This is a genomic window from Zoogloea sp. 1C4 (genome assembly GCF_009469605.1).
Lineage (GTDB): Bacteria > Pseudomonadota > Gammaproteobacteria > Burkholderiales > Rhodocyclaceae > Zoogloea > Zoogloea oryzae.
This window is the reverse complement of sequence record NZ_SSXU01000008.1, coordinates 57,672-164,366: the sequence shown is the minus strand read 5'-3', so window position 1 is coordinate 164,366 and position 106,695 is coordinate 57,672. Positions and strand designations below refer to the sequence as shown.

120 protein-coding genes (2 of these 120 running past the window's edge) are annotated in these 106,695 nt (G+C 65.8%); 49 read left to right on the top strand and 71 right to left on the bottom strand.

Translation table 11 applies throughout. The features are described from left to right. The 8 genes from GH681_RS12325 to bioB all read right to left on the bottom strand — a co-directional run. On the bottom strand, positions 1-639 hold the 5' portion of the coding sequence (locus GH681_RS12325; RefSeq protein WP_153161778.1) for an arginyltransferase. The gene continues 102 nt to the left of window position 1, outside the view; 639 of the gene's 741 nt are visible here — the first part of the coding sequence; the start codon lies at positions 637-639; its stop codon lies beyond the left edge, outside the window. Between the two features lie 6 nt (positions 640-645). Continuing rightward, positions 646-1,347, bottom strand: coding sequence for a leucyl/phenylalanyl-tRNA--protein transferase (aat, locus tag GH681_RS12320; protein ID WP_153161777.1), 702 nt, complete (start codon positions 1,345-1,347; stop codon positions 646-648). Between the two features lie 39 nt (positions 1,348-1,386). Then, complete coding sequence (locus tag GH681_RS12315) at positions 1,387-1,923, bottom strand: C40 family peptidase (RefSeq protein WP_153161776.1); 537 nt, start codon at positions 1,921-1,923, stop codon at positions 1,387-1,389. 249 nt (positions 1,924-2,172) lie between these two features. Further along, positions 2,173-3,003: a phosphoserine phosphatase SerB gene (gene serB, locus GH681_RS12310; RefSeq protein WP_153161775.1), complete on the bottom strand. Its 831-nt coding sequence runs from the start codon at positions 3,001-3,003 to the stop codon at positions 2,173-2,175. Beyond that, a complete protein-coding gene (locus GH681_RS12305) occupies positions 3,003-4,079 on the bottom strand; it encodes a 3-deoxy-7-phosphoheptulonate synthase (RefSeq protein ID WP_153161774.1) in 1,077 nt (358 codons plus the stop codon). The genes serB and GH681_RS12305 overlap by 1 nt, the downstream gene beginning before the upstream one ends. A 49-nt stretch (positions 4,080-4,128) precedes the next feature. Next, complete coding sequence (locus GH681_RS12300; protein WP_153161773.1) at positions 4,129-4,776, bottom strand: pyrimidine 5'-nucleotidase; 648 nt, start codon at positions 4,774-4,776, stop codon at positions 4,129-4,131. A 3-nt stretch (positions 4,777-4,779) separates the two neighbouring features. Further along, positions 4,780-5,664, bottom strand: a complete 885-nt coding sequence (locus tag GH681_RS12295) for a methyltransferase domain-containing protein (RefSeq protein WP_153161772.1) — start codon at positions 5,662-5,664, stop codon at positions 4,780-4,782. A 10-nt stretch (positions 5,665-5,674) separates the two neighbouring features. Beyond that, complete coding sequence (gene bioB, locus GH681_RS12290; RefSeq protein ID WP_153161771.1) at positions 5,675-6,664, bottom strand: biotin synthase BioB; 990 nt, start codon at positions 6,662-6,664, stop codon at positions 5,675-5,677. 125 nt (positions 6,665-6,789) lie between these two features. Between bioB and GH681_RS12285 the strand changes: the two genes are divergently transcribed. Both GH681_RS12285 and GH681_RS12280 read left to right on the top strand, forming a co-directional pair. Further along, positions 6,790-7,458: a ComF family protein gene (locus GH681_RS12285; protein ID WP_228111888.1), complete on the top strand. Its 669-nt coding sequence runs from the start codon at positions 6,790-6,792 to the stop codon at positions 7,456-7,458. Between the two features lie 33 nt (positions 7,459-7,491). Further along, on the top strand, positions 7,492-7,956 hold the full coding sequence (locus GH681_RS12280; RefSeq protein ID WP_153161770.1) for a tRNA (cytidine(34)-2'-O)-methyltransferase: 465 nt from the start codon (positions 7,492-7,494) through the stop codon (positions 7,954-7,956). Between the two features lie 2 nt (positions 7,957-7,958). Here the strand turns inward: GH681_RS12280 and GH681_RS12275 are convergent, their stop codons facing one another. From GH681_RS12275 to GH681_RS12250, 6 genes are read right to left on the bottom strand one after another with little or no spacing between them, the layout of a single operon-like run. Beyond that, on the bottom strand, positions 7,959-8,939 hold the full coding sequence (locus GH681_RS12275; protein ID WP_153161769.1) for an NAD(P)H-dependent glycerol-3-phosphate dehydrogenase: 981 nt from the start codon (positions 8,937-8,939) through the stop codon (positions 7,959-7,961). A gap of 4 nt (positions 8,940-8,943) precedes the next feature. Next, positions 8,944-9,402, bottom strand: a complete 459-nt coding sequence (locus GH681_RS12270) for an SH3 domain-containing protein (RefSeq protein WP_368666704.1) — start codon at positions 9,400-9,402, stop codon at positions 8,944-8,946. Continuing rightward, positions 9,402-9,857 carry a protein-export chaperone SecB gene (secB, locus tag GH681_RS12265; RefSeq protein WP_153161768.1) on the bottom strand — a complete coding sequence of 152 codons (456 nt, stop codon included), beginning with the start codon at positions 9,855-9,857 and terminating at the stop codon, positions 9,402-9,404. Before secB ends, GH681_RS12270 begins: the two co-directional genes overlap by 1 nt. Before the next feature lie 42 nt (positions 9,858-9,899). Continuing rightward, entirely contained in the window at positions 9,900-10,169 is a 270-nt protein-coding gene (grxC, locus tag GH681_RS12260; RefSeq protein WP_194271222.1) for a glutaredoxin 3, read from the bottom strand. 2 nt (positions 10,170-10,171) lie between these two features. Then, entirely contained in the window at positions 10,172-10,582 is a 411-nt protein-coding gene (locus GH681_RS12255) for a rhodanese-like domain-containing protein (RefSeq protein WP_153161767.1), read from the bottom strand. A gap of 38 nt (positions 10,583-10,620) precedes the next feature. Continuing rightward, positions 10,621-10,938 carry a metalloregulator ArsR/SmtB family transcription factor gene (locus GH681_RS12250; RefSeq protein ID WP_153161766.1) on the bottom strand — a complete coding sequence of 106 codons (318 nt, stop codon included), beginning with the start codon at positions 10,936-10,938 and terminating at the stop codon, positions 10,621-10,623. A 288-nt stretch (positions 10,939-11,226) separates the two neighbouring features. Between GH681_RS12250 and GH681_RS12245 the strand changes: the two genes are divergently transcribed. From GH681_RS12245 to GH681_RS12235, 3 genes are read left to right on the top strand one after another with little or no spacing between them, the layout of a single operon-like run. After that, positions 11,227-12,645, top strand: coding sequence for a S41 family peptidase (locus tag GH681_RS12245; protein WP_153161765.1), 1,419 nt, complete (start codon positions 11,227-11,229; stop codon positions 12,643-12,645). 20 nt (positions 12,646-12,665) lie between these two features. Next, positions 12,666-13,121 carry a hypothetical protein gene (locus tag GH681_RS12240; RefSeq protein WP_153161764.1) on the top strand — a complete coding sequence of 152 codons (456 nt, stop codon included), beginning with the start codon at positions 12,666-12,668 and terminating at the stop codon, positions 13,119-13,121. A 44-nt stretch (positions 13,122-13,165) separates the two neighbouring features. Beyond that, positions 13,166-13,915, top strand: a complete 750-nt coding sequence (locus tag GH681_RS12235) for a molybdopterin-synthase adenylyltransferase MoeB (RefSeq protein WP_153161763.1) — start codon at positions 13,166-13,168, stop codon at positions 13,913-13,915. On the opposite strand, the gene GH681_RS12230 is transcribed toward GH681_RS12235, so the two are convergent. The 8 genes from GH681_RS12230 to GH681_RS12195 form a co-directional block, all read right to left on the bottom strand. Next, positions 13,907-14,884 (bottom strand): sterol desaturase family protein, encoded by a 978-nt coding sequence (locus GH681_RS12230; protein ID WP_153161762.1) that lies wholly within the window; start codon positions 14,882-14,884, stop codon positions 13,907-13,909. The two genes, GH681_RS12235 and GH681_RS12230, sit on opposite strands and share 9 nt — an antisense overlap. Further along, entirely contained in the window at positions 14,881-15,624 is a 744-nt protein-coding gene (locus tag GH681_RS12225; protein ID WP_153161761.1) for a polysaccharide deacetylase family protein, read from the bottom strand. The genes GH681_RS12230 and GH681_RS12225 overlap by 4 nt, the downstream gene beginning before the upstream one ends. Beyond that, a complete protein-coding gene (locus tag GH681_RS12220) occupies positions 15,624-16,586 on the bottom strand; it encodes a beta-propeller fold lactonase family protein (RefSeq protein WP_153161760.1) in 963 nt (320 codons plus the stop codon). The genes GH681_RS12225 and GH681_RS12220 overlap by 1 nt, the downstream gene beginning before the upstream one ends. A 106-nt stretch (positions 16,587-16,692) precedes the next feature. Then, on the bottom strand, positions 16,693-17,781 hold the full coding sequence (gene ribD / locus GH681_RS12215; RefSeq protein WP_153161759.1) for a bifunctional diaminohydroxyphosphoribosylaminopyrimidine deaminase/5-amino-6-(5-phosphoribosylamino)uracil reductase RibD: 1,089 nt from the start codon (positions 17,779-17,781) through the stop codon (positions 16,693-16,695). A 10-nt stretch (positions 17,782-17,791) separates the two neighbouring features. Beyond that, positions 17,792-18,274 carry a transcriptional regulator NrdR gene (gene nrdR, locus GH681_RS12210; RefSeq protein ID WP_153161758.1) on the bottom strand — a complete coding sequence of 161 codons (483 nt, stop codon included), beginning with the start codon at positions 18,272-18,274 and terminating at the stop codon, positions 17,792-17,794. Positions 18,275-18,303: 29 nt separating this feature from the next. Next, positions 18,304-19,554 (bottom strand): serine hydroxymethyltransferase, encoded by a 1,251-nt coding sequence (gene glyA / locus GH681_RS12205; RefSeq protein WP_153161757.1) that lies wholly within the window; start codon positions 19,552-19,554, stop codon positions 18,304-18,306. A gap of 117 nt (positions 19,555-19,671) precedes the next feature. Then, positions 19,672-21,705, bottom strand: coding sequence for a methyl-accepting chemotaxis protein (locus tag GH681_RS12200; RefSeq protein WP_153161756.1), 2,034 nt, complete (start codon positions 21,703-21,705; stop codon positions 19,672-19,674). A 106-nt stretch (positions 21,706-21,811) separates the two neighbouring features. Next, positions 21,812-22,450: a histidine phosphatase family protein gene (locus GH681_RS12195; protein WP_153161755.1), complete on the bottom strand. Its 639-nt coding sequence runs from the start codon at positions 22,448-22,450 to the stop codon at positions 21,812-21,814. A gap of 250 nt (positions 22,451-22,700) precedes the next feature. Between GH681_RS12195 and GH681_RS12190 the strand changes: the two genes are divergently transcribed. Next, a complete protein-coding gene (locus GH681_RS12190) occupies positions 22,701-23,291 on the top strand; it encodes a TRAP transporter small permease subunit (protein WP_153161754.1) in 591 nt (196 codons plus the stop codon). Continuing rightward, positions 23,292-24,815, top strand: coding sequence for a TRAP transporter large permease subunit (locus GH681_RS12185; RefSeq protein WP_153161753.1), 1,524 nt, complete (start codon positions 23,292-23,294; stop codon positions 24,813-24,815). Positions 24,816-24,881: 66 nt separating this feature from the next. Here the strand turns inward: GH681_RS12185 and GH681_RS12180 are convergent, their stop codons facing one another. The 6 genes from GH681_RS12180 to GH681_RS12155 form a co-directional block, all read right to left on the bottom strand. Next, positions 24,882-25,859, bottom strand: a complete 978-nt coding sequence (locus tag GH681_RS12180; RefSeq protein WP_194271221.1) for a GGDEF domain-containing protein — start codon at positions 25,857-25,859, stop codon at positions 24,882-24,884. A 242-nt stretch (positions 25,860-26,101) separates the two neighbouring features. Beyond that, on the bottom strand, positions 26,102-27,382 hold the full coding sequence (locus GH681_RS12175) for a dihydroorotase (RefSeq protein WP_153161751.1): 1,281 nt from the start codon (positions 27,380-27,382) through the stop codon (positions 26,102-26,104). A 17-nt stretch (positions 27,383-27,399) separates the two neighbouring features. Then, complete coding sequence (locus GH681_RS12170) at positions 27,400-28,359, bottom strand: aspartate carbamoyltransferase catalytic subunit (RefSeq protein WP_153161750.1); 960 nt, start codon at positions 28,357-28,359, stop codon at positions 27,400-27,402. Next, positions 28,352-28,852 (bottom strand): bifunctional pyr operon transcriptional regulator/uracil phosphoribosyltransferase PyrR, encoded by a 501-nt coding sequence (gene pyrR, locus GH681_RS12165; RefSeq protein ID WP_153161749.1) that lies wholly within the window; start codon positions 28,850-28,852, stop codon positions 28,352-28,354. The genes GH681_RS12170 and pyrR overlap by 8 nt, the downstream gene beginning before the upstream one ends. Next, positions 28,839-29,267: a Holliday junction resolvase RuvX gene (gene ruvX, locus GH681_RS12160; protein ID WP_153161748.1), complete on the bottom strand. Its 429-nt coding sequence runs from the start codon at positions 29,265-29,267 to the stop codon at positions 28,839-28,841. The genes pyrR and ruvX overlap by 14 nt, the downstream gene beginning before the upstream one ends. After that, positions 29,264-29,830, bottom strand: a complete 567-nt coding sequence (locus GH681_RS12155; protein ID WP_153161747.1) for a YqgE/AlgH family protein — start codon at positions 29,828-29,830, stop codon at positions 29,264-29,266. The genes ruvX and GH681_RS12155 overlap by 4 nt, the downstream gene beginning before the upstream one ends. Before the next feature lie 79 nt (positions 29,831-29,909). On the opposite strand from GH681_RS12155, the gene GH681_RS12150 reads away from it, so the two are divergent. Continuing rightward, positions 29,910-31,346, top strand: coding sequence for a deoxyribodipyrimidine photo-lyase (locus tag GH681_RS12150; RefSeq protein WP_153161746.1), 1,437 nt, complete (start codon positions 29,910-29,912; stop codon positions 31,344-31,346). Here the strand turns inward: GH681_RS12150 and GH681_RS12145 are convergent. The 4 genes from GH681_RS12145 to GH681_RS12130 are packed head-to-tail and all read right to left on the bottom strand — an operon-like array spanning position 31,343 to position 34,501. Then, positions 31,343-32,185: a class I SAM-dependent methyltransferase gene (locus GH681_RS12145; protein ID WP_153161745.1), complete on the bottom strand. Its 843-nt coding sequence runs from the start codon at positions 32,183-32,185 to the stop codon at positions 31,343-31,345. The genes GH681_RS12150 and GH681_RS12145 overlap by 4 nt on opposite strands. Then, positions 32,182-32,757 carry a YqiA/YcfP family alpha/beta fold hydrolase gene (locus GH681_RS12140; RefSeq protein WP_153161744.1) on the bottom strand — a complete coding sequence of 192 codons (576 nt, stop codon included), beginning with the start codon at positions 32,755-32,757 and terminating at the stop codon, positions 32,182-32,184. Before GH681_RS12140 ends, GH681_RS12145 begins: the two co-directional genes overlap by 4 nt. Then, entirely contained in the window at positions 32,754-33,692 is a 939-nt protein-coding gene (locus GH681_RS12135) for a dienelactone hydrolase (protein ID WP_153161743.1), read from the bottom strand. The genes GH681_RS12140 and GH681_RS12135 overlap by 4 nt, the downstream gene beginning before the upstream one ends. Beyond that, entirely contained in the window at positions 33,677-34,501 is an 825-nt protein-coding gene (locus tag GH681_RS12130) for an undecaprenyl-diphosphate phosphatase (protein ID WP_153161742.1), read from the bottom strand. Before GH681_RS12130 ends, GH681_RS12135 begins: the two co-directional genes overlap by 16 nt. A gap of 158 nt (positions 34,502-34,659) precedes the next feature. Between GH681_RS12130 and GH681_RS12125 the strand changes: the two genes are divergently transcribed. Further along, positions 34,660-35,883 (top strand): HD-GYP domain-containing protein, encoded by a 1,224-nt coding sequence (locus GH681_RS12125; RefSeq protein WP_153161741.1) that lies wholly within the window; start codon positions 34,660-34,662, stop codon positions 35,881-35,883. Here the strand turns inward: GH681_RS12125 and GH681_RS12120 are convergent, their stop codons facing one another. After that, entirely contained in the window at positions 35,884-36,120 is a 237-nt protein-coding gene (locus GH681_RS12120) for a DUF2789 domain-containing protein (RefSeq protein ID WP_153161740.1), read from the bottom strand. A gap of 189 nt (positions 36,121-36,309) precedes the next feature. Here GH681_RS12120 and GH681_RS12115 point away from each other — a divergent pair, with 189 nt between their 5' ends. The 3 genes from GH681_RS12115 (at position 36,310) to GH681_RS12105 (ending at position 38,046) form a co-directional block, all read left to right on the top strand. After that, positions 36,310-36,867: a DedA family protein gene (locus GH681_RS12115; protein ID WP_153161739.1), complete on the top strand. Its 558-nt coding sequence runs from the start codon at positions 36,310-36,312 to the stop codon at positions 36,865-36,867. A 50-nt stretch (positions 36,868-36,917) separates the two neighbouring features. Then, a complete protein-coding gene (locus GH681_RS12110) occupies positions 36,918-37,493 on the top strand; it encodes a DUF3365 domain-containing protein (protein WP_153161738.1) in 576 nt (191 codons plus the stop codon). 85 nt (positions 37,494-37,578) lie between these two features. After that, entirely contained in the window at positions 37,579-38,046 is a 468-nt protein-coding gene (locus GH681_RS12105) for a cytochrome c (protein ID WP_153161737.1), read from the top strand. Positions 38,047-38,107: 61 nt separating this feature from the next. Here the strand turns inward: GH681_RS12105 and GH681_RS12100 are convergent, their stop codons facing one another. Next, positions 38,108-38,806 (bottom strand): cytochrome b/b6 domain-containing protein, encoded by a 699-nt coding sequence (locus GH681_RS12100; RefSeq protein WP_153161736.1) that lies wholly within the window; start codon positions 38,804-38,806, stop codon positions 38,108-38,110. Positions 38,807-38,922: 116 nt separating this feature from the next. On the opposite strand from GH681_RS12100, the gene GH681_RS12095 reads away from it, so the two are divergent. The 5 genes from GH681_RS12095 to GH681_RS12075 are packed head-to-tail and all read left to right on the top strand — an operon-like array spanning position 38,923 to position 43,250. After that, positions 38,923-39,264: a hypothetical protein gene (locus GH681_RS12095; RefSeq protein ID WP_153161735.1), complete on the top strand. Its 342-nt coding sequence runs from the start codon at positions 38,923-38,925 to the stop codon at positions 39,262-39,264. Positions 39,265-39,268: 4 nt separating this feature from the next. After that, positions 39,269-39,934 carry a response regulator gene (locus GH681_RS12090; protein ID WP_153161734.1) on the top strand — a complete coding sequence of 222 codons (666 nt, stop codon included), beginning with the start codon at positions 39,269-39,271 and terminating at the stop codon, positions 39,932-39,934. Next, complete coding sequence (locus GH681_RS12085; protein WP_153161733.1) at positions 39,931-41,304, top strand: ATP-binding protein; 1,374 nt, start codon at positions 39,931-39,933, stop codon at positions 41,302-41,304. The genes GH681_RS12090 and GH681_RS12085 overlap by 4 nt, the downstream gene beginning before the upstream one ends. Positions 41,305-41,340: 36 nt before the next feature. Further along, the gene (locus GH681_RS12080) at positions 41,341-42,546 is read left to right on the top strand and encodes an efflux RND transporter periplasmic adaptor subunit (protein WP_153161732.1); all 1,206 of its coding nucleotides are present in this window, start codon (positions 41,341-41,343) and stop codon (positions 42,544-42,546) included. Beyond that, positions 42,543-43,250, top strand: a complete 708-nt coding sequence (locus GH681_RS12075; RefSeq protein WP_153161731.1) for an ABC transporter ATP-binding protein — start codon at positions 42,543-42,545, stop codon at positions 43,248-43,250. The genes GH681_RS12080 and GH681_RS12075 overlap by 4 nt, the downstream gene beginning before the upstream one ends. Before the next feature lie 80 nt (positions 43,251-43,330). On the opposite strand, the gene GH681_RS12070 is transcribed toward GH681_RS12075, so the two are convergent. Continuing rightward, on the bottom strand, positions 43,331-43,774 hold the full coding sequence (locus tag GH681_RS12070; protein WP_153161730.1) for a CBS domain-containing protein: 444 nt from the start codon (positions 43,772-43,774) through the stop codon (positions 43,331-43,333). A gap of 145 nt (positions 43,775-43,919) precedes the next feature. Here GH681_RS12070 and GH681_RS12065 point away from each other — a divergent pair, with 145 nt between their 5' ends. The 3 genes from GH681_RS12065 (at position 43,920) to GH681_RS12055 (ending at position 46,894) form a co-directional block, all read left to right on the top strand. Then, positions 43,920-45,083 (top strand): FtsX-like permease family protein, encoded by a 1,164-nt coding sequence (locus tag GH681_RS12065; RefSeq protein ID WP_153161729.1) that lies wholly within the window; start codon positions 43,920-43,922, stop codon positions 45,081-45,083. Continuing rightward, positions 45,080-46,249 carry an ABC transporter permease gene (locus GH681_RS12060; RefSeq protein WP_153161728.1) on the top strand — a complete coding sequence of 390 codons (1,170 nt, stop codon included), beginning with the start codon at positions 45,080-45,082 and terminating at the stop codon, positions 46,247-46,249. The genes GH681_RS12065 and GH681_RS12060 overlap by 4 nt, the downstream gene beginning before the upstream one ends. 165 nt (positions 46,250-46,414) lie before the next feature. Further along, the gene (locus GH681_RS12055; protein WP_153161727.1) at positions 46,415-46,894 is read left to right on the top strand and encodes a hypothetical protein; all 480 of its coding nucleotides are present in this window, start codon (positions 46,415-46,417) and stop codon (positions 46,892-46,894) included. A gap of 69 nt (positions 46,895-46,963) precedes the next feature. Here the strand turns inward: GH681_RS12055 and GH681_RS12050 are convergent, their stop codons facing one another. After that, positions 46,964-47,674, bottom strand: coding sequence for a hypothetical protein (locus GH681_RS12050; RefSeq protein WP_153161726.1), 711 nt, complete (start codon positions 47,672-47,674; stop codon positions 46,964-46,966). Here GH681_RS12050 and GH681_RS12045 point away from each other — a divergent pair. Next, positions 47,667-48,044 carry a hypothetical protein gene (locus GH681_RS12045; protein WP_153161725.1) on the top strand — a complete coding sequence of 126 codons (378 nt, stop codon included), beginning with the start codon at positions 47,667-47,669 and terminating at the stop codon, positions 48,042-48,044. The genes GH681_RS12050 and GH681_RS12045 overlap by 8 nt on opposite strands. Positions 48,045-48,520: 476 nt before the next feature. Here the strand turns inward: GH681_RS12045 and panC are convergent, their stop codons facing one another. From panC to pcnB, 6 genes are all read right to left on the bottom strand, one after another. Then, the gene (gene panC / locus GH681_RS12040; RefSeq protein ID WP_153161724.1) at positions 48,521-49,357 is read right to left on the bottom strand and encodes a pantoate--beta-alanine ligase; all 837 of its coding nucleotides are present in this window, start codon (positions 49,355-49,357) and stop codon (positions 48,521-48,523) included. Positions 49,358-49,364: 7 nt separating this feature from the next. Continuing rightward, entirely contained in the window at positions 49,365-50,183 is an 819-nt protein-coding gene (gene panB, locus GH681_RS12035) for a 3-methyl-2-oxobutanoate hydroxymethyltransferase (RefSeq protein ID WP_153161723.1), read from the bottom strand. Between the two features lie 103 nt (positions 50,184-50,286). Further along, positions 50,287-50,925, bottom strand: coding sequence for a deoxynucleoside kinase (locus tag GH681_RS12030; protein ID WP_153161722.1), 639 nt, complete (start codon positions 50,923-50,925; stop codon positions 50,287-50,289). A gap of 16 nt (positions 50,926-50,941) precedes the next feature. Continuing rightward, positions 50,942-51,283, bottom strand: coding sequence for a DMT family protein (locus GH681_RS12025; protein WP_153161721.1), 342 nt, complete (start codon positions 51,281-51,283; stop codon positions 50,942-50,944). Beyond that, positions 51,283-51,789 (bottom strand): 2-amino-4-hydroxy-6-hydroxymethyldihydropteridine diphosphokinase, encoded by a 507-nt coding sequence (gene folK, locus GH681_RS12020; RefSeq protein ID WP_153161720.1) that lies wholly within the window; start codon positions 51,787-51,789, stop codon positions 51,283-51,285. The genes GH681_RS12025 and folK overlap by 1 nt, the downstream gene beginning before the upstream one ends. After that, positions 51,786-53,132 (bottom strand): polynucleotide adenylyltransferase PcnB, encoded by a 1,347-nt coding sequence (gene pcnB, locus GH681_RS12015; protein ID WP_153161719.1) that lies wholly within the window; start codon positions 53,130-53,132, stop codon positions 51,786-51,788. The genes folK and pcnB overlap by 4 nt, the downstream gene beginning before the upstream one ends. A gap of 135 nt (positions 53,133-53,267) precedes the next feature. Here pcnB and hyi point away from each other — a divergent pair, with 135 nt between their 5' ends. The 9 genes from hyi (at position 53,268) to GH681_RS11970 (ending at position 62,423) form a co-directional block, all read left to right on the top strand. Next, complete coding sequence (hyi, locus tag GH681_RS12010) at positions 53,268-54,035, top strand: hydroxypyruvate isomerase (RefSeq protein WP_153161718.1); 768 nt, start codon at positions 53,268-53,270, stop codon at positions 54,033-54,035. Then, a complete protein-coding gene (locus tag GH681_RS12005) occupies positions 54,023-54,895 on the top strand; it encodes an AraC family transcriptional regulator (RefSeq protein WP_153161717.1) in 873 nt (290 codons plus the stop codon). The genes hyi and GH681_RS12005 overlap by 13 nt, the downstream gene beginning before the upstream one ends. Before the next feature lie 194 nt (positions 54,896-55,089). Then, positions 55,090-56,568 (top strand): amidase, encoded by a 1,479-nt coding sequence (locus GH681_RS12000; RefSeq protein ID WP_153161716.1) that lies wholly within the window; start codon positions 55,090-55,092, stop codon positions 56,566-56,568. Positions 56,569-56,645: 77 nt separating this feature from the next. Next, positions 56,646-57,407, top strand: a complete 762-nt coding sequence (locus tag GH681_RS11995; RefSeq protein WP_153161715.1) for a FadR/GntR family transcriptional regulator — start codon at positions 56,646-56,648, stop codon at positions 57,405-57,407. Beyond that, a complete protein-coding gene (locus tag GH681_RS11990; protein WP_153161714.1) occupies positions 57,407-58,921 on the top strand; it encodes an FAD-linked oxidase C-terminal domain-containing protein in 1,515 nt (504 codons plus the stop codon). Before GH681_RS11995 ends, GH681_RS11990 begins: the two co-directional genes overlap by 1 nt. Beyond that, complete coding sequence (locus GH681_RS11985) at positions 58,921-59,082, top strand: hypothetical protein (protein WP_153161713.1); 162 nt, start codon at positions 58,921-58,923, stop codon at positions 59,080-59,082. The genes GH681_RS11990 and GH681_RS11985 overlap by 1 nt, the downstream gene beginning before the upstream one ends. Beyond that, a complete protein-coding gene (gene glcE / locus GH681_RS11980; RefSeq protein ID WP_153161712.1) occupies positions 59,054-60,118 on the top strand; it encodes a glycolate oxidase subunit GlcE in 1,065 nt (354 codons plus the stop codon). The genes GH681_RS11985 and glcE overlap by 29 nt, the downstream gene beginning before the upstream one ends. 3 nt (positions 60,119-60,121) lie before the next feature. Then, positions 60,122-61,369: a glycolate oxidase subunit GlcF gene (gene glcF / locus GH681_RS11975; protein ID WP_153161711.1), complete on the top strand. Its 1,248-nt coding sequence runs from the start codon at positions 60,122-60,124 to the stop codon at positions 61,367-61,369. A 250-nt stretch (positions 61,370-61,619) separates the two neighbouring features. Beyond that, a complete protein-coding gene (locus tag GH681_RS11970; protein WP_228111887.1) occupies positions 61,620-62,423 on the top strand; it encodes a PP2C family serine/threonine-protein phosphatase in 804 nt (267 codons plus the stop codon). Positions 62,424-62,477: 54 nt separating this feature from the next. On the opposite strand, the gene corA is transcribed toward GH681_RS11970, so the two are convergent. Continuing rightward, a complete protein-coding gene (gene corA / locus GH681_RS11965; RefSeq protein ID WP_153161709.1) occupies positions 62,478-63,560 on the bottom strand; it encodes a magnesium/cobalt transporter CorA in 1,083 nt (360 codons plus the stop codon). A gap of 169 nt (positions 63,561-63,729) precedes the next feature. Here corA and GH681_RS11960 point away from each other — a divergent pair, with 169 nt between their 5' ends. Genes GH681_RS11960 through GH681_RS11950 form a run of 3 tightly spaced genes read left to right on the top strand, consistent with a single transcriptional unit; the run spans position 63,730 to position 66,525 of the window. Further along, positions 63,730-64,854: an NAD(P) transhydrogenase subunit alpha gene (locus GH681_RS11960; RefSeq protein WP_153161708.1), complete on the top strand. Its 1,125-nt coding sequence runs from the start codon at positions 63,730-63,732 to the stop codon at positions 64,852-64,854. 13 nt (positions 64,855-64,867) lie between these two features. Next, positions 64,868-65,152 (top strand): NAD(P) transhydrogenase subunit alpha, encoded by a 285-nt coding sequence (locus GH681_RS11955; protein WP_153161707.1) that lies wholly within the window; start codon positions 64,868-64,870, stop codon positions 65,150-65,152. Then, positions 65,152-66,525: an NAD(P)(+) transhydrogenase (Re/Si-specific) subunit beta gene (locus GH681_RS11950; protein ID WP_153161706.1), complete on the top strand. Its 1,374-nt coding sequence runs from the start codon at positions 65,152-65,154 to the stop codon at positions 66,523-66,525. The genes GH681_RS11955 and GH681_RS11950 overlap by 1 nt, the downstream gene beginning before the upstream one ends. 66 nt (positions 66,526-66,591) lie before the next feature. Here GH681_RS11950 and sixA read toward each other — a convergent pair whose 3' ends face one another. From sixA to moaC, 5 genes are all read right to left on the bottom strand, one after another. Then, positions 66,592-67,044: a phosphohistidine phosphatase SixA gene (gene sixA, locus GH681_RS11945; RefSeq protein ID WP_153161705.1), complete on the bottom strand. Its 453-nt coding sequence runs from the start codon at positions 67,042-67,044 to the stop codon at positions 66,592-66,594. Between the two features lie 71 nt (positions 67,045-67,115). Next, complete coding sequence (locus GH681_RS11940) at positions 67,116-68,624, bottom strand: CYTH and CHAD domain-containing protein (protein WP_153161704.1); 1,509 nt, start codon at positions 68,622-68,624, stop codon at positions 67,116-67,118. 95 nt (positions 68,625-68,719) lie between these two features. After that, positions 68,720-69,037, bottom strand: a complete 318-nt coding sequence (gene soxZ / locus GH681_RS11935) for a thiosulfate oxidation carrier complex protein SoxZ (protein WP_153161703.1) — start codon at positions 69,035-69,037, stop codon at positions 68,720-68,722. Between the two features lie 11 nt (positions 69,038-69,048). Then, entirely contained in the window at positions 69,049-69,519 is a 471-nt protein-coding gene (gene soxY, locus GH681_RS11930) for a thiosulfate oxidation carrier protein SoxY (protein ID WP_153161702.1), read from the bottom strand. After that, complete coding sequence (gene moaC, locus GH681_RS11925) at positions 69,516-69,998, bottom strand: cyclic pyranopterin monophosphate synthase MoaC (RefSeq protein ID WP_153161701.1); 483 nt, start codon at positions 69,996-69,998, stop codon at positions 69,516-69,518. Before moaC ends, soxY begins: the two co-directional genes overlap by 4 nt. Before the next feature lie 41 nt (positions 69,999-70,039). On the opposite strand from moaC, the gene GH681_RS11920 reads away from it, so the two are divergent. Beyond that, on the top strand, positions 70,040-71,488 hold the full coding sequence (locus tag GH681_RS11920) for a M48 family metalloprotease (protein WP_153161700.1): 1,449 nt from the start codon (positions 70,040-70,042) through the stop codon (positions 71,486-71,488). A 3-nt stretch (positions 71,489-71,491) separates the two neighbouring features. Here the strand turns inward: GH681_RS11920 and GH681_RS11915 are convergent, their stop codons facing one another. From GH681_RS11915 to GH681_RS11885, 7 genes are read right to left on the bottom strand one after another with little or no spacing between them, the layout of a single operon-like run. After that, a complete protein-coding gene (locus GH681_RS11915) occupies positions 71,492-72,124 on the bottom strand; it encodes a hypothetical protein (RefSeq protein ID WP_153161699.1) in 633 nt (210 codons plus the stop codon). Further along, complete coding sequence (locus tag GH681_RS11910) at positions 72,117-72,677, bottom strand: ATP/GTP-binding protein (protein WP_153161698.1); 561 nt, start codon at positions 72,675-72,677, stop codon at positions 72,117-72,119. Before GH681_RS11910 ends, GH681_RS11915 begins: the two co-directional genes overlap by 8 nt. Next, positions 72,667-74,013 carry a hypothetical protein gene (locus GH681_RS11905; protein ID WP_153161697.1) on the bottom strand — a complete coding sequence of 449 codons (1,347 nt, stop codon included), beginning with the start codon at positions 74,011-74,013 and terminating at the stop codon, positions 72,667-72,669. The genes GH681_RS11910 and GH681_RS11905 overlap by 11 nt, the downstream gene beginning before the upstream one ends. A 28-nt stretch (positions 74,014-74,041) precedes the next feature. Then, a complete protein-coding gene (locus tag GH681_RS11900) occupies positions 74,042-74,518 on the bottom strand; it encodes a hypothetical protein (protein ID WP_153161696.1) in 477 nt (158 codons plus the stop codon). Beyond that, positions 74,515-75,261: a phosphate/phosphite/phosphonate ABC transporter substrate-binding protein gene (locus GH681_RS11895; RefSeq protein WP_153161695.1), complete on the bottom strand. Its 747-nt coding sequence runs from the start codon at positions 75,259-75,261 to the stop codon at positions 74,515-74,517. The genes GH681_RS11900 and GH681_RS11895 overlap by 4 nt, the downstream gene beginning before the upstream one ends. Before the next feature lie 2 nt (positions 75,262-75,263). After that, positions 75,264-75,728, bottom strand: coding sequence for a PAS domain-containing protein (locus GH681_RS11890; RefSeq protein ID WP_153161803.1), 465 nt, complete (start codon positions 75,726-75,728; stop codon positions 75,264-75,266). Between the two features lie 24 nt (positions 75,729-75,752). Continuing rightward, positions 75,753-76,106, bottom strand: coding sequence for a roadblock/LC7 domain-containing protein (locus GH681_RS11885; RefSeq protein ID WP_228111886.1), 354 nt, complete (start codon positions 76,104-76,106; stop codon positions 75,753-75,755). 258 nt (positions 76,107-76,364) lie between these two features. Between GH681_RS11885 and GH681_RS11880 the strand changes: the two genes are divergently transcribed. Further along, positions 76,365-76,595, top strand: a complete 231-nt coding sequence (locus GH681_RS11880) for a sulfurtransferase TusA family protein (RefSeq protein ID WP_153161693.1) — start codon at positions 76,365-76,367, stop codon at positions 76,593-76,595. An 80-nt stretch (positions 76,596-76,675) separates the two neighbouring features. Here the strand turns inward: GH681_RS11880 and GH681_RS11875 are convergent, their stop codons facing one another. The 4 genes from GH681_RS11875 to GH681_RS11860 form a co-directional block, all read right to left on the bottom strand. After that, a complete protein-coding gene (locus tag GH681_RS11875; RefSeq protein WP_153161692.1) occupies positions 76,676-79,522 on the bottom strand; it encodes a valine--tRNA ligase in 2,847 nt (948 codons plus the stop codon). Between the two features lie 84 nt (positions 79,523-79,606). Continuing rightward, entirely contained in the window at positions 79,607-80,101 is a 495-nt protein-coding gene (locus tag GH681_RS11870; protein ID WP_153161691.1) for a hypothetical protein, read from the bottom strand. Continuing rightward, on the bottom strand, positions 80,098-80,529 hold the full coding sequence (locus GH681_RS11865; protein ID WP_153161690.1) for a DNA polymerase III subunit chi: 432 nt from the start codon (positions 80,527-80,529) through the stop codon (positions 80,098-80,100). The genes GH681_RS11870 and GH681_RS11865 overlap by 4 nt, the downstream gene beginning before the upstream one ends. A gap of 6 nt (positions 80,530-80,535) precedes the next feature. Next, the gene (locus GH681_RS11860; RefSeq protein ID WP_153161689.1) at positions 80,536-82,023 is read right to left on the bottom strand and encodes a leucyl aminopeptidase; all 1,488 of its coding nucleotides are present in this window, start codon (positions 82,021-82,023) and stop codon (positions 80,536-80,538) included. A 105-nt stretch (positions 82,024-82,128) separates the two neighbouring features. Between GH681_RS11860 and lptF the strand changes: the two genes are divergently transcribed. Next, positions 82,129-83,205: an LPS export ABC transporter permease LptF gene (gene lptF, locus GH681_RS11855; protein ID WP_153161688.1), complete on the top strand. Its 1,077-nt coding sequence runs from the start codon at positions 82,129-82,131 to the stop codon at positions 83,203-83,205. Next, entirely contained in the window at positions 83,205-84,281 is a 1,077-nt protein-coding gene (lptG, locus tag GH681_RS11850; RefSeq protein WP_153161687.1) for an LPS export ABC transporter permease LptG, read from the top strand. The genes lptF and lptG overlap by 1 nt, the downstream gene beginning before the upstream one ends. A gap of 18 nt (positions 84,282-84,299) precedes the next feature. Here lptG and GH681_RS11845 read toward each other — a convergent pair whose 3' ends face one another. The 4 genes from GH681_RS11845 to GH681_RS11830 form a co-directional block, all read right to left on the bottom strand. Then, positions 84,300-84,683 carry an RDD family protein gene (locus GH681_RS11845; protein WP_367179962.1) on the bottom strand — a complete coding sequence of 128 codons (384 nt, stop codon included), beginning with the start codon at positions 84,681-84,683 and terminating at the stop codon, positions 84,300-84,302. A 95-nt stretch (positions 84,684-84,778) separates the two neighbouring features. Further along, positions 84,779-85,438: a DUF3106 domain-containing protein gene (locus GH681_RS11840; protein ID WP_153161685.1), complete on the bottom strand. Its 660-nt coding sequence runs from the start codon at positions 85,436-85,438 to the stop codon at positions 84,779-84,781. Further along, entirely contained in the window at positions 85,411-85,785 is a 375-nt protein-coding gene (locus GH681_RS11835; protein ID WP_153161684.1) for a DUF3619 family protein, read from the bottom strand. The genes GH681_RS11840 and GH681_RS11835 overlap by 28 nt, the downstream gene beginning before the upstream one ends. Further along, positions 85,782-86,345 carry an RNA polymerase sigma factor gene (locus GH681_RS11830; RefSeq protein WP_153161683.1) on the bottom strand — a complete coding sequence of 188 codons (564 nt, stop codon included), beginning with the start codon at positions 86,343-86,345 and terminating at the stop codon, positions 85,782-85,784. The genes GH681_RS11835 and GH681_RS11830 overlap by 4 nt, the downstream gene beginning before the upstream one ends. Positions 86,346-86,520: 175 nt before the next feature. Between GH681_RS11830 and GH681_RS11825 the strand changes: the two genes are divergently transcribed. From GH681_RS11825 to GH681_RS11805, 5 genes are all read left to right on the top strand, one after another. Then, the gene (locus tag GH681_RS11825; protein WP_153161682.1) at positions 86,521-88,230 is read left to right on the top strand and encodes an acetolactate synthase 3 catalytic subunit; all 1,710 of its coding nucleotides are present in this window, start codon (positions 86,521-86,523) and stop codon (positions 88,228-88,230) included. A gap of 109 nt (positions 88,231-88,339) precedes the next feature. Beyond that, complete coding sequence (gene ilvN / locus GH681_RS11820; RefSeq protein ID WP_153161802.1) at positions 88,340-88,831, top strand: acetolactate synthase small subunit; 492 nt, start codon at positions 88,340-88,342, stop codon at positions 88,829-88,831. Between the two features lie 74 nt (positions 88,832-88,905). Then, entirely contained in the window at positions 88,906-89,922 is a 1,017-nt protein-coding gene (ilvC, locus tag GH681_RS11815; protein ID WP_153161681.1) for a ketol-acid reductoisomerase, read from the top strand. A gap of 152 nt (positions 89,923-90,074) precedes the next feature. Further along, positions 90,075-90,863: a CDP-diacylglycerol--serine O-phosphatidyltransferase gene (gene pssA / locus GH681_RS11810; RefSeq protein WP_153161680.1), complete on the top strand. Its 789-nt coding sequence runs from the start codon at positions 90,075-90,077 to the stop codon at positions 90,861-90,863. A 132-nt stretch (positions 90,864-90,995) separates the two neighbouring features. Further along, positions 90,996-92,528 carry a 2-isopropylmalate synthase gene (locus GH681_RS11805; RefSeq protein WP_153161679.1) on the top strand — a complete coding sequence of 511 codons (1,533 nt, stop codon included), beginning with the start codon at positions 90,996-90,998 and terminating at the stop codon, positions 92,526-92,528. Positions 92,529-92,544: 16 nt separating this feature from the next. Here GH681_RS11805 and GH681_RS11800 read toward each other — a convergent pair whose 3' ends face one another. Beyond that, positions 92,545-92,913 carry a DUF2069 domain-containing protein gene (locus GH681_RS11800; protein ID WP_153161678.1) on the bottom strand — a complete coding sequence of 123 codons (369 nt, stop codon included), beginning with the start codon at positions 92,911-92,913 and terminating at the stop codon, positions 92,545-92,547. Then, a complete protein-coding gene (gene wrbA, locus GH681_RS11795) occupies positions 92,910-93,506 on the bottom strand; it encodes an NAD(P)H:quinone oxidoreductase (protein WP_153161677.1) in 597 nt (198 codons plus the stop codon). Before wrbA ends, GH681_RS11800 begins: the two co-directional genes overlap by 4 nt. Positions 93,507-93,542: 36 nt before the next feature. On the opposite strand from wrbA, the gene GH681_RS11790 reads away from it, so the two are divergent. Next, entirely contained in the window at positions 93,543-94,844 is a 1,302-nt protein-coding gene (locus GH681_RS11790; protein ID WP_153161676.1) for a YihY family inner membrane protein, read from the top strand. Here the strand turns inward: GH681_RS11790 and GH681_RS11785 are convergent. Next, on the bottom strand, positions 94,832-96,325 hold the full coding sequence (locus tag GH681_RS11785) for a hypothetical protein (protein WP_153161675.1): 1,494 nt from the start codon (positions 96,323-96,325) through the stop codon (positions 94,832-94,834). The genes GH681_RS11790 and GH681_RS11785 overlap by 13 nt on opposite strands. Before the next feature lie 214 nt (positions 96,326-96,539). Here GH681_RS11785 and rpsP point away from each other — a divergent pair, with 214 nt between their 5' ends. The 4 genes from rpsP to rplS all read left to right on the top strand — a co-directional run bounded on the left by rpsP (position 96,540) and on the right by rplS (position 98,604). After that, positions 96,540-96,791, top strand: coding sequence for a 30S ribosomal protein S16 (gene rpsP / locus GH681_RS11780; RefSeq protein ID WP_153161674.1), 252 nt, complete (start codon positions 96,540-96,542; stop codon positions 96,789-96,791). Between the two features lie 37 nt (positions 96,792-96,828). Continuing rightward, entirely contained in the window at positions 96,829-97,332 is a 504-nt protein-coding gene (gene rimM, locus GH681_RS11775; protein ID WP_153161673.1) for a ribosome maturation factor RimM, read from the top strand. Further along, positions 97,332-98,111, top strand: a complete 780-nt coding sequence (gene trmD, locus GH681_RS11770; RefSeq protein ID WP_153161672.1) for a tRNA (guanosine(37)-N1)-methyltransferase TrmD — start codon at positions 97,332-97,334, stop codon at positions 98,109-98,111. Before rimM ends, trmD begins: the two co-directional genes overlap by 1 nt. 88 nt (positions 98,112-98,199) lie before the next feature. Then, positions 98,200-98,604 (top strand): 50S ribosomal protein L19, encoded by a 405-nt coding sequence (gene rplS / locus GH681_RS11765; protein WP_153161671.1) that lies wholly within the window; start codon positions 98,200-98,202, stop codon positions 98,602-98,604. Positions 98,605-98,685: 81 nt separating this feature from the next. On the opposite strand, the gene folE2 is transcribed toward rplS, so the two are convergent. From folE2 to GH681_RS11745, 4 genes are all read right to left on the bottom strand, one after another. Next, positions 98,686-99,492 (bottom strand): GTP cyclohydrolase FolE2, encoded by an 807-nt coding sequence (gene folE2 / locus GH681_RS11760; protein ID WP_153161670.1) that lies wholly within the window; start codon positions 99,490-99,492, stop codon positions 98,686-98,688. A gap of 71 nt (positions 99,493-99,563) precedes the next feature. Next, the gene (gene dxs / locus GH681_RS11755) at positions 99,564-101,462 is read right to left on the bottom strand and encodes a 1-deoxy-D-xylulose-5-phosphate synthase (protein ID WP_153161669.1); all 1,899 of its coding nucleotides are present in this window, start codon (positions 101,460-101,462) and stop codon (positions 99,564-99,566) included. A gap of 46 nt (positions 101,463-101,508) precedes the next feature. Beyond that, the gene (locus tag GH681_RS11750; protein WP_153161668.1) at positions 101,509-102,402 is read right to left on the bottom strand and encodes a polyprenyl synthetase family protein; all 894 of its coding nucleotides are present in this window, start codon (positions 102,400-102,402) and stop codon (positions 101,509-101,511) included. Further along, on the bottom strand, positions 102,399-102,626 hold the full coding sequence (locus GH681_RS11745) for an exodeoxyribonuclease VII small subunit (RefSeq protein ID WP_153161667.1): 228 nt from the start codon (positions 102,624-102,626) through the stop codon (positions 102,399-102,401). Before GH681_RS11745 ends, GH681_RS11750 begins: the two co-directional genes overlap by 4 nt. Positions 102,627-102,752: 126 nt before the next feature. On the opposite strand from GH681_RS11745, the gene GH681_RS11740 reads away from it, so the two are divergent. Then, complete coding sequence (locus GH681_RS11740; protein ID WP_153161666.1) at positions 102,753-103,856, top strand: aromatic ring-hydroxylating dioxygenase subunit alpha; 1,104 nt, start codon at positions 102,753-102,755, stop codon at positions 103,854-103,856. A gap of 106 nt (positions 103,857-103,962) precedes the next feature. Here GH681_RS11740 and GH681_RS11735 read toward each other — a convergent pair whose 3' ends face one another. Beyond that, the gene (locus GH681_RS11735; RefSeq protein ID WP_153161665.1) at positions 103,963-105,789 is read right to left on the bottom strand and encodes a TolC family outer membrane protein; all 1,827 of its coding nucleotides are present in this window, start codon (positions 105,787-105,789) and stop codon (positions 103,963-103,965) included. A gap of 319 nt (positions 105,790-106,108) precedes the next feature. Here GH681_RS11735 and GH681_RS11730 point away from each other — a divergent pair, with 319 nt between their 5' ends. Beyond that, positions 106,109-106,695, top strand: partial view of a transglutaminase-like cysteine peptidase gene (locus GH681_RS11730; protein WP_228111885.1) — the 5' portion only. The gene runs 118 nt beyond the window's last position; 587 of the gene's 705 nt are visible here — the first part of the coding sequence; it begins with the start codon at positions 106,109-106,111; its stop codon lies off the right edge, out of view.

Below are 106,695 nucleotides of genomic sequence, written 5' to 3'. Positions count from 1 at the left end.
GTCGCGGATCCAGTAGCCGAGGTAGAGATAGGGCAGCCCGAGTTCGCGGCACACTTCGATCTGCCACAGCACGCCGAACGTGCCGAGGCTGCCGGTGGTGATGTCCGGGTCGTAGAAGGTGTAAACGCTGGAAAGACCGTCGGTGAGGCAGTCGATGACGCTCACCATGCGCAGGATGCCTTCCTCGCGGAACTCGATGAGGCGGCTGTCCACGTGGCTTTGCAGCAGGAAGTGGGTGTATTGCTCGCGATTGTCCTGGTCCATGCCGCCGCCGGCGTGACGGCTGGCCTGGTAGCGCTGGTAGAGGGTGTAGTGCTCTTCGGTGAATTCCAGCGGCAGCTCGCGGGGAAGCAGGTGGGCGTGGGCCGACCACGCACGGCGCTGGCTGCGGTTGGGCTGGTATTCGGCCACCGGGATGCGCACCGGCACGCACGAGCGGCAGGCGTCGCAGTAGGGGCGATAGGTGAAGATGCCGCTGCGGCGAAACCCGCTGCGCACGAGCTCGCTGTACAGCGGGGTGTCGATCAGGTGGCTGGGGGTGGCAACCTGGGAGCGCGCCTGGCGCTCGGGCAGGTAGGAGCAGGCGTAAGGGGCCGTGGCGTAGAACTGCAGCAGGGAATAGGGGTAGTCCTTGAGCATCGCACGTCAGGTCCAGGGGGCTTGGGCACCGTCAATCGGCCAGCGGGCGGGCGGCGGGCCGTCGCATGTGAGGGTGTCGAGCAGCTTCACGAAATCTTCGCGGGGAATCTCACGGCCACCCAGCGAGGCCAGGTGGCGGGTGGTCATTTGACAATCTAGCACGCGAAAATCCCGTTGCTCAAGGAAGCGCGCCAGGTGCACGAAGGCGATCTTGGAGGCGTCGGTGCGGAGGCTGAACATCGACTCGCCGTAAAAGGCGCGTCCGACCGCCATGCCGTAAAGGCCGCCGATAAGTTCGCCATCGACCCAGGTTTCGACCGAGTGCGCGTAGCCGAGTTCGTGCATCCGGATGTAGGCATCCTGGATGGATTGCGTGATCCAGGTTCCGGTGGTTTCGCGGGTTTCGGCGCAGGCGCGGATGACTGCGGGGAAATCGCTGTCGAGGCGGACTTCGTAGCGGGCGTTGCGAAGCGTCTTGCGTAGCGAGCGGGTGATGCGGATCTGATCGGGGAAGACCACCATCCGCGGATCGGGGCTCCACCACAGGATGGGCTCGCCGTCGTTGAACCACGGGAAGATGCCGCGACGGTAGGCTGCGAGCAGCCAGTCGGGAGTCAGGGCGCCACCGGCCGCGAGCAGGCCGTTGGGGTTGCGCAGGGCGCGGGATGCGGAGGGGAAATCAGGTTGGTCGCCGAGCCAGGGAATCATGTCGCAGCGAACCAGGAGGCCGGCAGTGCCGGCAACGGATCAGTTGGCCTGAGTGGGCCGGGCCGAAGCGCTGGGCAGGACGCGGCGGGCGCCGTCGTAGCGGGCAGCCCAGTAGGAAACACGCATGTCCTCGACGCGAACCACGCCGCCGGCAGAGGGGGCGTGCACGAACTGGTAATTGCCGAGATAAATGCCGACGTGGGAGAACGCACGGCGCATGGTGTTGAAGAACACGAGATCGCCGGGTTTGAGGTCGTTGATCTTGACCTGCTCGCCGGTCTGGGACATCTCGGCTGCAGTGCGCGGAAGGCCGAAGCCAAGGGCGTCCGAGAAGACCTTGCCGACAAAACCGCTGCAGTCGAAGCCGGTGAGGGGGCTGGTGCCGCCCATGCGGTAGGGGACGCCAAGGAAGTTGAGGCTGCGCGTGACGAGTGAACGCATCGAATCGGAGTAGCGCTCCAGCACAGTGGGTGCGGGGGCTTCTTCCTGAGCCGGTGCGATGGGTTCCGCAGCGTTGGCTGCGCCGGAGAGCGCGGCCGCTACAAAAAAGCCGACGATGGTCTTTTTGATAGGCATCTCATCAGTCTACCGAATGACGCAATTAGTGTAAAGAATTTCGACGGATATCGATGTTGCATTGCGCAATGTGCACTGCGCCACAGTATGCCGATGGCAGTGCCGGTAGTATTCGTTCCGCACTGGTCGCGGGCAGTAACGTCCGGGAGGCCGCGCGGAAGATGAGCTGAACCGGTCAGTACATCTTCACAAAAGGGCCCTTCGGCTTTCCGTGGCGAAGCACCCGCGCCAGTCGCACCAACAATCAGGTCACGCAAACAGGTTCAGGATGCCGTCCAGGCCGCTGTGGTTGAGGGCGTAGGATGCCTTCTCCCGGACGACAGGTTTTGCGTGATAGGCGATGCCGACCCCCGCTGCGAGCAGCATCGGCAGGTCGTTTGCGCCGTCTCCGGCGGCGATCACGGTTTCGGATGCGAAGCCGTGGTGTCTGCGGACGAGTTCAAGCGTGTGGCGCTTGGCCTCACCGTCGATGATGTCACCCTTCACCTTGCCGGTAAGCCTGCCGGCGCGGATTTCCAGTTCATTGGCCACGGCGTAGTCGAAACCGAGCTGCTTCTGCAGGCGCTCGGTGAAATACGTGAAGCCGCCCGATACCAGTACGGTGACGATGCCGGCCTTCTTGAGCCCGGCGATCAGGCTTTCAGCGCCCGGGTTGAGCTTGAGCCTTTCGTGAAAGACGCGGCCCAGCGCATCTTCCGGCAGCCCCTGGAGCAGCGCGACGCGGCGGGTCAGGGATTCGCGGAAATCCAGTTCGCCCCGCATGGCGGCTTCGGTGATCTCGGCCACCTCGGCCTTCAGGCCCTGCATGTCGGCGATCTCGTCGATGCACTCGATGGTGATGAGCGTCGAGTCCATGTCGGTGACGAACAGCCGGAAATCGGCAAGCCGCCGCCCTTCGGGCACGAAGGCGAAGTCGAGTTCGTGGGTTTCGCAGTACGCGGCGAGTTCCGGGTGCGGGTTGGCGTTGATGAGGCGAACCGCATTCGGGCCAAGCCGGCCTACCCCCTCCGAGCCGGTGAGGGTGGTCAGATCCTTCAGAGCGCGTGTTTCGAGCTTGTGTCCCTGGATTACCAGATTCATCAAGCCTGGCTCCGCTGGGGCAGGACCTCGCGCAGGATGTCGCGGGTGTTGCGGATCATCTCTTCGGTGGTCGCCCAGTCGACGCAGGCGTCGGTCACCGAGCAGCCGTAGCGCAGCTGGGTGAGATCGGCCGGGATCGGCTGATTGCCGGCTTCGATGTTGCTTTCGATCATCAGGCCGACGATGGAGCGATTGCCTTCGCGGATCTGGTGGGCCACGTCGCGCATCACAAGCGGCTGGTACTCGGGGTTCTTCCAGGAGTTGGCGTGGGAGCAGTCGATGACGATGTTGGCCGGCAGCTTGGCCTTGGCGAGGGCTTTTTCGGCGAGGGAGACGGACACGGTGTCGTAGTTCGGACGGCCGCCACCGCCGCGCAGCACCACGTGGCCGTAGGCGTTGCCGCGGGTGCGGATGACCGACGACTGGCCCTGGGCGTTGATGCCGAGGAAGCTGTGGGGGGCGGCGGACGACAGGATGCCGTTCACTGCGGCGTCGAGGGAGCCGTCAGTGCCGTTCTTGAAGCCGACCGGGGTCGAAAGGCCGGAGGCCATCTCGCGGTGGGTCTGGGATTCCGACGTGCGGGCGCCGATGGCGGTCCAGGCGATGAGGTCGCCGTAGTACTGCGGAGCGATCGGGTCGAGGGCCTCGGTGGCGGCGGGCAGGCCGGCTTCGTTCACCTGCAGCAGGAAGTCGCGGGCCTTCTCCATGCCTTCGTCGATGCGGAAGGAGTCGTCCATGTACGGATCGTTGATGTAGCCCTTCCAGCCGGTGGAGGTGCGCGGCTTCTCGAAGTAGACGCGCATCACCAGCACCAGGGTGTCGGAGACTTCATCGGCCAGCTTCTTGAGGCGCTTGGCGTAGTCGAGGCCGGCGACGGGATCGTGGATCGAGCACGGGCCGACGACGACGAAGATGCGCGGATCCTTGCGGTCGAGGATGGCCTGCAGGGTGCGGCGGCCTTCGAGAACGACGTTGGCGGCAGCGTCGGTCAACGGGACGCGGGCGACGATCTCTTCGGGGGAGGGCATGCGGTCGAAGGCCGCGATGTTCAGGTTTTCAGTCTGGGCGGTGGTCATGGCGGTGGCTGCTCATCAGCGTGGCGCGCGGGGCGCCGAATCCGGCATTTTACCTCGAAGTGGCGCCGCGCATCGTGCGCCGCGCAAGGCCAAGCACCGACGGCAGGCGGTGATCGACGAAAGGCGGCTTGCGCAGGCTGCGGCTGATCCACACAGTGGTCATGCCGAGGCGTTTGGCGGTGCGCAGGTTGACTGCGCTGTCTTCGACCATGATGCAGCGGGCCGGGTTCAGGCGATGGTCGCGGAGCAGATGCCGGAAGCCGCGGATGCCGGGCTTGGGGTGAAAGCGCATCTGCTCGACCGAATAGACGTCGGCAAAGTGATGGCGGATGCCCATCACGTCGAGCACGGCTTCGGCGTAACGCCGGGGGCCGTTGGAGAAGACGATCTTGCGCCCCGGCAGACGACGCAGCAGGTGGTGGAGCGCGCTGTCGAAGACGACCATCCGGGCGAGATCCGGAAACTGGTGGGTGTCGTCGAGGAAATGGCGTGGATCGGTGCCGTGGTGGCGCATGAGGCCCAGCAGCGTCGCGCCGTAGCGTCGCCAGTAATCCATCCGCATCCGGTTGGCGGCCGGCTCGTCGAGATCAAGTTCGCGCATGAGGTAGGCCGTCATGCTGCGGTTGATGTGGGGAAAAATGTGCGGGCTGGCGTTGTGCAGCGTGTTGTCGAGGTCGAACAGCCAGACGGGTTGCATCGGTCAGACGGGTTTGGGCTGGAAGCGGACGATGGCGCGGCCGTCGTCGGCGACCTTGGGCTCGGCCTTCCAGGCGTGGCCATAGACCACCTCGACGGTGACGGGCAGGCGGTCGTTCTTGCGGAGTTTTTCGTAGTGGCTGCGCAGGTGCTGCCAGTGCCCCTTGCCGACGAGGCCGCGGGGGCGGCTGGTGGAGGCGTTGGTGGAGCCGCTGGTGCGCAGGGCATTGAGCAGGTCGTCGAGCCCGGCGTAGGTGACGGTGATCATGTCCATGTCCATCACCGGGTCGGCAAATCCGGCCTTGACGAGGGCGTCGCCCAGGTCGTGCATGTCGATGAAGCGGTGCAGGTGCTCGGCGTCGGACGGCGGCAGGGACGCGCGGAGTTCTTTCAGCGTGTCGGGGCCGAGGGTGGAGAACATCACCATGCCGCCCACCTCCAGCACCCGGTGGGCTTCCTTCAGCGCCGGGAGCGGATCGTGCAGCCACTGGAGCATCAGGTTCGACCACACCAGCGACATGCTGCCGCGCGCGACGGGCAGCGCGCTGGCGTCGGCGCAGATGAAATCCGGCTCGGCGGGCTTGCCGAAGCGCATCAGGCGCTTGAGAAGCCCGGTGTCGCCGCGGGCCTGGGCGAGCATGGCCGGCGCCGAGTCGATGGCGATGCGGGGAATGCCGGGGTAGCGCTGGGCGAAACCGGGGAGGTCGGCGCCGGGGCCGCAGCCCAGGTCGAGGATCCGCGTCGGGGTGATGCGGATGTAGTCGAGGCGCTCACCCATGCGGCGGGAGACTTCCCGCGCGAGGGTGTCGACCTTGCCGTAGCCCGCAGCAGCCCGTCCGGCCCGACGGCGCACGAGGCGCGGGTCGAGCTGGAAATCGGGAGCGGTCATCGGGTGAGGCTTAGATGGACTTCAGGCCGAGACGGGCGAAGAGCTTGTCGTCGGCGTCGGCGTCCGGGTTGTCGGTGGTGAGCAGGCGCTCGCCGTAGAAGATCGAGTTGGCGCCGGCCATGAAGCACAGGGCCTGGAAACCGTCGCCGAGCTCCTGACGGCCAGCGGACAGGCGCACGTAGCTCTCGGGCATGGTGATGCGCGCGGCGGCGATCACGCGGACGAAGTCGAACGGATCGATGGCTTCGGCGCTGCCCAGCGGGGTGCCTTCGATCTGCACCAGGTTGTTGATGGGCACGGAATCCGGCGGCGGGTTCATGTTGGCCAGCTCGGCGATCAGCGCGGCGCGGCTCTTCTTGGTCTCGCCCAGGCCGACGATGCCGCCACAGCACACGTTGATGCCGGCGTCACGCACCTTCTCGAGGGTGTCGAGGCGATCCTGCAGGGTGTGGGTGGTGATGATCTGGCCGTAGAATTCGGGCGAGGTGTCGATGTTGTGGTTGTAGTAGTCGAGACCGGCTTCCTTGAGCTGCTCGGCCTGGCCATCTTTCAGCATGCCGAGGGTGACGCAGGTTTCGAGGCCCATGGCCTTGACCTCGCGGACCATGTCGAGCACCGGGGCGAGATCCTTTTCCTTCGGGCCACGCCAGGCGGCGCCCATGCAGAAGCGGGTCGAGCCCTTGGCCTTGGCAGCGCGGGCGTTCTCGAGCACTTCGTTCAGGGGGAGCAGGGTTTCCTTCTCGAGGCCGGTATCGTAGCGGGCAGACTGCGAGCAGTAGCCGCAGTCTTCGGAACAGCCGCCCGTCTTGATCGAGAGCAGGGTGGAGCGCTGCACGGCGTTCGGGTCGAAATGCTCGCGGTGCACCTGCTGGGCGCGGAACAGCATGTCGTTGAAAGGCAGCGCGAACAGGGCTTCGACCTCGGCGACGGTCCAGCGTTTACGGGTCGGCGTGGTTGCGGCGGTCGGGGCGCTCTCTGCGCAGGCGACGGTGGCGGTCATTGTCATGAACCCTTATTTTGGCTGTAATTCAAAATTACGAAGCCTTTTAGTTTCCCCGAAGGGGTCTGGATTTGTCAAATCAAGCGCCTGGCCAACGTGGATGGCCGGCTGTCGCACGGAATGCCGTGGCGACGGCGATTTTTCCCCAGCAATGCTTTGCCTGCGGCGCAGCCAGCGGGAGCGACGTGCTGTGCGCTGCCTGCCTTGCCGAGCTGCCCGGAAAGGGCGACGCGCGCTGTCTGGTGTGCGCCATCGGCCAGCCGCTGGGCGAAATCTGCGGCGCCTGCCTGCGCGATGCGCCGCCATTCGATGCCACCTGGGCGGTGCTCGATTACGGCTTTCCGGTGGATCGATTGATTCAGGCGCTCAAGTACGGCCATCGGCTGAGTACGTCGAGGTTGTTTATCGACCTGATGGCCGCCGCGCCGGTTCCCGAGGCTGACATTGTTTTGCCGATGCCGCTTCACCCGGCGCGGCTGAAGGCGCGCGGCTTCAATCAGGCCGCCGAGCTGGCCCGTCCGCTGGCGCAGCGTTGGGGGTTGCCGGTGCTGCTGGATGGCGTGGTGCGCGATCTCGATACCTCGCCCCAGGCGAGCCTGCCCTGGAAGGCGCGGGTCGCGAACATTCGCGGGGCCTTCCGGGTGACCGCGTCGTTGGCGGGGATGCGGGTGGTGGTGGTCGATGACGTGATGACCACTGGCGCGACGCTGGCTGAGTTTGCCCGGGCGCTGAAGGCGGCGGGTGCCGAGCGGGTCGAGAACCGGGTGGTGGCGCGCACGCCCGCGCCGGCTTGATCGGGCGGAGATGGGCGTGCACAATCCGCGCCCATGTTCCATGTCGTCCTACATCAGCCGGAGATTCCTCCGAACACCGGCAACATCATGCGCATGTGTGCCAATTCGGGCGCCCGGCTGCACCTCGTCAAACCGCTGGGTTTCACGCTTGAAGAAAAGCAGCTGATCCGCGCCGGCCTGGATTACCGGGACATGGCGGTGGTGACGGTGCATGAAGACTGGCCCAGTTGTCGGGCCGGCTTTGAGGGGCAGCGCATCTTCGCGCTGACGTCCCATGGCGGGCGAAATTACGCGGAGGTGGCCTTCCAGCCTGGGGATGTGTTCGTCTTCGGGTCGGAATCCCGCGGCCTGCCGCCGGAGTTCCACACGGAATTCGGCGACGAGCGTCGGCTGCGCATTCCGATGCGGCCAGGCAACCGCAGCCTCAATCTGTCGAATGCGGCTGCGGTGGTGGTCTATGAAGCCTGGCGCCAGTCGGGCTTTGCCGGCGGCGGCTAGGTTTATTCCTGCTTGGGATCGCGGGCGAGAAGCTGCTCGACCGCATCACGGGCCGAAACGGTGCCGTTGAGCACGCCGTCGACGGCCAGCGTGATCGGCATGTCGACGCCCAACCGGCCGGCCAGGGCAGCGACTTCGTGGGTGGTGCTGACGCCTTCGGCCACATGGCCCAGGGCAGCGAGGATGTCGGGGAGCGTCTTGCCCTCGGCGAGCATCAGGCCGACGCGGCGGTTGCGCGACAGGTCGCCTGTGCAGGTGAGGACCAGATCGCCCAGGCCGGCAAGCCCCATGAAGGTGTCGCGACGGGCGCCCAGTTCGACACCCAGGCGGGTGATCTCGGCGAGGCCGCGGGTGATGAGCGCGGCGCGGGCATTGAGCCCGAAGCCCATGCCGTCGGCGACGCCGGCGGCGATCGCCATCACGTTCTTGACCGCGCCGCCCACTTCGGCGCCGACGAGGTCGTCGTTGGCGTAGAGGCGCAGGCGGTTGTTGTGCAGGGCTTGCACCCAATGGCGGGCAAAATCGATGTCGCGGGCAGCGACGGTCACTGCCGCGGGCAGGCCTTTGGCCACTTCGGCGGCAAAGCTCGGCCCGGTGAGCACGCCGCAGGGTGCGTCTTCGCCGAGCTCTTCGGCGACGATCTGGTGCGGGAGCTTGGCGGTGCCGGCTTCAAGGCCCTTGCAGGCCCACAGCAGCGGGGTGCCCGGCGCCGCGGCGCGGAGGGCGCGGGCGGTGGCGCGCAGGCCGGCGAGGGGCGTGACGACGAGGTGCAGATCGGCCTTCGCGGCTTCGGGCAGGCCGTCGGTGAGCTCAATCTCGGCCGGTAGCGGAATGCCCGGCAGGTAGCGGCGGTTCTCACCGTCGGCACGCAGCGCGGCGATCTCGGCGGATTCGCGGCTCCACAGCACGACCTGATGACCACGGGCGAAGGCGAGGGCGAGGGCGGTTCCCCAGGCCCCTGCGCCAAAGACGGCGATGCGCATCGGCTTACAGACCCCAGACCTGGTTGATGCGGATGAATCCGCTGCTGCCATCGCGATGGCGGACGCCGACCCAGCCATCGGCGGGCGGCTTGTCGCCGAGCTCGAGGACCACATCCTTCGCAGCCTCGAAGACGACGGTGGCGCCGGTGTCGGGCTTCTGGCGGATCTCGGCGCGGGCAGCGGTGACGATCACGGTGCGCTTGTCGGAAAGCTGGCGGCGTTCGAGCCACAGCAGGCTTCCGGCGGGCTCGCGGACCTTCACCCAGCGGTCGATGTTCACGACCATCTCGACGGGCGTGTAGCGCTGGATCACGAACAGCGGCTTGCCTTGCTTGGACGGCGCATCGTAAAGGATGGCCGGCTCGGCGAGGGAGCGGAAATCCGAGGCGGCGCTCGCGCCTGCCGCCGCGAAGGCGAGCGACAGGGCGAGCAGCGCCGCAGTGGTGCGGCGGCGCATCGTCATTACTGGACCGGAACGTCGGTACCCGGGGCCTGCTGGCGGTTCTGCTGGAACAGGGCCTCGAAGTTGACCGGGGCGAGCAGTACGGGCTGGAAGCCGGCGCGGGTCACGGCGTCGGAGACGGCCTCGCGGGCGTACGGGAAGAGGATGTTGGCGCAGCCGATCATCATGATCGGTTCCAGGTCTTCCTGCGGCACGTTGCGGATCTGGAAGATGCCGCACTGGGCGACTTCGACCAGGAAGACGGTCTTGTCTTCGGGCAGCTGGGCGGTCACGGTGACGGTCAGGGTGACTTCGAACACGCCTTCGTCGATGCCGTTGCCTTCGGTGCGCAGCTGGACGTTGATCTGGGGGGCTTCGCGCTCGAGGTAGATCTGCGGTGCGTTCGGCACCTCGAGGGACAGATCCTTGACGTAGAGCTTTTCGATGGAGAAGACGGGTTGGGCGTTTTCGGACATGGTGGTCTTTCCGGTTGAGAAATCAGGATTTTGTTGGTTGGGTCAGGCGGCTTCGCCCTTGAGCAGGGCGTCGAGCTTGCCGTCGTGGTCGAGGGCGAAGAGGTCGTCGCAGCCGCCCACGTGGTAATCGCCGATGTAGATCTGCGGCACGGTGCGGCGGCCAGTGCGGGCCATCATCTCGTCACGGCGCTCCGGGTCGGTGTCGATGCGGACCTTCTCGATCTCGGTGACGCCCTTGCGACGCAGCAGGCCTTCGGCGCGGACGCAGTAGGGGCAGACGGCGGTTGAGTACATCAGGATTTTGGGTTGCATGGTCACTTCTTCTTCTGACGGCTGATCGGCATGCCGGCCTGCACCCAGGCTTCGATGCCGCCCTCCAAGTTGTGGACGTTGCTGAAGCCGGCTTTGGCGAGGATGGCGCACGCGCTGGACGAGCGACCGCCGCTCTGGCAGTTGAGGATAACAGGCTTGTCCTTGAACTTATCGAGCTCGCCGATGCGCTTCTGGAGTTCGCCCAGGGGGATGTGGCGGGCGTTGAGCAGGTGGCCGGCGGTGAACTCGGCGGCTTCGCGCACGTCAACGACGAGGGCGTCTTCACGGTTGATGAGGGCGGTGGCCTGAGCGGGGCTGATGCCACGGCCGCCACGCAGCGAAGTGATGACGAGCATCACGCCGCTGACGGCAGCGAGCGCTGCCCAATACCAGTTTTGCTGGATGAATTCCACGAAACAAACTCCGGGGCTGAGGGAAAAGGGACGGGATATTACGAGTCTTCGCCGCAGAACACTTCACGCATCATTGCGATGAGCTGGAGCGTGCGTGGATCGCCCACGCGATAGAATACCCGGTTGGCATCCTTTCGGGTGAGCAGCACTTCCTTGTCGCGCAGGATGGCGAGGTGCTGGGAGATGTTGCTCTGGGAGGTGCCGACGGCATCCACGATGTCCTGGACACAGGCTTCCTCGCTGCCGATGACGCACAGGATCTTCAGGCGCAGGGGATGGGCTATGGCTTTCAAGGCCCGAGCCGCGGTCTCGATGTGCTCCTGGTTGGCGATGAGTTCGGCGGTGGTTGTCTTCACGAACGATTCGGGTAGGCGCGAGTCAATATTATAAAATAGCATTTTTTGCACCACTGGTGCGGATGGCCCGGTCGGCCAGGGCCGGTGGGCGGCGGGCAACAACGGTGGGAAGCGTTGATTCCGTCACGAAGCGTCTATTTGGGCCGTGTGCAGATGTGCGCGTTTGTGCCCGATTGGGCTGGCGGATTTCCGGTTTATACTTCCTGCCAATCATGGAATTCAGCCCGTTTTCGGGTAGTACGGCCTGATCGAGACAGGCCAGGCGTTCAACGCCGCGACGGAGACTTTATGCGCAGCAAACTGCAACAAGCTGGTCTGGTGTTTACCGGGCTGTGTGCCGGGGTTCTGATCAGCCTCAACTTCTCGGCCAACGCGGACAAGTCGCCGCTGTCCCCGCTTCCGGTCGAAGAGCTGCGCAATCTGGCGGACGTCTTCAATGCCATCAAGCAGGGCTACGTCGAGCCGGTCGAAGACAAGAAGCTGATCACCTATGCGATCAGCGGGATGCTGTCCAACCTCGATCCCCATTCGGCCTATCTCGACGCCGAGGCCTTCAAGGAGCTTCAGGTTGGCACCCAGGGCGAATTCGGCGGGCTGGGCATCGAGGTCGGGTCGGAGGACGGTTACGTCAAGGTGATCTCCCCGATCGAGGATACGCCGGCTTTCCGCGCGGGCATCAAGGCGGGCGACCTGATCATCAAGCTCGACGAGACCTCGGTGAAGGGCATGGCCCTCAACGATGCGGTCAAGCGGATGCGTGGCAAGCCCAAGACCAACATTGTGCTCACCATCATGCGCAAGGGCGAGGCCAAGCCGATCGTCGTGACGCTGGTGCGTGAAGTCATCAAGGTCCAGAGCGTCAAGTCGAAGGTTGTCGAGCCTGGCTACGGTTATGTGCGCGTGGTGCAGTTCCAGGAGCAGACGGCGGCGTCGCTGGCCCAGCATCTGGATCGACTGGTCAAGCAGGGCGATCTGAAGGGCCTCGTGCTGGATCTGCGCAACGATCCGGGCGGGTTGCTGCATGGCGCCGTTGGCGTGTCGGCAGCCTTCCTGCCGCCGGGCGCGCTGGTGGTGTCCACCGATGGGCGTGCCGACGACGCGAAGCGCAAGTACGTGGCGTCGCCCGAAGACTACCTGCGCGGCTCCCGCGACGACTTCATCCGCGGAATTCCCGCGTCGATCAAGACCGTGCCGATGGTGGTGCTGGTCAATGGCGGGTCGGCGTCGGCTTCCGAAATCGTCGCTGGCGCGCTGCAGGATCACAAGCGGGCGGTGGTGATGGGCACCCAGAGCTTCGGCAAGGGCTCGGTGCAGACGATCCTGCCCCTCAACAGCAACGCGGCGATCAAGCTGACCACGGCGCGCTACTTCACGCCGAACGGGCGGTCGATCCAGGCCAAGGGCATCGTGCCGGACATCATCGTCGAAGAAACGCCGGGCGGTTCGTCCCGCGAGCGTCTGCGCGAGGCCGATCTGGATCGCCACCTGGGCAACGGCAAGGAAGCCGACGTGAGCGCGCCGAAGCCGGTCGATCCTGCGCCCATGGTGCCCAAGAAGGATCCGGCGTCGAAGGGCAAGGACAAGCCGAAGGATGCGGACGACGAGATGAAGCCGCCGTTCGAGATCGCCGGCAAGGACGACTACCAGCTGGCCCAGGCGGTGAATTTGCTCAAGGGTCTGCAAATCCTCCAAAATAGCGCGAAATAATCCAGGAGCCAGGGGGCGATATGCGACGGGAGACTGCGTACAAGCTGGCCGGACGCAAGCATGATCATGCCTCGCATCACGCCGGCAGCGGGATCGCCAAGACGCGGGAGATCCGCTTCAAGGCCTTTCCCCCGGGTCAGGTTGTTCAGGCCCGTCGGTCGCTGGCGGCGCTGCGCGGCGTGCAGGTTGAAGAGGGCGGGGATGAGCTCAGTCTGCTCGTCCATTACAACGTGCTCGACTTCACCCTCCAGCTGCTCGACGAGGCGCTGATCGGCGCGGGCTTCCATCTCGACCGCTCGCTGCTCACCCGGCTTCACCGGGCGCTGATTTACTACGTCGAGGAGACCCAGGTGCACAACCTGCGGTCGCCCGAGCGGCTGATCAAGCAGTCCCACGAGGTGTACATCCAGGCGTACGCCCACCATCCCCACGGCGATCACGACGATACGCCGCCCGATCTGCGCGACTTCAAGTAACCCGAGGCTGCCTGCGGGCGGCCTGGGTTCACGCTCTAATTTCCATGAACGACGATCAGCTGCTGCGCTATTCGCGCCACATTCTGTTGCCCCAGATCGGTATCGAGGGTCAGGACGCCATCGTGGCTGCCCGCGTGCTGGTGGTCGGGGCAGGGGGCCTTGGTTCGCCAGCCGCCATGTATCTCGCGGTTGCGGGGGTCGGAACCTTGGTGCTGGCCGATGGCGACACGGTGGATCTGACCAACCTGCAGCGCCAGATACTGCACTCGCAGGAGAGCGTCGGTCGGCTTAAGGTCGAGTCCGGCCGGGATACCCTGGCGCGGCTCAATCCGGAGGTTCGGGTCGTGCCGGTGGCAAGCCGGCTCGAAGGCGCCGATCTGGATGCCGAGGTGGCTGCCGCCGATGTGGTGCTGGATTGTTCCGACAACTTTGCGACGCGCCACGCCATCAACCGGGCTTGTGTTGCCCATCGCAAGCCGCTGGTCTCGGGTGCGGCGGTGCGCTTTGACGGTCAGGTGTCCGTGTTCGATCTGCGCAAGGACGAAAGCCCCTGCTACCACTGTCTCTTCCCCGAGGGCGAGGATGTGGAGGAGGTGCGCTGTGCGGTCATGGGGGTGTTTGCGCCGATCACCGGCATCGTCGGGGCGATCCAGGCGGCCGAGGCGCTCAAGCTGCTGGCGGGTTGCGGCGAGCCGATGGTCGGGCGTCTGCTGCTGCTCGACGCCCTTGGGGCGGACTGGCGGACGATCCGCCTCGGGCGGGATCCGGCCTGTCCGGTTTGCGGGTCACGCTGAGCGGGATTTCGCCGGGCCCGTAAGGGCCTTCCAGAACAACACCAGCCCCAGTTTCTGCTGGGCCCAGAAGTTGTCGCGGGCGGCGATCTCTTCAGCGCTCTGCTCGTGGATGCCGGTGGGCGGCAGACCTTTTTCGAGATACAGCGTGCCGAAAAGGATGTCCCAGATCGGCAGCAGGATCGCAAAGTTGCAGCCTTTCTGAAAGCGCGGATCGGCCGGCAGGTCGATGGCGTGGTGCCAGCGGTGGTAGCGCGGGCCGACGATCAGGTAATCGCCGATCGTGCCGAAATCCAGCCGGGTGTTGGTGTGAGAGAGGTTCTCCACCAGCCGAAGGGCGATCAGCAGGCCGATGAAGTGCCCGGGCGGCACACCGATCAGCAGCGACAGGCAGGCAAACCACACGCCGGCGATCACGTCGTCGAGCAGATGGTTGCGGGAGTCGGTCCAGAACGACATCTGCCGCTGCGAATGGTGGATGCCGTGCAGCGCCCACCACCAGCCAAAGGTGTGGGACAGGCGATGGCGCCAGTACTCGGCAAAGTCGAGGATCACCAGATAGATCACGAAGCTTGCCAGCGGCTTGGTGTCGAGGCCGGGCAGCCAGTCTTCGAGCTGGCGCGGGATGACGTCGTGAAAGCGCAGCCAGCTCTCTAACTCCATGAAAACCGGGGCGAGCAGCACGAAGACCACCAGCGGGATCACGCCCATCCGATTAAGCACCGAATAGATGATGTCCACCTTGACGGCGCGGCGTTCGGCCCATTTTTCGGCGGGCCACCAGGCTTCGAGGGGGCGCATCAGGGCGTAGGCGATCGCCAGTTCGATGCAACCCAGTAGAACGAACTCGACGCCCTCGAAACCCATTTCCACGTAGCTGGCGAGGCCCAGGGCAAACAGCACCGGCTGGACGAAGGTGTCGAACAGCCAGCCCTGGATCGTAATGAACAGGTCGGTCAGAAGCTGCATCATCGGTTTGGAATGGTGGCGAAGCAGAAGCCGCGATCCTTGAGCCCGGCGATCAGCGGATCGAGCATCGGGGCGAAAGGATCCTTGCGGGACCAGATGCCCAGGTGGGCCATCAGGATGTCGCCGTCGCGGATGTTGGCGAGGGCGCGCTTGAGCAGGGCTTCGTTGGGATAGACGTCGGACGGTAGCTCGTCGCCGAGGAAACCGGCGGGCGCCCAGAGGACGTGACGGTAGCCGCAGGCTTCGGCGGCCTTGAGGGTGTTGGGCGTGGTGCGGCCGCCCGGGGCACGCCACAGGGCATCGAGCTTGCGGCCGGTGAGGTCGGCGAAGCGGGTGTCCGGGGCCTTGAGTTCGGCGCAGATCTGCGCGGCGTCGAGGGTGGTCTGGCTGCCGTCCATCAGGCGGTAGCGCACTTTGCCGCCGGCTTCATCCTTGCGGAACGAGCCGTGACGCCAGGTGTGGCTGCCGAAGGCGTGGCCCTCGGCGACGCGGGCTTTCCAGAAATCGGCCCAGCTGGGGTCGAGGGCCATGTCGCCGCGCAGGGTCTTTTCCTGGGCGACGAAGAAAGTGGCTTTCACCCGGTGCTTCGCGAGGATGCCGGCGATGGCCTCGGCGTGGCGCATGTTGCCGGTGTCGAGGGTGAGGTAGACCGTTCCCCGGCAGGTGACGTCAGCGGCCTGGGCGATGCCCGCTGCGGTGAGCAGCGGGGCGGCGAGGGCGAGCACGACCGTGCGGAGCGGCATCACTGCCTCGGGGCGTGGCTGATGAAGGAGACGCCGTGGGGCGAGCGGCCGACCGGGATAGAGTAGGCGAGCTTCTTCTGCTCCAGATTCACGACTTGTACCTTGCGGGCGAAGCGGGCGGTGGCCCACAGCTCCTTGCCATCGGCGCGGATCTCCATGTCGTCGGGGCCGCCGGGCACGTCGTACTTTTCGACTTCGGTGAGGGTCTGCATGTCCACGAGGGAGATGCTGCCGTTCATCGAGCGGTTGGAGACGAACACATGACGACCATCGCCGCGGGCCAGGAAGTTGTGGGCGGCCTTGGCAGTGACGATCTTCTTGACCGTCTTGCGGGCACGCCAGTCGATCACTTCCACGTAGTCGGCGCCCATGATGCCGACCAGCAGGTATTTGTCGTCCGGCGTCATGTGGATGCCGGCGGGCGTCGGGCCGACGGGCACCTTCCAGATGGGCTGCTGGGTCTTGAGGTCGATGGCGAGCACCTCGTTGGAATCCTGCAGGGTGATGAAGACGAACTGGCTGGCCTTGTCGAAGGCCATGTGGGACGGCGTTTTTGCGGCGGGCACGCGGGCCACCAGCGAGTAGTCTGCGGCCCGGTAGAGGTCGACCCGGTCAAGGCGCAGCGAATTGGCCACGAACCACTTGTTGTCCGGCGAGAAGCCGAGCTGATAGGGGTCGGAGATGTTCTTGATGCGCTTCTGTTCTTTGCCAGTTGCGGGATCGAAGAACACCAGTTCGTTCGAGACGGCACACGCGACGATCACTGAGCTGTCGTCGGGCGTGGCGATCAGATGGTGAGGTTCCTTGCAGGCCGGAGCGCGGCCGGTTTCCTTGTAGGTCCGGGTGTCGATGAAGCTGACGTTCTCGTCCACCGAATTGAGGACGATGGCAGTTTCAGCCTGGGCGGCGGAGATCGATAAAAGGGCGGAGATGATGAGACCGGTCAGGAGGGGGAGCTTCATACGCTGGACGAATGACAAGGGAGTCCAGATTAACGGCCGCCGATGGCCGACGTTGACCCCCTCGGCGATCTATTTCAAACGTTTGCAATTCGCCGCTAAAGGCGGCTCAGGCAGGCCTGGCAAGGATGCGCAGATCGGGGCCGATCTGGCGAATGTCATGAAAGACGAGCTGGCGCTTGTCCTGCAGGCTGATGAGCGCCGGCAGGTTGAAGAGGCCCCGCGCGGCGTCGCCGACGAGGGACGGGGCGAGGTAGAGGATGAGCTCGTCTACGCAGCCTTCGCGCAGCAGCGAGCCGTTGAGCTTGAAGCCACTTTCGGCGAGTACCTCGTTGATGCCGCGCCGGCCGAGTTCGAGCATCAGCGCGTTGAGGTCGACCTTGCCGCCGTCGTTGGGCAGGATCACCACGTCGGCGCCCCGGCGCTGGAGGGCTGCGATGCGCTCGGGCTGATCGATGGCGCCGGCGATGAGCACCTTGCCGCCATCGAGGAGCTTGGCGTTGAGCGGGGTTTCGAGGCGGGCATCGACCACCACGCGCAGGGGCTGGCGTTCGGTGGGGATGGCGCGGACGGTGAGCTGCGGGTCGTCGTCGCGGACGGTGCCGATGCCGGTGAGCACGGCGCACGAGCGGGCGCGCCAGCGGTGGGCGTCGCGGCGGGCGTCGTCGCCGGTGATCCACTGGGAGACGCCGTTCTCGAGGGCGGTCTTGCCGTCGAGGGTGGCGGCAACCTTGAGGCGCAGCCACGGGCGGCCACGGGTCATGCGTGAGACGAAGCCGATGTTGAGCTCGCGGGCCTGGGCTTCCTGCACGCCAGACAGCGTTTCGATGCCGGCGTCCCGCAGGCGGGCGAGGCCGCGCCCGGCGACCAGCGGGTTCGGGTCTTCCATCGCGGCCACGACGCGGGCGACGCCAGCCTTGACGAGGGCGTCGGCGCAGGGCGGCGTGCGGCCGTGGTGGGAGCAGGGTTCGAGGGTGACGTAGGCGGTGGCGCCGCGGGCGGCCTCGCCGGCCATCGCCAGGGCGTGGACTTCGGCGTGGGGCTCGCCGGCCCGGACGTGCCAGCCTTCGCCGACGATCCCGCCATCGCGCACGATGACGCAGCCGACACGGGGATTGGGCGTGGTGGTGAACAGGCCGCGCTCAGCCAGGACGAGGGCGCGGGCCATCCACCGGTAGTCGTCGGCGCTGGCGGTCATCGGCAGGGAATTACTGAGGGGTGTTACGGGGGCGGCCGCGGGGCTTGGTGGTGACTTCACGGATGACTTCCGAGAATTCGTCCACGTCCTCGAAGGCGCGATAAACGGAGGCGAAGCGGATGTAGGCGACCTTGTCGAGCTTCTTGAGCTCGCGCATGACGAGTTCGCCGATGCGTTCGGAGGCGATTTCGCGCTCGCCCGATGCGAGCAACTTGGCTTCGATGCGGTCGACGGCGGCTTCGACGCTTTCGGCGGTGACCGGCCGCTTGCGCAGCGCCAGCGTCAGGCTGCCGAGGAGCTTGTCGCGGCTGTATTCGGCACGGCTGCCGTTCTTTTTGACGACCTGAGGCATCTTGAGATCGATGCGCTCGTAGGTGGTGAAGCGCTTGTCGCAGGAGAGGCACCTGCGGCGGCGCCGAACGATGTCACCGTCCTCGTTTTCACGGGTGTCGGTGACCTGGGTGTTGTCGGCGCCGCAGAAGGGGCAATGCATGGGCTTGCGCTAGCTGGCCGGGTGGCTGCTTACGCGCCGTACACCGGGAACTTGCGGCAAAGTTCGGCAACCTTGGCGCGCACGTTTTCGGTGGTGGCTTCGTCGTTGGGCTTGTCGAGCACGTCGGCGATGAGATGCGCGATGCGCTCGGCCTCGATCTCGGTGAAGCCGCGGGTGGTCATGGCCGGCGAGCCGATGCGGATGCCGGAGGTGACGAAGGGCTTCTGCGGATCGTTGGGGATCGAGTTTTTATTGACGGTGATGTGGGCACGGCCCAGCGCGGCTTCGGCTTCCTTGCCGGTGATGTTCTTGGACTGGAGGTCGACCAGGAACACGTGGCTTTCGGTGCGGCCGGAGACGATGCGCAGACCACGCTCTTCACCCAGCACGCGGGCCATCACGCGGGCGTTGGCGATGACTTGCTCCTGATAGCGCTTGAAGGAGGGCTCGGCGGCTTCCTTGAAGGCCACGGCCTTGGCGGCGATGACGTGCATCAGCGGACCACCCTGGAGGCCCGGGAAGATGGCGGAGTTGAGCGCCTTCTCGTGTTCGGCCTTCATCAGGATGATGCCGCCGCGGGGGCCGCGGAGGGTCTTGTGGGTGGTGGAGGTGACCACGTCGGCGTGGGGCACCGGGTTCGGGTAGTAGCCCGCGGCGATGAGGCCGGCGTAGTGGGCCATGTCCACCCAGAAGATGGCGCCGATTTCCTTGGCGATCTTGGCGAAGCGCTCGAAGTCGATGCGCAGGGCGTAGGCAGAGGCGCCGGCGATGATGATGCGCGGCTTGTGCTCGCGGGCCAGCGCTTCCATCTTGTCGTAGTCGATCTCTTCGTTCTTGTCGAGGCCGTAGGCGACGACGTTGAACCACTTGCCGGACATGTTGAGCGGCATGCCGTGGGTGAGGTGGCCGCCTTCGGCCAGGCTCATGCCCATGATGGTGTCGCCGGGCTTGGCGAAGGCCATCAGCACGGCTTGGTTGGCCTGGGAGCCGGAGTTGGGCTGGACGTTGGCCGCTTCGGCGCCGAACAGGGTCTTGAGGCGGTCGATGGCGAGCTGCTCGGCCAGATCGACGAACTCACAGCCGCCGTAATAGCGCTTGCCCGGATAACCTTCCGCGTACTTGTTGGTGAGCTGGGAGCCCTGGGCTTCCATGACGGCTGCACTGACGTAGTTTTCGGAGGCGATCAGTTCGATGTGATCTTCCTGACGGCGGTTTTCGGCCTCGATGGCCTGCCAGAGTTCAGGGTCGACCTTGGCAAGGGTATTTTGCTTGGAAAACATGGCTATCCAGGTGGGCTTGAGTCAAATTCGGATTTTAGCATGCCACTTTGGGCCGTGCAGAACGCAAGCGAGCCCGCAGGCCCTTCTCGGGCTGCGGGCTCGGGTGTGGTCGGGGTTTCAGACGTTGAAGTGACTGGCCTTCGACTGGAGGTTGGCGGCCAGTTGCTCGAGCAGGGCGGCCTGTTCGTTGGTCTGGCGGGTGACCTGGTTGTTCTGGTCGGCCATGCGGGCGATGTCTTCCACGCCGCGGGCCACTTCCTGGCTGGCGATGCTCTGCTCGCGGGTGGCGTCGGCGATGTCGTTCACGGCGCTGGTGGTGCGGTCGCTCTCGTTGCGGATCGTTTCGAGCACGGCGCCGGAGTCGGTGGCAAGGCGCACGCCGTCCCGCACCTCTTCGGTGACGCCGCGGATCATCGACACGACCCGATCGGCCTCGGTCTGCACTTCGCTGACGGTTGAGCTGATTTCCCGGGTCGAGGTGGCCGTGCGTTCGGCGAGCTTGCGCACTTCGTCGGCGACCACCGCAAAGCCCCGGCCGCTCTCGCCGGCACGGGCAGCCTCGATGGCGGCGTTGAGGGCGAGGAGGTTGGTCTGGTCGGCGATGTCGTTGATGATCTTGCCGATGTTGGAGATCCGGGCCGAGCGTTCGGAGAGCAGATTGACCGCGGCGCCGGCGTTGTCGATCTCGGAGGAGATGCGGTCCATGCCGTTGATCATCTGCCGCACCGTGTCTCCGCCGCTTTCGGCCTGTTGTTGGGCGCTCTGGGTGATGTTGCGGGCGGTGGCGGCGCTGTCCGAGACGTGGGTGATGCTGACCGAGAGTTCCTCGATGGCGGAGGCAAGGCTGGTGGCGGCTTCGTTCTGCGCGGTGGTGCTGGCCACGACGTTGTCGGAGCTGGCGCGGACGGATTCCGCCACCTCGCGCACCGAGGCGCTGGCACGCTTCACTTCGCCAATCAGGGCGCCCACCTGACGGGTGGTGTTGTCGAGGGCGCTACTCATGAGGTCGAGCTCGTTACTGCTGCCGGGTTCCACGCGGGGGAACTGGGCGGTCATGTTGCCTTTGCCCACTTCTTCCATTGCCTGCAGCAGGACGCGGATCGGCGAGAGCTGGCGGCGGGAGATGAGATAGAGGGCGACCGTGAGCACCAGGGCGCCGCCCAGGCACAGGGCGATCAGGGTGTTGCGCAGGCTGCGCGCCTCGACGGTGAATTCTTCGACGTAGCTGCCGGTTGCCATCAGCCAGCCCCAGTCGGAGATGGATTCGAAGGCCATCATCTTCTGGCTGGAGCGGCCTTTCTCGTCGGTCCAGTCGTAGGTGGCGAGGCCTTCCTTGCGCGCGAAGAGGTCGCCCAGCACCTGCTGCATCTGGGGGTTGTTGATGTCGCCGACCGTCTTGCCGGTGAGGGTGGGGTGGTAGATGAACTCGGTCTTTGCTGCGTCGGCGTTGGGCGCCACGATGTAGGCGTAGCCGGTGCTGCCGGACTTGATCTCGCTGAGCACCTTGAACAGGCGCTCCATGTCGCCGTGGATGTCGACCCGGGCGGCGAGGGCGCCGACGACCTGCCCCTTGTCGTTGGTGATGGGTTCGAGGGCCGAGATGTAATACAGGCCGTTGCGCCTGACGATGCCGGCGTAGGGCTTGCCCGCGAGCAGGGCCTGGACTTCCTTGCCGTCGGCAGCGAGGGCGGTGCCTTCGGTGCTCTTGCCGTCCTTGTCCTTGAGCAGGGTGGCGGCGCGGACGAAATCATTGCCCGAACGCACGAGCAGGGCTGGATCGGCGTCGACCTGCTTGCGCATCGACAGCAGCAGCTCCGTGTTGCCGTTCAGCACCCGGTCGCCGGCGTGGATGACGGGGATCTCGTATTTTCCGGATTGGACGGTTTCGGGGCCGACACGCAGCGTGCCCAGGTTGTCCTTGACCCGCCGCAGGGCTCTGTCGGCAGCAGCCACCGCGTTGGCGTGGGTCAGATCCAGCAGGCGCACCACATCGCGGACCTGCAGGGTCAGATCCGCTTCCGTCTTGGCAAGGGCTGCGCGCTCTGAAAAATAGGTGGTGAAGCCGATCAGCACGGCGAACACTGCAACGCTGACGAGCGCCGTGGCAATCGAAAGCTGGTGGACAACGGAAGTGCGCTTGATATTGAACATCCTTCAACTCCGGTCATTGCGGTCCATCCGTTGGACCCAACGTGCGTGTAATCGACCGGAATGAAGAAAACTTGAAAGCAGGCCGCCGGGGGCGCTGCTTTCAGGGTCAGGCGTTGGGGAGTTCGTCGAGGGCCTGGTTGAGGTGCTGCTGCTGGGCCCACGCGATGAGCGACCAGGCGGCGCCGTCCCAGCCGATCCAGTTGAGGGCAGCGTTGGGGATGGTGAAATCCCTTGGAGCGGTGAGCGGCTTGCCGGAGGCGAGGCGATGGACGATGTCGAGCACGCCGCCGTGGGTGACGATCAGCACCGTTCCGTCGGGGTGGCGGTGGGCGATGCCTTCGAGGGTTCCGTGGATGCGGGCCGCAAACTGCCGCAGGCTTTCGCCGCCTTCCGGAAAGGTGAATTCCGGATCGCGGGTTTCGAAGCGGTGGTAATCGTCGGGGAAGCGGGTTCGCGCTTCGTCGTAGGTGAGGGCCTGGAAGCTGCCATAGTGGCGCTCGCGCAGGGCGGCATCGAAGGCCAGTTCGAGGCCGCAGCGCTCGGCGATGGCGGCGGCGGTCTGCCGGGCGCGGGTGAGGTCGGACGAGTAGGCCGCGTCGAAGCGCTCGGCAGCGAGGCTCGCCGCGGTGGCGCGGGCCTGGACGAGACCGGTGTCGTTGAGGGGAATGTCGGTGTGGCCCTGGAGCCGGCGTTCGGCGTTCCAGGCGGTTTCGCCGTGGCGGACGAGGCAGATTCGGGTTGCCATTGCTGCAATGCAGTAAAAAATCCGTGGGGAACGCAGTATCGCACGTGTTTTTAGGCTCTGGCGTTTCCCGGCGCTCACCGAAAAGGCGTTTTTTCGGGGTTGTGACCGAATATTTGCGCCGAAATCGTTTTTGGTAGGCGTAATCCCTTATTGCTGGCGGGTGGTTCTCGCCGATAATCCGGGCGCTGGAACCCTGGACGTTTCCGATATAAGAGACGGTCGTATAGTCAAATCAAAGGAGGTGCGGGACGTGCAAGCCCTGCTCAAACTATCGCGCGCGATCGATGCGCTGAACCAGCGGGTCGGAAAGGCCACGATCTGGCTGGTTCTGGTGGTCACGGTCATAAGCGCCATCAATGCCGTTGTGCGCTACGCCTTCAACTACAGTTCGAACGGTCTGCTGGAAATCCAGTGGTATCTGTTCTCCGCCATCTTCCTGTTGTGTGCTGGCTACACCCTGATGCGTAACGAGCACGTGCGCATCGACGTGGTGTCGAGCCGCTTCTCTCCGCGGGTGCATGCCTGGATCGACATCATCGGCACGCTGTTCTTCCTGGCGCCGATGGCCATCGCCGTGCTGTACCTCTCCTGGCCGATCTTCATCAATTCGTTCCTGAATAACGAATACTCGTCCAACGCCGGTGGCCTGATCGTGTGGCCGGTGCGTGGCCTCGTGCCCCTGGGTTTTGCGCTGCTGATCCTCCAGGGTGTCTCCGAGCTCATCAAGCGGGTGGCCTTTTTGCAGGGCCTGATCGGCGATCCCAATGCCAAGGCCGACGCGCCTTCGGCCGAGGAAGAACTGGCCCGGGCCATCAAGCAACAGCGTGGGGAGACCGTCTAAATGGAATTCATCGCTGCCAACATGGCGCCCCTGATGTTCGGGTCGCTGGTGATCTTCCTGCTGTTCGGCTATCCGGTGGCGTTCGCCCTGGCCGCCAACGGCGTTGTCTTCGGCCTGATCGGCATCGAGTTGGGCCTGCTCACGCCAGCGCTGTTCCAGGCGCTGCCTGACCGGATCTTCGGGGTGATGTCCAACGACACCCTGCTGGCGATCCCGTTCTTCACCTTCATGGGGCTGATCCTCGAGCGATCGGGGATGGCGGAGGATCTGCTCGATACCATTGGCCAGCTGTTCGGCCCGGTGCGCGGCGGCCTCGCCTTTGCGGTGATCTTCGTCGGCGCGATCCTCGCTGCGACCACCGGCGTGGTGGCGGCCTCGGTGATTTCGATGGGCCTCATCTCGCTGCCGATCATGATGCGCTATGGCTACGACCAGCGTCTGGCGACGGGCGTGATCGCTGCGTCGGGCACGCTGGCCCAGATCATCCCGCCGTCGCTGGTGCTGATCATCATGGCCGACCAGCTGGGCCGTTCCGTGGGTGACATGTACCAGGGTGCGATGATCCCGGGCCTGGTGCTGACCGGCCTGTACGTGGGTTACGTTGCGCTGGTGGCGGTCTTCAAGCCGGCGGCAGCCCCGGCGCTGCCGCTTGAGGCGCGCACGCTGCGCGGGGGCAAGCTGTTCCTGCGGGTGCTCACTACTCTGGTGCCGCCCCTGACGCTGATCTTCCTGGTGCTCGGCACGATCTTCCTCGGCATCGCGACGCCGACCGAGGGTGGGGCGATGGGCGCTGCCGGGGCACTGGTGATGGCCATCCTGCGCGGCCGGCTCAACGTGTCGCTGCTCAAGCAGGCGATGGAAACCACGGCCAAGCTGACCACCTTCGTGGTGTTTATCCTGGTTGGCGCGCGGGTCTTCTCGCTGACCTTCTACGGTGTGGAAGGCCACCTGTGGGTCGAGCACCTGCTCACCGGGCTCCCCGGCGGCCAGCTCGGCTTCCTGATCGTGGTGAACATCCTGATCTTCCTGCTGGCCTTCTTCCTCGACTTCTTCGAGCTGTCGTTCATCGTGGTGCCGCTGCTGGCGCCGGTGGCCGAGAAGCTGGGCATTGATCTGATCTGGTTTGGCGTGCTGCTGGGTGTGAACATGCAGACCTCGTTCATGCACCCGCCCTTCGGCTTTGCGCTGTTCTACCTGCGCTCGGTGGCGCCAGCCTCCATCAAGACGACCCAGATCTACTGGGGTGCGGTGCCCTTCGTGATCATCCAGATCATCATGGTCGCGATCATCATCACCTTCCCGCAGCTGGTGACCATGGGCCTCGACAAGCAGGAGAAGGTGGATACCGACTCGATCGAGATCGTGGTGCCCGAAGGCGAGGCGCCGGAGGATTCGCCGGTTCAGTTTGATGCGCCGCAGGAAGGCGAAGGCAAGCCCGCCGGTGACGGCGCGGAGGTGCCGCCGCCGGCCGAGGACGACGCGGCCAAAGCGCTCGAAAAGGCCCTGCAGCAGGACAAGAAGTAGGGCGGTTTTCAGATGTAAAAAAACCCGGGGAGTGCTCCCCGGGTTTTTGTTTTGTGGCGTACTTGCTCAGGCCTGGACGACCCGGTTCCGGCCGGCGTTCTTGGCGGCGTAGAGGGCCCGGTCGGTGCGGCTGAGCAGATCTTCGGCGGTTTCGCCAGGCTGGCGGCTGGCGATGCCGATCGAGGCGCTGATGTTGGTCAGCCGCTCGCCGGTGCGACTGTCCTTGAGCACCAGATGTTCGATGGAGATGCGCAGGGTTTCGGCCAGCTGGTGCGCCTGCTGGGCGGTGCCGCCGCAGAAGATCAGGGCGAATTCCTCGCCGCCGTAGCGATAGACCGACACCCCCACCCGCGTGGCGGCAGACAGCTGCTTGCCCACCAAGCTCAGCACGCGATCGCCCACGAGATGGCCGAAGCGGTCGTTGAACTGCTTGAAGTGGTCGATATCGAGCAGCGCGAGGTGGATCACCGGGCCCCGGTCGCTTTGCTCGAGGAACTGCGCAAGTTCCATATCGAAGGCGCGGCGGTTGAAGACGCCGGTGAGCTCGTCGTTCATCGCGTTCTGGCGCAGGGTTTCGAGCTCGCTGCGCAGGCGCCGGATTTCCTCGTTGGCTGCGGACAACCGCTGCTCGAAGCGCGAGGTGTTCTGCTGCATCGCGGTGGAGCCCTGGAGCAGCTTGTCGAGGGTGCCGAAGATGTCATCGACGCTGCCGGCGCCGGCGGTGGTGTTGCCGCGCAGGTCGCGGTTGCATTCGTCGAGGAGCGTCGAGAACGAGCGGGTGCCGGCGAGGGTTGCGTTGAGGTCGTGGTCGATGCCGCTGACCATCTGCTCGAAGCTGTCCTTCATCCGATGGAGGGCGGTTTCGATGTCGCCGGTGGACGAGACGTGTTCGCGGAAGAGGTCCTCGGCCTTGGTGAGGGGGATCATCCCGTAGGCCGAGACGATCTCGTCGATGCGCTGGTTGAGCGTCGGATCTTCGTTGGAGACGTAGGTGTACCAGAGGGCGTAGTTGATCGGCGTCACCGGGATCTGGTGCTTCACCATGATCGGCACTGCCTTGCGAAGTCGTTCCGCCGCTTGTTCAACTGAACCGCTAATCACTCTGATCCTCCTGAAGGGGGGCGGGTGGCTGCCCGGAGAGGTGTCCTCCGGCTTTCCAGTCCGGCCCGCGGCCTTTTTAGCCACACCTGAGCTTATCGGCGGGCGCGGCCAAAACTTCATGGCCGGGCGGAATGAACAACGGCGCCCGCAGGCGCCGTTGTGCTCAAAATGGGCAGTCTGCCCGTTTATGAGGCTTCGTACATCAGCGTGCCTTCGACCAGGGTGTAGCGCACCTTGCCCGGGAGTTCGAGGCCCAGGAAAGGCGTGTTCTTGCCCTGGCTCTTGAGCATCGAACGGTCGATGAGCTGGTAGGTGTCGGGATCGAACACGCACACGTCGGCGCGAGCGCCGACCGACAGGTGGCCACCCTTGGCGATGCCGGCAATTTTTGCCGCCTCGGAGGTGATTCGGGCAACGGCGTCGATCAGCGGCAGCTTGTGTTCGGCTGCCCACTTGAGGGTGAGCGGCAGCAGCAGTTCGAGCCCGGTGGTGCCGGGTTCGGATTCGCTGAACGGAGCCTGCTTGGCGTCGTCGTCTACCGGCGTGTGGTCGGAGCAGATCGCGTTGATCCGGCCGTCGGCCAGGGCCTTCGAGAGCGCGATGCGGTCGCGCTGGCTGCGCAGGGGCGGGATCACGTGGCAGTGGGGGTTGAAGTAGCCGATGTCCATGTCGCACAGATGCAGATGGTGGGCGGCCACGTCGCAGGTCACATCGACACCGTCCTTGCGGGCCTGCTCGATGAGGTCGAGGCTTTCGGCGGACGACAGGCGGGTGATGTGCAGCCGCGCACCGGTCTGGCGGGCGAGGCGCAGGTAGGTGAACAGCGCGACGATCTCGGCACTGGCCGGAATGCCGGGCAGGCCGAGGCGCGAGGCGACTTCACCATCGTGGGCAACGCCGCCACGGGCGAGGTAGGGATCAACCGGCTGCAGCCAGACGCGGAAGCCGAAGGTAGCGGCGTACTGCATCGCACGGCCGAGCACCCGGGTGTCGAGGATGGGCACATTGGCCTGGCTGAAGGCCACGCAGCCGGCTTCGACCAGCTCGGCCATCTCGGAGAGCTGTTCGCCCTTGAGACCGATGGTGAGGGCGCCTACCGGATAGACGTGGGCGCGGTTGAGCTTCTTGGCCCTATAGCACAGCATCTCGACGAGGCCGGGTTCGTCGAGCACCGGGTCGGTGTCGGGCGGAATGGCGAGGCTGGTGATGCCGCCGGCCATGGCCGCGTCCATCTCGGATTCGAGGGTGGCCTTGTATTCGAAGCCGGGCTCGCGCAGGCGGGCGGCGAGGTCGATCAGGCCGGGGGCGACGATCAGGCCGCTGGCGTCGATGGTGCGGGCGGCGGTGAAGCCGGCTGGCGCCTGGCCGACGCCGGCGATCTTGCCGTCGGCGATGTAGAGATCCTGCTGCGCGTCGAGGCGGTTGGCCGGGTCGATGATCCGGCCATTTGTGATGTGGATGTTCATGGTCGAAAACCTGTAGATCAGTGACTGCCCAGCATGCTCATGACGGCCATGCGCACCGCGATGCCGAAGGTGACCTGCGGCAGGATCACCGCCTGGCCGCCGTCGGCCACGGCGGAGTCGATCTCGACGCCGCGGTTCATGGGGCCGGGGTGCATCACGATGGCGTCGGGCTTGGCGAGGGCGAGCTTGTCTGCGGTGAGGCCCCACACCTTGAAGAATTCCTGCGGGCTGGGCAGCAGGGCGCCGTTCATGCGCTCGTTCTGCAGGCGCAGCATCATCACCACGTCCACGTCCTTGAGGCCTTCCTGCATGGTGGCGCAGTAGCGCACGCCCATCTTTTCGACATCGGTCGGGAGCAGGGTCTTGGGGCCGATGACGCGCACTTCGGGCACGCCGAGGGTGGTGAGCGCGGCGATCTGCGAGCGGGCGACGCGGGAGTGGAGCACGTCACCGACGATGGCGACGGTGAGGTTGTGGAACTCTTTCTTGTAGTGCCGGATGGTGTACATGTCCAGCAGCCCCTGAGTGGGGTGGGCATGGCGGCCATCGCCGGCATTGACCACGTGGATGTGGTCGCGGCCGGTGTTCTGCAGGTGCTGGGCGATCAGGTGCGGGGCGCCGCTGGATTCGTGGCGCACCACGAACATGTCGGCCTGCATCGCGCAGAGGTTGTCCACGGTGTCGAGGAGCGTCTCGCCCTTCTTGGTGGACGAGGTGGACACGTTGAGGTTGATCACGTCGGCCGACAGGCGCTTGGCGGCGATCTCGAAGGTGGTGCGGGTGCGCGTGCTGTTCTCGAAGAACAGGTTGAAGACGCTCTTGCCGCGCAGCAGCGGGAGCTTCTTCACTTCGCGCTCGGCCATCTCGGTGAAGGGCGCGGCGGTGTCGAGGATCTGGGTGATGATGCTGCGCGGCAGGCCGTCGAGGGTCAGCAGGTGCTGCAGTTCGCCGTGCTTGTTGAGTTGAGGGTTATGCATGGATCAGCCTCATGGTGAGGGCGCCGGAGTCGTCGCGCTCGAGTTGCAGGTTTTGCCCGGCGGGCAGCGGTTCTGGCAGCGTGAGGGCGCAGAAGCGGGCGGCGATGGGCAGCTCGCGTCCGCCGCGGTCGATGAGCACGGCCAGGTCGACCCGGGCCGGGCGGCCGTAGTCGAAGAGTTCGTTGAGGGCGGCGCGGGTGGTGCGGCCGGTGTAGAGCACGTCGTCCACGATGACAATGTGGGCGTCTTCCACGTCGAAGGGGATCTTCGAGCCCTGGGGCTGCTGGTGCAGGCCCTTTGCGGCGTAGTCGTCCCGGTAGAAGCTCACGTCGACGCTGCCGAGGGGCTGGGTCAGGCCGAGGAGGGCGTGGAGGCGCTGGGCGAGCCACACGCCGCCGGTGTGGATGCCGACGAGCGCGGTGGCCGGTGTGACGTGGGGACGCATCGCGGCGGCCAGTTCGGCGATGAGGTGTTCGGCGTCAGGTAGCTGCATGTTTGGCACTTTCGAAGTACTGGAGCAGGATGATCTGGGCGGCGGCGGAGTCGAGGCGGGGCTTCTGCTTGCGCCAGCCGTGGTGGCCGGCCTCGCTGAGACGGCCTTCGGCCTCGGCCGACGACAGGCGCTCGTCCACCAGCGTCACGGGCAGGCCGTAGCGACCGTGAAGCTGGTTGGCGAAGCGCCGGCAGCGGACGGTCATGGCGTGCTCGGAGCCGTCGAGGTGCGTGGGCAGGCCGACGACGAGGGCGGACGGCTTCCATTCGGCGAGGAGCTTTTCGATGGCGGCAAAGCGCGCGGCGTTGGCTTCTTCGGCAATCGGCGCGAGGGGATGGGCGTGGCCGGTTTCGGTCTCGCCGACCGCCACCCCGATACGCGCGAGGCCGAAGTCGAAGGACAGCAGGGTGCTCACGCGTGGCCGGCGACGTCGGACAGTTTTGCGAAGTCGACGCCGATGAGTTGCATGGCCGCGGCGAGGCGCTCTTCCGGCGGCAGGTCGAAGACGATGGCAAGATCGGCGGGCACGGTGAGCCAGGCGTTCTGGGCAAGCTCGTGCTCGAGCTGGCCGGCAGACCAGCCGGCGTAGCCGAGGGCGACCAGCACCTCGCCGGGTTCGCCCTTGTTGGCGAGGGACTGGAGCACGTCGCGGGAGCTGGTGAGGCCGACGGTGTCGCTCACCTTGAGGGTCGAATGCCAGTCGCCGGCGGGGCGATGGAGCACGAAGCCCCGATCGGCCTGGACCGGGCCGCCGAAATACACCGGCAGATCGGCAAAATCAGGCTGCTCGAAGGGGATGTCGATGCGCTCGAAGAGCGTTGCCAGCCGCATGTCGGTCGGGCGGTTGACGATGACGCCCATGGCGCCGTTCTCGTTGTGCTCGGCGATGTAGGTGAGCGTGCGCGAAAAGTTCGGATCGGCCATGGCGGGCATGGCGATCAGGAAGTGATCGGTGAGGTTGATGGTGGTCGTAGTCACGGGTGGTATTCTAAGCCGAGGTCGCCGATTGTAGCGGCAACTTTTCGGTCTTGCGTTCCCTTCCACAGCCCCGGTTTCCATGTCCTCTGCCCTTGTCTGGTTCCGTCGCGACCTGCGCGACTTCGACCACGCGGCGCTTTATCACGCGCTCAAGCGATTTCCGCGGGTCTTCTGCGTTTTTGTCTTCGATACCGAGATCCTCGACGCGTTGCCGAGGCGAGCCGACCGGCGGGTGGAGTTCATCCACGCCAGCGTCGTCGAGCTTGATGCCGCGCTGCGGGCGCGGGGCGGCGGGCTGATCGTCCGCCATGGGCCAGCGCGGGACGTGATCCCGGCGCTGGCGGCGTCGCTGGGCGCGACTGCGGTGCTGGCCAACGGAGATTACGAGCCCGCCGCCATCGCCCGCGACGAGGACGTGGCCGAGCGGCTGCGCGTGCAGGGCGTCGGCTTCGAGCGTTTCAAGGATCAGGTGATCTTCGAGAAGAGTGAGGTGCTCACCAAGAGCGCGACGCCGTTCTCGGTCTTCACGCCCTACAAGCGGGCCTGGCTGGCGGCGCTCACTGATTTTCACCTGAAGGCCTATCCGGTCGAAAAGTACGCGGCAAACCTGGCGCCGCTGCCGGCGGGCGAATCGATCCCGTCGCTCGCCGAGATGGGCTTCGAGCCGACCAACCTGCTGGAGGTCGGCATCACGCCGGGCATGGCGGGTGGGCGCAAGCTGATCGACGATTTCGTGCGCCGCATCGACCGCTACAAGGCGCGGCGGGATTTCCCGGCCAGCAAGGGCGTGTCTTATTTATCGGTGCATCTGCGCTTCGGCACGGTGTCGATCCGCGAGCTGGCCCGGCTCGCCCACGCCCGCGGCGGGGAGGGTGCCGACACCTGGCTCTCGGAGCTGATCTGGCGGGATTTCTACTTCCAGATCCTGTGGCACAACCCCCATGTGGTGGGCGCGAGCTTCCGGCCGGAGTACGACCGGGTGCGCTGGGATGACGCGCCCGAGCTCTTCGCCGCCTGGTGCGAGGCGCGTACCGGCTACCCGATCGTCGACGCGGCGATGCGCCAGATCGCCCACAGCGGCTACATGCACAACCGGCTGCGGATGGTGGTGGCGTCGTTTTTGACGAAGGATCTGGGCATCGACTGGCGGCTGGGCGAAAAGTACTTTGCCGACGAGCTCAACGATTTCGATCTGTCGGCCAACAACGGCGGCTGGCAGTGGGCGGCGTCCACCGGCTGTGATGCCCAGCCGTATTTCCGCATCTTCAACCCGGTCAATCAGTCCGAGAAGTTCGACCCGGACGGCAGCTTCATCCGGCGCTACCTGCCGGAGCTGGCCAAGGTGCCGGACAAGTTCATCCACGCGCCGTGGACCATGCCGCCCATCGACCAGAAGCTGGCCGGCTGCGAGATCGGCAAGGATTACCCGGCGCCCATCGTCGACCACGCCAAGGCGCGGGAGCGCACCCTGGCGCGCTTTGGCGTGGTGAAGTCGGCGGAGCCGCCGGCGGACTAACGCCGGGCGGTGGCGACCAGCACGGTGTAGTCGAGCACGTAGCCGTCGCCGTCCCGGTGGCTGGCGAGGTCGTCGGCTACCGCGGCGCGCAGCCTGGCCTGCATCGCATCTGGCAGGCGCGAGAGGGATTCTGCCGCGCCGCCGGCCAGATCGAGGAAGGCCTGCCAGTAATCGTCGGCGCTGTCAAAGCGGCAGGCGAAGGTGTGTGGCGTGATGCTCACGTCGCCAAAACCAGCCTTGCCCAGCAGCGTGGTGAGCACCTCGGGCTCGCCCAGCCGGAACACCGTCGGCCGCGCCACCTTGGGCGGCGGCAGCAGGCGGGCGATGCAATCCTGGGCGCGGGCGATGAGCGGCACGGCATCCCGCGGGCCCCACACCGATAGCGCGATGCGTCCGCCCGGGCGCAGCACCCGGTGAAGCTCGGCCAGTGCCTTGGCCGGATCGGGAAAGATGAACAGGCCCAGGCCGATCAGCGCCACATCCACGCTGGCATCGGCAAAAGCCAGGTGTTCGGCGTCGCAGGCGGCGGCGAGGAGATCGGGCAGGCCTTCGGCGGTGGCCCGCTGCTGACCTTCGGCGAGCATGTTCTCGGCGATGTCGCTGGCGAGCACCCAGCCGTCGGGGAGCACCCGGCGGGCGGCGTCGCGGGCCAGCAGGCCGGGGCCGGCGGCGAGATCCAGCACCTTTTCACCCGGAGCCAGACCGGCGGCTTCAAGCAGCGCGGCCTGCAGGCCGGCGCGCAGCGGGGCGCCGTCGGCGTAACGGGCGGCGATGCGGTTGAAGCCGCTGCGCTCCAGGGCCTTGAAGCGGCGGGCGTCGAAGTTGTCGGGCGTGGTCATGGTGTGGGCTGCAGTCCGGCGTAGGCCAGAATTAGGTCAAGATAGTTGTCCCATTGTGTAAAGCTGTGGTCGCCGCCTTCCAGCACCGTCTGCCGTGCGCCGGCATAGCGGGCCACCGCGTGGCGGTAGTCGAGCACCTCGTCGCCGGTCTCGACCATCAGCCAGTAGCGTTCGGGACGGGTGATGGCGGTTGGCTCGATGGCGCGCAATTGCTCCACGTGGTCGAGGGTGAAGTCGAAGGCCTCGCCGGTGTACATGTGGGTCTGGGTGCCGACGTAGGCGGACAGCGACAGGGGCGCCAGCACGGCGGGATTGACCAGCACGGCCTTGAGCCCGTGGCGCTCGGCGAGGCAGGTGGCGTAGTAGCCACCGAGGCTGCTGCCGACCAGCGTGGGCGGCGTGCTGGAGCGGGCGATCTGCGCTTCGGCAAGGGCCATGGCTTCGTGGGCCGAGACGGGCAGCTGCCCGCCCCAGAAGGCGTCGCCGATGCCGAGTTGATCCATGCGCGCCTTGAGACTGAGGGATTTCCAGCTTTGCGGGCCGGAGCGGAAGCCGTGGAGGTAGATGATCATTTGTGTTCGAAGCGGTCGTCGGGCCGCAGGCGGGCGGGGAAGTCGTCGGTGAGCCAGTGCCGGGCTGCGGCATCTCCGGCCAGGTGAGCGTGCCAGAAGGCGGTGCTGGCAGCGAGGATGTGGGGGCGGAAGGCGGCGGGTTCGCGGCGGATGCGGAACATCGCGCCTTCGGCTTCGCTGGCCTCGCCGGCGAAATCCAGGTGGTTGCCGCCCGCAAACACCAGCAGATACTTGCCGCCATCGGCGGGCATGTGGCGATAGGGCACTTCGCGGTTGGCGGCGGTGATGTCGGAGAGGCCCATGCCGTCGTCGCGGCTGCCGGTGATGCTGAGGAAAGGCAGGTGGATCTGGCCGAAGCGGTGGTCGAGGCTGGGGCCGGTATCGGCCTGACGGGCCGACGGGCTGAAGGCGAGCACGGCGCGGACGCGCGGGTCGAGCTGATGGGGCGGCTGGGTGGGACGCCGCTCGCCAGCCATCAGTTGCACCGTGACGGCGCCGAAGGAATGCCCCGCGAGGCCGATGGCGCTGGCGGCATTCACGGCGTCGGGCAGGCTGGCGTCGCGGCCGATGCGCTCGAGGACGAAACGGAAGTCATCCACCCGGTGGGTGAGCTCCTCCGGGTTCATCGCCGCCTTGAAGGCGCTGCGCAGCGACTGGGGCGAGTTGTTGCGGAGGATGGCGCTGTCGGAGCCCGGGTGCTGCATCGCCAGAACCAGGTAGCCGTCGCTGGCCCAGTGGCCGAGCCACGCGCTACCCCCTTCGCGGGAGCCACCGAGCCCGTGGGAGAAAAGGATCAGCCTGCGGGGTGCGGGCGTGTCGGGCAGGTAGAGCTTGATCGGCAGGGTGCGCGCCCGCCGGGTGTCGTGCAGGTCGGTGTGGCGGGTGGTGACCCGCCATGGGCCGACGGCTGCGGGGTCGATCAGTGGGCCGTCCATTCCACGAGGCCGAAATGCCAGGTGGTCAGCACGACGATGCCGAAGGCGATGCGATACCAGGCGAAGGGCACGAAGTCGTGGCTGGAGATGTAGCGCAGCAGCCAGCGCACGCACAGGAAGGCGGAGACGAAAGCCGAGATGAAGCCGACGATCCACATGCCCAGGTCGTCGGCGCTGAGAAGGGCGCGCTCCTTGTAGACCTGATACACCGTGGCGACGCCCAGGGTGGGGATGGCGAGGAAGAACGAGAACTCGGTGGCGGCCTTGCGGGACAGGCCGAACAGCATGCCGCCGATGATCGTCGAGCCCGAGCGGGAGGTGCCGGGGATCAGCGCGAAGGCCTGGGCGATGCCCATCTTCACGGCGTCCATCGGGCGCATTTCGTCCACCGTTTCGATCCGCACGCTGTGATTCTTGCGCTCGGCCCACAGGATGACGAAGGCGCCGACGATGAAGGCGGTGGCCACCGGGATCGGGGCGAACAGGTGGGCCTTGATGGCCTTGCCGAAGGCGAGGCCCAGCACGGCCAGGGGCAGGAAGGCGATGAACAGGTTGAGCACCAGCCGGTTGGCCTCACGCACGCGGCCAAGGCCGGCGAAGGTGGCGGCGAGGCGCGCGCGGTATTCCCACACCACCGCAAGGATCGCGCCCGACTGGATGACGATCTCGAACAGCTTGCCCCGGTCGTCGTTGAAGTTCAGCAGGTCGCCGGCGAGGATCAGGTGACCGGTGCTGGAGATCGGCAGGAATTCGGTCAGACCTTCGACCACGCCGAGGATCAGCGCCTTGAGGAGCAGGATGATGTCCATGGAACGATAGAGTTTTCGATGCTAAAAGAGTCGGCATTATAGCCGGCGAATATTTAAGCGCCGGTAGCGGGGTGTGTGAATCCGTCACGAACACCAGTTCAAGACGTGGCGTCCGGTGCCGATACATCCCGAGTAGCTATTCCAAATGTTCGCCCCTGATGCTGAAAAAAATTGCGGTAGCCCGGCTCCGGCCTGGCATGTTCATTCACGAGTTCTGCGGCGACTGGATGTCCCATCCATTCTGGCGCTCACGTTTCAGGCTCGACGGCGACGACGACTTGCGGCGTATCGTCGAGTCCGGCGTCCAGCATGTCTATATCGATACCGAACGGGGCCTGGACGACCAGGACGCGGTGCCCGTCGCCGAAGTGCGGGCGGCGGTCGAGCAGGAGATCGTCGCTGCGCTGGCGACGCCCGTCGATGTGCCGATGCGGGTTTCGGTCCACGAGGAAATCCAGCGCGCCCGCAAGGTGCACGACCAGGCCCATCGGGTGGTGCGCTCGATGATGAGCGATGTGCGGCTGGGCAAGGCGGTGTCGCTGGAGGATGCCGAGCCGGTCGTCGAGGCGATCACGGGTTCGGTGCTGCGTAACGGCGGTGCGCTGATGGGGCTCATCGGCATCAAGAACAAGGACGACTACACCTTTCTGCACTCGGTAAGCGTGTGCACGCTGATGATCGCCTTCGGGCGGTCGCTCGGGCTGGAGGGGGATGACCTGCGTCAGGGCGGGATCGGCGGGCTGCTCCACGACATCGGCAAGATGAAGGTGCCGGACGAGGTGCTCAACAAGCCGGGCCGGCTGACCGATGGGGAGTTCGAGCTCATCAAGCGCCACCCCGGCGACGGCCACGCCACGCTGCTGGAGACGCCGGGCATCGGCCCGGTGCCGCTGGACATCACCCGCCACCACCACGAGCGCCTGGATGGCAGCGGCTACCCCGATCGTCTGGCCGGCGATGCGATCTCGTCCATGTCGCGGATGGCGGCCATCGTGGATGTGTACGACGCCATCACCGCCGACCGTTGCTATCACAAGGGCATGCCGGCCGCCGAGGGCCTGCGCAAGATGTGGGAATGGAGCGCCGCGCACTTCGACCAGAAGCTGCTGCAGGCCTTCATGCGCTGCGTGGGGATCTACCCGGTGGGCAGCCTGGTGCGGCTGGAATCCGGGCGGCTCGGCGTGGTGATCGAGCAGAACGAATCCAACCTGCTTACGCCGCGACTGCGGGTGTTCTTCAGCACCCGCTCGAACGCTTACATCAAACCTGAGGTCGTGGACCTCTCGCGGCGGCTCGGCAGCGGCGGCGGTGACCGCATCGTGTCGGCCGAGGCGCCGGACCGCTGGGGCGTCGATCCGGCCCGCTTTCTGCTAGTGGCCTGATCAGCCGTGGCGCAGGCGGGCGTCGAGGCTGTCCACCACCGCGCTCCAGTCGGCATCTTCGGCCAGCTCGGCCCGCAGGAAGGCGGCTTGGGCGGGCGTCCAGAAATCCGCGTCGGCCAGACGCTTGTCGTGGGGAAGGGGCGCATGGGCCGTGATGAACGCGTCGATCGAGGCCGTGTCGTCGGGCAGACCGAGCTGGGCGAAGAGATTGGTCATGGTGTGGGTCTGGGATTCCATCTGGGGGCTCCTGGGTGGTGTTGCACTGGATCTGCCCGAAGGCGGCAGGGAAATGTCGGCCCGGGCCACGTGGTGTACCTTATGAACCCGGGTAAACTCTTTGTGGCCCCGGGGCCGCGATAAGTTTCCTTGCGCGGCACCCTGATCTGGCCGTTGCCCACTTGGCGCCAGTGCCTTTCTCGATATCTCATGACACTCAGTGATCTTGTTGCCCACTACGGCTATCTGGCGGTGGCGGTCGGGTGTGTGCTCGAAGGTGAAACCGTGCTGCTGATGGCGGGCTATGCCGCCCATCGCGGGATGCTCGACCTGCCGTGGGTGATGGCGGTCGCGCTGGCGTCGAGCTTTGCGGGCGATCAGTTCTGGTTCTGGCTGGGGCGGCGGCATGGGGCGACGCTGATCGATCGGTTTGCGTCGATCCGCCGGCTTGTGCCGCGCGTCCAGACGATGATCCGGGCCCATCAGGACGCGCTCGTGCTGGGCGTGCGCTTCATGGTCGGCGTGCGGGTTGCCGGCCCGGTGCTGATGGGCTGGAGCGGCGTGCCGACGTACCGTTTCCTTGCGCTCAATTTCCTGGGCGCCGGCATCTGGGCCGGTGCAGTCGGCGGAGCGGGCTATGCCTTTGGTGAGGTGCTCGAGCGGATGCTGCCGGCGTTCAAGGAGGTGGAGGAGGGGGTGCTCGTTGTGCTGGTGGCGGGTGGCCTGGTTGTCCACGCGCTGCGGATGTGGCGAAATCATCGTGGCTGAAACGCGCACATATCCTGTATATTAGAGAATTCTGATTTAAGGAGTCGCCCATGTTCCGTCGCTCGTTCGTCGTTGCCTCGACCCTCGCTGTCCTTGCTGGCGCCGTCCACGCCCAGGATCTGGACGTCCTGAAGGCCGATACCCGCAAGAACGCCTTGCCCGTGCTGCCCAAGGTGGTGGCGATGATGCAGGAAACCGTGGCCGAGAAAGGCGCCATCGAGGCCATCCCGGTCTGCAAGGAAAAGGCCCCGCTGCTCCTGAAGGAGCAATCCGCCAAGACCGGCTGGGACATGCGCCGCGTGAGCCTGCGCACCCGCAACCCCGAGCGTGGCACGCCGGACGTGTGGGAAGCCCGCCAGCTGGCCGATTTCAACATCCGCGCGGCCAATGGCGAAAAGATCGAAACCCTTGAAGCCGGCGAGATCGTCACCGAGAACGGCAAGCAGGTCTACCGCTACATTCGCGCGGTGCCCGTGGGCGATGTGTGCCTGAAGTGCCACGGCGCGCCCGACAAGATCGAGGCCAGCCTGAAGAGCCAGCTCGCGAAGAGCTACCCCCACGATACGGCCTTCGGCTACGAGAAGGGCCAGATCCGCGGCGGGCTGACGGTCAAGCGTCCGCTGTGAGCTGCCGCCGGTGGCTATGACCACGGCTTTCTTGTGGAATAATCCGCCCACCCCGTTCACCTCAACTTACAAAGGGAGTAGCCAGATGAAGATCAACAAACTGGTGTTTGCCGTTGTCGCCATGGGCCTTGCCGCGGGTGCCAGCGCCCAGATGAAGCCGGAAGACCAGATCAAGTACCGCAAGGCCGGCTACAGCTTCATGTCCTGGAACATGGGCAAGATCAAGGCCCAGACCATCGACAACCCGGGCAGCTTCAACAAGGATCAGGTGGCCGGCGCCGCCAACGCCATCGCCGCGATCGCCAACTCCGGCATGGGCGCGCTGTATGGCCCGGGCACCGACAAGGACGTGGGCAGCCAGAAGACCCGCGTGAAGCCGGAGTTCTTCCAGCAGCAGGACGAAGTGCGCAAGCTCGCCGTGGCCTTCGTCAAGGAAGCCAACGAGCTGCAGAAGGTTGCCGCCACCGGCGACGCCGCCGCGATCAAGGCCCAGTTCGGCAAGACCGGCGAATCCTGCAAGGCCTGTCACGACAAGTTCCGCAAGGACGAATGAGCGTTTTCCGCTAGCCGGAAAGCAGAAGGGGCAGCTTGCGGGCTGCCCCTTTTTACATCCGTCACCAGGCTGGCGCGGCCGCCGGCGCAGGCGGCGGAGGTGGCGGAGGTGGCTGCCAGACGCCACTGGCGAGCCACGCCGCGGCGCATCCCACGGCCAGCGCGAAGATCAGCGCGACGGGGCCGCCACCGGTTGGCTCGGTATCACGTTCGTGGGGGCCGACTTCCTTGCGGCCGGTGAGCATCGGCGCCACGAGCGATTCCTTCTTCACCCGCGTGTAGAACGCTATCGCCGCCAGATGCAGGGCCACCAGCAGGCCGACGAGCCAGAAGCCCTTGCGGTGCAGTCCGGTGATCCAGTCGCTGATTTCCTTGGAAACGAGGTTGTAGAGCGGCCCCTGGAAGGCGATGTCGTCGTTGCCGAACAAGCCGCCGGCGGTCTGCAGCCCGACCGCGCCGATCAGCCCCAGCACCGACAGGGCGCCGAGGGGATTGTGGCCCAGCCCGCGCCAGTCGCCGCGCAGGTAGGCGAGGATCGCGCCGGGGCCACGCACGAAGCTGGCGAAGCGCGAATGGGTCGAGCCCACCAGGCCCCAGGCGAGGCGAAAGCCGATGAGGCCGGCGATCAGGATGCCGAGCCGCCCGTGCCAGGTCATCAGGTTGCCGCCGATCTGGCCGCTGACCACCGCGGCGGCAACGGCCGCGGCCAGCAGCCAGTGGAAGATCCGCAGCGGCAGATCCCAGACGCGAACGCTTTTCATGAGGTGTTCTCCAAGCCATCAATTTTCCGAATTCTGACACGAGCCGCCCGAAGCGCGACCACGGCGGCGCCGGCTTACGTATCATTCGCGCGATGCATAACTTTCGGAGCACCTCCTTGAAGAACCTGTCCTGCCTTGCCCTGCTTGCCAGCCTTGCCGCGCCGGCCCATGCCTGCGGCCCCTATCACGACAGCTGGAGCGGCAGCGACAAGGCCGCCCATTTCGGCGTGTCGGCCGCCCTCGGCGTGGGCGCCTCGCGGCTCACCGACGACACCGCGACGGCCGTCGGCCTCGCCTTGATCCCCGGCCTTGCCAAGGAGCTCTACGACGCCGGACAGGACTGCAACCGCTTCTCGTGGAAGGACATGGGCTGGAACGCCGTGGGCGCCTACGTGGGCGTGCGCACCGGCAACTGGCTGCTCGGGCCCACCGGTGTGAGCTACATCAAGGCCTTCTGAACCGATGCGCATCCTGCTGGTTGAGGACGACCGTCTGCTGGGCGACGGCGTGAAGGCCGGCCTGTGCGGGGCCGGCTTCGCCGTCGACTGGGTGCGGGACGGCGAGGCGGCGCTGGCAGCCGTGGCCGCGGAGAGCTTCGCCGCCATCGTGCTCGATCTGGGCCTGCCGCGGCGCGATGGCCTGTCGGTGCTGTCGGCCCTGCGTGGCGCGGGCAATGCGGTGCCGGTGCTGGTGCTCACCGCCCGGGATCAGGTGGCCGACAAGGTGCGTTGCCTCGATCTGGGTGCCGATGATTACGTCGTCAAACCCTTCGATCTGGACGAGCTGGCCGCCCGCCTGCGGGCGCTGGCGCGTCGCGCCCGGGGCCGGGCCGAGGCCAGCCTGCGCCACGGCGAGGTGGTGCTCGATCCGGCGGCGCGCAGCGTCACGCTGAGGGGCGAGCCGGTGGTGCTTACCGGCCGGGAGTTCGATCTCCTCCAGATGCTCCTCGAGGCCGCCGGCCGGGTGCTCACCCGCCGGGGGCTCGACGAGCAGCTTTACGCCTGGGGCGAGGCGGTGGGCAGCAACGCGCTGGAGGTGCACATCCATCACCTGCGCAAGAAGCTCGGCGCCGACCTGATCCGCACCGTGCGCGGGGTGGGCTACATGGTGGATGAGGCGCCGCGGTGAGCGCGCCCCGGGCGGTGTATTCCCTGCGCCGGCGCCTGGTGGCGCTGCTGATCGGCGTGCTGGCGCTGTTCTGGGGGCTGACGGCGATGCTGGCCTTTCGCACCGCCCATGCCGAGGCCGATTCGTTGTTCGACGCCCAGATGGTGCAGGTGGCCGAAACCCTGCTTGCCATCGTCGCCACAGGCAACCCGCTGGTGGCCGGCGAGATGGCCGAGCACCAGCACGCCTACCAGCTGCCGGTGGCTTTCCAGGCCTGGAAGCGGGACGACGGCGGCGCCTGGCAGCTGCTGGTGCGCTCGTCGGAGATGCCGTTCGAGCCGGTGGCCTCCGCGCCGGGTTTCGACGAGCACGATCTGGAAGGCGAACTGTGGCGCTTCTTCACCATCGATCACGACCACAGCGGTTACCGGGTGATCGTCGGCCAGAACCACGGCGCCCGTTACCGGCTGGCGGGCACCTTCGCGCTGCATCTGCTGCTGTCGATCTGCATCGGCCTGCCGCTGATGGCGCTGGGTATGTGGGCGGTGGTCGGGCGGGCGCTGCGGCCGGTGAGCGCCACCGCCAAAGCCGTGGGCGGGCTGGACCCGCGGCGGCTGGCGCCGGTGCAGGTGCCGGGCCCGCTGCCGGCGGAGATTGCGCCACTGGTCACGTCCATCGACGCCCTGGTGGGGCGGGTCAGCGAGGTGCTCGACAACGAGCGGCGCTTTACCGCCGATGCCGCCCACGAGCTGCGCACGCCGCTGGCCGCGCTGAAGATCCAGGCCCAGGTGGCCGCCCGGGCCGGTGATGAGGCGACCCGCAAGCACGCGCTGGAACAGGTGGCCACGGGCGTGGACCGGATGAGCCATCTGGTCGAGCAGCTGCTCACGCTGGCCCGGCTCGATCCGGACGCGGGGCGGGGGGCGATGGATCGCTTCGATCTGGCTGAACTCGCCGAAGGCGTGTGCTCGGTGCTCACGCCCCAGGCCCTGCGTCGTGGCCAGACCCTGGCGCTGGAGGCGCCGGCATCCTTCGCGCTCAGTGGCAATCGCTGGTGGCTGGAGGTGCTGCTGCGCAATCTGGTGGATAACGCCCTGCGTTACTCGCCCGAAGGTGGCAGGGTGGTGGTGTTGCTGGACGCGACCGCGCGCAGCCTGCAGGTGGCCGACGACGGACCGGGCATTCCGCCGGCCGAGCGGGCGCAGATGCTCACCCGTTTCGCCAGGGGTCCGGCGGTCGAGGCTGAAGGCTGCGGGCTGGGCCTGTCCATCGTCGGCCGGATTGCGGAGATCACCGGCGCCACGCTGGCCTTCGAAGATGGTCTGAGCCGGGCCGACGGCGGGGCGGGGCTCGCGGTCGTGGTGCGCTTTGCGCCCGAGACCACGGGTTAGAATGCGCGGGTCATCCTTTCTGCCGACTGCCTCGCCATGAGCGAAACCGATCTCTCCCGTCTGCGCATCGACCGTCAGGCCTCTCGACCGCCCCGGCGGCGCCTCAGCAAGCGCTGGCTGCTGGGCGGGCTCGCCATCGTGCTGGCGGGTGGGCTGGCGGTGTTCGGGCGGATGAACGCGCCGGTTGCCGTCGAGACCGTGACTGTGGGTGAAGCCTGGCCCTACCAGGGCGTGACGCTGCTCAACGCCACCGGCTACGTGGTGGCCCAGCGCAAGGCGGCGGTGGGTTCCAAGGCTACCGGTCGGCTCGAATGGTTGGGGGTGCGGGAAGGCTCGGTGGTGAAGGCCGGCGAACTCATCGCCCGGCTTGAACAGCGCGACGTGACCGCCCAGCTGCAGCAGGCCGACGCCAATGTGGGGGTGGCCCGGGCCAACATCGGGCAGGCGCGGGCGGAACTCGGCGATGCCGAGCTGGCCCTGGGGCGGGCGCGGGATCTCAAGGCGCGCAACTTCATTGCCCAGGCCCAGGTGGATCAGGCCGAGGCGCGGGCGCTCAAGGCCCGGGCGGCGCTGGGTTCGGCCCAGGCGGCCGAGCGGGCGGCCGAAGCCGGCCGGCTGGCGGCCAGCGTGGCGGTGGGGCAGACCGAGATCCGTGCGCCTTTCGATGGGGTGGTGCTGGTCAAGAACGCCAACGTGGGCGATCTGATCACCAATCTCTCGGCCGCCGCCGACAGTAAGGGCGCGGTGGTGAGCATGGCCGACATGAGCACGCTGGAGGTCGAGGCCGACGTGTCGGAATCCAACATCGCCCGCATCAAACCTGGCCAGCCTTGCGAGATCCAGCTCGACGCTTTTCCCGAGCTGCGTTTCCGGGGCGAGGTGTCGCGGCTGGTGCCCACCGTCGATCGGACCAAGGCCAGCGTGATGACCAAGATCCGCTTCCTCGACCCCGATCCGCGGGTGTTGCCGGAGATGAGCGCCAAGGTGGCGTTTCTGGCCGAGGCGCTGTCGCCCGAGCAGCGCAAGGCACGCACCGCGGTGCACGGCGAGGCGGTCGTCCAGGCCGATGGCGTTGCGGCGGTTTTCCGGGTGGCGGATGGCGTGGCCACCCGCGTCGCCGTGAAGACCGGCGCGAAGATCGGCGATCTGGTCGAGGTGAGCGGGGTGAAGCCGGGCGAGCGGCTGGTGCTGCGCCCGCCGGCGTCGCTGCGGGATGGCGCGGCGGTGAGCGCCGGCAAATGAGCGTTTCACCTGATCCGCTGGTGCGCCTGCGCGACGTGCACAAGCGCTATCGCCGGGGCAACCAGCTGGTGCCTGTGCTGGCCGGGATCAGCTTCGACATCGCGGCGGGGGAGTTCCTGGCCCTGATGGGGCCATCCGGCTCGGGCAAGAGCACGCTGCTCAACCTGATCGCCGGCATCGACCGGGCGGACGGTGGCGAGCTGATCGTGGCCGGCGAGGACATCACGCGCCTCGACGAGGCCGATCTGGCCGACTGGCGGGCGAAGAATATCGGCTTCATCTTCCAGTTCTACAACCTGATGCCGGTGCTCGATGCCCGCGAAAACGTGGAGCTGCCGCTGCTCCTGACCGGCCTCAGCGGCCGCGAGCGGCGTGCCCGGGCCGAATTTGCGCTGGAGATGGTGGGCCTGGCCGACCGGATGGATCACACGCCCAACGAGCTTTCAGGCGGTCAGCAGCAGCGGGTTGCGATTGCCCGGGCGCTCGTATCGGACCCGACCTTGATCGTCGCCGACGAGCCCACGGGGGATCTGGATCGCGATTCGGCCAACGACGTGCTGAAGCTCCTGCAACGTCTCAACGACGAGGTCGGCAAGACCATCGTGATGGTGACCCACGACCAGCGGGCGGCCGAGGCCGCCCACGCGATCATGCACCTGGAGAAAGGCGAGCTGTCGGCACGCGAGGTCGTCCGTCCGCGATGAGTGGCTGCGCCGGCGTAAATAACAAAAACCCCGTCGTGCCGGAGCAGGACGGGGCTCTTGCTGGCCGGGGCCAGGAGGTGTCAGGTGCTCATGCCGCCGGAGATGTAGCCAGCCAGCTGGTCGATGGTGGCCTGCTGCTGCTCCATCACCGACTTGACCGCGTCGCCGATGCTGATGAGGCCGACGAGCTTGCCGTGGTCGACCACCGGCAGGTGGCGGACGTGGTTCTTGGTCATGATGCCCATGCAGTCGTCGATGGTGTGGGAGGGCGAGACGGTGAGGACGTTCGCGGTCATCAGATCGCCGACCCGGGTGTCCTTCGAGGCGAGGCCCTTGAGCACCACCTTGCGGGCGTAATCGCGCTCGGTGAAGATCCCGGCGAGGCGCTCGCCTTCCATGACCAGCACGGCGCTGATGTTGCGCTCGGCCATCAGTTGCAGGGCCTGCAGCACGGTGGTGTCAGGGGTGACGGCGTAGCTCGCGTTGCCTTTGGTCTGGAGAATTTGTTGAACCGTTGCAGCCATTGTCTGAGTCCCTCCTCGTTATTGGTTTCCAGGCGCAGGACGGCGCTGCGTCGCCGCCCGTTGAAAGTGTATAGCTTGGGGGCTGGATCGCAAGAGCGCAATAGGGCGTCCGGGTTTTCATGCAATCTGATGTCAGGCCGCCGGCATGTCGGGTAGCTTTTTCAGGCTGATCTTCCGCAACGCCTGGCGGCATCGGCTGCGCTCCGGGCTGACGGTGCTGGGCATGGTGGTGGCGATCCTCGCCTTCGGCCTGCTTGGCACGGTGGTGGACGCGTGGTACGCGGGGGCGGAAGGGGCCGCCGCCAATCGGCTGATCACCCGCAGCTCGATCTCGTTGGTGTTTCCGCTGCCGCTCACCTACAAGGACAAGATCCGCGCTGTGGACGGCGTGCGCGACCTGAGCTGGGCGAACTGGTTTGGCGGCATCTACAAGGAGCCGAAGAACTTCTTTGCCCAGTTTGCGGTGGATGGGGAGAGCTATTTCCGGCTGTACCCGGAGTTCGTGGTGCCCGAGGCGCAGATGCGGGATTTTCTGCGCGATCGCAAGGGCTGCATCGTCGGGCGCAAGCTGGCCGACACCTACGGTTTCAAGGTGGGCGACACGCTCACGCTGAAGGGTACGATCTACGCCGGCAACTGGGATTTCGTGGTGCGCGGCATCTACGACGGCGCGAAGAAGGGCACCGATCAATCCCAGATGTTCCTCCATTGGGCCTACCTCAACGAGGTGGTCAAGGCGAAGATGCCCGGCCGGGCCAACAACGTGGGGGTGTTCATCGCCGAAGTGACCGGCGCCGACCAGGTGGCGGCGGTGTCCCGCGCCATCGACGCGGAGTTCGTCAATTCCCGCGCCGAGACGCTCACCGAGACCGAGAAGGCCTTTCAGCTGGGTTTTGTGGCGATGACCGAGGCCATCGTGGTGGCGATCCGCATCGTGTCGTATCTGGTGATCTTCATCATCATGGCGGTGATGGCCAACACCATGGCGATGACCGCCCGGGAGCGCACCGCCGAGTACGCCACCCTGAAGGCGCTGGGGTTCTCGCCGGGCTTTGTGGCGGCGATGATCTGCGGCGAGAGCCTGATGCTGGCGGGCGCCGGCGGGCTGATCGGGATCGGGCTGACCTTCCCGGTGGCCACGGCCTTTGCGGCAAAGATGGGCACGCTGTTTCCCGTCTTCAACGTCTCCGAGGCCACCGTGCTGCTCCAGGCCGGCTGTGCGCTCACGGTGGGCGTGGTGGCTGCGCTGCTGCCCATGCGCCGGGTCGCCCGACTGGCGATCGTGGACGGCTTGAGGGCGGTGGCATGAAGGTGATCCCGTTCTCCTACAGCCTGCGCAACCTGTGGGCGCGGCGGCTCACCACAGCGCTGACGGCCGGCGGCATGGCGCTGGTGGTGTTCGTCTTCGCCGCGGTGCTGATGCTCGATCAGGGCCTCAAGGAAACGCTGGTGGAAACCGGCCAGCCGGACAACGTGGTGGTGATCCGCAAGGGGTCGGAGACTGAAGTCCAGAGCGTGATCGAGCGCGGCCAGGCGGCGCTGATCGAGAGCCTGCCGCAGATCGCCCGCGGCGGCGGTGGCGTGCCGCTGGTGTCGAAGGAGACGGTGGTGCTCATCACGCTGGCCAAGCGCGATTCGGAGAAGCCGGCCAACGTCATCATCCGCGGCGTGGGGCAAGCAGGGGTGATGCTGCGGCCGCAGCTGCAGATCGTCGAGGGTCGGATGTTTGCGCCGGGCTCCAACGAGATCATCGTGGGCAGCAGCATCGCGGCGCGCTTCCGGGGCATGGGCCTGGGCGACCCGGTGCGTTTTGGTGGGCGCGACTGGCGGGTGGTGGGCGTCTTCGATGCGGGAAAGAGCGGCTTCGATTCCGAGATCTGGGGCGACGCCGACCAGCTGCTGCAGACCTTCCGCCGCAATGCGTTCTCGTCGGTGGTGTTCCGGCTGGTGGATGCGTCGGCGTTTGCCGATGCCCGGCGGACGCTGGAGGACGACCCGCGGCTGACCCTCGAAGCCAAGCTGGAGCGAACCTTCTACGCCGACCAGTCGGCGATGCTGGCGAACTTCATCAACATTCTGGGGCTCACCCTGTCGGTGATCTTCTCGATTGGGGCGGTGATCGGCGCGGCGATCACCATGTACGCGGCGGTGGCCAGCCGCACCGGCGAGATCGGCACCCTGCGGGCGCTGGGCTTTCGTAAATCGAGCGTGCTGCTCGCCTTCATGGCCGAAAGCCTGCTGTTGTCGCTGCTGGGCGGGCTCGCGGGCCTGGCGGCGGCGTCGCTGATGCAGGTGTTCACCATCTCGACGATGAACTGGCAGTCGTTTTCGGAGCTGGCCTTCAGCTTCCGGCTGACCTTGCCCATCGCCGTCAAGACGCTGCTCTTCGCCCTTGGCATGGGGCTGGTGGGTGGTTTCATGCCGGCGGCGCGGGCGGCCCGGATGAACATCGTCAGCGCGCTGCGGGAGTCCTGATCCGCGCTGCGGATGCGTAGATGAGAATGTGACCGATTTCTCAGTCGCGTGATCTTCACCCCTTGCCGTTGGGATGTCCTCGGGGGAGCGTGAAGTAATCGGCAACGGCGGCCTCGGACGCCTTCTAACCTTTGAGCGTAAGAACTCATTTGTAGGAGGCTCATCATGGACACCACGCTGATCACGTGCACCGGGCTGCTGGTGCTGATGCTGGCCGCCTGGCAGTTTGTGCGCTCCCGTTCGGGGGCAGACAAATCGATTCCAACCGAGTGGATGGTCTCGATCGGCCGCATCGCCAACGACCAGGCGCTCGGTCATCACCGGGATGCCCGTCGCGGCGCGCTGCAGGTCATCCATGCCCTCAAACGGTCGCCTGCGGGCTCGCCTGTCGCGCACCATGTGCGCATCCGGCTGGCCGGGCTCTTGGCGAAGGATCCGGTCTATCCCGAAGTCGTCCATGCGATCCGCACGGCCTGCGTCGTCGAGCCGGCGGTGAGCGAGCTGGCGCTGTGCGTGCGCCTGCGGCACTTCCTGATCGAGGATATTCGCCAGTGCGAAGAGCTGGCCGAGAATTTCGGGCAGATCCGGCGGCGGGAAACCGGCGCCGAGGCGCTGCTGATCGCGCGATTCCATCACGCAGCCTGAGGCGTCGGTGGATAGCAGTCGGGGCCGGTCCGCTGGGCGGATCGGCCCCGATTCATTTTGGGCGCCGGGTCAGAGCAGGTGGATGCGGCAGTCGGCAACCACGGCCGTCCGGGCCTGCGGGTAGCGCTCGGCGATGCCCCGGGCGAGCTCTGCGTCGTGCCGCGGCGTGGGGCAGAGCACGATGGCCGATGGCGCGCTGCGCAGGAAGCGGCCGGGGTTTTCGAGCACGTCGAGTTCCAGCCGATCCCAGTCGGGCACCGTGAGGGAGCGTCGCCCGGAATAAAAGGCGGCCTCGCTGGACCAGTCGAAGCCGTACCAGATCACCGGCTGGTCGGCGGGCGTGTTGGCCTTGACGTAGCTGGCCACCGCGAGGGTGCGCTCGGCGCCGGTGAAGCGCATGGCCTTGAGATCGAAATAGTTGTTGTGGAAGAACACGGCGTTGGAGACGACGAAGGCGACAAGCACGCCGACGCCCACCGCCCCACGGCCGAGTCGGCGCTCGCGCAGGACGTGGATGACCGCCACGCCGACCGCCACCGACAGAAACACCGAGTTCGCCGTCTGGTAGTAGTTGTGGATGGCGTGCAGGTTGGTGAACAGCAGGAAGGGCAGCACGAACAGCGCCAGGCTGGCGGCGATGATCCGCCGGGCGATACGGTCGCGGACCACGAAGAACGCGGCGATCACGAACAGCAGGCCGATGACGTTGAAGGTGGCCTTCTTGATGTTGCGGTTGAACACCACCTTGCCCCCAGAAGTCGCCGGACAGGCGTTGTTCAAGGGTGCCGTAGTTCCAGGCGGAGAGCTTGGCCGAAGTGAGCAGCGCGCCGATGGGGTTGTCGAGCTTCACTGCATCCGAGAACTTTACCCATGTCACCGCCAGCTTGACCACGAAGCCGGGGATCGGCGCGGCCTGCCGGCGGATCAGCACGAGATAGCCGGCGGCGAGGCCGAAGAGGGCCAGCACGGGCGCGGGGGTGGTGATCTTCTGGAGCAGCGCGAGGCCAAGAAAGAGGATGAGGAAGACGAAATCCCGGTTGCTCATGTCCCGCTGGAAAACCTTGAGCGCGTAGTACAGGAAGGCCAGCGTGAAGCACAGGGCCGCGCCTTCGATCATGAAGGTGCCGGCCCAGAAGAGGTAGATGGGTGAGGTGAGGAAGAGCGCGAGGGAGAAGTCGATGGCGGCCGGATCGACTTTCAGCCTGCGCAGGCCGCAGCGCAGCGGGATGCAGCACAGCAGCACGAAGATCAGGTTGATGACCCGGCCGGTGGTGGTGAGCGGCGTGCCGAGGGTGCTGGCGGCGGTGGCGACGAGCTGCTGGTAGATCGGGAGCTCGAAGGGGATCGACCAGGGCTCGCCGACCACCGGCGTGGGGTAGCGCAGCGAGAAGCCGTCGAGCTGCAGGTAATGGGCGGTGAGGGCGGTCTGGGTCTGGCGGAAGCCGTGCTGCTCGAGGATCGGCTGACCGACGTTGAACAGGTTGAGCCCGACGATCGCCACCAGCGCCAGCCAGAACAGCACGCGTGCAGTGCGGGTCAGCCCGTCTGGCATGCGGGCTCCAAAGTCGGCGTGTCCCGGGATGTGCATGGTCGGGCGGCCGGCGGTGCGTGCCGCCGGCGCGGGGATCAGATTTCGAGGTTGTCGATGAGCCGGGTGGCGCCGAGCTTGGCTGCACCCAGCACGACCAGCGGGCCATCGGCTGCGTCCTTGGGCGGGTGCAGGTCGCTGCGGCGGCGGATCGAGATGTAGTCGGGCTGCCAGCCGTGGGCGGCGAGCTCGGCCACGGCCTCGGTTTCGAGGCGCAGGAAATCGTGCTCGCCGGCGTTGATGCGTTCGCGGATCCACTTGAGCTGGCGCTGCAGGCGTGGCGCTTCGGCGCGCTGCTCGGGCGTCAGGTAGCCATTGCGGGACGACAGCGCGAGGCCGTCGTCGGCGCGGCTGGTTTCGCCGCGGATGATCTCGATGGGCAGGGCGAACTCCCGGACCATGTTGGTGATGATCATCAGCTGCTGGTAATCCTTCTTGCCGAACAGCGCCACGTGGGGGCGGACGATGTTGAACAGCTTGAGCACCACCGTGGCCATGCCGCGGAAGTGGCCGGGCCGGGCGGCGCCGTCGAGGATGTCGGTGTGGGCCGGATTGGGCTCGACGTGGTAGCGCTGGGGTTCGGGGTACATCTCCTTCTCGTCGGGCGCGAAGAGGTGGTCGACGCCGGCTTCGGTGAGGCGCGCGCAATCGTTCTGGAAGGTGCGCGGGTACTTGTCGAAGTCTTCGTTGGGGCCGAACTGCAGGCGGTTGACGAAGATGCTCGCCACCACGATGTCGGCGTGTTCGCGCGCCTGGCGCATTAGCGAGATGTGGCCGTCGTGGAGGTTGCCCATGGTGGGCACGAAGGCGACGCGGGCGTTCGGGTTGGCGGCAAGGGCGGCGCGCAGGCCGGCGATGGTCGGGTGGATCTGCATGGCGGGATCAGTAGCTGTGTTCGGGGCCGGGGAAGCGCGACTCGCGCACGTCGGTCACATAGCGGGTGACGGCTTCGTCGATGCTCGACGCGCCTTCCATGAAGTTCTTGGCGAAGCGCGGGCGCTTGCCGGGGAAGACGCCGATGAGATCATGCAGCACCAGCACCTGGCCGTGGCAATCCACGCCGGCGCCGATGCCGATGGTGGCCATGGTGTTGAGGCTGCTGGTGATGTCGGCGGCGAGCTGCGAGGGCACCATCTCCATCACGACGAGGGCCGCGCCGGCCTGTTCGAGGGCCAGGGCGTCGGCCTTCAGCACGGCGGCGCCGGCGTCGCTCTTGCCCTGGACCCGGTAGCCGCCCAGCTGATGCACCGACTGGGGGGTGAGGCCGATGTGGGCGCACACCGGCACGCCGCGCTCGACCAGGAAGCGCACGGTCTCGGCCATGAAGGCGCCGCCTTCGAGCTTGACCATCTGGGCGCCGGCGGCCATCAGGCGGACGGCGTTGCGCATGGCCTGCTCGGGGCTTTCGGCGTAGCTGCCGAAGGGCATGTCGGTGACGACGAAGGCACGGTTGGCACCGCGGCAGACGCATTCGGTGTGATAGGCCATCTGCTCGACGGTGACCGGCAGGGTGGTCTTCTGGCCCTGCAGGACGTTGCCCAGGGAATCACCCACCAGGATCACATCGACGCCGCAGCGTTCGAGCAGCGCGGCAAAGCTGGCGTCGTAGCCGGTGAGCATGACGATCTTGCGGCCTTCGGCGCGCATCTTGCCGAGCTCGAAAAGGGTGACGGGTTTGGTGTTGTCCTGCAGGTAGCTCATGACGGTTCCTCCTCGCGGCGGCAGTTAACCCCAAACTTGTGCAGGGCACAAGCGGGCGTCGGGTGCGAAAGGTCGGGAGATGGCGGGTGGTGGCGTTGGGGCGTCAGCCGGCGTAGCCGAAGAATTCCCGGTAGCTGCGCATGGCCAGCAGGCGGGAATACAGCAGCTCGAAATCCTCGTCCTTGTCGACGGGATTGAGGGATTCGGCATTCACGATGAACAGCGGCGCTGCATCGTAGTGGTGGAAGAAGGTGGCGTAGCGCTCGGCTACGCGCTGCAGGTAGGCCTCGCTGATCTTGCGCTCGGATTCGACGCCGCGGCGGCGCACCCGGTCGATCAGGATGTCGGGCTGGGCCTGCAGGTAGATCACCAGGTCGGGCTTGCGCACGCTGGGCTTCAGGCGGTCGTAGAGCTGGCGATAGAGCTGGAGTTCGTCTTCGGCAAGGTTGAGCTCGGCGAAGAGCGGGTCCTTGTCGATCAGGAAGTCGGAGACGATGCGCCGGAAGGGATCGTGGGCGTGATCGAAGGCGGCGAGCTGTTCGCTGCGCTGGAACAGGAAGGCGATCTGGGTAGGCAGGCCCCAGCGCTCCATGTTCTGGTAGAAACGCCCCAGAAACGGATTGGCGGCCGGGTTTTCGAGCAGCAGATCGGCGTTGATGCGCGCGGCGAGGCGCTTCGCGAGAGTCGTCTTGCCAGCACCGATGGGGCCTTCGACGACGATGTAGCGCGCTTTTTCGAGCATGGGGTGTCTCCGCCTTTCAGGCGCGGAAGATGAAGTACACGGCGCCTAGGATACACAGGGCCGCCCACAGATAGTCAAGCTTGAGGGGTTGCTGCATGTAGAAAACGGCGAAGGGGACGAACACCGTGAGGGTGATCACCTCCTGCATGATCTTCAGCTGAGCGAGGTTGAGCTCCTGGGCGCCGATGCGGTTGGCCGGCACCTGCAGGAGGTACTCGAACAGCGCGATACCCCAGCTCACGAAAGCCGCGATGTACCACGGATAGGTGGCGAGGTTCTTCAGGTGGCCGTACCACGCGAAGGTCATGAAGACATTCGAGGCGGCCAGCAGCAGGCTGGTCTGGGCCCAGATCGGCATTACATCGGCTCGCTGCGGGAGATTTCCTGGCTGGCCACCGCGGGGAGGAAACCGTGCGCCGGGCCGAGGCCGGGAAGAACGACGTCCGGGGCGATCTCGACGAGGGGCAGCAGCACGAAGGCGCGTTCGTGCATGCGCGGGTGGGGCAGGGTGAGCTCCGGGCTGGTCATCGTCGTATCGCCGTGGAGCAGCAGATCGAGGTCCAGCGTGCGCGGGGCATTGGGCACGCTGCGCACGCGGCCGTGACGGGCTTCGATGGCGAGGAGGGCGTGGAGCAGTTCGAGCGGCGCCAGGGTGGTGTCGACCGACACCACCGCGTTGATGAAATCAGGCTGATCCAGCAGCCCGACCGGCGCGCTGCGATACAGGGACGAGCGGGCGACCACGGTGGTGCCCGGCAGGGTGTCGAGGTCGACGACGGCGGCCCGCAGATGGCGGACCGGCTCGCCGATGTTGGCGCCCAGCGCCACGTAGGCGCGGGTGCGCGCGGGCACTGCGCTGCTCATGCGTCGGCCGGCGGATTGCTGCCTGCGCCCGAGGGCTTGCGACGACGACGGCGTTTCTTGGCGGTGCCGGCCTTGTCGGGGACGAGCATGGACTCGCGGGAATCCGGGTTGGCGTCGGCGAAGGCGTCCCACCAGTCGGGAAGCTCCATCGGAATCTCGCCGGATTGGGCGCGCAGGCGCAGGAAATCCCAGCCAGCGCGATAACGCGGTTGCTCGAGCAGGCGGTAGGGCGTCTTGCCGGCGCGTTTTTCGAAGCGCGGCTGGAGCGCCCAGATCTCCTTGATGTCGCCGGCGATGCGGCGGGTGATGGCAAGCTTGCCCGACTGCTTGTCGAGCACCGCGTCCATCGCATCGAAGAGCGCGGGCTGCGAATGGGCGCCGTCGGCCTTGCGGGCTTCCCAGTCGGCCAGCACCTCGTGCCACAGCAGGGTGGCGAACAGGAAGCCGGGCGATACCGGCTTGCCTTGGCGGACGCGATCGTCGGTGTTTTCGAGTGACAGCCACACGAAGCGTTCGCCCAGCGGCTGTTCGAGGATCACATCGAGCAGCGGCAGCAGGCCGTGGTGCAGGCCTTCCTCGCGCAGCTGACGCAGGCACTTGACCGCGTGGCCGGACATCAGCAGCTTGAGCATCTCGTCGAAGAGGCGCGCCGGCGGCACGTTTTCGAGGAGCTCGGCCATCTCGCGGATCGGGGCGCGGGCGGCGGGGTCGATGGTCAGGCCGAGCTTGGCGCCCAGGCGGGCGGCGCGGAGCATGCGCACCGGGTCTTCACGGTAGCGCACGCGCGGGTCGCCGATCATGCGCAGCGTTTTTTGCTGGAGATCGGCCACGCCGTGGTGGTAGTCGATGACGGTTTCGTCGGACGGGTTGTAGTACAGCGCGTTGACGGTGAAATCGCGGCGGGTGGCATCTTCGGCCATGCTGCCAAAGACGTTGTCGCGCAGCACCCGGCCGTGCTCGTCGGTTTCGGTGGATTCGGCGTCCTGCATGGCGCGGAAGGTGGAGACTTCGATGGTCTCCGGGCCGCTCATCACATGCACGATCTTGAAGCGGCGGCCGATGATCCGCGAGCGGCGGAACAGGGCGCGGACTTCTTCGGGCGTGGCGCTGGTGGCCACGTCGAAATCCTTCGGGGTCTGGCCGACGATGATGTCGCGCACCGCGCCGCCGACGACGTAGGCCTTGTGGCCGGCTTCCTGCAGCACCGTGCAGACCTTGTTGGCGGCGGGGGAAATCTGCTCCCGGCGGACGCCATGGCGGCTGACGGGAATCACGGCAGGATCGGGAAGGGCGTTGGCGGGTGCGGCGCGGCGGAAAACCCGGCGCAGCAGTTTGCGGATCATTGGTGGGGCTTGGATTATCGGGTTCAAGTCGCGCATGATAACCCAACGAATGGCCGGCTTTTCGTGATGTGGTCGTTTTGGGCCGCTCCGGGCTGGTGTTTCCCCTGTTTGGACGCTGATCCAGGAGGTTTTCCGATGCTGCGCTTCTCTGCCAACCTGTCTTTCCTGTTCCTCGAGCGGCCTTTTCTTGATCGTTTTGCCGCGGCGGCGGCCAATGGTTTCAAGGCGGTCGAGTTTCACTTTCCCTACGCCTTCCCCGTGGATGAGGTCGTCGATGCGGCGCACCGGGCGGCGGTCGAGGTGGTGCTGTTCAACTTTCCGGCTGGCGACTGGGCTGCCGGCGAGCGGGGAATCGCCTGCCTGCCGGATCGGGTCGGCGAGTTTCGCGACGGCGTCGAGCTGGCGGCTCGCTACGCCGAGGCGCTGGCCTGCCCGCGCGTCAATTGCCTCGCCGGGCGGCGCCCCGATGGTGTGGACGAGGCGGTGCTCACCGCCACGCTGGTGGATAACCTGCGCCTTGCCGCCGACGCCTTCGCTCCCGCCGAGCGGCAGGTGCTGATGGAACCCCTCAACACCCGCGACACGCCGGGCTTCCTGATCGACCGTACCGCGCCGGCGCTGGCCGTGCTCGACGCGGCCGACCGGCCGAACCTGGGCCTGCAGTTCGACATCTACCACGCCCAGGTGATGGAGGGTGACCTGGCGCGCACGCTCGAATCGGCGCTGCCGCGCATCGGCCACATCCAGCTGGCCGACAACCCCGGCCGTCATCAGCCGGGCACCGGCGAGATCAACTTTCCCTTCCTGTTCCGGCACCTCAAGGCCATCGGATACGGAGGCTGGATCGGCTGCGAATACGTGCCCACCGGGCCGACCGAGGATTCCTTCGAGTGGATGGTCTGAGCGGCGGAAGGATGCTTCCGGACGGAATCCATCCGCCGTCCCCGGGGCTTGCCGACTGCGTGCGCAGCGCGTTGGTCACGCATCTGCCCGGCGGTCGTTACATCCTGCCGGCGGCGCTGCATCCGGTGCTGCTGGTGATCGTGCAGGGCGGCATCGTGGTGCTGCGCGATGGCGTGGAGGTGCCGCTTCCCCGGCTGGCGTTGTGTGGCGGGACACGCGGCCCCCGCGATGCCCGGGCCGAGGTGGGCACCCGGATCGTCACCCTGTCGCTCCTGCCCGGCGGGGTGGGGGCGCTGTTCGGCGTGCCGGCGGGAGCGCTGATGGAAGAGGCGGTCGACCTGGCGGAGGTGCTGGATGGCGCTGGCCGAGGAGTGCTGGCGCGTTTTGTCGACGGACTGGCGCCCGCGGATGCGACGCAGGGCGATCTTCTCCGGCTGTGGAGGCTGCTGGAAGCGCTGCGACGCGATACCGCTGGGCAGCCCGACCTGTGGGTGCCCCCGGCGCTGCTGTCCCTTCCCGGCGCTGCGCTGGCGGCGCAGTTCGGCCTTGGTCAGCGGCAGTTCGAACGGCGCTTTCGGGATAGCTACGGCCAGCCGCTGCGGAGTTATCGCCAGCAATTGCGCTGCAGCCGCCTGCTGCAGGCGCTGGGTGCGGCGACGAGTCCGGCCGACGGCTGGGCGGAAATTGCGGTGGCCGCGGGATATGCGGATCAGGCCCACCTGTGCCGGGACGTGCGGCGTTTCACCGGGCATTCGCCCGCCGGCCTGCTGGCGGGCGTGGCGGGCGACGATCCGGCGTTCTGGCCCTATCGCATCGACCCGCTGATGCGGGCACGGCATTTCGGACCCTCCGGTTTCTGATTCCTCGGGCTGGCATGTCGTCTGGGTTCAATACTGCCGGGCGGCACGCGGGCAGGCTGACGTCTTCCATCCACTCAGCCTGCCCACGCCATGACCCGACCACGCTTGCCGTCTTCCCGAGATTTTCCCGCCGCGTCGCTCGACCCAGGTCGGCGCGGACATTTCGTGGACTCGTCAGCCAGGGAGGGCGCGTGATGAACGACAGCCAGCTGAATACGCTCACCGCCTCGGCAGCCGCGCAAGACATCCGTGAAGGGCGCCTGTCTGCCGAAGCCTTGCTGGATGCGTGTCTGGCGCGGGTTGCCCGCTTCAATCCGGGCCTAAATGCTTTGGTGACCCTCGATGAGGCTGGCGCGCGGGCCGCCGCGAAGGCCGCCGACCGGAAGCGCGCCTCAGGCGGGGATTTGCCGCCGCTGCTGGGTGTGCCAGTGTCCATCAAGGACGCGTTCGAAACGCGGGGCCTGCGGACGACGGCGAGCTTCAAGCCGCTGACGGATTACGTGCCGGACCGGGACGCGACCGTGGTGGCTCGCCTGCGGGCGGCCGGGGCGGTGATCGTCGGCAAGAGCAACCTGCCGGAGCTGGCCGGTGCGCCCCATTGCTGGAGCCCGCTCTTCGGGCTGACGCGCAATCCCTGGAACCCGGCCCTGACGCCGGGCGGCAGCTCGGGCGGCGCAGCAGTCGCCGTGGCCGCGGGCTTCTCGTTGCTGGAGGCCGGCAGCGATCTGGCCGGGTCGATCCGGATTCCGGCGGCGTACTGCGGGGTGAGCGGTTTCAAGGCCACCGAGAACCGCATTCCACGCACCGGCCACATCCCGCACCTGCCGGAACATCTGGGCGGCGTGCGCAGCGTGCGGCGGATGTTGTCGTTTGGCGCGCTGGGGCGCTCGGTGGCCGATCTTCAGCTTGGCCTTGCGGTGATGGCCGGGCCCGATGGGATCGACAGCGAAGTGCCGGCGCTTCCGGTGGCCGGGGCGTCGCGCCGCGATGATGGCCGTCCGCTGCGTCTGTTGCTGTGGGACGACTGGGGGCTGCCCCTGTGCGAGCGGACCCGGGCGGTGTTCGCGCGGCTGCCGGAGAAGCTGTCTGCCGCCGGCCATGTGCTTCGTCGCGGCTCCGGGGCGGGAGTCGACCCGGCGGAACTGAGGGAGGTCTTCGGGCTCATCGCTGGCGTGGAGATCGGGCTGGGCATGCCGGGCTGGCAGCGGCACGCGTTTCTGGTGCTGCGGCACCTGCTGCCCCCTTCGGAACAGTTGATGCGCGCGATCTCCCGCGGCTTGCGTTTCGACATGCGGGCGTACAACCGGGCGCTCGATCGACGGGAGCAGTGGATCCAGCAACTGGAGGCCGAACTGGCCGATGTGGATGCGCTGCTGTGCCCGGTGGCGAGCACCGTTGCCTATCCCGGCCAGCCCCTCGGGCCTTTCGACCGGCCGCCCCGGCTTACTGTGGCGGGCCAGCGGCTGCCCTACCTGGAGGCGACCATCGGGCTGACGGTGCCGTTCTCCCTCAGCGGCAGCCCGGTGGTGGCGCTTCCGGCGGGTGTCGAGGATGGGCTTCCGGTGGGTGTGCAGCTGGTCGGCCGGCGCTGGGGTGATGACGCGTTGCTGGCTGCGGCGGCACGGCTCGAGCCCGCGCTGGGTGGTTTTCTGATGCCGCCAGCCCTGCGTTGATCGACACGGCCCGCGCCCCTTTACAGGGGCGTCCCGGCTCTCTTAGACTGCGTCGAACTTGTCAGACAAGCTGACCAATGGCCGCGACCCGCTTCCATCAGATCAACCGCCCCCAGCGCCTTTCCGATGCCGTCGGATTGGCGCTGGAAAAGCGCATCCGCAGCGGGGCGCTGACGCCAGGCGAACGGTTGCCGACGGAAGCCCAGTTGGGCGCCCAGTTTGCGGTGAGCCGGGCCGTGGTGCGCGAGGCGGTGGCGCGGCTGAAGGCCGAGGGACTGGTGGAGAGCCGTCAGGGTTCGGGGGTGTTTGTTGCCACGCGCCCTGGTGCGGCGGCCTTCCGGATGAACGCTGGTTTGCCGGCGAGCGCCCACGACGCGCGGGATGTGTTCGAGCTGCGCCTGATCGTCGAAGCGGCCGCGGCCGAGCGGGCCGCCGTGCGGCATACCCCGCAAAGCCTCACGCAGATTGGCGAGGCGCTGGCCGCGATGGACGCGGCCATGGAGAGCGTGGCGGACTCGGGCGACGGGGCCGGCGCCGACGACGCCTTTCACTGCGCCGTGGCGGCGGCAAGCGGCAACCCGCTGATCCATCGTTTCATCGAATTCGTGAGCCAGGAGTTCTCCGGCTCCCGCCAGCCCACCTGGAGCCGCGACGGCCGGGATGGCGGGCTGGCGCAGGCATCCCAGAACGAACACCGGGCGCTGTTCGAGGCCATCGCGGCGGGCGATCCCGCTGCGGCCCGGGCGGCGGCCGAAAGGCACATCGTGAGCGCCGCGGGGCGCCTGGGCGTGATGCTGTCGCCCCGCATGAGCGGACCGAACAACGAGGAGGAGACCTGATGGGCGAGCCGGCCGATCTACCCGATTTCAGCGTCGCCGAGCGCGACTTTTCAACGGTGGACAAGGCGCGGCTGGTCTCATCGCTGTCGCGCGTGCTGCCCGCAGCCAGCCTGCTCCACGATCTGGAAGACCTGCGGCCCTACGAATGCGACGGCATGTCGGCGCTGCGTCAGGTGCCAATGGTGGTGGCGCTGCCTGAAACCGAGGCGCAGGTGGTGGAGATCCTGAAGATCTGCGCCGCCCTGGGCGTGCCAGTGGTGGCGCGGGGCGCGGGCACCGGGCTTTCGGGTGGGGCGCAGCCGCACAAGTTCGGGTTGGTGCTGTCGCTGGCGCGCTTCAAGAAGATCATCCGGATCGACGCTCACGCCCGCCGCGCGGTGGTGCAGCCGGGCGTGCGCAACCTGGCGATTTCGGAAGCCGCGGCGCCCTTCGGCCTTTATTACGCGCCCGATCCGTCGTCGCAGATCGCCTGCACAATCGGCGGCAACGTGGCCGAGAACTCGGGCGGCGTGCATTGCCTCAAGTACGGGCTGACGATCCACAACCTGCTCAAGGTGCGCGGCGTGACCATCGCCGGCGAGATCGTCGAGTTTGGCAGCCTCGCGCTGGATACGCCGGGCTACGACCTGCTGCCGCTGGTCACGGGCTCGGAGGGCATGCTGGCGGTGGTGACGGAGGTGACCGTCAAGCTCACCCCCAAGCCGCAGCTCGCCCAGTGCGTGCTGGCCGCCTTCGACGATGTGGTGAAGGCCGGCGAAGCGGTGGCGGCGGTGATCGCTGCGGGCATCATCCCGGCCGGGCTGGAGATGATGGACCAGCCCGCCACGGCGGCGGTCGAGGAGTTCGTGCATGCGGGCTATCCGCTGGATGCCGAGGCGATCCTGCTGTGCGAATCCGACGGCACGCCGGAGGAAGTCGCCGAAGAGATCGCCCGCGTTCGCGCCATCCTCGAAGCCAGCGGCGCGACGGAGGTGCGTGTGTCCCGTGACGAGGGCGAGCGGCTGCGCTTCTGGGCCGGTCGCAAGGCGGCGTTTCCGGCGGCGGGGCGGATCTCGCCGGATTATTACTGCATGGACGGCACGATCCCCCGCAAGCGCCTGGGCGAGATGCTGAAGGCCATCCAGCAGATGGAAAAGAAGTATTCGATGCGCTGCATCAATGTGTTTCATGCGGGCGACGGCAACCTGCACCCCCTGATCCTCTTCGACGCCAACAAACCCGGCGACCAGCACACGGCCGAAGCCTTCGGGGCGGAGATCCTGGAACTCTCGGTGGCGCTGGGCGGCACGATCACCGGCGAGCACGGCGTGGGCATCGAGAAGATCAACCAGATGTGCAGCCAGTTCGCCACCCCGACGCTCAACGCCTTCCACCGCGTGAAGGCGGCGTTCGATCCGCAGGGGCTGCTCAACCCGGGCAAGGCCATCCCGACCCTCAACCGCTGCGCCGAATACGGCCGCGAGCGGATGGGGGCGAACGTGGTCCAGGCTCATCCGGATCTGCCGCGCTTCTGATGGAAACGATTTCCGAAGGATGGCTGCAGTTTCTGTTCGTCGCCGTTCCGGTGCTGTCGCTGATCGGCACCTGGATGGGGCTGCGCACCGCGGGCCGGCTGGCCGAGCGGCGCAACAAGGAGGAAGGCAAGCGTGAGCGAGCTGATTCAGGCGTGGAGTGAGCGCATCCGCGCGGCGGCGGCGAACCGCCAGCCCCTGTGCATCCGCGGCGGCGGCACCAAGGCGTTTTACGGCGGGCCGGAGGTGGGCGAGCCCATTCTCACCGATGCATACCGGGGCATCGTCAATTACGCGCCGAGCGAGCTGGTGGTGACCGTCCGCGCCGGCACGCCGCTGGCCGATCTGGAAGCCGCACTGGCGGCCGAGAACCAGATGCTGGCCTTCGAGCCGCCGCATTTTGCCGACGGCGGCACCGTGGGCGGCTGCGTCGCGGCGGGCCTTGCCGGGCCGCGGCGGGCGGCGGTGGGGGGCGTGCGGGATTTCGTGCTCGGCGCCACCCTCATCGACGGGCGCGGTGACGTGCTGCGCTTTGGTGGTGAGGTGATGAAGAACGTGGCAGGCTACGACGTCTCGCGCTTCCTGGCGGGCAGCCTTGGCACCCTTGGGTTGATCGCCGAGGTGTCGCTGAAGGTGCTGCCGAGGCCGGTGGCCGAGGCGACCTTGCGCTTCGAGATGGACGAAGCGGCGGCGTTGCACCAGCTCAACGTGTGGGCCGGCCAGCCGCTGCCGGTGTCGGCCAGCGTCTGGCGGGGTGGTGTGCTCCATCTGCGGCTCTCCGGCGCCGGTGCAGCGGTGGATGCGGCGATCGCACGCCTTGGCGGCGAGCGGCTGGCGGACGCCGCTGCGGCGGTGCTTTGGCGCGGCCTGCGGGATCATCGGGATGACTTTTTTGCCGGCACACTGCCCCTGTGGCGGCTCTCGGTGCCCAGCGACGCGCTGGCCGTGGCCTTGCCCGGCGAGCAGCTGGTGGAGTGGGGCGGCGCCCAGCGCTGGCTGCGCTCCGATGCGCCGGTGGTGGAAATCCGCGTCCGCGCGGCAGCCCTCGGCGGCCACGCCACGCTGTTTCGCGGCGGCGCGGGACGCAGCGATGTCTTCCATCCGCTGCCCGCGCCGATGCAGGCCCTGCAGCGCAATCTCAAGCAGGCCTTCGACCCGGCAGGGATCTTCAACCCCGGTCGCCTTTATCCGGAGTTCTGAGCGATGCAGACCCATCTCGCCGATTTCATCCGCGACACGCCCGAAGGCCGCGAGGCCGAGGAGATTCTGCGCAAGTGCGTGCATTGCGGGTTCTGCACCGCCACCTGCCCGACTTACCAACTGCTGGGCGACGAACTGGATGGCCCGCGGGGGCGCATCTACCTCATCAAGCAGGTGCTCGAAGGCGAGCGCGCCACCGAGAAGACCCGCCTGCATCTGGATCGCTGCCTTACCTGCCGCTCCTGCGAGACGACCTGCCCCTCTGGCGTGCAGTACGGCCGGCTGGCCGACATCGGCCGCCACATCGTCGAACAGCAGGTGCCGCGGACCGGTGCCGACAAGCTGAAGCGCGCCGCGCTGCGGGAGTTTGTGCCAAACACCGGCCTGTTCGGCTCGGCGCTGGGGCTTGGGCGGATGTTCAAGCCGCTGCTGCCGCGGGTGATCGCCGAGAAGGTGCCGGCGGCCGAAGCTGCCGGGCCGTGGCCGGCGCCGCGTCACGTCCGGCGGATGATTGCGCTGGCGGGTTGCGTCCAGCCGTCCATGCGCCCGGTGATCAACGCAGCCACCGCCCGGGTGCTCGACCGGCTGGGGATTTCGCTGGTCGAGGCAAAGAGCGCGGGATGTTGCGGCGCCGTCCGCTATCACCTCCACGATCAGGCCGGCGGGCGCGACGAGGCGCGGCGAAACATCGACGCCTGGTGGCCGGCTATCGAGTCCGGCCAGGTCGAGGCGATCGTCGTCACGGCGTCGGGCTGCGGCGTGCAGGTGAAGGAGTACGGCCACCTGCTCCGGCACGATCCGGCCTATGCCGCCAGGGCCGAGAAGGTGGCCGCGATGAGCCGTGACGTCGCCGAGGTGCTCGCCGCCGAGATGAAGACGCTGACATCCTTGCTCGAGTCATCCCGGACGCAGGGCAAGGCCGGCCGGCTGGCTTTTCATGCGCCATGCAGTTTGCAACACGGTTTGAAGGTCCGCGGGGTGGTCGAAAGCCTGCTTTCCGCAGCAGGCTTTGAGCTCGTCCCGGTGCGGGATTCTCATTTGTGCTGCGGTTCGGCGGGCACGTATTCGCTGCTGCAACCCAAATTGGCCAGTGAACTGCGTGACGGGAAGGTGTCAGCCTTGCAAGAATACGGTGCCGACTGCATAGTTTCAGCCAATGTCGGCTGCATCGAGCACCTGGCAACAGCGGTCTCGCTGCCCATACGACATTGGATTGAATTGATCGATGAAAAAGTCACACCGGTAGTCTGAAAGCGAAACGTCGTCTTTATTACTAAAGAGATAAACGGTTAAACTTCGTGAATGTCAGTTGTCTGCCTGTTGGGCTGAGTGATCTTGTGAGTCAGTGCGGAGTCTTGTTTGCCCGGTTTTCGTCGTCGGTGTTCGCCCGAGCCGTGCCGATGTGCAGGCGCGTGGCGTGTTTTCGATGAGTTCGTCTCGTGCTGATCGTTCGAGTTACATGCTGAATCCAACGTTATCGTCCCTTTCCGCTCCCGATTCGGTGAGCTCCAAGAAGCGCTATCAGGCCGAGGCCTGCGTGGCGAAGCATACGGGCGACCGTACCGAACAGCAGGATCGGGCGGCCGTCTTCGCGCATCCGACCCGTAAGGGCACGCTGATGGCCGTGCTGGCCGACGGCATGGGCGGGCACTCTGGCGGTGCCATGGCGGCCGAGCAGGTCGTGCTGAAGGCCAAGCAGAACTTCGAAGCCTACGCGCCGGCATCGGAAAGCGCCCCCGATCTGCTGCGCAGCGTCATCGACGAAGCACATATCGTCATCAAGCTGACCCGCTTCACCAGCGAGCAGGACCCCCACAGCACTGCGGTGGTCTTCATGATGCAGCCCGATCGGGCGGACTGGGCCCATTGCGGGGATTCCCGTTTCTATCATTTCCGTCGCGGTGAGCTGGTGACGCGCAGTGTCGACCATTCCCTGGTCGAAGAGCTTGTCCGCAAAGGCCGGCTCGACGCCGACGGCGCGCTGCGCCACCCCAACCGCAACGTGCTGCTGTCGTGCCTGGGGTCCGAGCGGGAGCCTCGGGTCGACATCGGCCATGCGTCGCCGCTGGTGGGCGGCGATGCTTTCCTGCTGTGCTCGGATGGTCTGTGGGCCTACATCCCCGAAGACGAGATGGGTCAGATTCTCGACTCCCAATCCCCGCGGGACGCGGCTTCGACACTGATCGAACTGGCCCGCCAGCGGGCAAAGGGTGGCGGCGACAACATCTCGCTGGCCATCGTCAAGCTCGTAGAGGTTGTCCAGAAGCCACCGGCGCGGGGTGATTTCCCCCGGCTGGGTGGATGACGAAAGGGGCCGTTGGCCCCTTTTCTTTTTGTGGCGGCGGATGCGTGCCGGGCGTCAGCGGGTTCTCAGCCAGTTGCGACGCCAGAACGACGCGGCCATCAGCGCCGCGGCGCCCACCATCATGCTGAGCGCGACCCAGAAGCCATCGGGCTTGTCGAGTAGCGGCATCTCGTGGAAGTTCATCCCGAAGATGCCGGCGATCAGCGTGGCGGGCATGAAGAGCGTTGTGAGCACGGTGAGGATCCGCACCTCGGTGTTGAGCCGGTTGCTGACGCTGGAGAGATAGATGTCCAGCAGGTCGGCGAGGAGATCCCGGACGGATTCGAGCGATTCGAGCACGTGCACCGTGTGGTCGTAGATGTCGCGCAGGTAGAGCCGGGTGTCGGCGCTGAAGAAACCGTTGTCGGCACGGGCCAGGGTGTTGAGGATCTCGCGCAGCGGCCAGACGGCCCGGCGCAGGATCAGCGCCTCGTGCTTGACCCGGTTGATCTCGGCCAGCAGCGTCGGGGTGGGGCGCGTGAGCGCGGCGTCCTCGAGGTCTTCGGCCATGTCGCTCAGGTTGTCGAGCATCACGAAATAGCGGTCCACCAGCGTGTCGAGGATGGCGTAGGCGAGGTAGTCGGTGCCGTGGGCGCGCATGGCGCCGTGCTCTGCGCGCAGGCGCTCCCGCACGGCCTCGAAGGCGCCGGTGGCCCGCTCCTGGAAGGTGAGCACGAAGTTGCGCCCGAGCACGATGCTCACCTGGTCGGAATTCAGGCTGCGGGTTTCGGCGTCGAAGTCGAAGCAGCGGCCGACGATGAAGAGGTAATCGGCGTACTCGTCGCTCTTGGGGCGCTGCTGGGTGTTGAGGATGTCTTCCTGGACGAGCGGGTGCAGCTTGAAGCGGCGGCCGATCTCGGCCATCACGGCGGGGTCGTGCAGGCCATACACGTTCAGCCACATCTTTTCGCGGGTGGCGTGATGGGCTCGGGATAGCTCGATGTCCTCAAAACGGGTCTCGGTGATGCCGTGGGAATCGTATTCGATGAGCGTAATGCTGGGTTTTTCGGTCTTGATTTCGCCAATATGGACAAGAGACCCTGGGGGTAACCCTAACTTACGGGTTGGGCGGGCACGTTTCTTGTTAGACTTTCTCATCGTGATCTTGCTCAATGGCCGAAAATGGCGAGTTCTTTTACGAGAATTCTGTGATTTTCCCGATTTTTCAGGGCTGGCCGGGGTGTTTCATGGATGAACAGCACGTTATCGTTGTCGATACCCTCTCACGACGATAGCAGAAACCTAACAATTCTTATAAGGAGGTTCCATGCCTCTGGTCATCGGTGTGACCAAAGAGTTTACGCCGGGCGAGCGCCGTGTCGCGCTGGTTCCGGACGTGGCCAAAAAGTATCAGGGGCTTGGGGCGGCATTGCTGCTCCAGGCGGGTGCCGGCGCATCGGCGTACTACCGCGACGAGGATTACGGCGCGGCCGAGCTGGTGGCGGATGCCTCGGCGGTGCTCAAGAAGGCCGACGTCTTGCTGCAGGTCCAGCCGCTCAGCATGGATGACCTGAACGAGCTCAAGCCGGGTTCGGTGCTGGTCGGGCTGCAGCAGCCGTGGTCGAGCAAGGAGCGCATCGAACTGTTGCGCCAAAAAGGGATCACCTGTTTCGCTTTGGAACTGTTGCCCCGTATCAGCCGTGCGCAAAGCATGGACGTGCTCTCCAGCCAGGCTGCCGTTGCCGGTTACGAGTGCGCCCTGATCGCTGCCGATCATTCCCCCAAGTTCTTCCCGATGCTCACCTACGCGGCCGGCACGATCCGTCCGGCCAAGGTGCTGGTGATCGGCGCCGGTGTGGCGGGCCTGCAGGCGATCGCCACCGCCAAGCGGCTGGGCGCGATGGTCTCGGGCTACGACGTGCGGCCGGAAACCAAAGAGCAGATCGAGTCGCTGGGTGCAAAGTTTGTTGACACCGGCGTGTCCGCTGCGGGCACCGGCGGCTACGCCCGTGAGCTCACCGATGACGAAAAGCGTCAGCAGGCCGAGAAGCTCGGCAAGGCGATCGCCGATTGCGACGCGCTGATCACCACCGCGGCCATCCCGGGCAAGAAGGCGCCGGTGATCGTCTCCGCCGAGATGGTGGCGCGCATGAAGCCGGGTTCGGTGGTCGTCGACATGGCGGCCGAGACCGGCGGCAACGTGGCCGGCACCATGGCGGGCGAGAAGACCTGGGTTGGCGAAACCCTGATCATCGGCCCGACCAACATCCCGAGCCGCATGCCGGTGCATGCCTCCGAGATGTACGCCAAAAACCTCTTCAACTTCATCTCGCCCTTCATCAAGGACGGGGCTCTGGCCCTGGACTGGGAAGACGAGGTGCTGGCGGGCGCGTGCCTGACCCACGCGGGCGAAGTGCGCCACGCCGGCGTCAAGCAGGCCCTTGGCCTGTAACCGGGAGACGATCATGGACGGATTTGTCGCACTCTATATCTTCATGCTCGCCGCCTTCACGGGTTACGAGGTCATCTCCCGTGTGCCGGTGATCCTGCACACCCCGCTGATGTCGGGTTCCAACTTCGTGCACGGCGTGGTGCTGGTGGGCGGCATGATCGCCCTCGGCCAGGCCGAGACGCCGCTCGAACAGGCCATCGGTTTCGTTGCCGTGCTGCTGGGCGCTGCCAACGCGGCCGGCGGTTACGTGGTGACCGAACGCATGCTCGCCATGTTCAAGTCGAAGGAGAAGAACTGATGGCGATCAAGTGGCTGATTGACGCGAGCTACTTTGTGGCCGCGGTGCTCTTCATCCTCGGTTTGAAGGGCATGAGTTCGCCGGTTTCGGCGCGCAAGGGGATCATCTGGGCGGGCGTCGGCATGGTGCTCGCCACGGTGGTCACGTTCCTCACGCCGGGCATGAACAACTTTGCCCTGATGGTCATCGCCATCGCCATCGGCGGTGCGCTGGCCTGGATCTCCGGCAAGAAGGTCGCCATGACCGACATGCCGCAGATGGTGGCGATCTACAACGGCATGGGCGGCGGCGCTGCGGCGGCCATCGCGGCGGTCGAGTTCGCCCGCGGCGAGATGCACGGCACCGTGGTCACGCTGCTGGCCACGCTGGGTGCGCTGATCGGCGCGGTTTCGTTCTCCGGCTCCGTGATCGCTTGGGCGAAGCTCCAGGGCGTGATGAAGAAGGCCTTCCGGCTGCCGGCCCAGAACGCGGTGAACGTCGTGCTGGCCCTGGCAACCCTGGGTCTTGGCGCGGCGATCGTGATCGCCCCGGCCATCGACCCGATGCTGGTGGGCGCGTTCTTCATCCTGGCGCTGGTGCTCGGCGTGATCATCACGCTGCCGATCGGCGGCGCCGACATGCCGGTGGTGATCTCGCTCTTCAACGCCTTCACCGGCCTGGCCGTGGGCTTTGAAGGTTTCGTGATGGGCATTCCGGCGTTGATCATCGCCGGTATCGTCGTTGGTGCGGCCGGTACGCTGCTCACCCAACTGATGGCCAAGGCGATGAACCGCCCGATCTCCAACATCCTCTTCGTGCCGATGGCTGCGGCCGGTGCCGGCGAGGCGGTGGAAGGCGAGCAGAAGGAAGTCGGCGCGATGGATGCGGCGGCGATGATGCGCTATGCCTCCAAGGTCATCATCGTTCCTGGCTACGGCATGGCGGTCGCCGGCGCCCAGCACAAGGTGTGGGAGATGTCCGAGTTGCTGGAGGAGGCCGGCGTTGAGGTGGTGTTCGCGATCCACCCGGTGGCGGGGCGGATGCCTGGTCACATGAACGTGCTGCTGGCCGAGGCCGGCGTGCCCTACGAGAAGATCTTCGACCTCGAAGAGATCAACGGTGACTTCGCCCAGGCCGATGTGGCCCTGGTGATCGGTGCGAACGACGTGGTGAACCCCTCGGCGCGTACCGACAAGTCCAGCCCGATCTACGGCATGCCGATCCTCAACGCCGATCTCGCCCAGAACGTGATCGTCGTGAAGCGCGGCAAGGGCACGGGCTACTCGGGTATCGAGAACGCCCTGTTCTACAAGGACAACACCCGGCTGCTGTATGGCTCTGCCCAGCAGGCCATCGGCGAGGTGATCCAGCATGTGAAGGCAATGTCGGTCTGACCGGCAGCCTTCTCGGCAACGAAAAAGCCACCCTCGGGTGGTTTTTTCGTTATTGGGGTAGCCGGATCAGACCAGATCGGCGGGCATCACGGTGCGCAGCACGGTCTGGGTCTCGCCTTCACGGACCCGGTTGGTGAACCACCACAGGGCGCCTTTCTTGATCGTCCAGTCGGCCTCCTGGCCGGATAGCAGCAGGGCGGCCAGGCGGCCGAGTTCGGGCTGATGACCGACGACCAGCACCGAGCCGCCGGCGTCGGGCCAGCCGCAGGCGGCGAGGATCGCCGAGATGTCGTTGCCCGGGCCGAGGGCCGGCACGATCTCGAAGTTGTTGGTGAAGGCGCTGGCCGTCTGGCGCGTGCGGGTGGTCGGGCTCACCAGCACACGCAGCTTCTTGGGGCGGCGGCTCTCCAACCATTCGGCCACCTTGTGGGCCTGGCGGATGCCCCGCTCGGTGAGTTCGCGGGTGCTGTCGGGCACGCCGTCCACGGCTTCTGCGTGACGCCACAGCAGCAGATCCATTCTTGTCGTCTCCTCGTTCTTTGAATTAGCCGACAAGTCTGCGATGTCCAGGTTACGTCCTGATGAAACCATCATCGCCGCCACGGGGCCTTGCCCCACAGGATGTCTTCGAGGGAAGGGAGCACGCTCTTGCGCAGCCGGGCGATGCGCGGGGCGTGCCAGCCCGCGACGAAGGCCGCGCCGCTGCGCAGCTCCGGGTCCTTGCCAGCCCAGCCCTTCAGACGGTTGCGGGCGACGGTCTCGTCGTTGAGATAACCGAGGATTTCCTGGGCTTCGGCCAGATCGTTGGCGAAGCGGACGGTGGCTTTTTCGGGCAGCAGCGGCAGCAGGAACTCGATGGCGTAGCGCAGGCGCTTGAGAGAGACGCGCAGCTCGTGGAGCTTGTCGGCGTGCAGGTCGGTCGCGGCGGCGGCGTAGCGCTTGCGGGCGCGCTTGCGCAGCTGGGTGAGCTGCAGGCGAGCGAAGGTAGTGAGGTTGGCGGACTTGACCAGCGAGTCGCTCTGCAGGGCCATCAGATCGGCGGCCAGGGCCAGCATCTGGCGGCCGTGGCTGGCGGCGAGGAGCTGTTCGCGGGCGGCGGCCTTCTCGCGATCGCGTCGATCCACGGCCATTGCGATGAGGCGCTGGGTGGCTTCGTCGGCGAGCCCGGATTCGGCCACCGGGCCAAGCACTTCGGCCAGCATCACGTCGAGATCACGGGCAGCACCGAGCCCGTCCGCGGCGTCCTTGAGGCCCTGGGACCAGCGCTCGACAAACGCCTGGGGCAGGGCCGGGCCGAACAGCCGCAGCGCAGAGCGCAGGCGGCGCAGGGCCACGCGCAGCTGGTGGATGAACTCGGGGTCGTCGCTCTCGCGGGCGCCGGATTCGTTGGTCTGCCACAGGGCGAGGCAGTCGAAGGCGATGATGCGGAAGGCGTCCACCGGCGATTGCTCGGCGGCGAGACGCGACGGGCGGGCCTTGGCGGGGCGCAGGGCGTGGTTGGAGAACAGGCGGTAGCCGCGCTCGGCCTTGCTGACGTTCTCGGGGGTGAGCGGCAGGGATTCGGCGAGCTCCAGCGCGATGGCGTAGAGGGCCTGGGGATCGCCCTCGACCAGTTCGAGCTCCAGCTCACACAAGGGCCGGCTGTGCTCGCCCACCTCGATGGCGCCGTTGTCGATCATCGCCAGTACCTTGACGCCGTCACGGGGCGTGAGGATGCAGGTTTCGCGCTTGAAGCGGGTGCTGAACACCGGCACCAGCCGGGGGTGGTAATCCTCGAGCCGGTTGCGTACGTCGGCGTTGTCGATGGCGGAGAAGTCGAACACGCCACCCACGTAGGGCTGCTCCCATTCGGGGCGAGACGAGAGGCCGCCGATGGATTCGGCTGCGCATTTCACCGTCTGCAGCCAGCGGGTGCCGGCCTTGCGGGTGCGCACGGCCATCCGGCGCTCGCGCAGTTCGAGCTCGGGCGTGTCGAAGTAGGTGTTTTCGAGGGTGACGCTGCGGCCGTCGCGGGGGGCGTCGGCGATCAGCGGATGGCGGCGAAGGGCGGGAAGGGCCTTCTGGGGGAGCGTCAGCTTGAGTTCGATTTCGTGGCTCATGGTCGTGCCATCGGTAGTCAGGGGGCAGCCTGTTTCAAGGCGCGGGCCATTCTAGTCCGATGGCGGCGCGCTGTCTTGCGCGCCAGGGTTACAACTCAGCCCGCTGTGAAACTGCCTTCGGCGCTTCCCCGCTGGCCTTTGTTGTCGACCCACGCCACGCCGAGCCGATCACCCGCCTTGACGCCGGCAAGCTGGAAGGCGAACAGCGGATTGGCCGACACGGCGGTGCCGAGGGCGCCTTCGATCACCGGCTTGCCGTTCAGGCTGAGGATGACCGAGGTGATGTAGTGGGCAGGGATGAGCTGGCCGGCGGCGTCGCGGCGCTGGCCGGATTCCATGGGATGCGGCAGCAGCACCCGGACTTCGCCTTCGTCGCCCTTGACGGTGGCGCGGATCTTGATCGGATCGGGCATTGCATTGACTCCTATTCGCCGCAGCCGCCGACGGTGACCTTCACCTCGCGGAACACGGTGTAATGCTTGCCGCCGGCAAGGGCGACGATGCGCAGGCGCGAGCTCTCGGCCATCTTCAGCTTGGCCTGGAAGCGCGCGGCGGCGCCGGGCGCGAAGTTGAACTGCAGCGCCAGCGGAAAGGGGTTCTTGTCCACCAGCACCGACAGGCGTGTGGTGCCCGGGATCTGGCTGATGACCTCGATCGGTACCGCCGAGCCGTTCTCGGCGATCTCCGGTGCCTTGAGGACGATGTCGCGGCTGGCCTCGGCAGCGGTGGCGCCGATCAGCCGCAGGGCGTCGGCGAGGTTTTTGCTGTCGAAGGCGCTGCGGTTGAAGTCCACGGCGAGGGCGCGGGTTGGCCTCAGCACCCCGGCGCCTACCAGCCCGGCGAGTAGCGCGGCGTTGCCGAAACCCTGAAGAAAGCTGCGACGGCCGGTGTTCATGCTGCGTCTGCCCTCCAGTGCCCGGACTTGCCGCCTTCCTTTTCGAGCAGGCGGATGCCTTCCATGGTCATGCCGCGATCCACGGCCTTGCACATGTCGTAAATGGTGAGCAGGCCCACCTGGACGGCGGTCAGGGCTTCCATCTCGACGCCGGTGCGGCCGACGGTTTCGGCGGTGACGGTGCAGCGGATGGTGTCATCGCCTTCGACCACGAAATCGGCGGCGACGCGGGTGAGGGGGATCGGGTGGCACAGGGGGATCAGGTCGGCGGTGCGCTTGGCGCCCTGGATCGCGGCGATCCGGGCGATGCCGATCACGTCGCCTTTCTTGTTGTCACCGGCGAGGATGCGGGCGAGGGTGGACGGCTGCATCACGATCCGGCCCTCGGCACGGGCGACCCGGCGGGTTTCGGATTTGGCAGAGACATCCACCATGTGGGCCTGGCCCTGGGCGTCGAAATGGGTGAAGGTGTCGCTCATCAGGCGGGAAACCAAAATAGGGGGTCGGTTATCATAGCATCGTGAAAAAACGTCTGATTGCCGCCCTTTTGTGTGTGGTGATGATCCCCCAGGGAATCGCCCACGATCTGCCCGATCTGGGTGATGCTGCGTCCAGCGAACTCTCGCCACTGGCCGAGCAGCGACTGGGGGCGCAGATCATGCGCGACATCCGCTGGAAGGATGCAGCCTATCTGCGTGATCCCGAGGTCGAGGACTACCTCAACTGGCTGGGCGACCGGCTGGTGGCGGCGGGCCCCGGTGCGGGGATGCCGTTCCAGTTTTTCGGCGTGAATGACCCGACACTCAACGCGTTCGCGATGCCCGGCGGCAACATCGGTGTGCACACCGGGCTGATTCTCGCGGCCCAGAGCGAATCGGAGCTGGCTGGCGTGCTCGGCCACGAGGTGTCCCACGTCACCCAGCGCCACATTGCGCGGATGCTCGGCAAGCAGAGTCAGACCGGGATGCTGATGCTGGCGTCGCTGCTGGTGGCGGTGCTGGCGGCCAAGTCCAGCGCCCAGGTGAGTCAGGCGGCGATTTCGGCGGGGATGGCGGCGGGGATGAGTACCCAGCTTTCCTATTCGCGGGATTTCGAGAACGAGGCGGACCGGCTCGGGGTTCAGAACCTGGCCGCGGCGGGCTTTGACGTGCGGGGGATGGTGGGCTTTTTCGAGCGTCTGCAGAAGAACGCCCGGCTGTATGAGAACAACGCGCCGGCCTACATGCGCACCCACCCGCTGACCAGCGACCGGATCACCGAGATGGAGAACCGGGTCGCCCAGATGCCCTACCGGCAGGTGCCGGATTCGCTGGATTTTCAGCTGGTGCGGGCCAAGCTCAAGGTGGGCCGGCAGCCGTCGCGGGAGGTGATTGCCGAGTTCGAGGCGGCCGCCCGGGGCAGCAGCCCGTCGGTGGCGGCCCAGTACGGCCTCGTGCGGGCTTACCTCCAGACCCGACGGCTGGCGGATGCCGACCGGGAGATGGTCGAGCTGCGCAAGCGTCACGCCTTGTCGGCGATGATCGACGGACTGGAGGGCGATCTTCGCATTGCTCATGGCGATCCGGCGGGGGCGGCGCGGCTGTTCCGCGAGGCGCGGGCGCGTTTTCCCCAGTCGCACCGGCTGATGTACGGGGAGATCGAGGCCCTGATCGACTCCGGTAAGGCGGCCGACGCGCTGACGGCGGTGAAGGCCGAGCTGCAGACCACCGCGGGTGACGCCACCCTGTGGGAATTCCGCGCCCGGGCCGAGGCAGCGCTGGGCAAGCGTCTGGGGCAGCACCGCGCGTTGGGTGAGGTGTACGCGATCCAGGGCAACTACGCGGCGTCGGCCGAGCAGTTTGCGCTGGCGCAGACGGCCGGCGACGGGGATTTTTTCGAGCAGTCGGCGGTGGACTCGCGCCTGCGGGAGGTGCGGGCGCTGCTGGCCGAGCAGATGCGCGAGATGCGTGAATCGCGCGGCCAGCGTTGAGCGCTAGATGGTGCCGTAGCGCACGTAGAGCGCCCAGACCAGGTCGGCAAAGGTGTTCTGGTTGAAGCGCGGGCGCCCGCTGACGGTGAGGGCGAGGCGGGTCCGGCCGATGTGCATCGGCCAGAAGCTGAGGCCGCTGATGCCGGCGGCGTCCACGTTGCCCCAGCCATCGAGCAGGTGGTCGCCGAGCTTCGAGAGCGCGGCCGACTGGCGTTCGGCGACGGACAGGATGTCGGCGCCCACGGCAGCCAGCGCTTCGCCGGTCTCGCCGGGGTAGCCGGCCATCGCGAGGCAAAAGCCCATGTTGTCGGCGAGCACGGCCTGGCCGGTATCGCTGAGGGTTTCGAGCAGATGCGGCAGGGTCGATTCGAGGGTGCCGACCGGCGCCATGCGCGGTGCGGACCACGCCTCGAGGCAGGCCGTTTCCTGGAGTTTGAGCAGCGGAGTCAGGGCGCGTTCGGTGCTGGTCTCGCCGGTCCAGGTGCGGGCCAGTTCGGCGCTGAGGGCCGGGCTCGTGGCTTCGCGAAGGATGGCCAGCAGGATGCGCCGCTCGATGCTGTCGTCGGCGCGGGCAACGGCCCGCCAGGCACCGTAAGGCGTTACGGTGAGGTAGGAGCCGGGGATTATCTCAAGCATCGATCAATCCGGGATTAAGGGTGTAGAGAAGGGCCTTGACGAGCATCGCCACGTCGTCGCGGCTTCGCGCATCGACCCGGAAGATGGCCGGGATGGGGTGATGGCCGAGCTCGGCGAGCTTGGCCCGGTAGTTTTCGAGATTCGGGGTCTCGGAACTGTCCATGTGGGTGACGCCGATCGCGACGGCGGTGCTCGAGATGAAGTCCTTGAAGGCGCTGAGGTAGCCTTGAAGATCGGCGAGCGGATCGGGGTTGGCGTTGTTGATGAGCAGCACCAGGCCGATGCCGCCTTCGGAGAGGATGTCCCACATGAAGCTGAAGCGTTCCTGCCCCGGCGTGCCGTAGAGCATGACCTTCTCGCCGTCCGGCAGGTTGAGGACGCCGTAGTCCATCGCGACCGTGGTGGTCCGCTTGAGCTTGGCGGTTTCGTCGCTGGCGACCGCTTCGGTGCTGACCGGCGGGATGTCACTGAGGGCCGCAATGGCCGTGCTCTTGCCGGCGCCGACGGTGCCCGAGAAGATGATCTTGTTGTGGCGGGCGCGTTCAGACCGCATTGAGGAGTTTCCTGAGAATTCGGGACAAAATCGAAGGGCGTTGTTGTTGTTGTTGCTGTGCAGGGGGCGCCGCGTTCGTCGTGGGTTGTGTTGGTGTGGCGGTGCGCGCCTCCACCGTGGCGGCCCGCGGCTTCCTTGCGTCGATCAGCCCGGCAAAGCGGGCCGAGGCATAGACCGAGAAGACGTAGCGCTGGGGAATCCCGAGGCGTGCGGCGACGTCGATGGGGCTGGCCCAGGTGCGCACCCACAGGGCGACGATGCGCAGGGCGTGGGGCGACATGAAGACCTTGGTGAAGTTGGGCCACGCCCGCAGCCGCACCGGCTGGTAGGGGTCGGTGCCTTCCGGCAGCCGGCCCCGGGCCGCCCAGGCGGCGACGTTCCAGAAGAAGTCCTCGGTCGTCCAGGTGGTGCCGTGGTTGGAGATGTGGGACAGCGTCGACGCGCTGACGATGCGCGCGGTGGTCTGGGGCAGCTGGGCCATCGACAGGGGGCGCAGCTGGTTGTCCCGGAAATCGGTGACGCAGATCGAGGCCGGCTGGAGCCGCACGCCGATGAGCCGGGGCAGGCCGGCGATCAGGTGAGGGCGGCCGGTGCTCGAGGCCTGATCGAAGGCGCGCTGCAGGTGGCCGATCAGGTAGTTGTCCGGGTTGAAGAAGATCTTGTCGGGCAGGGGATGGACCGGGTGCGCCGGGAGATCTTCAAGGGCTCCGCAGAGATCGCGTTCGTCGTCGGTCTGCACGCCGTGCCCGAGGGAACCCGGTGGGTCGGCCTGGGGGGCGCTGACGGGTGGTGCGGCAGTCGTGCCGGACTGGGGCTGCAGCTCGGCCTGGACGATGGGCGCGGCGGCCACGACCACCGCGGGAACCGGGGAGGCCGGCGTGACGATGGGTACCCGCGGCGGTTCCTCGGATCCGGGCTGGATGGTCGGCGGTGCGGGCTGGGTCAGCGGCGCGGCACGGCGCAGGGATGGCGCGGCGATGGTCCGGGCGCTGTCGTGAGCCGCCTTGGCGAGGATGCTGGGCAGCGCCTCGAGATTGAGGGGCTTGCCGAGGATCACCCGGTTGGGAAAACGCTGGGAGTGATCCTTGGGGTGGAATGCGTAGCAGACCACGCCGATCCTCGGGTGGGGCGAGAGCCTTTCGAATGCGGCTTCGACGCCTGGCCGATCGCAATCGACCAGGACGACCCGGGCGCTTTCCAGCTCGCTCGCCAGACGTACCGAGTGCTTCCAGTGACGTTCTACGGAAAGTCCGATCAGCCGGGCGTCCATGCTGCCCACGTGGAGCAGGAAGAGGGCGGTGACGGGCTGGCCCGGTAGGATGGAATGGCGGCTCATTGGGATGTAAAGCGGATGGAGGTCGGGATCAGGAGGTTACTCCCGACAGCGTCGCGGAATCCTGTAAAAATATGCGATTGCCTTCCACTGGGCGGGCGAGTACGACACCGGGCAGGGCGAGCCGCGGGTCGTGGCGGTCGAGGCCGTCTTCGATGCGGGCGCTGAGGTAAAGCCCCAGATCGTGCTCTTCGAGGGCGTCGTAGTGCTCGCGCAGCATGCGCATCCGAAGTTCGGCGCCGTACCTGCCAAGGACGATCCATAGGTCGACAATGGCCGCGACCGTTGCCGCGGTGTCTTCCAGGTTGCTCCACAGGGAAATACGCTGGACGTGCAGGTGCAGGTTGGCTGGCTTGCGCCCGATCTCGCCGGCCAGCAGTGCGCCTGTGGCCGGCGAGCGCCAGCGGGACGCGATCCGCAGCGTCCGGACGGGCAGGCCGAAGACGGCCGGCGGTGCTGGACGGCGGATGCGTTCCGGGTTGGACGGATCGGTGACAAACAGCTTCACTGGGTCAGCGTCGAGATGATGTCGATCATGAATTCCACGTCCTCGTGCTGAACAGCTTGCCAGCTACGGGCTCCGAGGGCTTCGAGGATACCGCGGCCCTTGTCGGTGTCGTGCATGGAAAGAAGCAGTTGCGTGATCTGTTCGGCATGGGGAGACAAAGCGGGGCCGATCAGGAAGACGTGATGGATTACGTGCACCTGGCTGGTGACGAGCACGCGCAGGTCGCGGCGCACGATGGACGACAGGGCCTCGAAGGCTTCGACCGGCAGGAAGCCGACATCGGCTTCGCCGCGGAGGATCTCGCGGGCGACCTGGATGTAGGTTTCGCGGCGGTGCTCGACGGTGTTGGCTGCGTTCAGATCGGCGGGTTCGAGGAGGATCCGGCCGACGGTGTTGACGCTCGGGTCATCGCTGCACGCGACGCGGGCTCCGGGCTTGAGATCGGGGATCTCCTTGAAAGGGCTCTCGGCGGCGGTGATGACGACCATCTCGTCAGGCTGCCCTTCGGGCCGGGCGATTGCACGGAAGCCTTTCTCGCGCACCAGCAGGGAGGCGTCGAAGGGGTTGGCGTAGATGATGTCCACCTTGCCCTCGGCGATCGCGGCGCGCTGGGTGCCGAAGCTGTCGTAGAGCTCGAGATGGATCGGCAGGGACAGCGCGCGTTGCAGCCAGGTGTTGAAGATGTACCAGTCGGAAATGCGCTCGTTGGGGAAGCTGGGGCTAACCGAGAAATTGAAGGTCATGATCAGTTCATGCTCCGGTACTGGGCTTCTGCGGCGAGAATCTTTTCTTGCGAGGCCTCCCGCCGGACCGAGGTGAAACCGACGATTTCGCCGTTGCGCACATTGGGAACCACCGTGGCGTACACCCAGTAGTGGCCGCCGTCCTTACGCAGATTCTTGACGTAGCCGTGCCACTGGCGCCCGGCCTGGACTGTCTTCCACAGGTCAGCGAAGGCGGCCGCGGGCATGTCAGGATGCCGTAGGATGCAATGGGGCTGGCCGATCAGTTCGGCTTCGGTGTAGCCGGACATGTCAACGAAGGATTTATTGCACTGGGTGATGACGCCCGACGTGTCCGTCCGGGAGACGATCAGCTTGCCATGGGGATAGGGCGTTTCGACTGACGTGACAAATACCCGCCGACAGGTGCCATCGGCAAACGTCAGCGTATGTTCGACTGCTTCGCCCGGAACCTGGGCGCGATCCATATCCTTCACTACCAGCCCTCCCGATTATCCGAGGATCCGGCCGATCGCGTCGGCGGCGCGGCGGACGTCCAGGAAGACCAGGCCCAGCTTGGCGTTCGGCTTGGCCATCACGGTGAGCACGGCATCGGCACCGGCCTGAACCATCAGGACATAACCCTTTTCACCCTTGATGAGCACCTGGTCGAGGGTGCCGCGGGCGAGTTCGCGGGCGGTACGGTCGCCGAGGGAGAGCATCGCGGCACTCATCGCGCCGACCCGGTCTTCGTCAACGGTGTTGGGGAGCAGGGCGGCCATCATCAGACCGTCGGAGGAGATGATGGCGGAGGCCTCGATGTCCGCGGAGGTGCCGTTCAGGTCATTGAGAACCGTTTGGAGCATGTTTGAGCGCATCGTGGTATACCTTCAAGAAAAAAGCGTTAATGTTGTCGGGAAGAGCGAACCCGGCATGCCTGGGCGCATGGTACCGCAATGCAGGGTATCGCCTCGTTTAAGACGTTATTTTGAGTTGTCATTATTTCACAATTCGCCGGTGATTCTCCGGGCGGGAGTGAGACGGGTTGTGACGTTGTTATCGGGTCGGGGTGCATAGCAGGTTAAAATCCGGCCTGGATTGTCCTAGGAAGCTGGAGTCGTAAGATGGATTTTGACAAGGAACTGGATGCACGCGGCCTGAACTGCCCCTTACCCATTTTGCGCGCCAAGAAAGCGCTCGCAGAAATGCAGGCGGCACAGGTTCTGCGGGTTGTGGCAACCGATCCCGGTTCGGTGAAGGACTTCGCGGCATTTGCCAAGCAGACCGGTAACGAGCTGATCGGCCAGAGTGAGTTGCCGGATAACGCCTACGAGTTTTTCCTGCGCCGCAAGTAAGTAAGGCTGACGCGGATCTCGCGGTAACACAAAAAAATGGCCACGCAGTTGCGTGGCCATTTTGCTTGCCGAAGCCTTCGTCAGGCTTGCGGTAGTTTGGCCAACTGCGGGCGCAGTTTCTCGAGCGTCGCGGTGAAGCCGGCCAGGCGTTCCTTCTCCTGGGCGACGACGGCCGCCGGTGCGCGGGCGACGAAGCTCTCGTTGGCCAGCTTGGCGTTGGCCTTGACGATCTCGCCTTCGATGCGGGCGATCTCCTTCGACAGGCGCTCGCGCTCGGCGGCGATGTCGATCTCCACCTTCAGCATCAGACGCTGCTCGCCAACGATGGCCACCGGGGCGAGTTCGTCACCGCTGATCTCGTCGACCACCTGCACTTCGGAGAGCTTGGCGAGGCCGGCGATGTAGGGCGCGAACTTGCGCAGGCGATCACCGTTGCCGCTCGCCACCAGCGGCATGCGCTGGGCCGGGGAGATGTTCATCTCGCCACGCAGGTTGCGGCAGGCGTAGATGAGGCCCTTGAGCTCGGCCACGTCGGCTTCGCTCTTCTCGTCGCATCGGCCCAGGTCGGCCTGCGGGTAGCGGGCGAGACACAGGCTGTCCACGTCCTTGCGGCCGGCGAGGGGGGCGACGGTCTGCCACAGCTCTTCGGTGACGAAGGGAATCAGCGGGTGGGCGAGGCGCAGGATCGTCTCGAGCACGCGGATCAGCGTGCGGCGGGTGCCACGCTGCTGGGCTTCGTTGCCGGTGTTGATCTGGACCTTGGCAAGCTCGAGATACCAGTCACAGTACTCGTCCCAGACGAATTCATAGATGGTCTTGGAGACGAGGTCGAAGCGGTAGTCGGCGAAGAGTTCCTCGATCTCCTTCTCGACGCGCTGCAGGCGGCTGACGATCCAGCGGTCGGCGAAGGAGAAGTCGAGCGGGCCGTTGCCACCGCAGCTGGGGCCGTCCTGCTTGTGCTCGAGGCCCAGGTCGTGGCCCTGGACGTTCATCAGCACGAAGCGGGTGGCGTTCCACAGCTTGTTGCAGAAATTGCGGTAGCCCTCGCAACGGCTCATGTCGAACTTGATGTCGCGGCCGGGGCTGGCGAGGCTGGCGAAGGTGAAGCGCAGGGCGTCGGTGCCGAAGGCGGGGATGCCGTCGGGGAACTCCTTGCGGGTCTTCTTCTCGATGCTGGCGGCCTGCTTGGGGTTCATCAGGCCGGTGGTGCGCTTGGCCACCAGCGCATCCACGCCAATGCCGTCGATCAGGTCGATGGGGTCGAGGACGTTGCCCTTCGACTTGGACATCTTGGCGCCTTCGGCGTCGCGGATCAGGCCGTGTACGTAGACGTGCTTGAACGGGATCTTGCCGGTGATGTGCTTGGTCATCATGACCATGCGCGCCACCCAGAAGAAGATGATGTCGAAGCCGGTGACGAGCACCGTGGACGGCAGGTAGAGATCCAGCGCGTCGTTGGACTTGGCCGGGTATTCGGAGGTCCAGTCGAGGGTCGAGAACGGCCACAGGGCGGACGAATACCAGGTGTCGAGCACGTCCGGATCGCGGGTCAGCGGGCCGGGGTAGCCGGCCTTGTCGGCCAGGGCACGGGCTTCTTCTTCGGAATGGGCGACGAAGCACTCGCCGTCGATGCCGTACCACGCCGGAATCTGGTGGCCCCACCACAGTTGACGCGAGATGCACCAGTCCTGGATGTTGTTGAGCCACTGGTTGTAGGTGTTGACCCAGTTGCCGGGGACGAACTCGATCTCGCCGGAGGAGACGACTTCGAGCGCCTTCTCGGTGATCGACTTGCCGTCGGCGCCGGGTTTGCTCATGGCGACGAACCACTGGTCGGTGAGCATCGGCTCGATGACGACGCCGGTACGGTCGCCGCGGGGCACCTGCAGCTTGTGGGGCTTGGTGTCCACCAGCACGCCGGCGGCTTCGAGGTCGGCCACGATCGCCTTGCGGGCGTCGAAGCGGTCGAGGCCCTGGTATTTGGCGGGGGCGTGCTCGTTGATCTTCGCATCGAGCGTGAGGATGCTGATCTGCGGAAGATTGTGGCGCTGGCCGACGGCGTAGTCGTTGAAGTCGTGGGCCGGGGTGACCTTGACGACGCCGGTGCCAAACTCGCGATCCACGTAGTCGTCGGCGATGATCGGGATGTTGCGGTCGCACAGGGGCAGGCGGACGCTCTTGCCGATCAGGTGGGCGTAGCGCTCGTCTTCCGGGTGCACCATCACGGCCACGTCGCCGAGCATGGTTTCGGGACGGGTGGTGGCGACGGTGAGGCCGGTCAGATCACCGATCGGGCCATCCGCGAACGGATAGTTGATGTGCCACATGAAGCCATCTTCTTCTTCCTGGACGACTTCCAGGTCGGAGACGGCGGTGTGCAGCTTCGGATCCCAGTTGACCAGCCGCTTGCCGCGGTAGATCAGGCCTTCGTTGTACAGGCGGACGAAGGTTTCGGTGACGACCTTGTTGAGGCCGGCATCCATCGTGAAGCGCTCGCGCGACCAGTCGGGGCTGGTGCCCATGCGGCGCATCTGGCGGGTGATGGTGCCGCCGGAGTATTCCTTCCACTCCCACACCTTCTCGAGGAACTTCTCGCGGCCGAGGTCGTGGCGGGAGATGCCCTGGGCGTCCAGCTGGCGTTCGACGACGATCTGGGTGGCGATGCCGGCGTGGTCGGTGCCCGGCTGCCACAGGGTGTTCCAGCCGCGCATGCGATGGTAGCGGGTGAGCGCGTCCATGATCGTCTGGTTGAAACCGTGACCCATGTGCAGGGTGCCGGTGACGTTGGGCGGCGGCAGCAGGATGCAGAAGGATTGGTCGGCGGGCTTGCTACGGTCGAGGCCGGCGGCGAAGTAGCCGCTCGACTCCCAGTGCTCATACCAGCGGCGTTCGATCTCCGCCGGCTCGAAACTCTTGGCCAGTTCCATGGGGGCTGTCTTTGAAGGCAAAACGCGGATTATAGCGGATGCGGGCCGCTCGCCCGGCGGCACGACTTGGCGTGCGGAGAGGGATTACAACCCGGAATCGTTATCGAGGGTGTCGGCGATCTCGGCAGAGACGACGGGGAGCAGGGTGGCGCGCAGGTGGGCGGCGGCCTTGTCGCTGATGCGCGCGGCGAGCTCGTCGAGTTCGCGCGAAATGAGCTGGGGCAGCTCGGTGGCGACCCAGTTCTCGATGTGGCGGGCGATGGCGGTGTCGAGGGCGACCAGGCGTTCGGCGAGGTCGTCCGGGAGTGCCGTTTCGGCGGCAATGACCGGCGTCTCGTCGAGCATCTCCGGCTCGCCGATGGCGGGCTCATCGCTGGTGGGTTCAAGGATGATCGGGGCGGCGTCGCCGATGAAGGGCTCGACGCGCTCGTCCACCACGTCGGTGAGCACCGGCAGGTCGTCGTCCTCGGGAGCGACGAAGCTGTCGGGGCGGTGCATCAGGGCGGCCTTCTCGATCAGGACTTCGCCGTCCTCGTCGTCGAGGGGGATTTCGAGTTCGGTCTTGGGATGAGGGGTCATTCGCCGCTCCGTTGGTTCAGATCGTGGGCGCTGAGGGTGTGGCCCTGTTCCTTGTAGCGCCGGAAGCGCCCGCGCGCCGCCTGGCGTTCGGGGTCGCTGGGGCCGACAACCTCGATGACCAGCGAGAAGCGCTCGAAGCCGTCGGGCAGATCGTCGCCGAGGTTGATGAGCACGTCGTCGTCGGGCAGGGCGTCGAGGCGGCTGCCGATGACCACCGGGGTTTCCGCTGCCAGCGGCGAACCGGCCGGCACGTGCGGCACGAAGGCGAGGGGCTGGAAGCTCCACAGCATCTGATCGAAATGCCGGGTGATGTTGCCATCCGGCGCGAAGACCGACACCCGCCGCCCGCCGCCGCTCGCCTTGGCCGTGAGCACGCAGGCCACGCGCAGGCGGTCGGGGGCGTTGTGGTAGAAGCGGACGTCGGTCATGGGGGCTTACTGGCCGGCCCGGCCGATCAGGAACTGGGTGAGCAGCGGAACCGGACGGCCGGTGGCGCCCTTGTCGGCGCCGGATTTCCAGGCGGTGCCGGCGATGTCCAGGTGCGCCCACTTGTAGGCCTTGGTGAAGCGGGCCAGGAAGCACGCGGCGGTGATCGTGCCGGCGCCCTTGCTGCCGATGTTGGGGATGTCGGCGAAATTGCTCTTCAGCATGTCCTGGTATTCGTCCCACAGGGGCAGCTGCCAGGCCTTGTCGCCGGCGGCCTGACCGCTGGCCAGCAGCTCGGCGGCCAGATCGTCGTCGTTGGCGAGCAGGCCCGAGGTGAGGTTGCCCAGGGCGATGATGCAGGCGCCGGTGAGGGTGGCGACGTCGATCACCGCGACCGGATCGAAGCGCTCGGCGTAGGTGAGGGCGTCGCACAGGATCAGCCGGCCTTCGGCGTCAGTGTTGAGCACCTCGATGGTCTGGCCCGACATGGACGTGACGATGTCGCCGGGCTTGGTGGCCGAGCCGCCGGGCATGTTTTCGGTGGTCGGGATGAGGCCGACGACGTTGATCGGCAGCTCCATCTGAGCGATGGCCTTGAAGGTGCCCAGCACGCTGGCGGCGCCGCACATGTCGTACTTCATCTCGTCCATGCCTTCGCCCGGCTTGAGGGAGATGCCGCCGGTGTCGAAGGTGACGCCCTTGCCGACGAGCACGACCGGCTTGTCCTTGGCCTTGCCGCCCTTGTAGTTGAGGACGATGAACTTGGGCGGTTCGTGAGAACCACGGGCCACCGACAGCAGCGATCCCATGCCGAGCTTTTCCATGTCGCCTTTTTCGAGCACCTCGACCTTGATCTTGTGATCCTTGGCGAGCTTGCGGGCGGTGGTGGCAAGGTAGGTGGGCGTGCACACGTTGCCGGGCAGGTTGCCGAGGGTCTTGGCGAGGGCCATGCCTTCGGCGATGGCGGAGCCGCGGTGCAGGGCGGCTTCCAGCGGGGCGGTGTCCTTGGCCTTGGCGATGAAGACGATCTTCTTCACACCTTTCTTCGATTCCTCGCGCTTGGACTTGAGCTCGTCGCAGCGGTAGGTGCTGTCCTTGAGAATCTGCGCGGCCTGGGCGAGACGCCAGGCGAGATCGCGGTGGGGCAGTTCTGCTTCGGTGAGGGCGAACGCGGCGTCGGCGGCCACCGAGCCGGCGAGCTGCTTGGCAGCCGCGCCGACGGCATCGCGGTAGGATTTGTCGGTGAGCTCGTCGGCCTTGCCAAGGCTTACCAGCAGCACGCGGGGTGCGGCCACGCCGGGCAGGTCGTGGAGCATCAGCGTGGCGCCGGCCTTGTCGTCGAGTTCGCCGCGGGCGAGCAGGGCGGTGATGGCGCCGTCGGCAGCCTTGTCGAGGGCCTTGGCGGATGCGGTCAGATCGCTGCCGGCGTACACGCCGACAACGACGCAGTCGCTCTTGAGTTTTTCCGGCGATCCGGCCTTTATGGTAAATTCCACCCGCTTCTCCTTGGAAACACGCGTCATTGGGACATCGCGCCATTATGGCCGGCACCCTGGCGGACGTCAAAACGGCTGTCCGGCAACGCAAGACCCCTTCTCCGCATGATCTTTCTCCGAGCCGCCCAGCGCGAATTCACCCAGAACGCCGTCGCGGTTTTCGTGGCGCTGTTCGCCATCCTGATTTCCACCGTGCTCATCCGCCTGCTTGGTCAGGCCGCGGGTGGTCGCGTGCCGGCCGACGCCGTGCTGGCGCTGATCGGTTTCGGCGCGGTTGCGCAGATGCCGGTGGTGCTGTCGCTCACGATCTTCATCGCCGTGCTGATGACGCTTTCCCGCTGGTATCGGGATTCCGAAATGGTCGTGTGGTTCTCCAGCGGTCTGCCGCTCACCGCGTGGGTGCGGCCGGTGCTGCGCTTTGCGCTGCCGGTGGTCGTGCTGATCGCCGCGCTGTCGCTCTTCGTGGCGCCCTGGGCCCAGAAGAAGAGCGTGGAATATAAAGAGCAGCTCAGCAACCGCGACGATGTCTCGCGGGTTGCGCCAGGTCTGTTCCGCGAATCCTCTGGCGGTGAGCGGGTGTTTTTCGTCGAGGCGCTGTCGGGCGAGGAAGGCCGTGCCCGCAACGTGTTCGCCAGCAGCATGCAGAACGGCCGGCTCGGCGTGATGGTCGCGTCGGAAGGCCACACCGAAGTGGATGCGACCGGCAACCGCTATGTGGTGCTCGAGCGTGGCCGGCGCTACGAAGGCACGCCCGGCACGCCGAGTTATCGGGTGATGGAGTTCGAGCGGTATCAGATCCTGATGGAATCCAGGGAGGCGCAGTCGGCGCCCCGTCAGCCCAAGACCCTCGCCTTGCCGGCGCTCATCAAGAGCGCAGATGACCGCAGCCGCGGTGAACTGCTGGCTCGGATCAGCACGCCGGTACTGGCGATCATGCTGTCGCTGCTGGCGATCCCCCTTTCCTTCGTCAATCCCCGTGCCGGGCGGACCAACAACCTGATCCTCGCGGTGCTCGTCTATCTGATCTACAGCAACGCGGTGAGCGTCTGCCAGGCCTGGGTGGGGCAGGGGCGCCTGCGCTTCGATGTGGGGCTTTGGATTCCCCACCTGGCGATGCTGGGTGTGCTGGCCATCCTGTTCTACCGGCGGATCAGCGTATTTGCGCGCTGGCGGAGGCGCTGATGATTCCTGTTTATATCCGCTATCTGAGCCGCGAGATCTACGCGGCGGTGTTCCTTGTCCTGCTGGCGTTCCTCGGGCTGTTTGCGTTCTTCGATCTCGTCAACGAGCTCGACGAGATCGGCAAGGGCGGCTACATGCTTCATCACGCGGCGATTTACGTCGCGATGATCATGCCCGGTCGGGTCTATGAGCTGATGCCCATCGCGGTGCTGATCGGTACGCTCTACGCGCTGACGACCCTCGCCCGGCATTCCGAGATCACCGTGTTGCGGGCCTCTGGCCTGTCCACTCGGCGCTTCCTGCTTGGCCTGCTGTCGATTGGCAGTGTGTTCGTGGTGATCACCTTCATTTTTGGCGAGTACCTCGCTCCGCCGGCCGAGCGCGCGGCCCAGCAGTGGCGACTGGCGGCAACCCGCTCGATGGTCTCGCAGGAGCTGCGCACCGGCCTGTGGGTTCGCGACGGCCGACGCTTCGTCAACGTGCGCAACGTGCTGCCGGACACCACGCTGCAGGGTGTGCGTCTGTATGAATTCGACGACCGGGCGGTGCTGCTTTCGATCAGCGAGGCCGAGAAGGGTGTCTACGACGAAAGTACCGGCTGGAGTCTCACCAACGTGGCGCAGACCCGCTTCCTCCCTGATCGGACCGAAACCGGAAAGCTCGACAGTCTGCTCTGGAAATCCGAACTGACCCCGGATGTGCTGTCGGTGCTGATGGTGGTGCCGGAGCGGATGTCGGTCGAGACCTTGTATTCCTATATCCGTCACCTGGAAGAGAACAATCAGCGCACCACGCGCTACGAGATCGCCCTCTGGAAGAAACTCGCCTACCCGTTTGCAGCGCTGGTGATGATGGGGTTGGCGCTACCCTTCGGCTACATGCAGACGCGCATGGGCGGGGTGAGCCTGCGGGTGTTCTCGGGGATCATGATCGGGGTCGGTTTTCATCTGCTGAACGGCCTGTTCTCGAACCTGGGCGTGATCAACGGATGGGTGCCGGCCGTCGCGGCGCTGACGCCCAGCATCACTTTTCTGCTCGCTGCAGCGGTGATGATGTGGTGGGTGGAGCGCCGCTGAGCGCTCCGTTTATCCGAATTATTGCGGGGTTGTCAGCAGGACGATCCGGGTGCCGGCAAGGCGATCGTGCAGGAACTGGCGGTCCCGGTCGAGCAGCGCCCAGATCAGGCCTACGCCAAGAAAACACACCGATGGCCACGCCAGCACATAGCGCAGTGCAGCCTGGCCCGTGGTGACGGGCTTGCCATCCAGGTCGACGATCCTCAGTTTCCACGTCTGCATCGCCAGCGTCTGGCCGCCCCTGCGCCAGTACCACAGGTAATACCCACCCAGTACCACGAAGACGTACGCCCACAGGAAGCCGCCTTCCGGGGTGTAGTTGGTCCCAACCCCCAGGATGAGCAGCGGTACCATGAAGGTGAGCGCCAGCACGCCGAGGAGGAGCAGGCTTTCATAAAGCATGCTGGCTAGTCGGCGGCGAATGCCGGCCAGTTCGGCAGATTGCCGCGCAGACGGCCTGGCCGTAGGCTTTGTTTGCATTGGGGGCATTGGTTGGATCAGGGTTTTGCCGACGGGCCGACGGCCGGTGCGGCGGATGCGGTGACGGGGGTCTCGATGGCCGCAGGCACGGAGGAGGTGGGTGTCTCTGCAGCCGCCGGTGCGGCGGTTGCTGCGGTCGGCGCTTCGACGACCGGTTTCTTGATGACGATCCTGGGCACGGCCGGGCGTGGCGGCGGCGGAGCGGTCAGCGGCTTGATGGGAGGCGCGCCTATCTTTGGAATGGCTACCTTGGCTGGCGGCGTCTTGGCGGCTTCCTCAAAGCGCTGCTTCTCTTCGCTGGGCAGATCCTTGTAGGTGTTCCACTTCTGGCGCAGGGCTTCGCGCTGCTCCGGCGGGATCCGTTGCAGGTTGCGGTATTGGTCGCGGGCAACCGCCCGCTGTTCCGGCGTCAGCGAGAACCAGGTTTCCATCCGGCCCTGAAGGCGTGACTGCTCCTCCGGCGTGTAGCCGGGGAAACGCTCGGAAATACCCGCCCACTTGCGCTTGCGCTCGTCAGAGAGTGCGTTCCATTCCTTGGCGAGCGGTGCCAGCGTGCGTTGCTGGTCCGGGCTCAGCTCATTCCAGGACGGCGCCTTCAGGGGCGGGGATGCAAGGGCAGATGTGGAGCACGCAATCGCGAGGATTGCGGTTACTCGGGCGAGTCGTTTTGAACCCATGCGTCGAATCCGCGATCCAGGTAGGCGTCAATGGGAAGATCGTCTGCGAGGAGGGCACTGTCCAGTTCCTCCATCTCGGCAGTGCGCTGCAGCTCGCCAAGGAAGCCGCTACCCACGACAGCCAGAATGATCAGCAGCATCGCAAGGGCAGACCGGCCTTTCGGCGCGATGTAGTTCGAGAACAGGTTGCCGATGCCGGCGAGGCTCAAGCCGCCAACGGCGACCTTCTGCCGGTCGAGCGCTTTCTGGCGGGCCTTGTGAAGACGGCTGGTGATGTCCGGCGAGAGTTCACGCGTGGATGCGTTCAGGTGTTGCCGGATCCGGAACTGAAGGTCGTGTTGATTCATAACGTGATGCCCTTTGCTGCAAGCGCCGCTGCAAGGGTGTGCGTTGCCCGGGAGCAGTGCGTTTTCACGCTGCCCTCGGAGCACCCCATTGCCGCTGCGGTCTCGGCGATATCCATTTCCTCCCAGTAACGCATGAGGAAGGCTTCGCGTTGACGTGGCGGAAGCTTTTCGATTTCTTTTTCTATGACACCCAGGGTCTGGCGTTGTTCGAGTTGCGCCTGGGGCGATTCGCTCTTGTGCTCGCTGTCGGCGGACTCGATGGTTTCGAGCGGATCGTGCTCGTCATCCTCTGGTCCCGAGAAGGCGGACAGGAGAGTTGTCCACAGGCTGCGCACCTTCTGGCGGCGGTAGTAGTCGCGGATGACGTTCTGGAGGATGCGCTGGAAGAGCATCGGCAGCTCTTCGAGGGGCTTGTCGCCGTATTTTTCGGCGAGCTTCATCATCGCGTCCTGGACGATGTCGAGGGCCGATTCTTCGTTGCGCACGGCAAACAGGGCCTGCTTGAAAGCCCGTTTTTCGACGCTCGCGAGAAAATCCGATAGTTCGAGGCGGGAGGGCAGGAGAAAATCCTCTGGAGTCGGGAAAGCGCGCCGCCGGGGCGCAGCAACCGGTAGTGTGCACCGAGGGTGCGGACGCTGTGTTCATTCGTGGAGCACGATGGCGTGCCTTGACCAATTGCTGCCTCGGCGGTATGGTTCGACGTTTTACATTGCCGAGACAGCTTCGGGTGCATAGATGGTATTGACCGGTGCGGAAATTGTAATCAGGTGTCTCCAGGAAGAAAAGGTTGATTATCTTTTCGGTTATCCCGGTGGAGCCGTTCTCTACATCTACGACGAGTTGTTCAAGCAGGACAAGGTTCGCCATGTGCTCGTGCGTCACGAGCAGGCCGCGATCCACGCTGCCGACGGCTATGCCCGCTCCACCGAGAAGGTCGGTGTTGCGCTGGTGACGTCGGGGCCTGGTGCCACCAATGCCGTGACCGGCATTGCCACCGCCTACTGCGACTCGATCCCGCTGGTGATCATCTCCGGTCAGGTGCCCGTGGGCGCCATCGGCCAGGATGCCTTCCAGGAAGTGGATACGGTCGGGATCACCCGTCCGTGCGTGAAGCACAACTTCCTGGTGCGTGACGTGCGCGAGATCGCCGACACCATCAAGAAGGCGTTCTACCTCGCCAAGACCGGTCGCCCCGGCCCGGTGCTGGTCGATATCCCCAAGGACATCACCGCCCAGAAGTGCGAATTCGAATACCCGCAGACGGTCTCGATGCGCTCCTACAACCCCGTCGTCAAGGGGCACCAGGGGCAGATCAAGAAGGCCCTGCAGCTGCTGCTCGAAGCCAAGCGCCCGATGGTCTATGCCGGTGGTGGCGTGGTGCTCGGCAACGCGGCGGACAAGCTCACCGCGCTGGTGCGCAAGCTTGGCCTTCCCTGCACCAACACCCTGATGGGCCTCGGCGGCTATCCGGCCACCGACCGCCAGTATGTGGGCATGCTCGGGATGCACGGCAACTACGAAGCCAACATGGGCATGCACTACTGCGACGTGCTGCTCGCCGTGGGTGCCCGCTTCGACGACCGCGTGATCGGCAGCCCGGCGCACTTCGCGTCAGAGCCCCGCAGGATCATCCACATCGACATCGATCCGTCGTCCATCTCCAAGCGCGTGAAGGTGGATGTGCCCATCGTCGGCGACGTGGGCGAGGTGCTGGGCGAAATGCTCGCCATGCTCGACGCTGGTGCCGAGACCAACGATCAGGAGTCCCTGGGCGTGTGGTGGAAGCAGATCGAGGAGTGGCGTCGTCGCGACTGCCTGAAGTTCAATCAGGGTGAAGAACTCATCAAGCCGCAGTTCGTCATCCAGAAACTGTGGGAAGTCACCGGCGGCGACGCCTTCGTGACGTCCGACGTGGGTCAGCACCAGATGTGGGCTGCCCAGTACTACAAGTTCGACAAGCCGCGTCGCTGGATCAACTCCGGCGGCCTCGGCACCATGGGCTTCGGCCTGCCGGCCGCGATGGGCGTGCAGCTTGCCCATCCGGGCTCGCCCGTCGCCTGTGTGACCGGCGAGGCGTCGATCCAGATGAACATTCAGGAACTCTCGACCTGCAAGCAGTTCCGTCTGCCGATCAAGGTGGTGATGCTGAACAACCGGTATCTCGGGATGGTCCGCCAGTGGCAGGAGATCTTCCACGGCAACCGCTACTCCGAGTCCTACATGAACGCGCTGCCTGACTTCGCCCGACTGGCCGAAGCCTATGGGCACGTGGGCATCCGCGTGGACAAGCCGGGTGACGTGGAAGGCGCGCTGCGCGAGGCTTTCCAGCGCAAGACCGACCTCGTCTTCCTCGACATCCAGGTGGATCAGACCGAAAACGTGTATCCGATGGTCCAGGGCGGCAAGGGCCTGACCGACATGATCCTGTCGGCCGAGGATCTCTGATAACGGCGGGCCGGCCGTGGTGAAGACTTCACGCCACCGGCCCGATCCATCGACTCCGCTCGACGCCCAGTGGCTGCGCGGGCTGATGCAACTGCCTAACACCAAGACTATGCGACACGTCATCTCCCTTGTCATCGAGAATGAATCCGGTGCGCTTTCCCGCGTTTCCGGCCTGTTTTCCGCTCGGGGTTACAATATCGAATCCCTCACGGTGGCCCCCACCGAGGATGCTTCCCTCTCCCGCATGACGATCGTCACCTCCGGTTCGGACGACATCGTCGAGCAGATCACCAAGCAGCTCAACAAGCTGGTTGAAATCGTCAAGGTGGTGGACCTTTCCGAGTCCGCCCACATCGAACGTGAGCTGATGCTCATCAAGGTGCGGGCGACTGGCAAGGACCGGGAGGAAATGAAGCGGCTGGCGGACATCTTCCGCGGGCGCATCATCGACGTGACGGACGCCAGCTACGTCATCGAGCTGACCGGCACCCAGGCCAAGCTCGACTCCTTCGTCAGTGCGATCGAACCGGCCCTGATCCTCGAAACCGTGCGTTCCGGGATCTGCGGCGTCGGTCGTGGCGAGCGGGTATTGAAGGTTTAATGTTCGGGGCGCAGCGAATCCTCGCATCTCGCGTCGCCCCTTGATTTGCTCATCTTCTGTCAGAAAGGCAAGAAATGAAGGTTTTTTACGATAAGGACGCCGACCTCTCCCTGATCAAGGGCAAGCAGGTCACGATCGTTGGTTACGGCTCCCAGGGCCACGCCCACGCCCAGAACCTGAAGGAATCCGGCGTCAATGTGACCGTCGGTCTGCGCAAGGATGGCGCTTCCTGGAACAAGGCTGTGGCCGCTGGTCACAACGTTCAGGAAGTTGCCGAGGCCGTCAAGGTCGCCGACGTCGTCATGATCCTGCTGCCGGATGAATCCCAGCCGGACGTCTACAAGAACGACATCGCCCCGAACATCAAGCAGGGTGCCACCCTGGCCTTCGCCCACGGCTTCAACGTTCACTACAACCAGATCGTGCCGCGTGCCGACCTGGACGTGATCATGGTCGCCCCGAAGGGCCCGGGCCACACCGTCCGCTCCGAATACCTCAAGGGCGGCGGCGTGCCGACCCTGATCGCCGTCTACCAGGACAAGTCCGGCAAGGCCCGCGACATCGCCCTGTCCTACGCTGCTGCCAACGGCGGCACCAAGGGTGGCGTGATCGAGACCAACTTCCGTGAAGAAACCGAGACCGACCTCTTCGGCGAGCAGGCTGTCCTCTGCGGCGGCGCTGTCGAGCTGGTCAAGATGGGCTTCGAGACCCTGACCGAAGCCGGCTACGCTCCGGAAATGGCCTACTTCGAGTGCCTGCACGAGCTGAAGCTGATCGTTGACCTGATGTACGAAGGCGGCATCGCCAACATGAACTACTCCATCTCCAACAACGCGGAGTATGGCGAGTACGTGACCGGCACCGAAGTCATCAACGAGAAGTCCCGCGAAGCCATGCGCAACGCCCTGAAGCGCATCCAGACCGGCGAATACGCCAAGATGTTCATCCTGGAAGGCAAGACCAACTACCCGTCCATGACCGCCCGTCGTCGTCTCAACGCTGCTCACCCGATCGAAGTGGTCGGTGGCCAGCTGCGCGACATGATGCCGTGGATCAAGGCCAACAAGCTGGTCGACCAGTCCAAGAACTGATCTGAGCTGTCTTGATTGACGCGCGGGGGACGAAAGTCCCCCGTGTCGTTTCCGGAGTCCTCCCTGGATTGAAACCCTTTTGGGTGCCATTTCAGGTTCGGCGGATTCTCCTGCGTTACAATTCCGTCCGGTTCCATTCATCGCCCGAATCCATGGCCGATCTGCAATCCCGTAAGCCCTTGCTCAACCCCGAGCGGCGTCGCCGGGGCATCTACATCCTTCCCAACCTGTTCACGACCGCTGCGCTGTTCGCCGGCTTCTATGCCATCGTGCAGGCGATGAACGGGCTCTTCGAGCAGGCGGCGGTGGCGATCTTCATTGCCATGGTCCTGGACGGCCTCGATGGCCGTGTGGCGCGCCTCACCCGAACCCAGAGCGCCTTCGGCGCCGAGTACGACTCCCTTTCCGACATGGTTTCCTTCGGCGCGGCGCCAGCCCTGATCGTCTACGAATGGGCGCTCAAGGGCATGGGCAAGCTGGGCTGGATGGCGGCCTTCATCTACTGCGTCGGCGCGGCCCTGCGGCTAGCCCGCTTCAACACCAACATCGACGTGGTGGACAAGCGCTACTTTCAAGGTCTGCCCAGCCCGGCGGCGGCGGCCCTGGTGGCGGGCCTGGTGTGGGTGATGATCGACAACGGCATCGCCGGCCCCGACATCCGCTGGTACGCCTGCGCGCTGACGATCTTTGCCGGCATCTCGATGGTGAGCAACGTGCTCTTCTACAGCGGCAAGGAGATCAACCTGCGCAAGAGCGTGCCCTTCATCGTCATCATCGCCTTCGTGATCGGTCTGCTGCTGGTTTCCAGCTATCCGCCAGGGGTGCTGTTCGGCCTGTTCCTCTGCTACGCAGCCTCAGGCTACGTGCTCGGTGCCTGGAACCTCCTGAAGGGGCGCAAGCGCAGCGCCGCGGTGGCCGACAAGGCCGACCCCCAGCCCTGATCCGTCGGGATGCGGTGCGCGGCATGCGTGCTGCTCGCCCGACCGTTTTCATTCCAATCCGAATTCCGTCCGGCCCATTGAACGGCCGGGCCATTGCCCAATCAAATTACAGAGACTCGGCAGGAGCCCATCATGAACGACCAGTTGATCATTTTCGATACGACCCTCCGCGACGGCGAGCAGAGCCCTGGCGCGTCGATGACTCGGGATGAAAAGCTGCGGATCGCCCGCCAGCTCGAGCGCATGAAGGTCGACGTGATCGAGGCCGGTTTTGCCGCTGCGTCCAATGGCGACTTCGAAGCCGTCCGCGCGGTGGCCGAGGCGATCAAGGAATCGCGGATCTGTTCGCTGGCCCGGGCCAACGAGAACGACATCCGCCGCGCCGGCGAGGCCATCCGCCCGGCCGCCCAGAGCCGCATCCACACCTTCATCGCCACCAGCCCGATCCACATGGAGAAGAAGCTGCGCATGGCGCCTGACCAGGTGGTCGAGGCAGCAGTCAAGGCGATCAGCTGGGCGCGTGAATACACCGACGACGTGGAGTTCTCGGCCGAAGACGCCGGTCGCTCCGAGATCGACTTCCTGTGCCGCATCTTCGAGGAAGTCATCAAGGCTGGCGCCAAGACGATCAACGTGCCTGATACCGTCGGCTACAACATCCCCGAACAGTTCGCGGCGACCATCCGTACCCTGATCGAGCGCGTGCCGAACTCCGACAAGGTGGTGTGGTCGGTGCATTGCCACAATGACCTGGGTCTCGCGGTGGCCAATTCGCTGGCCGCCGTGCGTGCCGGTGCCCGTCAGGTGGAATGCACCATCAACGGTCTCGGCGAGCGTGCCGGCAATGCCTCTCTCGAAGAGGTGGTGATGGCCGTGCGCACCCGTCGCGACATCTATCAGTGCGACACCCGCATCGACACCACCCACATCGTGCCGGCCTCCAAGCTGGTGTCGGGGATCACCGGCTTCCCGGTGCAGCCGAACAAGGCCATCGTCGGCGCCAACGCCTTTGCCCACGAATCCGGCATCCATCAGGATGGCGTGCTCAAGCATCGCGAAACCTACGAGATCATGCGGGCCGAGGACGTGGGCTGGTCTGCCAACAAGCTGGTGATGGGCAAGCACTCCGGCCGCAATGCCTTCCGCTCCCGTCTGCAGGAGCTCGGCGTGGTGATCGAATCCGAAGAGCAGCTCAACCACGCCTTCGCCCGCTTCAAGGCCCTGGCCGACAAGAAGCACGAGATTTTCGACGAGGATCTGCAGGCGTTGATGAGCGACGAAAGCTCCGAGCCGAAAGAGCACTTCCGTCTGCTCTCCGCGGCCTTCCATTCCGAAACCGGCGAAGAGCCGAGCGCCCGCGTGACCCTGTCGGTGGGCAACAAGGAGGAGAACGTCCAGTCCTCGGGTTCCGGCCCGGTGGATGCGGCCTTCAAGGCGATCGAAGGGATCGCGAAGAGCGGCGCCCAGCTGCTGCTGTATTCGGTCAACGCGATCACCACTGGCACCGATGCCCAGGGCGAGGTGACCGTGCGCCTGTCGAAGGATGGTCGTGTCGTCAATGGTCAGGGCGCCGACACCGATATCATCGTCGCGTCGGCCAAGGCCTATCTCAACGCGCTCAACAAGCTGCAGAGCAACATCGAGCGGGTGAACCCGCAGGTCTGACCTGCGGGTTCGGGTTTCAGGCGTCGCGCTGCGGCGCCTGGGCCAGCCTGGAGGGCGCCGTGGCGCGGGCGTAGAGCATCGCGGCCATGAAGAAGATGACGCTCAGCGCAGCCTCGGCCAGCGCCAGCAGGTTGCCCGGCGGGGCGTCATTGGTGCGGATCACGCCTTCCGTCAGGTAGAGCAGGATCAGCATCGTGCTCCATTGGTAGGTGTAGCGGTTTCCGCGCAGGATGCCGAAGAGCGGCACCATCAGCGGCAGTACCTTGAGGGTCATCCATGAGCCGCCCGGTCGGAGCGGGGCGAGGATCGCTTCCCACGCCAGGCAAAGGGAAATCAGGGCCAGCAGCGAGATGATGGCGATCAGCGAGAGGGTCTTGGGTTTCATTGGGGTGCGAGCTTCAGGGCGGTTTCGGCCAGACGTTTGCCCAGGGCAAAGGCGAGGCGCTTTTCTTCTTCGGTGAGGCGGGTGTTTTCGTCTTTCCCGGCCACGTGGGTGGCGCCGTAGGGCGATCCCCCACTGGCGGTGCCGGTCAGGTCAGGCTCTGAAAAAGGCAGGCCGACGATCACCATGCCGTGGTGCAGAAGCGGTGTCATCATCGATAGCAGCGTGCTTTCCTGACCCCCGTGCTGGCTGGCTGACGAGGTGAATACGCAGGCCGGCTTGCCGGCCAGGGCGCCCGACAGCCACGGGCCCGCCGTGCCATCCAGAAAATACTTCATTGGCGCCGACATGTTGCCGAAGCGCGTGGGGCTGCCCAGCGCCAGACCGATGCATTCCTCCAGATCCGACATCTCCGCATACGGGGCGCCGCGCGCCGGGATGTCGGCCTCGGTGGCCTCACAGACCGCGGAGATGCGTGGTACGGTTCGCAGCCGGGCTGCGGCGCCGGGAACTGAGTCGATGCCGCGCCCGATCACTTCGGCAAGGGCACGCACGGAGCCGCGGTGGCTGTAATAGAGAACGAGGATTTCCTGCATGGTGAGGCCTGTAGAACGGAAGGGCATTATACGTAAATGAATTCCCCCGCTGACTCCCGGCCCGACCCTCAAGCGGAAGTCGCGCCCGCGGGCGACTCGCTTGTGCAGTCCGCGGCGCATCTGCTGCGCGTCATCTGGCAGCGCTTCCAGGATGGGCGCTGTGCGCAGGTGGCTGGCAGCCTTGCTTTCACCACGCTGCTCTCGCTGGTGCCCTTCATCACCCTGGTCGCGGTGGTGCTCAGCAAGTTTCCCCAGTCGGCGCAGCTGGATGCGGCGCTGCGGGGCTTTCTGCTCGACAATCTGCTACCCGAGAAAGCCGGCAAGGTGATCGCGACCTACGCATTCCAGTTCAGCCAGAAGGCCACCAATCTGACCATCGTTGGCGCACTGGTGTTGGTCATCACGGCGGTGATGCTCATGCGGACGATCGACACGGTCATCAACCAGATCTGGATGGTGCGCAGTCGCCGTCCGTGGGCGACGCGCCTCGCGGCTTACTGGGTGGCCCTGTCGTTCGGTCCCCTGCTGCTGGCGGGTGGGGTGTTTCTCGCAACGGCGATGCTGAGCATGTCCCTCGACCTCATGAACGAGCCGGTCTGGCTTGAAGCCGCGCGGCTGCGGGTGGTGTCGGTGACGATTCTTGGGTGCGTGTTCACTGCGCTCTACTACGTGGTGCCCCATTGCAGCGTCAGGTTTTCGGATGCTGCCCTGGCCGGTTTTCTGGCGGCGCTGGCTTTCGTGGTGATGCAGCGGCTCTTTGGTCTGTATCTGAGTCATTTTCCCAGTTACACGCTGGTGTATGGGGCGTTTGCGGTGGTGCCGATCTTCCTGCTGTGGCTCTACCTGTCGTGGATTGTGGTCCTGCTGGGAGCGGTAGTTGCCGCCGTGCTGCCCGAACGTGACGTGCTGCGACGACCACTGCCGGCGTTTCCGGGGCGGCGGGTCTATGTGGCCTTGTTGCTGCTGGTTGAGCTGGCGCTGGCCCAGCGCGCGGGGGCGAGTCGGGATGTGGCCCGGCTGTCGGTGGCCGGCCGGTGTGGTCACGGCGAGATCCAGGAATTGCTCGAGATGCTGGAGGTGGCGGGCATCGTGGCCCGACGCGAGCAGGGCGGATGGCTGCTTGCCCGGGCGGCAGAGGATGTTCGGGCGGGGGAGATCGGTCGCCTGTTTGGCTGGAACAGCCTGATTCAACCGCAGCCCGTCACCACCTCAGTCGGGGCTGCGGTCGATGCCTGCTGGCACGATGTGCTTGCCGCGCTGGACGCGTCGGCGTCCGTCACGCTTGCGACGCTGGCAGCCAGCGGCTGCGGGTGCACTGGGCCGGGTCAGAGCGGGTAGGGGTCGATCTCGTACTGGAACAGCTCGACAGCCGGGGTCTGGATGTCGAGGCTGAGAAGCCGCCCCTGGGCGATATAGAGTCGCTGGACGTCGGAAACAAGCATGAAGCGCCGTGCCGAATAGGTGCCCGCTGGCGCCAGGATCGCCTGCTGGCGCCCCAAGGCCGCCACGGGCGGAAGCACCAGCGCGGGGCGCATGGGGCGTAATTGCTCGGCGTTACGGAAGCCCACCGAAACCGGCTTGGCGGCGTTGCCGATGACCTGCAGGCCTAGCTCGATCTGTTCCGGCGTTTCGGCACGAATCCAGCGCACGATGCACAGCGACCAGGGTTCCTCATCGCTTCGCCGGATGGCAATGGCGATGCCCGGAGTCAGATTGTTGGCCGTCCCGGTCACCTGCATCACGGCATAGCCGGTCGGGCTTTCGTTAACGACCATCCATTCGGAGGCGTAGCGGTTCTGGCGGGCCGTCCCGGGTTCGCGAAGCATCTTCCAGATGGTCTCGAGGCCGCTGCAGACGCTGACGGCGTACTGATTGCGGCGCCGTGCGTGCTCGCGGTGCGGAGGCGATGCCCAGTATTCGCGAACGCGCCGGAGCAGCGTTGCCGTTGCCGAACGGGACAGGCCGGCGGGAAGGTTGGCGGGCTCGGGGCCTTCGCCTTCGAGTTGCTCGATCAGCGAAGTGGTGCGACGGGCGAGTTCTTCGGCCGTGAAATAGATGAGGCCGTCGACGGCCGGCGGGTCGCGGCGGTTGATTGAAACCGGCGGGGCGTCCTGATCGAGATCGATCCACAGCCAGCCGTGCCCTGGATCGCTCGGCACCGAGTGCCGGATCGTCACGTACTTGGCGTTGGCCGAGAGGAATTCGGAAAGCCAGCTGATTTCGGCGCTGGTCAGCCCTTCCGGTTGTGCTGCGACGAAAGCCAGCAGGTATTTGTAGGCCTTGAGGGTTGCCTCGGGAATGCCGCCTGCCTTGGCGTCGGCGGGTGATTCGGCACGACTGCCCTGGAAAAAGCCGTGGGCCCGCTGCCAGAACTCGAAAGGCGCACTGTTGCCGGCCAGGTGGGCGATGGTCAGTTGCTCGCCGAGGATTTCCAGCGCTTTGGCGCTGATGACTTCCGGATTGCGGCGCATCGTCCGGACGAGCCGGTGCTGCACTTCGGCAAGCACTTCGCCATAGCCTGAGGCGACCTTTCCGAGGGCGGCCACGAGCCGGGAGGCAGAGCGGTGGAGACTTACCGAGAGGGGCAGGGTGGCGACGGCAAAGCGCTCGCGATGCATCTTGCTGATCGCCAGCGCACGGGTGTGGAGCAGATCGAGACAGCGATGGAACTGGTTGCGGCTGATCTCCGGGCGACCGAGATCGTCGAGGTGACGGACGAGGGCCGCCAGCTCAAGGTCTGCATCGGCAGTGAGGTCGGTGGCCAGCCAATCGAGGATAGGGGCCGTGCGGTCGGATTTTGGGGAGTCGGCGGCGCTCATTGCCAAGGTTTTCTCGTAACCAGCTTGCTATTGTAATTAAGTTACCAGAAACATGTGGCTGGAATCCGCCTGTCTGCTTGCATTGGGTGCATTCCGCGAATCCGGCTGTCTGTTTCAGCGGGGCTGGCGTTGAGCGCCAAGCTTGTCTTGCGGTTTTTCGCTAGGTGCCTTAATATCCAACGTTTTTCCAATTTCCATCGGATCAGGGATAGTCATGGTTGTCATTCGTCTTGCCCGCAGCGGTTCCAAGAAGCGTCCTTTCTACAACATCGTCGCCGCTGATTCCCGCAATCGCCGCGATGGCCGTTTCATCGAGCGCGTTGGTTTCTACAACCCGGTTGCCTCGGGCGCTGAAAAGGGCCTCGTCGTGAACACCGAGCGCCTGGCCTACTGGCAAGGCAACGGTGCTCAGCTTTCCGACACCGTCGCCCGTCTCGTCAAGCAGTCCGCCAAGGCTGCTGCCTGAGCGTCGGTATCAAACCCAGCCTTCTGAGCGTCGATCAATGATTGTATTGGGGCGAATTGTCGCTCCCTTCGGTGTCAAGGGTTGGGTGCGGGTTCATCCTTTCGGGGATGATCCGCTGTCATGGAAGAAAATGCCCCAATGGTGGCTCGGTACCGATCCTGATGGTTCGGACTGGGTGCCGTACACGTTGACGGGCTGTAAGGAGCATGGCAAGGGCGATCTTGTGGCCGCCTTTGCCGAAGTGCCCGACCGCAACGCTTCGGAAGCCGTCGCGGGTTACTACATCGCAGCCCCGCGGGAGGCGATGCCAAAGCCCGACGAGGACGAATTCTACTGGGGCGATCTGATCGGCCTGGAAGTGCGCAACGCCGCTGGCGTCGTTCTTGGCAAGGTGACTGGCTTGCTGTCCACGGGCGCGCACGATGTGCTGCAGATTCAGGATGGCGATACCGAGCGCCTGATTCCCTTCGTCGCGAGCTATGTCGGCAAGGTGGATGTTGCTGCTGGCGTGATTTCGGTGGAGTGGGAAGCGGATTGGTGATGCCGGCTTCTGGTCGCAGGGCCTTTGACGTCATCACGCTGTTTCCTGAAATGTTTTCGGCGCTGTCCGGATTCGGGATCACCGGGCGTGCCCGGGAGCGTGGGCTCTACGAGCTCAACTGCTGGAATCCCCGGGATTTTGCCGAAGACCGTTACCGTACTGTGGATGATCGCCCTTATGGCGGTGGCCCCGGAATGGTGATGCTGCCCGGTCCGCTCGAGAAGGCGATCGTCGCCGCCAAGGCGCGTCAGCAGGCTTCGGTCGGCAGTGCAGGTCGGGTGATCTACCTGTCGCCCCAAGGGCGCCGTCTGGATCACGCGCGTGTGCTCGAGCTTGTGGCCGAGCCGGCCGTGGTGCTGTTGTGCGGCCGCTATGAAGGTGTTGATCAGCGTTTGATTGAACGCTGCGTCGACGAAGAGATTTCGCTGGGTGACTTCGTGCTTTCGGGCGGGGAGTTGCCGGCAATGGTATTGCTCGACTCGATGATCCGGCAATTGCCGGGCGCATTGAACGACGAGGATTCGGCGGTGGAGGATTCCTTCGTCGATGGTCTGCTGGATTGCCCGCACTACACCCGCCCGGTGCTCTACGAGGACATGGCGGTGCCGGACGTGCTGCTGTCTGGTAATCACGCCGAGATCCGGCGCTGGCGGCTCCAGCAGTCCCTCGGCCGCACCGAACAGCGGCGGCCGGATCTGCTGGAAGGTCGTGCGTTGAGCAAGGAAGAATTCCGTCTGCTGGAAGCTTTCCGGCGGGCAGAAGCGAAACCGGCGGATTAGTCTTCCGGTTTCATAAAAAAGGCGTGTACCAGGTGGCGACCTGCTCTGCACGAAGGGCCAAAGGCCTCATCATTGATTGGAGTTACGCATGAACCTCATTCAGCAACTGGAACAAGAAGAAATCACCCGCCTGACCCAGAGCAAGACCGTTCCCGATTTCGCCCCCGGCGACACCGTGATCGTTCAGGTGAAGGTCAAGGAAGGTAACCGTGAGCGTCTGCAGGCTTACGAAGGCGTCGTCATCGCCAAGCGTAACCGCGGCCTCAATTCCGCTTTCATCGTACGCAAGATTTCCTCCGGTGAAGGCGTGGAGCGTACGTTCCAGACCTACTCCCCGCTGGTCGCCAGCATCGAAGTGAAGCGTCGTGGTGACGTGCGTCGTGCCAAGCTGTACTACCTCCGCAGCCGCTCCGGCAAGTCCGCGCGGATCAAGGAAAAGCTCGATCACAAGTCCTTCGCTGCGAAGGCTGCTGCTGCCAAGGCTTCTGCCTGATCTTCAGCGGGACAAAAAACGGCACCTTCGGGTGCCGTTTTTTTTCGTCCTGCTCCGCCGTTGCCGGCAGAGGAGGGGGCGTTACTGTGCGCGCTTGTCGTGCTCGATGAGCGCGTAGGCCGAGTGATTGTGGATGGATTCGAAGTTCTCGGATTCGACCACGTAAGCATCGATGCGGGGCTCGCGGTTGAGGCAGCCGGCCACATCGCGCACCATGTCCTCAACGAACTTGGGGTTGTCGTAGGCGCGCTCGGTGACGTACTTCTCGTCGGGGCGCTTGAGCAGGCCGTAAAGCTCGCAGGAGGCCTGGCCTTCGACCAGCTGGACGAGTTCCTCGATCCACAGGTGATCGTTGGTGGTGGTGGTGACGGTGACGTGGGAGCGCTGGTTGTGGGCGCCGTACTCGGAGATCTTCTTCGAGCAGGGGCACAGGCTGGTCACCGGCACGACGATCTTCATCGTGAACTCATAGACGCCGCCTTCGCGGATCTCGCCGATGAAGGTGACTTCGTAGTCCATCAGACTCTGCACGCCGGAAACCGGGGCGGCCTTGTTGATGAAGTAAGGGAAGGTCATCTCCACGTGGCCGGTCTCGGCCTCGAGCTTGTGGACCATCTCGCGCAGCATGGGCTCGAAGGATTCGACCGAAATCTCCCGTTCGTGGCTGTTGAGGATCTCCACGAAGCGGGACATGTGGGTGCCCTTGAAGTTGTGGGGCAGGCCGACGTACATGTTGAACATCGCGATGGTGTGCTGCACGCCGCCGTTCTTGTCCATCACCTTGATGGGGTGAAGGATGGACTTGATGCCCACCTTGTTGATGGCGAGCTGGCGGGAATCCGCGGAGTTCTGGACGTCCGGGATGGCGGTTGGGGTCTGGGTCGTCATGGCTGTTCTCTATGGTCTCGCGGGAATCTGTGTTCCCAACGATTTGATCCTATCATTCCCGACAAAAGCACTCAACTATTCGGCTGATAGGCTTCTTCGATGCGTTTGAGGATGCCCGGCACATCCAGGCCGATCTCGGTGAAGAGCTGGGCGTGGTCGCCGTGGTCGATGAAGCGGTCGGGCAGGCCGATCTGCAGCACGCGGACTTGAACGCCGGCTTCGTGGAGGACACGGGTCACCTCGGAGCCAGCGCCGCCGATGGTGGCGTTTTCTTCGAGGGTGACCAGCAGTTCGTGCCCGGCGGCAAGCTGGAGGATGAGCTCGCGGTCGATGGGCTTCACGAAGCGCATGTTGGCGACGGTGGCGTCGATCTGGTCGGCGGCCTTGAGGGCATTGCCGAGCATGCTGCCGAAGGCCAGGAGGGCGGTGCGTTTGCCCTGGCGGCGGATCTCGCCCTTGCCTATGGGCATCAGGCTCATGTCGGCCATCGGCGTGACGCCCAGGCCGCTGCCGCGCGGGTAGCGCACGGCCGTGGGGCCGTCGTGCATGTAGGCGGTGTAGAGCATCTGCCGGCATTCGTTCTCGTCAGCCGGACAGAAGATGGTGAGATTGGGCATGCAGGCCAGGTACGAGAGATCGAACGCACCGTGGTGGGTGGCACCGTCGGCGCCGACGAGGCCGGCGCGGTCGATGGCCATCATCACCGGCAGGTTCTGCAGCGCCACGTCGTGGATGAACTGGTCGTAGGCGCGCTGCAGGAAGGTGGAGTAAATCGCCACCACCGGCTTGAAGCCTTCGCAGGCGAGGCCTGCGCCGAAGGTGAGGGCGTGCTGCTCGGCGATCCCCACGTCGTAGTAGCGGTCGGGGTATTCGTGGGCGAAGCGGACCATGCCGGAGCCTTCGCGCATCGCCGGGGTGATGGCCACCAGGCGCTTGTCGATGGCGGCCATGTCGCACAGCCAGTCGCCGAAGATCTGGGTGTAGGTGAGCTTGCCGCCGCCCTTGGAATCCTTGCCGGTGGCGATGCCTGCGGTGTGGTCGAACTTGGAGACGCCGTGGTAGAGGATCGGGTCGGCCTCGGCGAGCTTGTAGCCCTGGCCCTTGCGGGTGATCACGTGCAGGAATTGCGGGCCCTTGAGGGTGCGCAGGTTCTGCAGGGTGGGGAGCAGGGATTCTAGGTCGTGGCCGTCGATGGGGCCGATGTAGTTGAAGCCGAACTCCTCGAACATCGTGCCGGGCATGACCATGCCTTTGACGTGCTCCTCGGTGCGGCGGGCCAGCTCGAAGACCGGCGGCGGCAGGTTTTCGAGGAAGCGCTTGCCGATCTTGCGGGCGCCGTTGTAGATGCGGCCGGAGAGCAGGCGCGACAGGTGCTTGTTGAGGGCGCCCACCGGCGGCGAGATGGACATCTCGTTGTCGTTGAGGATGACCAGCAGGTTGGTGTCGTGGATGTCGCCGGCGTTGTTGAGGGCCTCGAAGGCCATGCCGGCCGACATGGCGCCGTCGCCGATCACCGCAATGGCGCGGCGGTCTTCACCGCGCAGGCGGGCCGCTTCGGCCATGCCGAGGGCGGCCGAGATCGAGGTGGACGAGTGGGCGGTGCCAAAGGTGTCGTAGTCGCTCTCACAGCGCCGCGGGAAGCCGGAGATGCCCTGGTACTGGCGCAGGCCCGCCATGGCCTCACGGCGGCCGGTGAGCACCTTGTGGGCGTAGGTCTGATGGCCCACGTCCCACACGATGCGGTCTTCGGGCGTGTTGAAGACGTAGTGCAGGGCGATGGTGAGTTCGACGGTGCCGAGGTTGGACGACAGGTGGCCGCCGGTACGGGAGACGGAATCGATCAGGAAATTGCGCAGTTCGTCGGCCAGGACGGGGAGTTCGCTGGCTTCGAGCTTGCGAAGATCCGCGGGTGAGGCGATCCGGTCCAGCAGGCTGGCGCGGGGAGAGGCGGGCTGCGTTGCGTGAGGCATTCCGGGTTACCGGGTCGTTAATGGGCGAAATTCGGTTGGCGGTGGCTCAGAACTGGCGGCGGATGATGAAGCGCGTCAGTTCGGCCAGGCGCTGGCTGCTGTCGCCGAAGGGCGCGAGGCGATCCAGGGCCTCCTGGCACATCTCTTCGGCGAGTTCGCGGGCGCGGGTGACGCCCAGCAGGCTCACGTAGGTCGGCTTGTCGTTGGCGGCGTCCTTGCCGGCAGTTTTGCCCAGCGTGGCGGTGTCGGCCTCGGCGTCGAGGATGTCGTCCACCACCTGGAACAGCAGGCCGATCACCTTGCCCACGTGGTCGAGGGAGGCCATCTGCGCTTCGTCGAGGCTGCGGCCGCATTGTACGCCAAGGTTGATCGAGGCCCGGATCAGGGCGCCCGTCTTGTGGATGTGCATGAACTCGAGTTCGGGCAGCGTGAGCTGCTGGCCGACCGAGCCCAGATCAATGGCCTGGCCGCCGCACATGCCGCGGGAGCCGCTGGCCTGGGCGAGCTGACGGATCATGGCGATCTGGCGTTGCGGGTCGTCGCAGACGGTGCCGTCGGCCAGATGCAGGAAGGCCTGGGTCTGCAGCGCGTCGCCCACGAGGAGTGCGGTGGCTTCGTCGTATTCGACGTGAACCGTGGGCTTGCCGCGGCGCAGCACGTCGTCGTCCATGCACGGCATGTCGTCGTGGACGAGGGAGTAGGCGTGGATCATCTCGATCGCACAGGCGACGCGGTCGAGGCGTTCGGGCGCGGCGCCGGTGAGCTGGCCGCCGGCGTGCACGAGCAGCGGACGGACCCGCTTGCCGCCGCCAAGGACGGCGTAGCGCATGGCGTCGTGGAGGCGGGTCGGGGCGATGTCGGCGCCGGGGAGGGCGCGATCAAGGGCGGATTCGGTGCGCTGCTGGATGTCGCCCATCCATTGGCTGAAGGTGGCGCTCATGGCTGGGTGTCTTCCGGCGTATTCTCGGTTTCGAGCACCCGGATGGTCTGCTCGGCCTTGGTCAGCTGCGCCTGGCACTGGCGCAGCAGCACGGTGCCGCGCTGGTAGGCGGCGAGGGCCTGATCCAGGGGGAGTTGCCCGTTTTCCATGTCCTGGACGATGGTTTCGAGTTCGGCGACGGCCGATTCGAAACTGGCGGGCTTGCTTGCGGATGATTTGACCATGCTGCCGGAACTGACTGGAGGCAAACCGTAAAAATAGCCTATCGTCGGGCTTCAGGTCAAACGCGTAATACTATACAATGGCGAGCTTTACGTTTCGGGCTTTCGCTTTCGACAAGGGGGTTCGGGATGTCTGATATCGCTTCTCAGGCACATCTATCGCCGGCTGTTTCCCAGTTGCCGGTATCGTGGTACTTCGACGAAAAAATCTTCGAGCTGGAGAAGCGTCTCCTCTTCGATGCCGGTCCGGGCTACGTCGGCCACGAGCTGATGGTGCCGGAAGTCAACCAGTACCGCTCGCTGGAGTGGCGCGACCACGCCAAGCTGCTGGTCAATCGCGACGACGGTTTCTACCAGATGTCCAACATCTGCCGTCACCGTCAGGCGATCATGCTGCAGGGCACCGGCACGGCCGAGCGGAACATCGTCTGTCCGATCCACCGCTGGACGTACAACCCCGACGGTCTGCTGATCGGTGCGCCGCATTTCCCGGAAAAACCGTGCCTCAACCTTCAGCGCGACAAGCTTGAGAACTGGCAGGGTCTGCTCTTCAAGGGGCCGCGCTCGGCGAACGCCGATCTTTCGGGAATGCAGGTGGCGGGCGAGCTGAAGTTCGACGGCTACAAGCTTGATCGGGTCGAAATCCACGAGTGCAACTACAACTGGAAGACCTTCATCGAGGTGTACCTCGAGGACTACCACGTGGTGCCCTATCACCCGGGGCTGGGCCAGTTCGTCACCTGTGACGATCTCACCTGGCAGTTCGGCGAGTGGTATTCGGTGCAGCGGGTGGGCATCACTTCGCTCAAGAAGCCCGGGTCGCCGGCCTACAAGCGCTGGCACGAGGCCGTGCTCAACTACAACGGCGGGGAAATGCCGAAACATGGGGCAATATGGTTGACCTATTTCCCCAACATCATGGTTGAGTGGTACCCCAACGTGTTGGTGGTGAGCACCCTGATCCCGACCGACGTAAACAAGACGACCAACGTCGTCGAGTTCTACTACCCGGAAGAGATCCTCGAATTCGAGCGCGATTTCGTCGAGGCCGAACAGGCCGCCTACATGGAAACCGCGATCGAGGACGATGATATCGGCGAGCGGATGGATCGTGGCCGTCTAGCGCTGATGAAGGAAGGCCGTTCTGAGGTCGGGCCCTACCAGTCGCCCTACGAAGACGGGATGCAGCACTTCCACGAGTTCTATCGCCGGATCATCCAGCCGCACCTGTAATGCCGCATCCGTGGCGCCCCTTGCTGGGTGTGTCACCCAAAACAAAGGGAGCCCACGTGGCTCCCTTTGTTTTTGTGCCCCGCGGGTGGCGGGGCGGGTGGGGCGATCAGCGGTTGGACTCGCGGATGATCTTCCACTGACCGTTTTCCAGCTGGTACTGGAGGGTCTTGTTCATCGCGTCGTTGAAGCCCTTCGAGCGGTACTGCTGGACGAAGCTGGCTTCGGCGGTGCTGGCCGAGACGCTGCGGACGTTCAGCTTGTCGATCTCGACGGCGATCTCGCCGGGCTTGGTGACGCGCTTTTCACGGGTTGCCATCCAGGCCTCGCGGGTGCCTTGGTCGGGCTTGAAGGCGCTGGAGTAGAACGACTTGTAGCGTGCCACATCCTTGGCCGACCAGGCGGCGGCCCATGACTTGACCAGCGGCTCGATCGCCTGCGCTGCGCTCGGTGCGGCCGGGGCGCTGGTGCTCGCCACGCTGGCGGCTACCGCCTCGGCCACGGGCAGCGGGGTGGCTGCCGGCGGCGTGCGGCCCTGCATGGCGCCCGCGGTGTCGAGGGGCGCGACCACAGGCAGGGTGGTGCTGCACAGCAGGGTCTCGTCTTCGCCGGGCTCGGTGACGCCGGCTTCTTCCGGGCCGGTGCGGGCGACGGGCGCCAGCTTCACGCTCGGGAGGATGGTGTGGGTCTGGGTGAGGACGCGCAGTTCGGCCTGGGTCAGGTCGAAGCGGGCGCGGGTGCTGGCGCGCTTGGCCTCGAACAGTTCGTTCTCGGTGTTGAGCACGTCGAGCAGGCTGCGCTGGCCGATGTCGAACTGCTGACGGTAGGCATCGCGGGCCTTCTCGGTGGAGAGCTGGTGCTGCTCGAGGTAGATCAGCTGTTCCTTGAGCTTCTTGACGTCGTTCCAGGCGATGGCGGTCTGCTGGCGGATGTCGCGGCAGGCCTTGTCGCGCAGGTCGGTGGCGTTGTAGAGCTGCTCGTGGGACTGGCGGATGCGGGCTTCGTCGGCGCCGCCCTTGAAGAGGTTCCAGTTCATCAGGACCTGCAGGGCGTTGGTGTTGGTTTCACCGGTCACGCCCAGGAGGTTCTTGTCCATGCCGGTGCTGGCGCGCACTTCGACGGTCGGCGAGTAGTTGGCGCGCTGCACGTCGATGTTGGCGCGGGAGGCGCGGATGTTGGCGACCGCGGCCTTGAAGCCGGGGTTGTCGGTGATGGCCTGGCGCAGCACGTCCTTTTCGGTGGGCAGCTTGTCGGTGAAGACTGGTGGCTTGTCGAGGGCGTCGGCCGGGGCCTCGCCGACGATGCGCTGGAAGCGCTGGGAGACGTCGTGGAGGTTGGAGCTTTCGGTGAGCCAGTTGGACTGGGCGAGGGCCAGACGGCCGAAGGCCTGTTCGAGGTCGACCCGGCGGCCGACGCCGGCCTTCACGCGACGCTCGATCTGATCGACGGTTTCCTTGTGGATGGCCCAGTTTTCCTGGGCGAGGCCGGCGAGTTCGCGGTAGCGCAGCACGTCGAGGTAGGCGCGGGCGGCTTCGAAGGCGGTGTCGTCGGTGGTGCCGAGGAGCTCGAAATAGCGGGTTGCGCGGGCAAAGCCCAGGCGCTTGACGTCGTTGCGCGTGGCGAAGCCGTCGAACACCAGCTGGCGCAGTTGCAGCTGGTAGCCGGGGCGGGAGTAGGTGTCGGGGCCGGTGGTGGGCGTCTCGCGGCGCTCGCGGCCGGTGTAACCCTGCAGGTCGACACGGGGGAAGTAGCCGCCGCGCACCACGTCACGTTCGGCATCGGCGGCCTGGTAGTTGTGCAGGCGGGCCAGCACTTCCGGATTGCGCAGGATCGCTTTTTCAATCGCGTCGCGCATCGTGCCCGGCGCCGCGTGGACAGGTGCCATGGAGAGCAGGGAGAGTGTCAGGCAGACGGAGAGCTTTGTTGCTTTGAACATTGTCGTCTCGTAGTTTCGAAATGTGCCGTGCTGGTGCGAAAGAATCCGGCAGATCGTTCGGGGCCGTTGATTTGAATGGGCTATCGCGATTGGATTCTACGGGCCACAAACTGTCGAAGGTGCGCAGTATTTGGAGTTTTGGTCTTTTGGCCCTTGAATATCACCTAACGGAAAACATTTTTCACAATTTATAGTGCCTGGGGGCGAAATTTAACTTTTCCAGGGCGAGGCCGTACACCTGGACTGCCGGCATGCCGCAAGGTGGCATCCGGCATGACACATTCCCCTACACCAGCGACAGCCTTACCGCTTCCCTTCGATGCGCTTCCTTCCCGTCTTGCGCCCAGGCCGTCCGGCGATGGTGTGCCGCCGTCTCGCGGCGGCCAGCGGCGCGGTGATCCTGTTGATCGCCGGCGGGGCACGGGGCGGCTTCGACATGGACCGGATGCGCCAGGTGGCGCAGCTGCGCTTTGGCGCCGCCGCCGCCGAGGCGGTGGATGGCTGGCGTAGCGCGGTGGTTAGCTGGCGGGATTTGCCCGAGGAGGTGCAGCTCCAGCGGGTCAATGAGTTCTTCAACCGGCGCGTCCGCTTTGCCGAGGACAGCCAGGTGTGGGGCCAGACCGATTACTGGGCGACGCCGCTGGAGGTGCTCGCCCGGGGCTCCGGCGACTGCGAGGACTATGTTTTCGCCAAGTATTTCACCCTGCGCGAGCTCGGGGTGGCGGAAGATCGTCTGCGGATGACTTACGTGCGGGCGCGGATCGGCGGCGCCGGCAGCAGCGTGACCCAGGCGCACATGGTGCTGAGCTACTACGCCACGCCCGACGCGGTGCCGCTGGTGCTCGACAACCTGGTCACCGGCATCCGGCCGGCGTCGGCGCGGCCCGATCTGGCGCCGGTTTTCAG

Bases quoted from the DNA above. Each gene is read 5' to 3' on its own strand.
- wrbA (WP_153161677.1), bottom strand. From the start codon at position 93,506: ATGCAGGAAATCCTCGTTCTCTATTACAGCCACCGCGGCTCCGTGCGT.
- GH681_RS11960 (WP_153161708.1), top strand. From the start codon at position 63,730: ATGCCTCTGGTCATCGGTGTGACCAAAGAGTTTACGCCGGGCGAGCGC.
- GH681_RS11995 (WP_153161715.1), top strand. From the start codon at position 56,646: ATGGCCGCGACCCGCTTCCATCAGATCAACCGCCCCCAGCGCCTTTCC.
- GH681_RS12000 (WP_153161716.1), top strand. From the start codon at position 55,090: ATGAACGACAGCCAGCTGAATACGCTCACCGCCTCGGCAGCCGCGCAA.
- dxs (WP_153161669.1), bottom strand. From the start codon at position 101,462: ATGCCTCACGCAACGCAGCCCGCCTCTCCCCGCGCCAGCCTGCTGGAC.
- moaC (WP_153161701.1), bottom strand. From the start codon at position 69,998: ATGAGCGACACCTTCACCCATTTCGACGCCCAGGGCCAGGCCCACATG.
- GH681_RS12110 (WP_153161738.1), top strand. From the start codon at position 36,918: ATGTTCCGTCGCTCGTTCGTCGTTGCCTCGACCCTCGCTGTCCTTGCT.
- pssA (WP_153161680.1), top strand. From the start codon at position 90,075: ATGGCCGATCTGCAATCCCGTAAGCCCTTGCTCAACCCCGAGCGGCGT.
- bioB (WP_153161771.1), bottom strand. From the start codon at position 6,664: ATGACCGCCACCGTCGCCTGCGCAGAGAGCGCCCCGACCGCCGCAACC.
- GH681_RS11880 (WP_153161693.1), top strand. From the start codon at position 76,365: ATGGATTTTGACAAGGAACTGGATGCACGCGGCCTGAACTGCCCCTTA.
- GH681_RS11910 (WP_153161698.1), bottom strand. From the start codon at position 72,677: ATGCGGTCTGAACGCGCCCGCCACAACAAGATCATCTTCTCGGGCACC.
- GH681_RS12150 (WP_153161746.1), top strand. From the start codon at position 29,910: ATGTCCTCTGCCCTTGTCTGGTTCCGTCGCGACCTGCGCGACTTCGAC.
- ribD (WP_153161759.1), bottom strand. From the start codon at position 17,781: ATGACCGCCAGCGCCGACGACTACCGGTGGATGGCCCGCGCCCTCGTC.
- GH681_RS12060 (WP_153161728.1), top strand. From the start codon at position 45,080: ATGAAGGTGATCCCGTTCTCCTACAGCCTGCGCAACCTGTGGGCGCGG.
- rpsP (WP_153161674.1), top strand. From the start codon at position 96,540: ATGGTTGTCATTCGTCTTGCCCGCAGCGGTTCCAAGAAGCGTCCTTTC.
- GH681_RS12120 (WP_153161740.1), bottom strand. From the start codon at position 36,120: ATGGAATCCCAGACCCACACCATGACCAATCTCTTCGCCCAGCTCGGT.
- GH681_RS12305 (WP_153161774.1), bottom strand. From the start codon at position 4,079: ATGACCACCGCCCAGACTGAAAACCTGAACATCGCGGCCTTCGACCGC.
- lptG (WP_153161687.1), top strand. From the start codon at position 83,205: ATGATTCCTGTTTATATCCGCTATCTGAGCCGCGAGATCTACGCGGCG.
- GH681_RS12300 (WP_153161773.1), bottom strand. From the start codon at position 4,776: ATGCAACCCGTCTGGCTGTTCGACCTCGACAACACGCTGCACAACGCC.
- GH681_RS12200 (WP_153161756.1), bottom strand. From the start codon at position 21,705: ATGTTCAATATCAAGCGCACTTCCGTTGTCCACCAGCTTTCGATTGCC.
- sixA (WP_153161705.1), bottom strand. From the start codon at position 67,044: ATGGATCTGCTGCTGTGGCGTCACGCAGAAGCCGTGGACGGCGTGCCC.
- GH681_RS11825 (WP_153161682.1), top strand. From the start codon at position 86,521: ATGGTATTGACCGGTGCGGAAATTGTAATCAGGTGTCTCCAGGAAGAA.
- GH681_RS12245 (WP_153161765.1), top strand. From the start codon at position 11,227: ATGCGCAGCAAACTGCAACAAGCTGGTCTGGTGTTTACCGGGCTGTGT.
- GH681_RS12130 (WP_153161742.1), bottom strand. From the start codon at position 34,501: ATGGACATCATCCTGCTCCTCAAGGCGCTGATCCTCGGCGTGGTCGAA.
- secB (WP_153161768.1), bottom strand. From the start codon at position 9,857: ATGTCCGAAAACGCCCAACCCGTCTTCTCCATCGAAAAGCTCTACGTC.
- GH681_RS11750 (WP_153161668.1), bottom strand. From the start codon at position 102,402: ATGAGCGCCACCTTCAGCCAATGGATGGGCGACATCCAGCAGCGCACC.
- GH681_RS12075 (WP_153161731.1), top strand. From the start codon at position 42,543: ATGAGCGTTTCACCTGATCCGCTGGTGCGCCTGCGCGACGTGCACAAG.
- GH681_RS12275 (WP_153161769.1), bottom strand. From the start codon at position 8,939: ATGCGCATCGCCGTCTTTGGCGCAGGGGCCTGGGGAACCGCCCTCGCC.
- GH681_RS11870 (WP_153161691.1), bottom strand. From the start codon at position 80,101: ATGACCCCTCATCCCAAGACCGAACTCGAAATCCCCCTCGACGACGAG.
- GH681_RS11990 (WP_153161714.1), top strand. From the start codon at position 57,407: ATGGGCGAGCCGGCCGATCTACCCGATTTCAGCGTCGCCGAGCGCGAC.
- GH681_RS12115 (WP_153161739.1), top strand. From the start codon at position 36,310: ATGACACTCAGTGATCTTGTTGCCCACTACGGCTATCTGGCGGTGGCG.
- GH681_RS12295 (WP_153161772.1), bottom strand. From the start codon at position 5,664: ATGACCGCTCCCGATTTCCAGCTCGACCCGCGCCTCGTGCGCCGTCGG.
- GH681_RS11845 (WP_367179962.1), bottom strand. From the start codon at position 84,683: ATGCTTTATGAAAGCCTGCTCCTCCTCGGCGTGCTGGCGCTCACCTTC.
- GH681_RS11985 (WP_153161713.1), top strand. From the start codon at position 58,921: ATGGAAACGATTTCCGAAGGATGGCTGCAGTTTCTGTTCGTCGCCGTT.
- GH681_RS12270 (WP_368666704.1), bottom strand. From the start codon at position 9,402: ATGACGATGCGCCGCCGCACCACTGCGGCGCTGCTCGCCCTGTCGCTC.
- GH681_RS11915 (WP_153161699.1), bottom strand. From the start codon at position 72,124: ATGCTTGAGATAATCCCCGGCTCCTACCTCACCGTAACGCCTTACGGT.
- glyA (WP_153161757.1), bottom strand. From the start codon at position 19,554: ATGTTTTCCAAGCAAAATACCCTTGCCAAGGTCGACCCTGAACTCTGG.
- GH681_RS12065 (WP_153161729.1), top strand. From the start codon at position 43,920: ATGTCGGGTAGCTTTTTCAGGCTGATCTTCCGCAACGCCTGGCGGCAT.
- ilvC (WP_153161681.1), top strand. From the start codon at position 88,906: ATGAAGGTTTTTTACGATAAGGACGCCGACCTCTCCCTGATCAAGGGC.
- rplS (WP_153161671.1), top strand. From the start codon at position 98,200: ATGAACCTCATTCAGCAACTGGAACAAGAAGAAATCACCCGCCTGACC.
- GH681_RS11955 (WP_153161707.1), top strand. From the start codon at position 64,868: ATGGACGGATTTGTCGCACTCTATATCTTCATGCTCGCCGCCTTCACG.
- GH681_RS12070 (WP_153161730.1), bottom strand. From the start codon at position 43,774: ATGGCTGCAACGGTTCAACAAATTCTCCAGACCAAAGGCAACGCGAGC.
- GH681_RS12145 (WP_153161745.1), bottom strand. From the start codon at position 32,185: ATGACCACGCCCGACAACTTCGACGCCCGCCGCTTCAAGGCCCTGGAG.
- pcnB (WP_153161719.1), bottom strand. From the start codon at position 53,132: ATGATCCGCAAACTGCTGCGCCGGGTTTTCCGCCGCGCCGCACCCGCC.
- GH681_RS12030 (WP_153161722.1), bottom strand. From the start codon at position 50,925: ATGCTCGAAAAAGCGCGCTACATCGTCGTCGAAGGCCCCATCGGTGCT.
- GH681_RS12220 (WP_153161760.1), bottom strand. From the start codon at position 16,586: ATGAAGCTCCCCCTCCTGACCGGTCTCATCATCTCCGCCCTTTTATCG.
- GH681_RS11885 (WP_228111886.1), bottom strand. From the start codon at position 76,106: ATGCTCCAAACGGTTCTCAATGACCTGAACGGCACCTCCGCGGACATC.
- aat (WP_153161777.1), bottom strand. From the start codon at position 1,347: ATGATTCCCTGGCTCGGCGACCAACCTGATTTCCCCTCCGCATCCCGC.
- GH681_RS11785 (WP_153161675.1), bottom strand. From the start codon at position 96,325: ATGAGCGCCGCCGACTCCCCAAAATCCGACCGCACGGCCCCTATCCTC.
- GH681_RS12105 (WP_153161737.1), top strand. From the start codon at position 37,579: ATGAAGATCAACAAACTGGTGTTTGCCGTTGTCGCCATGGGCCTTGCC.
- GH681_RS11940 (WP_153161704.1), bottom strand. From the start codon at position 68,624: ATGAGCCACGAAATCGAACTCAAGCTGACGCTCCCCCAGAAGGCCCTT.
- GH681_RS12175 (WP_153161751.1), bottom strand. From the start codon at position 27,382: ATGAACATCCACATCACAAATGGCCGGATCATCGACCCGGCCAACCGC.
- lptF (WP_153161688.1), top strand. From the start codon at position 82,129: ATGATCTTTCTCCGAGCCGCCCAGCGCGAATTCACCCAGAACGCCGTC.
- GH681_RS12230 (WP_153161762.1), bottom strand. From the start codon at position 14,884: ATGATGCAGCTTCTGACCGACCTGTTCATTACGATCCAGGGCTGGCTG.
- GH681_RS11805 (WP_153161679.1), top strand. From the start codon at position 90,996: ATGAACGACCAGTTGATCATTTTCGATACGACCCTCCGCGACGGCGAG.
- GH681_RS11800 (WP_153161678.1), bottom strand. From the start codon at position 92,913: ATGAAACCCAAGACCCTCTCGCTGATCGCCATCATCTCGCTGCTGGCC.
- GH681_RS12055 (WP_153161727.1), top strand. From the start codon at position 46,415: ATGGACACCACGCTGATCACGTGCACCGGGCTGCTGGTGCTGATGCTG.
- GH681_RS11790 (WP_153161676.1), top strand. From the start codon at position 93,543: ATGAATTCCCCCGCTGACTCCCGGCCCGACCCTCAAGCGGAAGTCGCG.
- GH681_RS12280 (WP_153161770.1), top strand. From the start codon at position 7,492: ATGTTCCATGTCGTCCTACATCAGCCGGAGATTCCTCCGAACACCGGC.
- GH681_RS12125 (WP_153161741.1), top strand. From the start codon at position 34,660: ATGCTGAAAAAAATTGCGGTAGCCCGGCTCCGGCCTGGCATGTTCATT.
- GH681_RS12170 (WP_153161750.1), bottom strand. From the start codon at position 28,359: ATGCATAACCCTCAACTCAACAAGCACGGCGAACTGCAGCACCTGCTG.
- GH681_RS11895 (WP_153161695.1), bottom strand. From the start codon at position 75,261: ATGACCTTCAATTTCTCGGTTAGCCCCAGCTTCCCCAACGAGCGCATT.
- GH681_RS12025 (WP_153161721.1), bottom strand. From the start codon at position 51,283: ATGCCGATCTGGGCCCAGACCAGCCTGCTGCTGGCCGCCTCGAATGTC.
- GH681_RS12225 (WP_153161761.1), bottom strand. From the start codon at position 15,624: ATGCCGCTCCGCACGGTCGTGCTCGCCCTCGCCGCCCCGCTGCTCACC.
- panC (WP_153161724.1), bottom strand. From the start codon at position 49,357: ATGCAGATCCACCCGACCATCGCCGGCCTGCGCGCCGCCCTTGCCGCC.
- panB (WP_153161723.1), bottom strand. From the start codon at position 50,183: ATGAGCTACCTGCAGGACAACACCAAACCCGTCACCCTTTTCGAGCTC.
- GH681_RS12240 (WP_153161764.1), top strand. From the start codon at position 12,666: ATGCGACGGGAGACTGCGTACAAGCTGGCCGGACGCAAGCATGATCAT.
- ilvN (WP_153161802.1), top strand. From the start codon at position 88,340: ATGCGACACGTCATCTCCCTTGTCATCGAGAATGAATCCGGTGCGCTT.
- hyi (WP_153161718.1), top strand. From the start codon at position 53,268: ATGCTGCGCTTCTCTGCCAACCTGTCTTTCCTGTTCCTCGAGCGGCCT.
- GH681_RS12235 (WP_153161763.1), top strand. From the start codon at position 13,166: ATGAACGACGATCAGCTGCTGCGCTATTCGCGCCACATTCTGTTGCCC.
- GH681_RS11835 (WP_153161684.1), bottom strand. From the start codon at position 85,785: ATGAATCAACACGACCTTCAGTTCCGGATCCGGCAACACCTGAACGCA.
- GH681_RS11950 (WP_153161706.1), top strand. From the start codon at position 65,152: ATGGCGATCAAGTGGCTGATTGACGCGAGCTACTTTGTGGCCGCGGTG.
- GH681_RS12185 (WP_153161753.1), top strand. From the start codon at position 23,292: ATGGAATTCATCGCTGCCAACATGGCGCCCCTGATGTTCGGGTCGCTG.
- trmD (WP_153161672.1), top strand. From the start codon at position 97,332: ATGCCGGCTTCTGGTCGCAGGGCCTTTGACGTCATCACGCTGTTTCCT.
- GH681_RS11840 (WP_153161685.1), bottom strand. From the start codon at position 85,438: ATGGGTTCAAAACGACTCGCCCGAGTAACCGCAATCCTCGCGATTGCG.
- GH681_RS12135 (WP_153161743.1), bottom strand. From the start codon at position 33,692: ATGGACGGCCCACTGATCGACCCCGCAGCCGTCGGCCCATGGCGGGTC.
- GH681_RS11735 (WP_153161665.1), bottom strand. From the start codon at position 105,789: ATGTTCAAAGCAACAAAGCTCTCCGTCTGCCTGACACTCTCCCTGCTC.
- GH681_RS11740 (WP_153161666.1), top strand. From the start codon at position 102,753: ATGTCTGATATCGCTTCTCAGGCACATCTATCGCCGGCTGTTTCCCAG.
- GH681_RS11905 (WP_153161697.1), bottom strand. From the start codon at position 74,013: ATGAGCCGCCATTCCATCCTACCGGGCCAGCCCGTCACCGCCCTCTTC.
- rimM (WP_153161673.1), top strand. From the start codon at position 96,829: ATGATTGTATTGGGGCGAATTGTCGCTCCCTTCGGTGTCAAGGGTTGG.
- GH681_RS12080 (WP_153161732.1), top strand. From the start codon at position 41,341: ATGAGCGAAACCGATCTCTCCCGTCTGCGCATCGACCGTCAGGCCTCT.
- folE2 (WP_153161670.1), bottom strand. From the start codon at position 99,492: ATGACGACCCAGACCCCAACCGCCATCCCGGACGTCCAGAACTCCGCG.
- soxY (WP_153161702.1), bottom strand. From the start codon at position 69,519: ATGAACACCGGCCGTCGCAGCTTTCTTCAGGGTTTCGGCAACGCCGCG.
- GH681_RS12140 (WP_153161744.1), bottom strand. From the start codon at position 32,757: ATGATCATCTACCTCCACGGCTTCCGCTCCGGCCCGCAAAGCTGGAAA.
- GH681_RS11745 (WP_153161667.1), bottom strand. From the start codon at position 102,626: ATGGTCAAATCATCCGCAAGCAAGCCCGCCAGTTTCGAATCGGCCGTC.
- folK (WP_153161720.1), bottom strand. From the start codon at position 51,789: ATGAGCAGCGCAGTGCCCGCGCGCACCCGCGCCTACGTGGCGCTGGGC.
- GH681_RS12090 (WP_153161734.1), top strand. From the start codon at position 39,269: ATGCGCATCCTGCTGGTTGAGGACGACCGTCTGCTGGGCGACGGCGTG.
- GH681_RS11890 (WP_153161803.1), bottom strand. From the start codon at position 75,728: ATGGATCGCGCCCAGGTTCCGGGCGAAGCAGTCGAACATACGCTGACG.
- glcF (WP_153161711.1), top strand. From the start codon at position 60,122: ATGCAGACCCATCTCGCCGATTTCATCCGCGACACGCCCGAAGGCCGC.
- GH681_RS12315 (WP_153161776.1), bottom strand. From the start codon at position 1,923: ATGCCTATCAAAAAGACCATCGTCGGCTTTTTTGTAGCGGCCGCGCTC.
- serB (WP_153161775.1), bottom strand. From the start codon at position 3,003: ATGAATCTGGTAATCCAGGGACACAAGCTCGAAACACGCGCTCTGAAG.
- grxC (WP_194271222.1), bottom strand. From the start codon at position 10,169: ATGCAACCCAAAATCCTGATGTACTCAACCGCCGTCTGCCCCTACTGC.
- nrdR (WP_153161758.1), bottom strand. From the start codon at position 18,274: ATGCATTGCCCCTTCTGCGGCGCCGACAACACCCAGGTCACCGACACC.
- GH681_RS11875 (WP_153161692.1), bottom strand. From the start codon at position 79,522: ATGGAACTGGCCAAGAGTTTCGAGCCGGCGGAGATCGAACGCCGCTGG.
- soxZ (WP_153161703.1), bottom strand. From the start codon at position 69,037: ATGCCCGATCCGATCAAGATCCGCGCCACCGTCAAGGGCGACGAAGGC.
- pyrR (WP_153161749.1), bottom strand. From the start codon at position 28,852: ATGCAGCTACCTGACGCCGAACACCTCATCGCCGAACTGGCCGCCGCG.
- GH681_RS12180 (WP_194271221.1), bottom strand. From the start codon at position 25,859: ATGGTGAAGCACCAGATCCCGGTGACGCCGATCAACTACGCCCTCTGG.
- GH681_RS11865 (WP_153161690.1), bottom strand. From the start codon at position 80,529: ATGACCGACGTCCGCTTCTACCACAACGCCCCCGACCGCCTGCGCGTG.
- GH681_RS12100 (WP_153161736.1), bottom strand. From the start codon at position 38,806: ATGAAAAGCGTTCGCGTCTGGGATCTGCCGCTGCGGATCTTCCACTGG.
- corA (WP_153161709.1), bottom strand. From the start codon at position 63,560: ATGAGAAAGTCTAACAAGAAACGTGCCCGCCCAACCCGTAAGTTAGGG.
- GH681_RS12195 (WP_153161755.1), bottom strand. From the start codon at position 22,450: ATGGCAACCCGAATCTGCCTCGTCCGCCACGGCGAAACCGCCTGGAAC.